Annotated in this window: 109 protein-coding genes (2 of these 109 only partly in view); 47 read left to right on the top strand and 62 right to left on the bottom strand. The window is 33.2% G+C overall.

Features of this window, described 5'->3' with window-relative positions; all coding sequences use genetic code 11:
• Positions 1-443, top strand: the end of a protein-coding gene (locus CA2559_RS07490) for a calcium/sodium antiporter (RefSeq protein ID WP_013187258.1). The gene continues 508 nt to the left of window position 1, outside the view; the window shows 443 of its 951 coding nt (coding positions 509-951); its start codon lies off the left edge, out of view; its stop codon occupies positions 441-443.
• Positions 444-601: 158 nt separating this feature from the next.
• On the top strand, positions 602-2,785 hold the full coding sequence (locus CA2559_RS07485) for a glutamine synthetase III family protein (RefSeq protein WP_013187257.1): 2,184 nt from the start codon (positions 602-604) through the stop codon (positions 2,783-2,785).
• Between the two features lie 134 nt (positions 2,786-2,919).
• Here the strand turns inward: CA2559_RS07485 and CA2559_RS07480 are convergent, their stop codons facing one another.
• The 4 genes from CA2559_RS07480 to CA2559_RS07465 form a co-directional block, all read right to left on the bottom strand.
• Positions 2,920-3,618 (bottom strand): DUF4369 domain-containing protein, encoded by a 699-nt coding sequence (locus CA2559_RS07480; RefSeq protein ID WP_013187256.1) that lies wholly within the window; start codon positions 3,616-3,618, stop codon positions 2,920-2,922.
• A 61-nt stretch (positions 3,619-3,679) separates the two neighbouring features.
• Positions 3,680-4,939, bottom strand: coding sequence for a DUF819 family protein (locus CA2559_RS07475; protein WP_013187255.1), 1,260 nt, complete (start codon positions 4,937-4,939; stop codon positions 3,680-3,682).
• Positions 4,940-5,014: 75 nt separating this feature from the next.
• Positions 5,015-6,895 carry a M61 family metallopeptidase gene (locus CA2559_RS07470; RefSeq protein WP_013187254.1) on the bottom strand — a complete coding sequence of 627 codons (1,881 nt, stop codon included), beginning with the start codon at positions 6,893-6,895 and terminating at the stop codon, positions 5,015-5,017.
• A gap of 25 nt (positions 6,896-6,920) precedes the next feature.
• Positions 6,921-7,883 (bottom strand): alpha/beta hydrolase family protein, encoded by a 963-nt coding sequence (locus tag CA2559_RS07465; protein ID WP_041240952.1) that lies wholly within the window; start codon positions 7,881-7,883, stop codon positions 6,921-6,923.
• A gap of 143 nt (positions 7,884-8,026) precedes the next feature.
• Between CA2559_RS07465 and CA2559_RS07460 the strand changes: the two genes are divergently transcribed.
• The 5 genes from CA2559_RS07460 to CA2559_RS07440 all read left to right on the top strand — a co-directional run bounded on the left by CA2559_RS07460 (position 8,027) and on the right by CA2559_RS07440 (position 11,930).
• Positions 8,027-8,833, top strand: a complete 807-nt coding sequence (locus tag CA2559_RS07460; RefSeq protein ID WP_013187252.1) for a S1/P1 nuclease — start codon at positions 8,027-8,029, stop codon at positions 8,831-8,833.
• A gap of 115 nt (positions 8,834-8,948) precedes the next feature.
• Positions 8,949-9,302 (top strand): BlaI/MecI/CopY family transcriptional regulator, encoded by a 354-nt coding sequence (locus CA2559_RS07455; protein WP_013187251.1) that lies wholly within the window; start codon positions 8,949-8,951, stop codon positions 9,300-9,302.
• A gap of 1 nt (position 9,303) precedes the next feature.
• Complete coding sequence (locus CA2559_RS07450) at positions 9,304-10,995, top strand: M56 family metallopeptidase (RefSeq protein ID WP_013187250.1); 1,692 nt, start codon at positions 9,304-9,306, stop codon at positions 10,993-10,995.
• A gap of 90 nt (positions 10,996-11,085) precedes the next feature.
• Complete coding sequence (locus CA2559_RS07445; RefSeq protein ID WP_041240951.1) at positions 11,086-11,367, top strand: Sec-independent protein translocase subunit TatA/TatB; 282 nt, start codon at positions 11,086-11,088, stop codon at positions 11,365-11,367.
• Positions 11,367-11,930, top strand: coding sequence for a phosphatase PAP2 family protein (locus CA2559_RS07440; RefSeq protein WP_013187248.1), 564 nt, complete (start codon positions 11,367-11,369; stop codon positions 11,928-11,930). The genes CA2559_RS07445 and CA2559_RS07440 overlap by 1 nt, the downstream gene beginning before the upstream one ends.
• A gap of 50 nt (positions 11,931-11,980) precedes the next feature.
• Here the strand turns inward: CA2559_RS07440 and CA2559_RS07435 are convergent, their stop codons facing one another.
• The 5 genes from CA2559_RS07435 to CA2559_RS07415 form a co-directional block, all read right to left on the bottom strand.
• Entirely contained in the window at positions 11,981-12,622 is a 642-nt protein-coding gene (locus tag CA2559_RS07435) for an O-methyltransferase (RefSeq protein WP_013187247.1), read from the bottom strand.
• A gap of 9 nt (positions 12,623-12,631) precedes the next feature.
• On the bottom strand, positions 12,632-13,048 hold the full coding sequence (locus tag CA2559_RS07430) for a hypothetical protein (protein WP_148232793.1): 417 nt from the start codon (positions 13,046-13,048) through the stop codon (positions 12,632-12,634).
• A 128-nt stretch (positions 13,049-13,176) separates the two neighbouring features.
• Complete coding sequence (locus tag CA2559_RS07425; protein WP_013187245.1) at positions 13,177-14,265, bottom strand: amidohydrolase family protein; 1,089 nt, start codon at positions 14,263-14,265, stop codon at positions 13,177-13,179.
• A 212-nt stretch (positions 14,266-14,477) separates the two neighbouring features.
• Positions 14,478-15,263 carry an SDR family oxidoreductase gene (locus tag CA2559_RS07420; protein WP_041240949.1) on the bottom strand — a complete coding sequence of 262 codons (786 nt, stop codon included), beginning with the start codon at positions 15,261-15,263 and terminating at the stop codon, positions 14,478-14,480.
• Positions 15,264-15,469: 206 nt separating this feature from the next.
• A complete protein-coding gene (locus CA2559_RS07415; RefSeq protein WP_013187243.1) occupies positions 15,470-16,915 on the bottom strand; it encodes an aldehyde dehydrogenase in 1,446 nt (481 codons plus the stop codon).
• A gap of 154 nt (positions 16,916-17,069) precedes the next feature.
• Between CA2559_RS07415 and thrA the strand changes: the two genes are divergently transcribed.
• The 4 genes from thrA to thrC all read left to right on the top strand — a co-directional run bounded on the left by thrA (position 17,070) and on the right by thrC (position 22,226).
• Complete coding sequence (thrA, locus tag CA2559_RS07410; protein WP_013187242.1) at positions 17,070-19,514, top strand: bifunctional aspartate kinase/homoserine dehydrogenase I; 2,445 nt, start codon at positions 17,070-17,072, stop codon at positions 19,512-19,514.
• Between the two features lie 32 nt (positions 19,515-19,546).
• Positions 19,547-19,894: a DUF4160 domain-containing protein gene (locus CA2559_RS07405; RefSeq protein WP_013187241.1), complete on the top strand. Its 348-nt coding sequence runs from the start codon at positions 19,547-19,549 to the stop codon at positions 19,892-19,894.
• On the top strand, positions 19,891-20,817 hold the full coding sequence (locus tag CA2559_RS07400; protein WP_013187240.1) for a homoserine kinase: 927 nt from the start codon (positions 19,891-19,893) through the stop codon (positions 20,815-20,817). Before CA2559_RS07405 ends, CA2559_RS07400 begins: the two co-directional genes overlap by 4 nt.
• Positions 20,818-20,927: 110 nt before the next feature.
• Positions 20,928-22,226 carry a threonine synthase gene (gene thrC / locus CA2559_RS07395; protein ID WP_041241152.1) on the top strand — a complete coding sequence of 433 codons (1,299 nt, stop codon included), beginning with the start codon at positions 20,928-20,930 and terminating at the stop codon, positions 22,224-22,226.
• A gap of 40 nt (positions 22,227-22,266) precedes the next feature.
• Here thrC and CA2559_RS07390 read toward each other — a convergent pair whose 3' ends face one another.
• The 7 genes from CA2559_RS07390 to CA2559_RS07360 all read right to left on the bottom strand — a co-directional run bounded on the left by CA2559_RS07390 (position 22,267) and on the right by CA2559_RS07360 (position 28,890).
• Positions 22,267-22,692, bottom strand: a complete 426-nt coding sequence (locus tag CA2559_RS07390) for a RidA family protein (RefSeq protein ID WP_013187238.1) — start codon at positions 22,690-22,692, stop codon at positions 22,267-22,269.
• 149 nt (positions 22,693-22,841) lie between these two features.
• Complete coding sequence (locus CA2559_RS07385; protein ID WP_013187237.1) at positions 22,842-24,251, bottom strand: FAD-dependent oxidoreductase; 1,410 nt, start codon at positions 24,249-24,251, stop codon at positions 22,842-22,844.
• A 102-nt stretch (positions 24,252-24,353) separates the two neighbouring features.
• On the bottom strand, positions 24,354-24,806 hold the full coding sequence (dtd, locus tag CA2559_RS07380; protein ID WP_013187236.1) for a D-aminoacyl-tRNA deacylase: 453 nt from the start codon (positions 24,804-24,806) through the stop codon (positions 24,354-24,356).
• Between the two features lie 9 nt (positions 24,807-24,815).
• Complete coding sequence (rsgA, locus tag CA2559_RS07375) at positions 24,816-25,763, bottom strand: ribosome small subunit-dependent GTPase A (protein WP_013187235.1); 948 nt, start codon at positions 25,761-25,763, stop codon at positions 24,816-24,818.
• A 1-nt stretch (position 25,764) separates the two neighbouring features.
• Entirely contained in the window at positions 25,765-26,847 is a 1,083-nt protein-coding gene (locus tag CA2559_RS07370; protein WP_013187234.1) for a bifunctional 3-deoxy-7-phosphoheptulonate synthase/chorismate mutase type II, read from the bottom strand.
• A 46-nt stretch (positions 26,848-26,893) separates the two neighbouring features.
• Positions 26,894-28,051, bottom strand: coding sequence for a pyridoxal phosphate-dependent aminotransferase (locus tag CA2559_RS07365; protein ID WP_013187233.1), 1,158 nt, complete (start codon positions 28,049-28,051; stop codon positions 26,894-26,896).
• 11 nt (positions 28,052-28,062) lie between these two features.
• Positions 28,063-28,890, bottom strand: a complete 828-nt coding sequence (locus CA2559_RS07360) for a prephenate dehydratase (protein WP_013187232.1) — start codon at positions 28,888-28,890, stop codon at positions 28,063-28,065.
• A gap of 296 nt (positions 28,891-29,186) precedes the next feature.
• Between CA2559_RS07360 and gldA the strand changes: the two genes are divergently transcribed.
• Entirely contained in the window at positions 29,187-30,092 is a 906-nt protein-coding gene (gldA, locus tag CA2559_RS07355; RefSeq protein WP_013187231.1) for a gliding motility-associated ABC transporter ATP-binding subunit GldA, read from the top strand.
• Here gldA and rsmG read toward each other — a convergent pair.
• The gene (rsmG, locus tag CA2559_RS07350) at positions 30,089-30,718 is read right to left on the bottom strand and encodes a 16S rRNA (guanine(527)-N(7))-methyltransferase RsmG (protein WP_013187230.1); all 630 of its coding nucleotides are present in this window, start codon (positions 30,716-30,718) and stop codon (positions 30,089-30,091) included. The two genes, gldA and rsmG, sit on opposite strands and share 4 nt — an antisense overlap.
• Before the next feature lie 150 nt (positions 30,719-30,868).
• Here rsmG and CA2559_RS07345 point away from each other — a divergent pair, with 150 nt between their 5' ends.
• The 4 genes from CA2559_RS07345 (at position 30,869) to CA2559_RS07330 (ending at position 34,728) form a co-directional block, all read left to right on the top strand.
• Positions 30,869-31,486: a hypothetical protein gene (locus tag CA2559_RS07345; RefSeq protein ID WP_013187229.1), complete on the top strand. Its 618-nt coding sequence runs from the start codon at positions 30,869-30,871 to the stop codon at positions 31,484-31,486.
• Between the two features lie 269 nt (positions 31,487-31,755).
• Positions 31,756-32,856, top strand: a complete 1,101-nt coding sequence (locus CA2559_RS07340; protein WP_013187228.1) for a fatty acid desaturase family protein — start codon at positions 31,756-31,758, stop codon at positions 32,854-32,856.
• Entirely contained in the window at positions 32,856-34,055 is a 1,200-nt protein-coding gene (locus CA2559_RS07335; protein ID WP_013187227.1) for a pyridoxal phosphate-dependent aminotransferase, read from the top strand. The genes CA2559_RS07340 and CA2559_RS07335 overlap by 1 nt, the downstream gene beginning before the upstream one ends.
• Before the next feature lies 1 nt (position 34,056).
• Complete coding sequence (locus CA2559_RS07330; RefSeq protein ID WP_041240948.1) at positions 34,057-34,728, top strand: hypothetical protein; 672 nt, start codon at positions 34,057-34,059, stop codon at positions 34,726-34,728.
• Here CA2559_RS07330 and CA2559_RS07325 read toward each other — a convergent pair.
• From CA2559_RS07325 to CA2559_RS07205, 24 genes are all read right to left on the bottom strand, one after another.
• Positions 34,717-35,733 (bottom strand): glycosyltransferase, encoded by a 1,017-nt coding sequence (locus tag CA2559_RS07325; protein WP_013187225.1) that lies wholly within the window; start codon positions 35,731-35,733, stop codon positions 34,717-34,719. The two genes, CA2559_RS07330 and CA2559_RS07325, sit on opposite strands and share 12 nt — an antisense overlap.
• An 894-nt stretch (positions 35,734-36,627) precedes the next feature.
• Entirely contained in the window at positions 36,628-37,938 is a 1,311-nt protein-coding gene (locus tag CA2559_RS07315; RefSeq protein WP_041240946.1) for a hypothetical protein, read from the bottom strand.
• A gap of 95 nt (positions 37,939-38,033) precedes the next feature.
• Positions 38,034-39,038 (bottom strand): glycosyltransferase family 2 protein, encoded by a 1,005-nt coding sequence (locus CA2559_RS07310; RefSeq protein WP_013187222.1) that lies wholly within the window; start codon positions 39,036-39,038, stop codon positions 38,034-38,036.
• A gap of 5 nt (positions 39,039-39,043) precedes the next feature.
• A complete protein-coding gene (locus tag CA2559_RS07305) occupies positions 39,044-40,579 on the bottom strand; it encodes a glycosyltransferase family 2 protein (RefSeq protein ID WP_013187221.1) in 1,536 nt (511 codons plus the stop codon).
• A complete protein-coding gene (locus CA2559_RS07300) occupies positions 40,576-41,709 on the bottom strand; it encodes a glycosyltransferase family 4 protein (protein ID WP_013187220.1) in 1,134 nt (377 codons plus the stop codon). Before CA2559_RS07300 ends, CA2559_RS07305 begins: the two co-directional genes overlap by 4 nt.
• 9 nt (positions 41,710-41,718) lie before the next feature.
• Positions 41,719-43,107 (bottom strand): glycosyltransferase family protein, encoded by a 1,389-nt coding sequence (locus CA2559_RS07295; protein WP_013187219.1) that lies wholly within the window; start codon positions 43,105-43,107, stop codon positions 41,719-41,721.
• Between the two features lie 10 nt (positions 43,108-43,117).
• On the bottom strand, positions 43,118-43,993 hold the full coding sequence (locus CA2559_RS07290) for an N-acetylneuraminate synthase family protein (protein WP_013187218.1): 876 nt from the start codon (positions 43,991-43,993) through the stop codon (positions 43,118-43,120).
• Positions 43,994-44,038: 45 nt separating this feature from the next.
• The gene (locus CA2559_RS07285; protein ID WP_013187217.1) at positions 44,039-44,722 is read right to left on the bottom strand and encodes an acylneuraminate cytidylyltransferase family protein; all 684 of its coding nucleotides are present in this window, start codon (positions 44,720-44,722) and stop codon (positions 44,039-44,041) included.
• Positions 44,719-45,798, bottom strand: coding sequence for a galactosyltransferase-related protein (locus CA2559_RS07280; protein ID WP_013187216.1), 1,080 nt, complete (start codon positions 45,796-45,798; stop codon positions 44,719-44,721). The genes CA2559_RS07285 and CA2559_RS07280 overlap by 4 nt, the downstream gene beginning before the upstream one ends.
• Before the next feature lie 57 nt (positions 45,799-45,855).
• Positions 45,856-46,638, bottom strand: a complete 783-nt coding sequence (locus CA2559_RS07275) for a glycosyltransferase (RefSeq protein ID WP_013187215.1) — start codon at positions 46,636-46,638, stop codon at positions 45,856-45,858.
• 3 nt (positions 46,639-46,641) lie between these two features.
• Entirely contained in the window at positions 46,642-47,658 is a 1,017-nt protein-coding gene (locus CA2559_RS07270; RefSeq protein ID WP_013187214.1) for a glycosyltransferase family A protein, read from the bottom strand.
• Complete coding sequence (locus tag CA2559_RS07265; RefSeq protein WP_049787198.1) at positions 47,659-48,489, bottom strand: glycosyltransferase family 2 protein; 831 nt, start codon at positions 48,487-48,489, stop codon at positions 47,659-47,661.
• An 8-nt stretch (positions 48,490-48,497) separates the two neighbouring features.
• Positions 48,498-49,388: a glycosyltransferase family 2 protein gene (locus CA2559_RS07260; RefSeq protein ID WP_013187212.1), complete on the bottom strand. Its 891-nt coding sequence runs from the start codon at positions 49,386-49,388 to the stop codon at positions 48,498-48,500.
• 2 nt (positions 49,389-49,390) lie between these two features.
• Entirely contained in the window at positions 49,391-50,446 is a 1,056-nt protein-coding gene (locus tag CA2559_RS07255; protein WP_013187211.1) for a glycosyltransferase family protein, read from the bottom strand.
• A 12-nt stretch (positions 50,447-50,458) separates the two neighbouring features.
• On the bottom strand, positions 50,459-51,208 hold the full coding sequence (locus CA2559_RS07250) for a polysaccharide pyruvyl transferase family protein (protein WP_202944740.1): 750 nt from the start codon (positions 51,206-51,208) through the stop codon (positions 50,459-50,461).
• An 83-nt stretch (positions 51,209-51,291) separates the two neighbouring features.
• Positions 51,292-52,158: a hypothetical protein gene (locus CA2559_RS07245; protein WP_013187209.1), complete on the bottom strand. Its 867-nt coding sequence runs from the start codon at positions 52,156-52,158 to the stop codon at positions 51,292-51,294.
• A complete protein-coding gene (locus CA2559_RS07240) occupies positions 52,155-52,910 on the bottom strand; it encodes a hypothetical protein (RefSeq protein ID WP_013187208.1) in 756 nt (251 codons plus the stop codon). The genes CA2559_RS07245 and CA2559_RS07240 overlap by 4 nt, the downstream gene beginning before the upstream one ends.
• Before the next feature lie 3 nt (positions 52,911-52,913).
• Entirely contained in the window at positions 52,914-53,768 is an 855-nt protein-coding gene (locus tag CA2559_RS07235; protein ID WP_013187207.1) for an FkbM family methyltransferase, read from the bottom strand.
• Positions 53,758-55,059: an ABC transporter ATP-binding protein gene (locus CA2559_RS07230; protein ID WP_013187206.1), complete on the bottom strand. Its 1,302-nt coding sequence runs from the start codon at positions 55,057-55,059 to the stop codon at positions 53,758-53,760. The genes CA2559_RS07235 and CA2559_RS07230 overlap by 11 nt, the downstream gene beginning before the upstream one ends.
• A gap of 3 nt (positions 55,060-55,062) precedes the next feature.
• Positions 55,063-55,872: a polysaccharide pyruvyl transferase family protein gene (locus tag CA2559_RS07225; protein ID WP_013187205.1), complete on the bottom strand. Its 810-nt coding sequence runs from the start codon at positions 55,870-55,872 to the stop codon at positions 55,063-55,065.
• 3 nt (positions 55,873-55,875) lie between these two features.
• Positions 55,876-56,637, bottom strand: a complete 762-nt coding sequence (locus CA2559_RS07220) for an ABC transporter permease (RefSeq protein ID WP_013187204.1) — start codon at positions 56,635-56,637, stop codon at positions 55,876-55,878.
• 102 nt (positions 56,638-56,739) lie between these two features.
• Entirely contained in the window at positions 56,740-59,187 is a 2,448-nt protein-coding gene (locus tag CA2559_RS07215) for a GumC family protein (RefSeq protein WP_013187203.1), read from the bottom strand.
• Between the two features lie 2 nt (positions 59,188-59,189).
• On the bottom strand, positions 59,190-59,990 hold the full coding sequence (locus CA2559_RS07210; RefSeq protein ID WP_041240944.1) for a polysaccharide biosynthesis/export family protein: 801 nt from the start codon (positions 59,988-59,990) through the stop codon (positions 59,190-59,192).
• A 224-nt stretch (positions 59,991-60,214) separates the two neighbouring features.
• Entirely contained in the window at positions 60,215-61,045 is an 831-nt protein-coding gene (locus tag CA2559_RS07205; protein WP_013187201.1) for a hypothetical protein, read from the bottom strand.
• A gap of 277 nt (positions 61,046-61,322) precedes the next feature.
• Here CA2559_RS07205 and CA2559_RS07200 point away from each other — a divergent pair, with 277 nt between their 5' ends.
• Together CA2559_RS07200 and CA2559_RS07195 are read left to right on the top strand one after the other, a co-directional pair.
• Complete coding sequence (locus CA2559_RS07200) at positions 61,323-63,191, top strand: ABC-F family ATP-binding cassette domain-containing protein (RefSeq protein ID WP_013187200.1); 1,869 nt, start codon at positions 61,323-61,325, stop codon at positions 63,189-63,191.
• A gap of 138 nt (positions 63,192-63,329) precedes the next feature.
• Positions 63,330-63,806, top strand: coding sequence for a ferritin-like domain-containing protein (locus CA2559_RS07195; protein WP_013187199.1), 477 nt, complete (start codon positions 63,330-63,332; stop codon positions 63,804-63,806).
• Positions 63,807-63,881: 75 nt separating this feature from the next.
• Here the strand turns inward: CA2559_RS07195 and CA2559_RS07190 are convergent, their stop codons facing one another.
• Both CA2559_RS07190 and CA2559_RS07185 read right to left on the bottom strand, forming a co-directional pair.
• Positions 63,882-64,217, bottom strand: coding sequence for a tRNA-binding protein (locus CA2559_RS07190; RefSeq protein WP_013187198.1), 336 nt, complete (start codon positions 64,215-64,217; stop codon positions 63,882-63,884).
• Positions 64,210-64,536, bottom strand: a complete 327-nt coding sequence (locus tag CA2559_RS07185) for a hypothetical protein (protein WP_013187197.1) — start codon at positions 64,534-64,536, stop codon at positions 64,210-64,212. The genes CA2559_RS07190 and CA2559_RS07185 overlap by 8 nt, the downstream gene beginning before the upstream one ends.
• Positions 64,537-64,653: 117 nt before the next feature.
• On the opposite strand from CA2559_RS07185, the gene CA2559_RS07180 reads away from it, so the two are divergent.
• Positions 64,654-65,211, top strand: coding sequence for a thioredoxin family protein (locus tag CA2559_RS07180; protein ID WP_013187196.1), 558 nt, complete (start codon positions 64,654-64,656; stop codon positions 65,209-65,211).
• An 86-nt stretch (positions 65,212-65,297) separates the two neighbouring features.
• Here CA2559_RS07180 and CA2559_RS07175 read toward each other — a convergent pair whose 3' ends face one another.
• The 6 genes from CA2559_RS07175 to dnaK form a co-directional block, all read right to left on the bottom strand.
• Positions 65,298-66,230: a peptidylprolyl isomerase gene (locus CA2559_RS07175; protein WP_013187195.1), complete on the bottom strand. Its 933-nt coding sequence runs from the start codon at positions 66,228-66,230 to the stop codon at positions 65,298-65,300.
• Between the two features lie 59 nt (positions 66,231-66,289).
• Positions 66,290-67,309 (bottom strand): hypothetical protein, encoded by a 1,020-nt coding sequence (locus CA2559_RS07170; RefSeq protein WP_049787197.1) that lies wholly within the window; start codon positions 67,307-67,309, stop codon positions 66,290-66,292.
• Positions 67,310-67,397: 88 nt separating this feature from the next.
• Positions 67,398-67,850, bottom strand: a complete 453-nt coding sequence (locus CA2559_RS07165; protein ID WP_013187193.1) for a DUF1569 domain-containing protein — start codon at positions 67,848-67,850, stop codon at positions 67,398-67,400.
• Positions 67,851-67,869: 19 nt separating this feature from the next.
• A complete protein-coding gene (locus CA2559_RS07160; protein ID WP_013187192.1) occupies positions 67,870-68,634 on the bottom strand; it encodes an SOS response-associated peptidase in 765 nt (254 codons plus the stop codon).
• Positions 68,635-68,651: 17 nt separating this feature from the next.
• Positions 68,652-69,491 (bottom strand): peptidylprolyl isomerase, encoded by an 840-nt coding sequence (locus CA2559_RS07155; protein ID WP_013187191.1) that lies wholly within the window; start codon positions 69,489-69,491, stop codon positions 68,652-68,654.
• Positions 69,492-69,632: 141 nt separating this feature from the next.
• Positions 69,633-71,543, bottom strand: coding sequence for a molecular chaperone DnaK (dnaK, locus tag CA2559_RS07150; RefSeq protein WP_013187190.1), 1,911 nt, complete (start codon positions 71,541-71,543; stop codon positions 69,633-69,635).
• A gap of 323 nt (positions 71,544-71,866) precedes the next feature.
• Here dnaK and CA2559_RS07145 point away from each other — a divergent pair, with 323 nt between their 5' ends.
• From CA2559_RS07145 to CA2559_RS07080, 14 genes are all read left to right on the top strand, one after another.
• A complete protein-coding gene (locus CA2559_RS07145) occupies positions 71,867-73,153 on the top strand; it encodes an MFS transporter (protein ID WP_013187188.1) in 1,287 nt (428 codons plus the stop codon).
• Positions 73,154-73,243: 90 nt separating this feature from the next.
• The gene (gene udk / locus CA2559_RS07140; protein WP_013187187.1) at positions 73,244-73,852 is read left to right on the top strand and encodes a uridine kinase; all 609 of its coding nucleotides are present in this window, start codon (positions 73,244-73,246) and stop codon (positions 73,850-73,852) included.
• Positions 73,853-73,870: 18 nt separating this feature from the next.
• Positions 73,871-74,188 carry an FtsB family cell division protein gene (locus CA2559_RS07135; protein ID WP_013187186.1) on the top strand — a complete coding sequence of 106 codons (318 nt, stop codon included), beginning with the start codon at positions 73,871-73,873 and terminating at the stop codon, positions 74,186-74,188.
• Positions 74,189-74,257: 69 nt separating this feature from the next.
• The gene (locus CA2559_RS07130; protein ID WP_013187185.1) at positions 74,258-75,604 is read left to right on the top strand and encodes a methylmalonyl-CoA mutase subunit beta; all 1,347 of its coding nucleotides are present in this window, start codon (positions 74,258-74,260) and stop codon (positions 75,602-75,604) included.
• A complete protein-coding gene (locus CA2559_RS07125) occupies positions 75,591-76,193 on the top strand; it encodes a hypothetical protein (RefSeq protein ID WP_013187184.1) in 603 nt (200 codons plus the stop codon). Before CA2559_RS07130 ends, CA2559_RS07125 begins: the two co-directional genes overlap by 14 nt.
• Positions 76,194-76,197: 4 nt before the next feature.
• Positions 76,198-76,785 (top strand): hypothetical protein, encoded by a 588-nt coding sequence (locus CA2559_RS07120; protein ID WP_148232790.1) that lies wholly within the window; start codon positions 76,198-76,200, stop codon positions 76,783-76,785.
• Positions 76,778-78,901: a methylmalonyl-CoA mutase gene (scpA, locus tag CA2559_RS07115; RefSeq protein ID WP_013187182.1), complete on the top strand. Its 2,124-nt coding sequence runs from the start codon at positions 76,778-76,780 to the stop codon at positions 78,899-78,901. Before CA2559_RS07120 ends, scpA begins: the two co-directional genes overlap by 8 nt.
• A 70-nt stretch (positions 78,902-78,971) precedes the next feature.
• Positions 78,972-79,856 (top strand): SDR family oxidoreductase, encoded by an 885-nt coding sequence (locus tag CA2559_RS07110; protein ID WP_013187181.1) that lies wholly within the window; start codon positions 78,972-78,974, stop codon positions 79,854-79,856.
• Positions 79,857-79,947: 91 nt separating this feature from the next.
• Positions 79,948-80,712 carry a ParA family protein gene (locus CA2559_RS07105; protein WP_013187180.1) on the top strand — a complete coding sequence of 255 codons (765 nt, stop codon included), beginning with the start codon at positions 79,948-79,950 and terminating at the stop codon, positions 80,710-80,712.
• 2 nt (positions 80,713-80,714) lie between these two features.
• Entirely contained in the window at positions 80,715-81,626 is a 912-nt protein-coding gene (locus CA2559_RS07100; RefSeq protein WP_013187179.1) for a ParB/RepB/Spo0J family partition protein, read from the top strand.
• Positions 81,619-82,203 carry a DUF5683 domain-containing protein gene (locus CA2559_RS07095; RefSeq protein ID WP_013187178.1) on the top strand — a complete coding sequence of 195 codons (585 nt, stop codon included), beginning with the start codon at positions 81,619-81,621 and terminating at the stop codon, positions 82,201-82,203. The genes CA2559_RS07100 and CA2559_RS07095 overlap by 8 nt, the downstream gene beginning before the upstream one ends.
• 1 nt (position 82,204) lies before the next feature.
• On the top strand, positions 82,205-82,921 hold the full coding sequence (gene dapB, locus CA2559_RS07090) for a 4-hydroxy-tetrahydrodipicolinate reductase (protein ID WP_013187177.1): 717 nt from the start codon (positions 82,205-82,207) through the stop codon (positions 82,919-82,921).
• Positions 82,922-82,973: 52 nt separating this feature from the next.
• A complete protein-coding gene (gene lepB / locus CA2559_RS07085) occupies positions 82,974-84,566 on the top strand; it encodes a signal peptidase I (RefSeq protein WP_013187176.1) in 1,593 nt (530 codons plus the stop codon).
• A 3-nt stretch (positions 84,567-84,569) separates the two neighbouring features.
• Complete coding sequence (locus CA2559_RS07080) at positions 84,570-85,190, top strand: WbqC family protein (RefSeq protein ID WP_013187175.1); 621 nt, start codon at positions 84,570-84,572, stop codon at positions 85,188-85,190.
• Here the strand turns inward: CA2559_RS07080 and CA2559_RS07075 are convergent, their stop codons facing one another.
• The 6 genes from CA2559_RS07075 to CA2559_RS07050 all read right to left on the bottom strand — a co-directional run bounded on the left by CA2559_RS07075 (position 85,191) and on the right by CA2559_RS07050 (position 91,248).
• Positions 85,191-86,213, bottom strand: coding sequence for an endonuclease/exonuclease/phosphatase family protein (locus CA2559_RS07075; protein ID WP_013187174.1), 1,023 nt, complete (start codon positions 86,211-86,213; stop codon positions 85,191-85,193).
• Positions 86,210-87,109 carry a rhomboid family intramembrane serine protease gene (locus tag CA2559_RS07070; RefSeq protein WP_013187173.1) on the bottom strand — a complete coding sequence of 300 codons (900 nt, stop codon included), beginning with the start codon at positions 87,107-87,109 and terminating at the stop codon, positions 86,210-86,212. The genes CA2559_RS07075 and CA2559_RS07070 overlap by 4 nt, the downstream gene beginning before the upstream one ends.
• Positions 87,109-87,852, bottom strand: a complete 744-nt coding sequence (locus CA2559_RS07065) for a rhomboid family intramembrane serine protease (protein ID WP_013187172.1) — start codon at positions 87,850-87,852, stop codon at positions 87,109-87,111. The genes CA2559_RS07070 and CA2559_RS07065 overlap by 1 nt, the downstream gene beginning before the upstream one ends.
• Positions 87,853-87,901: 49 nt before the next feature.
• A complete protein-coding gene (gene mutL, locus CA2559_RS07060) occupies positions 87,902-89,755 on the bottom strand; it encodes a DNA mismatch repair endonuclease MutL (protein WP_013187171.1) in 1,854 nt (617 codons plus the stop codon).
• On the bottom strand, positions 89,756-90,046 hold the full coding sequence (locus CA2559_RS07055) for a hypothetical protein (RefSeq protein ID WP_013187170.1): 291 nt from the start codon (positions 90,044-90,046) through the stop codon (positions 89,756-89,758).
• A gap of 128 nt (positions 90,047-90,174) precedes the next feature.
• Positions 90,175-91,248, bottom strand: coding sequence for a branched-chain amino acid aminotransferase (locus CA2559_RS07050; protein ID WP_013187169.1), 1,074 nt, complete (start codon positions 91,246-91,248; stop codon positions 90,175-90,177).
• 94 nt (positions 91,249-91,342) lie between these two features.
• Here CA2559_RS07050 and CA2559_RS07045 point away from each other — a divergent pair, with 94 nt between their 5' ends.
• The 5 genes from CA2559_RS07045 (at position 91,343) to CA2559_RS07025 (ending at position 96,752) form a co-directional block, all read left to right on the top strand.
• On the top strand, positions 91,343-91,876 hold the full coding sequence (locus tag CA2559_RS07045; protein WP_013187168.1) for a DUF4920 domain-containing protein: 534 nt from the start codon (positions 91,343-91,345) through the stop codon (positions 91,874-91,876).
• Complete coding sequence (gene mnmD, locus CA2559_RS07040; protein ID WP_013187167.1) at positions 91,876-92,556, top strand: tRNA (5-methylaminomethyl-2-thiouridine)(34)-methyltransferase MnmD; 681 nt, start codon at positions 91,876-91,878, stop codon at positions 92,554-92,556. Before CA2559_RS07045 ends, mnmD begins: the two co-directional genes overlap by 1 nt.
• An 11-nt stretch (positions 92,557-92,567) precedes the next feature.
• The gene (locus CA2559_RS07035) at positions 92,568-92,978 is read left to right on the top strand and encodes a hypothetical protein (RefSeq protein ID WP_013187166.1); all 411 of its coding nucleotides are present in this window, start codon (positions 92,568-92,570) and stop codon (positions 92,976-92,978) included.
• Positions 92,979-93,131: 153 nt separating this feature from the next.
• The gene (locus tag CA2559_RS07030) at positions 93,132-95,558 is read left to right on the top strand and encodes a TonB-dependent receptor (RefSeq protein WP_013187165.1); all 2,427 of its coding nucleotides are present in this window, start codon (positions 93,132-93,134) and stop codon (positions 95,556-95,558) included.
• Positions 95,559-95,618: 60 nt separating this feature from the next.
• Positions 95,619-96,752, top strand: a complete 1,134-nt coding sequence (locus tag CA2559_RS07025; protein ID WP_013187164.1) for a PepSY-associated TM helix domain-containing protein — start codon at positions 95,619-95,621, stop codon at positions 96,750-96,752.
• 26 nt (positions 96,753-96,778) lie between these two features.
• Here the strand turns inward: CA2559_RS07025 and CA2559_RS07020 are convergent, their stop codons facing one another.
• Positions 96,779-97,168: a pyrophosphohydrolase domain-containing protein gene (locus CA2559_RS07020; protein WP_013187163.1), complete on the bottom strand. Its 390-nt coding sequence runs from the start codon at positions 97,166-97,168 to the stop codon at positions 96,779-96,781.
• Positions 97,169-97,206: 38 nt separating this feature from the next.
• On the opposite strand from CA2559_RS07020, the gene CA2559_RS07015 reads away from it, so the two are divergent.
• Entirely contained in the window at positions 97,207-97,392 is a 186-nt protein-coding gene (locus tag CA2559_RS07015; protein ID WP_013187162.1) for a hypothetical protein, read from the top strand.
• 65 nt (positions 97,393-97,457) lie between these two features.
• On the opposite strand, the gene CA2559_RS07010 is transcribed toward CA2559_RS07015, so the two are convergent.
• A complete protein-coding gene (locus CA2559_RS07010) occupies positions 97,458-98,909 on the bottom strand; it encodes a M20/M25/M40 family metallo-hydrolase (RefSeq protein ID WP_013187161.1) in 1,452 nt (483 codons plus the stop codon).
• A 5-nt stretch (positions 98,910-98,914) separates the two neighbouring features.
• The gene (locus CA2559_RS07005) at positions 98,915-100,930 is read right to left on the bottom strand and encodes a dipeptidyl-peptidase 3 family protein (protein ID WP_013187160.1); all 2,016 of its coding nucleotides are present in this window, start codon (positions 100,928-100,930) and stop codon (positions 98,915-98,917) included.
• A 208-nt stretch (positions 100,931-101,138) separates the two neighbouring features.
• Here CA2559_RS07005 and CA2559_RS07000 point away from each other — a divergent pair, with 208 nt between their 5' ends.
• Complete coding sequence (locus CA2559_RS07000; protein WP_013187159.1) at positions 101,139-102,170, top strand: SRPBCC family protein; 1,032 nt, start codon at positions 101,139-101,141, stop codon at positions 102,168-102,170.
• Positions 102,171-102,176: 6 nt separating this feature from the next.
• Here CA2559_RS07000 and CA2559_RS06995 read toward each other — a convergent pair whose 3' ends face one another.
• The gene (locus CA2559_RS06995) at positions 102,177-102,761 is read right to left on the bottom strand and encodes a hypothetical protein (protein WP_013187158.1); all 585 of its coding nucleotides are present in this window, start codon (positions 102,759-102,761) and stop codon (positions 102,177-102,179) included.
• On the bottom strand, positions 102,751-103,227 hold the full coding sequence (locus tag CA2559_RS06990; RefSeq protein WP_041241147.1) for an ankyrin repeat domain-containing protein: 477 nt from the start codon (positions 103,225-103,227) through the stop codon (positions 102,751-102,753). The genes CA2559_RS06995 and CA2559_RS06990 overlap by 11 nt, the downstream gene beginning before the upstream one ends.
• Before the next feature lie 155 nt (positions 103,228-103,382).
• On the opposite strand from CA2559_RS06990, the gene CA2559_RS06985 reads away from it, so the two are divergent.
• From CA2559_RS06985 to crcB, 6 genes are all read left to right on the top strand, one after another.
• A complete protein-coding gene (locus tag CA2559_RS06985; protein WP_013187156.1) occupies positions 103,383-103,907 on the top strand; it encodes a DUF421 domain-containing protein in 525 nt (174 codons plus the stop codon).
• Between the two features lie 116 nt (positions 103,908-104,023).
• Positions 104,024-105,889, top strand: a complete 1,866-nt coding sequence (locus tag CA2559_RS06980) for a DUF3857 domain-containing protein (RefSeq protein WP_013187155.1) — start codon at positions 104,024-104,026, stop codon at positions 105,887-105,889.
• Positions 105,886-107,922: a transglutaminase-like domain-containing protein gene (locus CA2559_RS06975; protein WP_013187154.1), complete on the top strand. Its 2,037-nt coding sequence runs from the start codon at positions 105,886-105,888 to the stop codon at positions 107,920-107,922. The genes CA2559_RS06980 and CA2559_RS06975 overlap by 4 nt, the downstream gene beginning before the upstream one ends.
• Positions 107,923-108,003: 81 nt before the next feature.
• Entirely contained in the window at positions 108,004-110,037 is a 2,034-nt protein-coding gene (locus CA2559_RS06970) for a transglutaminase domain-containing protein (RefSeq protein WP_013187153.1), read from the top strand.
• Positions 110,038-110,039: 2 nt separating this feature from the next.
• The gene (locus CA2559_RS06965) at positions 110,040-112,043 is read left to right on the top strand and encodes a DUF3857 domain-containing protein (RefSeq protein WP_013187152.1); all 2,004 of its coding nucleotides are present in this window, start codon (positions 110,040-110,042) and stop codon (positions 112,041-112,043) included.
• Positions 112,043-112,417 carry a fluoride efflux transporter CrcB gene (gene crcB, locus CA2559_RS06960; protein WP_013187151.1) on the top strand — a complete coding sequence of 125 codons (375 nt, stop codon included), beginning with the start codon at positions 112,043-112,045 and terminating at the stop codon, positions 112,415-112,417. Before CA2559_RS06965 ends, crcB begins: the two co-directional genes overlap by 1 nt.
• Here the strand turns inward: crcB and CA2559_RS06955 are convergent.
• The gene (locus tag CA2559_RS06955) at positions 112,410-113,039 is read right to left on the bottom strand and encodes a DUF1684 domain-containing protein (RefSeq protein WP_013187150.1); all 630 of its coding nucleotides are present in this window, start codon (positions 113,037-113,039) and stop codon (positions 112,410-112,412) included. The two genes, crcB and CA2559_RS06955, sit on opposite strands and share 8 nt — an antisense overlap.
• A gap of 318 nt (positions 113,040-113,357) precedes the next feature.
• On the opposite strand from CA2559_RS06955, the gene CA2559_RS06950 reads away from it, so the two are divergent.
• The gene (locus CA2559_RS06950; protein ID WP_013187149.1) at positions 113,358-114,548 is read left to right on the top strand and encodes an MFS transporter; all 1,191 of its coding nucleotides are present in this window, start codon (positions 113,358-113,360) and stop codon (positions 114,546-114,548) included.
• 85 nt (positions 114,549-114,633) lie between these two features.
• On the opposite strand, the gene CA2559_RS06945 is transcribed toward CA2559_RS06950, so the two are convergent.
• Positions 114,634-115,343, bottom strand: partial view of an alanine/glycine:cation symporter family protein gene (locus CA2559_RS06945; protein WP_013187148.1) — the 3' portion only. The gene runs 820 nt beyond the window's last position; the window shows 710 of its 1,530 coding nt (coding positions 821-1,530); its start codon lies beyond the right edge, outside the window; it ends in the stop codon at positions 114,634-114,636.

Genomic DNA, 115,343 nt, shown 5'->3' with positions numbered 1-115,343 from the left:
TTGCCATTTGGTTAATATTAGGAGGCGCAGCACTTTGGGGCGGCTCAGAATTATTAGTAACAGGCGCTGTAGACCTTGCTTCTATGTTGGGAATAAGTGAACGTGTAATCGCAGTTACAATGATAGCCGTTGGTACAAGTGTCCCAGAATTAGCAGCTTCTGTAATCGCCGCACTTAAAAAGGAAAAAGCAATATCACTAGGAAACTTAATTGGTTCTAACATTTTTAATATAGCATCTGTTTTAGGAATTACTTCTGTAATACAACCAATTGCCATGAAAAGCCAAGAAGTGCTTACCAACGATATGATGTGGCTGTTAGGTTTTGCATTTATTCTTATCCCATTAGCATTTATCCCTAAGACATTTATACTTGGTCGTTATAAGGGGCTTATTCTTTTTGTTGGCTACTGTATTTTTATCAGTTTAGCATTTATAGACTAGTTTTTTAATTTTAATATCATATTAACCCCTATAATTTTAGGGGTTGTTAATAATTTAAAGTTTCTTTTTTAAAAAGTTAACATTAAAAATTAGGGGGTTTTGGCGTTTTAAATATATTTTTGCGCTTATTAATATGAAATTAATTAAATTCCATACTCATGGCAACGCTTAGATTTCAAGCTTTAAAAGAAACATTAAACAGACCAGTTGTAGAAATAGACGAATCAATTCGTCGTTCAGAACTTTTTGGGAAAAACGTATTTAATGAGGCGTCTATGCGCCAATACTTAACAAAAGATTCTTTTAAAAGTGTAACAGATGCAATTTTAACAGGATCTAAAATTTCTCGTGAAGTTGCAGACCATATTTCAACAGGAATGAAAGAATGGGCAATCTCTAAAGGAGCAACGCATTACACACACTGGTTTCAACCATTAACTGGTGGTACTGCAGAAAAGCACGATGCCTTTTTTGAAACTATTGGAGATGGTTTAGCTATCGAAAAATTTGGTGGCGGCCAATTAGTACAGCAAGAACCAGATGCCTCTTCTTTTCCTAACGGAGGTATTAGAAATACATTTGAAGCTCGTGGTTACACAGCTTGGGACCCTACATCTCCAGCATTTGTATTTGGTACAACTTTATGCATTCCTACAGTATTTGTTTCTTATACTGGAGAAGCTTTAGACAACAAAACACCTTTACTACGTGCTTTACAAGCAGTAGACTCTGCAGCTACAGACGTTGCTAAATATTTTGACAAGAAAGTATCTAAAGTTAATGCAACATTAGGTTGGGAACAAGAGTACTTTTTAATTGATAGTGCGCTTGCTGCTTCAAGACCAGATTTATCTGTAGCTGGACGCACTTTATTAGGACACGCTTCTGCAAAAGGACAACAGTTAGATGACCACTACTTTGGCTCTATACCAACACGTGTACTTAATTATATGAGAGATTTGGAAACGCAATGTATGCTTTTGGGTATTCCTGTAAAAACTCGACATAATGAAGTAGCACCAAACCAATTTGAGCTTGCCCCTATTTTTGAGGAAGCAAACTTGGCAGTAGACCATAACTCACTAATAATGGATGTGATGCGTAAAGTTGCAGAACGTCATAAGTTTGTAGTGCTTTTTCACGAAAAGCCATTTGCAGGAATTAATGGTTCTGGAAAACATAACAACTGGAGTTTAAGTACAGATACAGGTGTAAACTTACTAAGTCCTGGTTCTACGCCAATGAAGAACTTACAGTTCTTAACTTTCTTTGTAAACACAATTAAAGCAGTTTGCGATAATGAGGAGTTATTAAGAGCTACTATAGCTAGTGCAAGTAATGATCACCGTTTAGGAGCTAATGAAGCGCCACCTGCAATTATTTCTGCATTTATAGGTTCTCAATTAACAGCTGTTTTAGATGAATTAGAAAAAGTTACAGATGGTAAACTTTCTCCACAAGAAAAAACAGACCTTAAACTTAATGTTGTTGGTAAGATTCCTGAAATCTTATTAGACAATACAGACCGTAACAGGACATCTCCATTTGCATTTACAGGAAATAAATTTGAGTTCCGTGCTGTAGGTTCAACAGCTAACTGTGCTGTACCAATGACTGCTCTTAATGCCATGGTTGCAAAGCAACTTAATGAATTTAAAGTAGAGGTTGATGCATTGATTAAGGACAAGAAAATGAAGAAAGATGATGCTATCTTCAATGTTCTTAGAGAATACATTAAGCAATCTAAAAAGATTCGTTTTGAAGGTGATGGTTATGGTGAAGCTTGGGAAAAAGAAGCTAAAAAGCGTGGTTTAAGTAACAATAAGACTACTCCAGAAGCACTTAAAGCTAACCTAGACAAGAAATTCATAAAGCTTTATGAAGACCTTAATATTATGAATAAGGTTGAGATTGAAGCTCGTCATGAAATACAGGTTGAGGAATATGGTATGCGTATTCAGATTGAAGGTCGTCTTTTAGGAGATATTGCCCGCAATCATGTAATACCAACTGCTATACGTTACCAAAACTTGCTTATTGAAAATGTAACAGGATTAAAGCAGATTTATGGTGACGATTTCAAGAAACATTCTGAAGAGCAAATGAATTTAATTGAAGTGATTTCAGATCACATCAAACAAATTAACAAGGGCATTACAGAAATGATTGAAGAGCGCAAGAAAGCAAATAAGAAAGACGCCGAAAAGCGTGCTGAAGCATACTGTAATAAAGTAAAGCCTTATTTTGATGTAATAAGATACCACTGTGACAAGCTAGAACTATTAGTAGATGATGAGCTTTGGCCATTAACTAAATACCGCGAACTACTGTTTACTAAATAAACAACTCGCAATTAATCTAAAACCTGATAAGAGTTACAATCTTATCAGGTTTTTTTTATGACTTAAAACAGATTGCAAAAAAAAATCCTGATGGTGTACATCAGGATTTTTTTTTTAAATAGATAGGCAATCTATTATTCTAATGTTTTGCGTTCTTTTATTAAGCTTTTAAGCTCTTCGCCATAAAATGACTTTTTAACCTTAGGCGCTAAGTTGTTATATACAGTATCTAAGTATTTAATATTAGCATCAAAAACTTCAGAAACCATTAGATAAGGTGCTACCTCAAAATCTTTTTGATTTAAAGCATAGTTTACGGTATAAAGATATCTACGTTTTAAATTACGGTCAAAGCGCTTTTCTAATTCTAATAATTTATCTTGATCATTAGCTTTCTGAGCTTCAAAATCTTCTTTTACCAAGGCTAGGTTCTCTTTATTAAAACGCTTAATCATAGCATTAAAATATTCAAGCTTTACTTGATTCTCTGAACCTTCAATTTTAGCTTCTTCAAAATTTTTGAGTGTTGTATTAATAGTCATTTCGCCTTCTTCAGCAAAAAATCTAATTCTATCATCAAACTCACTGTTGTCTAACTTATCTAAGTATAAGTAGTGTATTTGTGGACTTTTAACTAATGCTTCAAATTCAAAATTAGCATCACCATCAACAATTACAGAATCTATATTTACTAAAAGCGTATCTTCTATTTTCTGTAAATACAGCTTTCCTTTTTTAAGGCCTTCTACTTTACCGGTAATTACTAGGTTAGATTCTTTTGTTGAACAGGCTACAACAGCAAAACACATTAAAATTACTACTAAATATTTCATTGATTATGTATTGAATTTGAGCGGGCAAATATGCACTTTTTATTGAAATTTACGAATGGGTTTATGAAGCTATTTCCATTAATCTTGCACAAAATAAAGCACCCCAAGTTCCTACAACATATCCTAACACAGCTAAAAGAACGCCTACAGTAGCTAAAGACGGATGAAAAGCAGCTGCAACTACAGGTGCAGATGCGGCTCCACCAACATTGGCCTGACTACCTACTGCAAGAAAGAAATATGGTGCTCTAATAAGTTTAGCAACTACTATTAAAAGACCAGCGTGAATAGCCATCCAGACTAAACCAATAGCTATTAAACCTGGATTATCAAAAATCATTGTTAAGTCCATTTTCATACCAATAGTTGCAACCAAGATATAAATAAATACACTACCTATCTTGCTGGCACCAGCACCTTCGTATTGTTTTGCTTTGGTAAATGATAATAGTACACCAATAGTTGTGGCTATAGTAATCATCCAAAAGAATGTAGATGTAAATGAAGATAATGCAGAGGTCTTATCATTGAAAACTTCAAAATTTGAAGCTAAGAATCCTGCTATAATTTCTGATCCCCAATGTGCTATTCCGGTAGCTCCAAATGCTATAGCTAACATAATCATAAGGTCTGAAAGGCTTGGGTTTCGCGTTACCTTTTCAGAATAGGCAATTACTTTTTCCTTAAGCTCTGTAATTGCGCTTGAATCTGCCTTTAACCAACGGTCTATACGTTCTGTTTTCCCGATTCCCATTAATACAATTGCCATCCATAGGTTGGCAACAACAATATCTACAAACACCATTCCTCCATACTTCTCTGGGTTGTATTTAAAAATTTCCAGCATAGCTGCTTGGTTGGCACCACCACCAATCCAACTTCCTGCTAAAGTAGCAAGACCGCGCCATATTGCATCTGGACCAGCACCACCAACTGTTTCTGGAGATACTGCAGAGATTAGTAAGATTGCTAAAGGACCTCCAATTATTATTCCTACAGTTCCTGTAAAAAACATAATTAACGCCTTAGGGCCTAAGTTGAAAACAGCTTTTAAATCTATACTTAGTGTCATTAACACCAATGAAGCTGGCAGTAAATACCTACTTGCTACATAATAAAGGTTAGAAAACTCATCGCTTATAATCCCTAAAGAATTAAAGATGGCAGGAATTAAGTAGCACATTAATAATGCAGGAACTACTTTGTAAAATTTATTCCAAAAACCACTTTGTTTAGATGATGTATAAAATACAGCTCCTAAGGCTACCATTAACAACCCGAAGACAATAGCATCATTTGCAAAGAAAGGTGTGTTTTCCATAAAAAAAATTGACTTTAAAATCTGTATTGCGCAAAATACGATTTTAAAGTCAATCTTAAATGTCTTGTAAAATGTCTACTTATTTAACCAAGCAGCTCTTAAAGCTTTCTGCTCTTCTGTAGCATAAGGACTCTCTCCAAGTTTGTTAGCTAAATATGTAGGTGTACTATATTTACCAGATAATTTTACTGTTTCGCCATTACGCTTTACCGTTAGAGTAACAGTATCTCCTTCTGCTAATCCGTTTGTAGCAATTATTAATCCTCTAGCTGTAGATAGGTTGTATTCTTTCTTATTATAGCTTACTAAAACATCTCCACCTAAAACACCTAAATCTTGCAGTGTGCTGTTTAATTCTCCATTTACAAATACAATTTCACCTTCTTCATTCCCTCTAATGTATTGAACGTCTTGACTTGCTAATAATGCCGTATTTGTTTTAGTTTCAGCAAACTCTAATCCTACCAAATAAAAATATTCTGTGTAATTAATAGCACCATTATTTTGTACGTGATCTCTTAAAAAATTACCTACTTCTGGATAAGACAATGCGGCAACAGTTTCAATAAACGTATCATCACTAAAAGGACTTGTACTACCAAACCTTTTAGTAAGTGTTTTCATAAGATCTATTAATCCTTTTTCACCATTACTCTGCTCACGCATAATTAAATCGATACACATTCCTATTAATGCACCTTTTTCATACACGTTTGCATAGGAATCTTTATAAGGCTCTTCTAAAACATTCTTACTCATTTCAGTAAATGAAAAATCACCAGTATAACGTTTTGCGTTATCTATTTTTGATACTATAACATCATAAAACTCTTCTGGAGTTACTAAGCCTTCATACACTTGAAAATGTTGTGCAAAATATTCAGTTACACCTTCATACATCCATAAATGCTGAGACATTTTAGGGGTATTGAAATCAAAAAAATGAATTTCTTCAGAATGAATACTTAATGGTGTTACAACGTGAAAAAACTCGTGTGCAACAATATCTACCATCGCTTTATCTAATAATTGTTTAGGATATTGCTCTGGCATAACAACTACCGTAGATGTGTTGTGCTCCAATGCACCAAAACCTTGAGCATCTTCTGCTCCAACTGTAGATAAGTATACTAAAATTGCATACTTGTTTGTTGTCTTTAAATCTCCTAGATAAGCTTTTTGAGCTTCAACCATTGTCGAGATTACAGGTTTAAAATCTTCAGCAGAATAGGTTCCGTTAGGTGAGAAAACATTTATTAACACTTCTGTTTCTCCAACAGTAAACGATACAGGTTCATGCTCTGTATACATTACTGGACTGTCTATTAAATCTGCATAACGATCTACTTTATAATAATTTGCGTTGGCAGCTGTAAGACTATCTTTAGTTTTAGGTATTTCTAATTCATTTAAGGATGTCCCTGCATACAATGTTTCTGGATGCTTAATTAAAACTTCATAAGGAAGGTTTTTCAAGGTGTTAAAATAGCCTATAAAACCATTCATATTTAAAACATAGTTATTTGAAGCTATATTGGTTCCCGTTGGAGAAAAAATATCGTGCTCACTTTCTATATCAAAAGTATCGTTAACCAAATATGTTACTTTATCTAGCTTGTCTGCATTTAAAATGCTCCACGTGTTATCATCTACTTTGGTAAATTGAAGCTCGTTTCCACTATAATCTAAAGCTTTAAAAGCTTCGATATACTTACCATAATCATCTCTACTATAAGTACCAGGCACTATGGCTGGCAAAGAAAACTTTATTTCCTTTTCTGTAATAGTTGGCGGATTTACAACCACAGATACCTTATCATCTGTCACATTAATAAGATCTACAGAGGTGAGAACTACTTTAGGTGTTTCTTTTTGTGTAGCAGATAGCGGTGCTTTTGGTGTACCACAACCTACTAATAAGAATGCTGCAATGGCAGCTGTGTACAATAATTTCATAAGTTAAATATTTGTTAGTTTGGGGTTAGTGTTTTGTTACAAAATTAGCAATCGTCTCGACCAATCCCATAGTTAGAGGTCTCCAAGATTCATTATAGGATTTTGCGTTTTCAAGGTCATCACCTTCAATAGTGACAAGAACGTGATTCATGTTTTCAAAAATCTTGAGTTCAGATTCTGGTGCTGCGTCATGCAAAACCTCAGCATCTTTTACGGTAACTTGTAAATCTTTTGTGCCATTTATAATTAATATTGGCATCTCTAATTTCTTAATTTCTTCAGTAGGATTGTAAGGCATCCAGGATAATAGGAATGGCTGTAAATCTTCATTAAAAATACTTGCTAAGCCTTTATTGTAATCAGTTACTTTTCCATCTTTTCGTAAGGCATTAAAGGCATATTCTGCTTCTTTACCCATACCCATTTGTTGTTCTAATTGAGATACAATAGCCTCATCTATAGTAGTAGATGGTCCTGCTATCGAGATAAAGCCATCTGCTGTGTCTTTTGCTGCTAGCATACCTACTAGTGAGCCTTGACTATGGCCAGCAATAAATATTTGATTATAATTTCCTTCGTTTCTAAAATAAGCGATTGCATCCTTGGCGTCTTTAATAAAATCGTTAAAGGAGATTTTTCTATAATCCATATTTTGCTTTAACATTGGTATTACGCGTTTATCATACCTAAATGTAGCAATCCCCTTTTTAGCCAATTGGTCTGCCATTTTCTTAAATGTATTTCGCCTAGAGGTTGCCTGGTTGCCATCTCTATCTACATCTCCAGAACCCATGATAAAAACAATTAGTTTTTCTGCTTTACCATCTTTAGGGAGTTGTAAGGTGCCGTGTACAAACGGAGTTAGTTTAAGTTTTTGCAGCGTATCTGCCTTTTTTTGCTGTCCTTCTTTAGAGAAAACACCTTGGGCGTTGACTGTTAGGGCGCAAAACAACACTAATAAAACAGGAAATAATCGATTACATTTCATAGGGTATAAGACGTTATATATTATAGATTGTTACATCAAAAATCAAAAGCTATACCAAAAATATTAATTAAAATTAGAGGATTGCTTTATTTAACTTTAAGGTCACTTTAGCTTTCTTATTTTTGCTGAAAATTATATTTAAAATGAAATACCTACTTATACTCTCTTTAATTGTATTAACCTCATTCTCTGCTTCTTCAAATAATATGCCTTCTGAAGCTTTAGAAATTAAAAATGATTGGGGAAAAACGGGCCATCGTGCTGTGGGCGAAATTGCCTCTAAACATCTTAACAGAAAAGCCAGAAAAGCAATTAAAGATATTTTAGACGGTACCTCTCTTGCTGAAGTTTCTATCTATGCAGATGAAATACGAAGCGACAAAAAATATAGAGCATATGGACCTTGGCATTATGTAAATGTACCTTTTGATACTTCTTATGGTGAAGCGGAAAAAAATCCTAAAGGTGATATAATTGTAGCTATTAACGAGTGTATGACTAAAGTGCAAAACAAAACCTTATCTAAAGATGACCGTGCATTTTACCTGAAACTTTTAGTACATTTTATAGGAGACTTACACCAACCATTACATACTGGGAGATCTGAAGATAAAGGTGGTAATGATATACAAGTGCGCTGGTTTAATGAAGGCTCTAACCTACACCGTGTTTGGGATAGTGAGATGATTGACTTTTATAAAATGAGTTATTCAGAATTATCTTCTAACAGAGAAGACCTTACCAAAACTCAAATTAAACAATGGCAAGCTGGCACTGTATTAGATTGGGCTAATGAGTCTCGTGCATTAGTTCAAACAGTTTACAAAACTGCAAATTCTGGTGATAAGCTTGGTTATGAATATATGTATGAAAACTTCCCATTGGTAAGAACACAACTTCATAAAAGCGGATTGCGTTTAGCAAAAGTCTTAAACGATATTTTAGGCTAACCTACTAATTGACAACAATCAAACACATCAAAAACTACTTATTTAGTTAAATAACTATTTTTATAGTTGTATAACTACAAAAATAGTTTTAAGTTTGTCTTATCAAATTTATACTATGGATAAGTTAACAGCTAAAGAAGAAGATATAATGATGGTGTTATGGGAGTTGGAACGTGCCTTTGTAAAAGACATTGTTTCTAAACTCTCCGGAAAAAATCATTATAACACCATTTCTACCATTGTGAGAAACTTAGAAGATAAAGGCTACGTAGCTCATCAAGCTTTTGGAAAAACACATCAATATTTCCCTGTAATTACTAAAGAGCAATACAGCAAAACCTTTTTAGCTACTGCTATGGATGGTTATTTTGAAAATTCTTATAAAGATCTTGTTTCATTTTTTGCTAAGGAAGAAAAAATATCTGCCAAAGAACTTAGAGAAATTCTTAACCTCATAGAAAACAAATAATATGGATACGCTTGTGTTTTTTTTACTTAAAAGTGCCACTATAATTGGTTTGTTTGTTTTGGTATATGGAATATGCCTTCAAAAAGAAACGCTTTTTAAAGCCAATCGCTACTTCTTGATTGGTGGATTAATTTCTGCCATCTGTATCCCATTAGTTACCATTACTAAAATTGTGTATGTAGCTCCTGTTACACTTGAGGGAACCTTACTAAATAATATAACGCCTATTGCAGAACAAGGATTTCAACCTAATTGGTGGCTAGTTGCTCTTACTATTTATAGTATTGGTGTAGCTATAGTTGGCGGTCGTTTTGTAATACAACTCTTTTCACTTAAGCGTTTCATTCTTAATAAAAACAGCTTAAATAAAAATGGCATAAACTATATTAAAGTTCAAGACAATATTGCGCCTTTTTCTTTTCTGAATTATATAATTTGCAATCCATCACTTCACAGTAGTAACGAGTTGGCACTTATATTAAAACACGAAGAGATTCACGTAAAACAATATCATACTTTAGATGTAATTCTAGCTAACCTTCTAATAACATTACAATGGTTTAATCCTTTAGCTTGGGTTTACAAGAATAACATAGAGCAAAATCTTGAGTTTCTCGCAGACTGCAGTACAGTTGACACAAGCATTTGTAAACGTGACTACCAATTGGCTATGGTACGTACTTCTGCTCGAAACTCTTATCCAGAAATCACCACAAATTTTTATCAATCATTCATCAAAAAACGAATCATTATGTTAAACAAATCAGCTTCAAACCGTAAAAGTCTTTGGAAAATGAGCTTAATAGCTCCACTATTACTAGGCTTTATTTTTACATTTAATGTAAAGACAATTGCTCAAGAACACTCAGCAGTTTCAGAAACTCAATCAATTGCTTCAACTTCTTCTAATATAGAAAGTTCTGAAAGTGAATCTCCAAAAACAGAATTAATTACAATTACGCAACGCTCTAAAGCAACCTCTTCTCGTGAGCTTGTTGAATTTGTAGTAATGAATGTTTCTACCAAGGAGGATTTAAAAACAATTGAAGACAAATTTTCAACCTATGACGCTAAGGTTAATTTCAAAAATATAAAGCGCGAGGGAAATCGTATTACTGCTTTAAAACTTGTTATAAATTATAAGGATGACTCCCAAAATTATGCCTTTAAGAATACTAAGGGCATTCAAGCCTTCAGCATACAATTAGATACAAAAGAGCAAAAAGTTACTATTAAACAACACTCTGAGCCAGCTTTAAATGTAGATAGCACTATATCACATTCAACTCATATCAAGGATAACAGTAAAGAGGTTATAGTAATTAGTGACAATGCTAATCACGTTGGAAACAATCACAACGTTATTGAGGTAAAAACAGATCAAGACGATCAAGATATTGTGTACTATATAAATGAAAAAGTAGTAACTAAAGCAAATGTAGATGCATTACAGCCAGATCACATTGCTTCTGTAAATGTTGTAAAAAACGATGGTACAGGTGAAGTTAGAATCATTCTTAAAGACGGTAATGCTAAGCCAAATGTTGTCTCTAAGGACATTACATACTTTATTGATGGCAAAATATCATCTAAAGAAAAAGTAGACGCTTTAGATAAAGACAGTATTGAGCGTGTAGATGTTACTAAAAATAACAATACAGGTGAAGTTAGGGTAACTTTGAAAAAAGGCTAAGCAAATAAAATTTATTTTTAAGGAGCACATTAAAATACTTTGATGTGCTTTTTTTTATGCACTATTCCCTACGTATATTTGCAGATAATTATGATGATACTTCCGTTATTTATTAGTGGTGCAGAAATTGCCTTTATTATCTTCATCCTCGTGATGGTTTTTGGAGCAGATAAAATTCCAGAAATTGCCAGAGGTTTAGGACAAGGTTTACGTTCTATAAAAAGTGCTACAAATGATATTAAATCTGAAATTTCTAAAAGTGCCGAAAAACACGGTATGGATTTAGACATTACCAAGGATATAAAGAAAGAGGTAGACCAGGTTAATGATGATATCGATGAGATAACTGGTCCCATAAAACGCCGCTTTTAATGGTAGAGCAACTCAAAAATTGGGATCGTGAGTTGTTTGTCTATCTTAACAGTTTAGGAATTGAAGATTATGATGCGTTTTGGATTTTTGTAACGCAGATTAAGCATTGGGTTCCACTTTTTATCCTATTCTTTATATTATACTTCTTAGCATTTCACTGGAAAAAAGCTGCATTTACAATAGTTAGCTTAGTTGCTTCTTTTGCAACAACTCTTGCGTTTACAAATTTTACAAAAGCTGCTGTAGCTCGCTTAAGACCTAATAATGTAACAGACCTTGCAGACGTTATTCGCATATTGCAAACGCCGGACAATTATAGTTTTTTCTCAGGCCACGCCTCATCTTCTTTTGTAGTGACTACTTTTTTAGTCCTTACATTACGTGAAAAATACAAATGGATATATATCATGTACCTTTGGCCTATACTCTTTATAATGAGCCGAATTTATGTAGGTGTACACTATCCTGGAGATATTTTGGTTGGTGCTTTTGTTGGTACTGTTATAGCCTTCTTATTCTTTAAATCTTACCAGCAATTTTTAATAAGGTATTTTGGTGAGTAATAATTGCTTAAGTAATTACTTAGCATCTTTTCATTAACTACTTACTCTAATTATAATACTCTAGTTACCGTTAATCCGTCGCGTATAGGTAATAAGACACTTTCCACACGGTCATCTGTATTAAGCAATTTGTTATATGTTAATAGTGCAGCTGTGTCTTTGTCTTTAGGATTTAAAGGTTCAATTACCTTTCCAGTCCACAAAACGTTATCACTTAAAATTACAGCACCCGATTTTAATAATGGCATGACCAACTCAAAGTAATTTGGGTAATTTACTTTATCTGCGTCTATAAAAACCAAATCGAATGTGGTATTTAATGTTGGAATAATCTCCATAGCATCTCCTACATGTTGAATAATGCGGTCACCATAACCAGAAGCATTAAAATACTTACGCTGAAAGTTTTGCAACTCCTCATTAATATCGATAGTATGTAAAACGGCATCTTTAGACATACCTTCTGCTAAACATAAAGCAGAATATCCGGTGTAAGTACCTATTTCTAAAATAGATGTTGGTTGTATAAGTTTAGAAATCATACTTAACACACGACCTTGAAAATGCCCACTTAACATTCTTGGCGCCAAGACCTTTTGCCAAGTTTCACGAGTTAAATCTTGAAGTAACTTTGGTTCTTGTTGGCTATGTGCTACAACATAATCGTCTAAATCTTCAGGTAAAAAATGCATTGAGGTTAATTAAAAATAATTAAAGAACTTAAGTTTTGAATCTACAATTAAGCAACCATCCGTCATAATTACAGTATTTACATTATAAAGACAGTTCCAGTATTTCTCTTCATCATCAGACTTTTTTCTACATAAGTTAATTCCATTTTTAATTGAGTTTTTAATCTCTAAAGGTATGTGAGCTTTTGTAGAATTTAATTTAGATTGTTTAACGGCTAGCTTGTTTCCTATTATAATATATTGCTCTCCAATTGTTAAAGATTTAATACAATTACCTGCAGATGTTTGATTAGTTAATATTTCTTTTAAATTATCAGGACCATTAATAACTCTATCTACTCTAACACGTACATTTTCATTAGTACAGTACTTATTGAATTGCTCATCGACTACTTCAATCGCAGTGCCTTCGATTATAATATCCATTTTATCTTTAAGTCGTCTAGCTCCTTCTTCATCTAAAATAATTCCACACGAACAGACAACATTTGAAGATGTATTTATCAATAATGATATTAATATAAGTAAAACTGCTTTCAATATAATAATCGTAATTATTCATTCAATATTCGTTTCATCAACTTATCCTTAGCATCTTGGTCATCTCCACAAAGCCATTGTATAACATTGTTTTCCCATATATCATCACATTCAGATTCATTTAGTATGCCACGTTCTTGTGCGAGATCTAAAATTTTACCTGGATAAGAAGATTGTACCGCGCTTTCCATTTCTCCTAACGGGTAAGGATCATCTAAGCCCATTATAATCTGCTTTGGCTTCTGGTTTTCTACCAAAAGTTTAAGGGAACCCGTATCGTGAACTAAGGTATCAAAGAAAATGTTCTTATGTCCTACTGCTTTTCTTGGGTGTGTTTTACCTTCAAACAAATCTGGACGACCATCAAATCCTTGTATTCTTCGGCCTAAATTTATCTGTGCCAACTGGCCTCCGTGTGCAAAGCACGTGCGCATATTAGGGTATTTATCTGCATATCCGTTTAGAGTTAAGAAATGATAGGCATCTGCACATTGTGCCAACATCCATATAAGGTGAAAACGCCAAGACGTGTTCTCTAAAAGTATAAACTTCTCACCATCGTATGGGTGAATTTCAACCGCTAAATTATACTTGCTTGCCAACTCAAAAATTGGCTCATTTTCTTCATCAAAAATACAACGCCACGTTCCTATAGTATCCATATAATGCGTTGGCAAACATAAAAGCTGCAAGCCAAGTTCTTCTACACAGCGTTCAATTTCCCAAAGCGCACCTTGCACAAAACCAGGATGCACCACAAAACCACATGTAAATTTAGACGGATTATCGTGCTGTACCTTTGCATTAAAATCATTCTGAAAACGCAACGCTTTCTTCATTTCCTCCACGCGTAACCCATTACCATAAAGCTGAGATAAGTTAAGCACTACAGCGTGATCTATATTGTAACGGTTCATCCACTCCAACTTCTCGTTAAGGAAAAAACTAGAATCGGTAACAGGCCTTCTCCAATCCTTTTGAAGCATAAATTTTCGGTCCTTATCTACCCAAAATATACCTTTATCCTTCATAAACTGTGGAATTTCTTCAGGATATGGTAAAAGGTGTGAATGGCCGTTTATGCGTAATTTTCGTTTAGTCATAGTTCAAGTCTGTTTTGGCGGGCTTCTTTTTCGCGGTGCTACAAAAAACCAGGCTATCGGCTTTATCTCCCAAGAAAAATGGGAGGATATCACCTCTATCCTTGCCCGAAGTAATCCTACTAAAATACAAAGTTAATTGGAACAAGAAAGAAATATTAAACTATTGCTGGTTTAATACTTTTGCAATACTAAATATAGTGAGCATTAAATTTTTATAAACTCTTAGTACGGCCACCATCTACAGGTAAATTAATACCGTTAATATAGCTTGCGCTTGGGCTGGCTAGAAAAGCTACAGCATAGGCAAGTTCTTCTGGTTCTGCAAAACGTCTTGCTGGCGTAATACTTTTCATCACATGGCGAGCTTCTTCTTCTGTAGAGTTAGCTTTATTAGCCTTGTTAGTCACAATCTGATCTAAGCGTTCTGTAGCAGTAAATCCTGGTAATACATTATTAACTGTTATCCCAAATTGACCTAGCTCATTAGCTAAAGTTTTACTCCAACTTGCTACTGCTCCTCTAATTGTGTTGCTTACGCCTAAACCATCTATAGGTTGTTTTACAGAGGTTGAAATAATATTAATTATCCTACCATAACCTGCATCTTTCATTCCTGGCACTACAGCTTGCGTAAGTATTTGGTTACACACTAAGTGTTGCTGAAACGCGTTTGTAAATTCAGTTGTATCTGCAGTATAAATCGGGCCACCTTTTGGTCCGCCAGTATTATTAAGCAAGATATGATAGGTAGTTTTAGATGTTGCTTTTTCTACTGTTTTTCTTAAGGTTTCGGGATTTGTAAAATCTGCAACAAGGTAATTATGGTTTTGTTTTTGCTCCCTAGATAACTCTGCCAAAACAGCTTTTAGTTTATCTTCATTCCTTGCTACTAAGGTAATGGTTGCACCAAGTTTTGCCAGTTCAATAGCAGTAGCTTTTCCAATTCCTGCAGTACTTCCGCAGATTAATGCATGTTTGTTTGTTAAGGATAGGTTCATAATTTGAGTGTTTTCTTTAACCAACAATCAGAAAATAAAATCTAATTGAAAGTTTCTGTAAGTTTATTTTTTGTTCTAGTTGTCTTGTCAAGTGTAGCCGAGACCTACAAACTAGTTCTATTTATTTTAAAATGTCATTCATCTATACAATCAGCCAAGAGCTTCGTCTTAAACATTACGCGAAACTTCCTGAATTGAATATCAATTTACTCATAACTTATACACACGTTCTTTGGTTCTGTAAAGAAGCGTAAGGCTTCAAAGCCACCTTCACGACCAACGCCGCTATCTTTCATACCACCAAAAGGCGTTCTTAAATCACGCATCATCCAAGTGTTTACCCAAACTATTCCTGCTTCAATTTCAGAAGATAAACGCATTGTCCTGTTTAAATTATTAGTCCAAATGGTAGCTGCTAATCCGTAACGCACACCATTTGCCAATTGTAACGCTTCTTCTTCTGTTTTAAAAGGCATTAATGTGACAACTGGTCCAAAAATTTCTTCTTGGTTTAGTTTACAATCATTGCTTGAAACCTCAATAACAGTAGGCTCTAAATAATAACCGTCTTCGTAACCTTTAACAGTCACTTTGTTTCCACCAGTAAGTATTTTACCACCATAGGTTTCAGCTTTATCTATATATGAGAATACTTTTTCTAAATGTGGTTTAGACACCAATGCGCCTACGTTTGTATCTTTACTTGAAGGATGACCAACATTAAGTTGAGAAACTTTATTTACAAAATCTGTTTTAAATTTATCGTAAATAGAAGCTTCAACAAAAATGCGACTTCCACATAAACAAATCTGACCTTGATTGGCAAAGCTAGATCTAACTGTTGTCTCCAGCATCTTATCATAATCACAATCTGCAAATATGAGGTTTGGGTTTTTACCACCTAACTCTAAAGACAATTTCTTAAACATTGGCGCTGCTGTACGTGCAATATGTTCTCCAGTTGCAGTACCGCCAGTAAAACTAATAGCCTTTACGTTTGGATGCTCTATAATGGCTTGTCCTGTTGTAGTACCTAAACCATGTACTATGTTAAGTACGCCCTTTGGTAATCCTGCATTATGACATATGTTAGATAACAAATAAGCTGTCATTGGTGTAACCTCACTAGGTTTTGCCACCACACAATTACCAGATACTAATGCTGGTGCTATTTTCCACGTAAATAAATATAATGGTAGGTTCCAAGGCGAGATACAACCTACTACACCAAGTGGTTTTCTTAAGGTATAATTTACAGCATTTAAACCAACACTTTCGTGCGCATTGGTAGAAAACTGTGTAATTGCCTGACTAAAAAATTTAAAATTACTTGCTGCTCTAGGAATGTCTACAGCTCTTGCCAAAGATTCTGGTTTGCCATTATCTTTAGCCTCTGCAATAACTAAAATTTCTAAATTCTCTAAGATGCTTTCAGAAATACGTTGTAAAATTGAGCTACGTTCATCAATAGTTGTTTTAGACCAATTGGGAAAGGCGTTTTCTGCAGCTTTCACCGCTAAGGCAACATCACGCTCATCACTATTCGGAATCTTAGAATAGACCTTACCAGAAGATGGCTCATAATTATCCAACCATTCTTGAGATTGAGGCTCTAGGAATTCTCCATTTATGTAATTTAAAATATTCTGCACAATCGGTTAGTTTATTAGTAATTTCTCAAAAATACAATGTTTTACAATCACATAATTAATGATTTCTAAGTTTTAGAAAAAATGACATATAAACTTCTTGTTTTAAATGCAAAAGGCTCATAAATTATGTATTATAGCTTAAAATTTTATTATTGTGAACGTACTTAAGTTTGGAGGCACATCTGTTGCCAATGCAGAGAATATTACCAAAGTTATTAATATCTTAAAATCTGAGGCAAAAGACACCCAACTTCTTGCTGTTGTATCTGCTTTAGGCGGTATTACAGATGTACTATTAGAAGCTGGTGAGCTTGCTAATGCTAAAGATGAGGCTTACCTAACTACATTTGATGCTATAAAAGCAAGGCACCTTGAAACTGTAGAAGCTCTTTTCCCAGAACATATTAAGGAAGACATTATTAGTGAGGTGAGTGCTATCTTAGAGCGCTTAAAGGATATTCTTCAAGGAATTTATCTAATTAATGAGTTTTCGTTTAAAACAAGAGATAAAGTGTTGTCTTTTGGTGAGTTGTTATCTTCCTATATTATTTCTGAAGCTTTAAAACTACATGTTAAAGATGCGCAACTTAAAGACTCTAGAGAGCTTATCGCTACAGACTCTTATTTTACCAAAGCCAATGTAAAAGAAGAGTTGACCAACCAAAACATCTCATCGTATTTTAAGTCATCTAAAGCTTCTGTAACAGTATTACCTGGCTTTATATCAAGAAATGAAATTGGCGAAACAACCACGTTAGGTCGTGGTGGTTCAGATTATACAGCTGCTATATTAGCTTCTGCTCTCAATGCTTCTCAATTAGAAATTTGGACAGACGTTAGCGGTATGTATACAGCACACCCTAAATTGGTTAAACAAGCCTTTCCTATAGCTCAAATTTCATATCAAGAGGCTATGGAGTTGTCTCATTTTGGCGCTAAAGTGTTGTATCCTCCAACCATACAACCTGTGTTAGATAAAAACATTCCTATATTAATTAAGAATACATTTTTTCCAGAAGACAAAGGCACACGCATCGTACCAACTGTTAGTGAAGACAATCCAATTAAAGGTATTAGCCATTTAGAACAAATAGCCTTACTAACACTAGAGGGCAATGGTATGGTTGGCGTACCTGGTTATTCCAGACGCTTGTTTGAAGCCTTGTCTTTAAATGGAATAAATGTTGCCCTTATTACACAAGCCTCTTCAGAACACTCTATATGCGTAGGTATTTTAGATAGTGATGTTACTAAGGCTGTTGAAGCTCTTCATTTAGAATTTGAGTATGATATTGACAAACATAAAATTAATCCTGTACAAGTTGAGGAGAATTTAGCTATAGTAGCACTCATTGGTGATCAAATGAAATCTCACCAAGGTATAAGTGGCAGAATGTTTAGTGCTTTGGGAGAAAACAATGTAAATATAAGAGCCATTGCCCAAGGTGCATCAGAACGAAATATATCTGCTGTAATTGCCAAAAAAGATGTGAGTAAAGCTTTAAACATTTTACATAACAGGTTTTTTGAAGAGCAAGTAAAAACGCTAAACTTATTTATAATGGGCGTTGGAAATGTTGGACATCGCCTCATAGAGCAAATTGCCAAACAACAACAACACCTTATGGATACGTTATTGATTGACATAAAGGTAATAGGCTTGGCAAACTCAAAACAAATGTATTTTAATGAATTGGGAGTCGATTTATCACATTGGAAAAAAGCCTTAAAATCTGGAAGGCCACAAACCTTACAGACCTGGATAGAAAATATTGATGCCTTAAATTTAAGAAATAGCATCTTCCTAGATATTACCGCCAACCAAAGCGTAGCAGAAAGCTATGCAGAATACCTTAAGCGTAGTATTGCCGTTGTAGCCTGTAACAAGATTGCATGTTCTTCAAATTACAGCAATTACAAAGAGCTAAAACGCTTATCTAAAAAATACAATGCTCCATTTTTATTTGAAACAAATGTAGGCGCAGGATTACCCGTAATTAACACCTTAAATAATTTGGTGAATTCTGGTGATAAAGTAACCTCAATAAAAGCGGTACTAAGCGGAAGCTTAAATTTTATCTTCAATAATTTTAATGATGCCATAAGCTTTCACGATGTTGTGAAACAAGCACAAGCAGAAGGTTACACAGAACCAGATCCTAGAATAGATTTAAGCGGTGTAGATGTAGCTAGAAAAATCTTAATTCTCTTGCGAGAAAGTGGTTTACAAATGGATATTGAAGATATTGAGAATAACATGTTTTTACCACAAGCCTCAATGGATGCAGAAAGTGTAGACGCTTTTTATGAAACTTTAAAAACACACAACAATCATTTTAATCACCTTTTAGCTGAAGCAACTGCAAAAGATTGTAAGCTAAAATATGTTGCAGAATTTAATAATGGCAGCGCTAAAGTTGGCTTGCAACACATCCCAAAAGGGCATCCTCTTTATAACTTAGAAGGCAAGGACAACATTGTCATTTTTAATTCAGAGCGTTACATAGATCAACCATTACTCATAAAAGGTGCTGGTGCTGGTGCAGAAGTGACGGCATCTGGCCTATTTGGAGATATAATAAGTTTAGCGAGATCTTAGGGAAATTAATAGGGAAGAATTAAAATTTAATAATGGCCACATTAGTTAATATTCTTGAAGATTTATTAAATCAATATTGGAATACGAGTGGTGATAATATTGAACTAATATTAGAAAATTCAAATTCTAATATTAAAGAACGAGTAAAAACAATCAATAATTTAGAAATCATTATTTATTCTAATGATCATAATCCACCACACTTCCATGTAAAGTCTAAAGATTTAAAAATTAATGCAAAATTTTTAATTTCAAATGGTGAATTAATTAGTGGAACGATGAAGAGAAAAGATTTAAAAAAGATTGAAACCTTTTACTCAAGCCCGAAAACACAATTCTTATTGAATAAAATTTGGTCTAAAAAAGACCTAAATAAATGAAAAACCAAATTAAAATTTTCTGTCCAGCAACGGTCGCCAATGTGTCTTGTGGTTTCGACGCCTTAGGCTTTGCTTTAGAAGCAGTTGGTGATGTCATGACGTTTACCAAAACTGAAACTAAAGCTATTCGAATCACTAAGATTAATGTAGATTCTTTACCAAAGGAGACCGATAAAAATTGCGCAAGTGCTGTGGCTAAAATTATGTTAGAAGATGCTAAGGCAAATTTTGGCGTAGATATAGAAATTCACAAAGGCTATAAATCTGGCAGTGGTTTAGGTAGTAGTGCTAGCAGTTCTGCTGGCGCAGCGTTTGCTATCAACTATTTTCTAAACAATTATTTTACAGAACAGCAATGCCTAAAATATGCTATGTATGGTGAACAGGTGGCTTGCGGATCTCCAATTGCAGATAATGTTTCAGCGTGTTTGTTAGGCGGTTTTGTACTTATAAGATCTTACGAACCTCTAGATGTAAGACAGCTTCCAGTTCCAAATGACTTAATGGTGAGTGTAATACATCCTCAAATTGAAATAAAAACACAAGATGCTAGAGATATTTTACCTAAAGACATTCCTATAACTAATGCAATTACACAATGGGCAAATGTTGGCGGACTTATAAGTGGCTTATATGAAAACGACTATGATCTTATTGGCAAATCTTTAGTTGATGTTGTTGCAGAACCTTACCGTAAAACGCTTATTCCTAATTTTGATACTGTAAAAGAACATGCGTTAAACGCTGGTGCTTTAGGTGTTGGAATTTCTGGGTCTGGACCTTCTATTTTTGCACTGAGTAAAGGCCTTACAACTGCTAAAGCTGTTGCTGAAGCGATGACAAATGTTTATAAAACTACAGATATTGAATACAAGACATACGTATCAAAGATTAATTTGAAAGGCGTGCATTTGATAGATTAATGCTTGTCTTTCTGAATTTGATTTAAATCTGATTCATTAAAATTTTCGTGTTAAAGCAAGGAATACTAAAGAAGTTTCCGCATAAAAACGGAATAACAATTACACAGTTTATGACCTATTATAGTTTAAACGGAAAAGCAAAACAAGTAAACTTTGAAACTGCAGTACGTAAAGGCTTGGCAGAAGATAAAGGCTTGTATTTTCCTGATCATATTTCAGCATTACCAAAATCATTTTATGATGCCATTGAAAATTTATCACCTACCGAAATCGGTTATCATGTTATCAAACAATTTGTAGGAGATGAAATTCCAGAAAACGATTTAAAAATTATAATTTCTGAAACATTAGATTTTAAATTTCCTGTTGTATCTGTTGAAGAAAATGTAGGATCACTAGAGTTGTATCATGGTCCTACTTTGGCATTTAAAGATGTGGGTGCTCGCTTTATGGCACGTTGCTTAGGGTATTTTAATACCTCTCAAAAAAATACAGAAAAAGTAACCGTACTTGTTGCCACTTCTGGAGATACAGGCGGCGCAGTTGCAAATGGCTTTTATAATGTTGAAGGTGTAAATGTTGTTATACTCTACCCTAGCGGAAAAGTGAGCCATATACAAGAACAGCAACTTACAACCTTGGGAGGAAATATTGAAGCTATTGAAGTTGATGGCACGTTTGACGATTGCCAAGCAATGGTGAAGAAAGCATTTTTAGATAAAGACTTTAAGGGGAAACGCAACTTAACCTCAGCAAACTCAATAAATGTGGCGCGTTGGTTACCACAAATGTTCTATTTCTTTTTGGCTTATAAACAATTAAAGTCTCTGGATAAGAAGCTTGTATTTTCAGTACCAAGTGGTAATTACGGAAATATCTGTGCTGGAATGATGGCGCAAAAACTGGGTTTACCGATATCCCATTTTGTTGCTGGAACTAACGAGAATGACATAGTTCCAGAATATTTAAAAACTGGAATCTATACCGCAAAACCATCTGTAGCAACAATTAGTAATGCCATGGATGTTGGCGACCCAAGTAATTTTATCCGCATTCAAAAAATTCACGATAATGATGATACGACCTTAAAACAACATCTTTCAGCGTATCGTTATAGTGATACTGAAACTGAAGATGCTATGATTCAGCTATATAAAACACATAATTATATAGCAGATCCTCACGGCGCAATTGGATATTTAGCGCTGAAAAAATATCAAGAATCGAATCCTGATACCTATGGTGTGTTTCTAGAAACCGCGCATCCTTGTAAGTTTTTAGATGTGATACCGAAGTCAATAGTTGATGCTGTTAATATTCCGAAGAGTATTAAAGCGATTATGGATAAAGAGAAAAAATCTACATTATTAATTACGTATACCGAGTTAAAGGAGTATCTCTTAAAGTAATTATAAGATTTAACCCAAACATATTACTTTACTGTATTTACTATGCTTTCGGCTTATATGCCATTGCTTTAATCTCTACCACTAAATGAGGATGTGGTAATTGGTGTACAGCAACTGTAGTTCTTGTTGGTCCAGTTTCTGAGTTAAAATACTCTGCATATACTTCATTGTAACCACCAAAATCATTCATATTTACTAAAAATGTGGTAACATCTACAACGTCTTCCATTGTTGCACCTTCAATAGCTAAATAGTCTTTAATGTTTTCTAAAACTGCTTTAGTTTGTTCTCTTATGTCTAAATGCATTGTGCCCATACCATCTTTTTGATGCACACCTGCAAAGGTATTATCGGGTAAACGACTACTCGTGCCGGAAATAAATATAAAATCACCAACACGTTTTACGTGAGGATATGCACCTCTTGGTTTTGCCTTACCATTTACTAAAGTTGATTTGTTTGCCATAATATTTTGTCTTTTCACAGATATCAATTCGAGTGGTTTAATGTGAATTTGAGAACATATAAAGTGTATAGGAATCCTTTGATGTTGTATTCACTATAGTAATTTCCCGATCATTTAAAATGACTCAATATGATACTGATTTATGTTTTTTATAAATTTCCAATCACCTCATCATCGTGCAAGATGTCTTGGGTTTCTTTATTTACGATATTAAGTTTTTCTTTTAAGGGTAATGTATCTGGTAATTTACCATCATCTAACAAATTGAGTATTGCTTTATCTTGTGCTCTTCCTCTCATCTTTGCTTCCTTATATCCTATATCTTCTTTAAAAGTAACCAAACTGTATTTAGAGTGATAGTCTTCAGGAAATTCTGCTTCAAAAGCCATTTCTAATTTTCGTTTTTGCTGAAATAAGTCACTAGCTGTATGCTCTTTCATTTCGTGAAAATTATCAACTGCAAGATTGGCAATTGCATCTGTATCTGGTTTTCTAGCAGCTTCATAGGCTTTAAAAATAGCTTCCCAAGATTCTCCTTCATGAGCATCTAAAATATCATCAAAAACCGCAACATCTTCAAAAGAAGCATTCATACCTTGACCATAAAACGGAACTATAGCATGTGCTGCATCTCCTAAAATTAAGTTCTTACCATAGCAATGCCAAGGTGAACATTTAATAGTACCTAAAGGACCAGTTGGGTTTTCGAAAAATTCTTCAGCTAAATTTGGTATGAGCTCCAAAACATCTGGGAATTCTTTCTCAAAATATTCGGTTACCATTTCTGGAGTTGTTAATGTATCATAACAATAATCTGAATCTGAATATGGCAAAAATAACGTCACCGTAAAACTACCGTCTAGATTTGGTAATGCAATAAGCATGTCTTCGCCTCTTGGCCATATATGGAGTGCATTCTTAAATGTTCTGTACCCATTATTTTCTGCTGGTGGTATAGACAATTCTTTATAGCCGTGCGTTAAATAGTCTTGAGAAAAGCTAAAGAGAAAGTTTTTATTTAAAAACATACTTTTTCTCACAGAAGAGCCTGCACCATCTGCACCCAAAATAACATCTGCAGAGAATGTGGTTTGTTCTTTAGTTGTGTAATCTTCAAACGTAGCTTTTGCTTCTTCTAAACTTACGTTTTTACAAGCTAGATTATATTTAATCTCAATATTATCCATCTTGTCACAGGCGTCTAAAAGCATTGCATTTAAATCTGTTCTGGAAATAGAATTTATATATTCATTGTCTCGACCACTGTAGTTAGACATAAATGGTTCTGCGCCCAAATTATGAATCATTCTTCCGTGCATTGGAATGCAAAGTTTTTTTACCTCTTCTTCCAGACCAACACGTTTAATACCTTTCATACCTCTATCACTAAAAGCTAGGTTAATACTACGTCCTGCATCTTGGTGCACTTCACGTAAATCTGGTCGTTTTTCTATAAGTTGTACTTGGTAGCCACGTTGTGCCATACGTAATGCCAAAAGGCTTCCGCATAGTCCTGCTCCAATAATTAATATTGAGGATTGTGTGTTATTAGAGTTCAATAGTATTTGTTTGAAAGTTTAGATACAGTTCTGAAACACAAAACTTAGGTAGTGTAACTTTTGTGATTGTCTAAAATTACGGAATAATAAAAGATTTAGGAACTACTCTTTATGCTTTGTGTCTATAGTAATAGTAACAGGACCATCATTTAGCAACTCTACTTTCATATCGGCTCCAAAAATACCTGTACCAATAGGTTTACCTAAATCTGTTTCCAATTGTTTTACAAAGGCTTCATACAATGGAATGGCTTGTTCTGGCTTAGCTGAGTTTAAGAAACTTGGTCTGTTTCCTTTTTTGGTTGAAGCAAATAAGGTGAATTGTGATACTACAATAGCATTACCATTTATAGCTTTTAAAGACAAGTTCATATTACCATCTTCATCACTAAAAATACGAAGGTTTGCTATTTTATTACTTAGCCAAGTAATATCTTCTGAAGTGTCATTTACACCAACACCTAACAGAATTAATAATCCTTGATTAATTTCAGCATTTATAGAACCATTTATTGTTACTGATGCCTTTGTTACACGTTGTATAACTGCTCTCATAATAAAAAATTATTTCTCGTAAATATCTTTACGGTAGTGTTCTTCTTCACCTTCAAGAATCTGTAAATAGCTTTTGTACCTACTCCACGCTACCTTGCCATCTTCTAAGGCATCTTTTACAGCACATTTTGGCTCATTAATGTGTAAACAGTTGTTGAATTTACATCCTGATTTAAGTTCGAAAAACTCTGGAAAGTAATTTGCAAGTTCTTCTTTGTCTATATCTACCACACCAAAACCTTTAATTCCTGGTGTATCTATTATACGGGCATCGAAAGATAAATCGAACATTTCTGCAAATGTGGTAGTATGTTGACCTTGTGAATGGCTTTCACTAATCTTGGTGGTTTTAAGGTTAAGGTTTTCTTCAATAGCATTTACCAAAGTACTTTTACCAACGCCACTATGACCAGAAAACATACTAGTTTTTTCTGTCATCACTTCTTTAACCTCATCTATATTTAAACCTGTTTTAGCAGAAATCTCTATACACCTATAACCAATAGTTTTATAAAGGTGCATAAGGTACTTAACTTCGCCATATTCTTCTTCGGAGTAAGTATCTATCTTATTAAAAAGGAGAATAGCATTTATATGATAAGCTTCGGCTGTTACCAAAAATCGATCTATAAATGTGGTAAATGTAGGCGGATTATTAAGGGTAACTAAAAGAAAGGCGATGTCTACGTTAGATGCTATGATGTGCGTTTGCTTAGAGAGATTTACAGATTTTCTTACTATATAATTCTCGCGCTCCTCAATATCTTTTATAACACCAATAGTATCATCGCCTTTAGTTTCAATATCAAACTTTACGTGATCACCCACAGAAACCGGATTGGTACTTTTAATACCTTGAATTCGGAATTTACCTTTAATACGGCATTCATAAAACGTACCGTTTTCTGCCTTAACGGTGTACCAACTTCCTGTCGATTTGTATACTGTTCCTTTCAAATTAATTATTAATCACCTTTTTTTGGTGGTTTATAGATTCTTGATGTATGCCTTTAAATACTTTTAAGATAAACTCTTCACTTAAATGTTGTTCTTCTCCCATTAAAATCATTTTCCCTAAGATTTCATTCCAACGCTTAGTTTGTAAAATTGCAACATTGTTTTCTTTCTTTAGGTGTCCTATATCATCTGCAACGCGCATTCGTTTTCCTAAATGCTCGATAATTTGATGATCTATAATATCTATTTTAGACCTTAAGGTATTAATCTTATTTCTAAATTCTGCTTCTTGACCTTCTTCTTTACGTATGCGTAAATCAACAGTCATTTGTTTTAAAGCATCTGGTGTAATTTGCTGTGCAGCATCACTCCAAGCTTCATCTGGTGTATGGTGAGTTTCAACCATAAACCCATCATAATTTAAATCTAATGCTGTTTGGCAAAGATCGAAAATTATATCACGACGACCTGCAATATGAGATGGATCTAATATTAATGGTAAATCTGGAAAACGTTGTTGCAAATCAATTGGTATTTGCCATTCAGGATTATTACGGTAGCGTGTTTTCTCATATGTAGAAAAACCTCTGTGTATCACACCTAGATTTTTTACGTCTGCTGTATAAAATCGCTCTACGGCACCTAGCCATAATGCTAAATCTGGATTTACAGGATTCTTAATTAATACCGTTTTATCTGTTCCTTTTAACGCATCTGCAATTTCTTGTACAATAAAAGGAGATACCGTTGTACGAGCACCTATCCACAATATATCAATATCGTGTTTTAGAGCTAAATCTACATGGTTTGCATTTGCAACCTCTGTAGTAGTTAGCATTCCTGTTTCTTCTTTAGCACGTTGCAACCACTTTAATCCTAATGCGCCTACGCCCTCAAAATTTCCTGGTCGAGTACGAGGTTTCCATATACCTGCACGTAGTACAGTTGCATCACTATCTTTTAGTTGGTGTGCTATATTTAAGACTTGATCCTCTGTTTCTGCACTACAAGGTCCTGCAATAACCAAAGGATGATCTAATCCAAAGGCGTCTAACCAATTGCGTAATTCTTTTTTATTTTCCATAAGGTTTATTTCAGTGTCAATTATTGTAAATAGGATTGGTATTTACTTAAATGACTACTTGATGTTTTATTCGGTTAATAGATTCTTTTATGTGTTCTTTGGTGACACATAGAGAAAATCTTATAAAACCTTCTCCTTGAGAACCAAATATGGTTCCTGGTGCCACAAAAATATGATGTTTTTGAAGTAAATGATCAATAAAAGCTTCAGAAGTTTCACCTTTTGGCAATTTTGCCCAGACAAACATTCCTGCTTTTGAGGCTACAACCTCACAATTTAATAGATCAACTAATTTTAATAGTAGCTGTTTACGTTCTGCATACACGTTATTTAAGGATGTAAACCAAGAATGATTAGTACGTAATGCTTGTACAACTCCCATTTGCAATGGCAGAAACATACCGCTATCCATTTGTGTTTTCACCTTCATAACATGATTTATATACTCACTAGATCCAGACAACATTCCTACTCGCCATCCTGCCATATTAAAACTCTTACTTAAAGAATTTAACTCTAATGCAACCTCTTTTGCTCCTTGAACTGATAATATACTTAAGGGTTCATTATTTAAAATATGACTGTATGGATTGTCATTCACCACTAAAATATCATGCGTCTTAGCAAAAGCAATAAGTTTTTTAAATACCGTTTTAGTTGCCAAAGCGCCAGTAGGCATGTGTGGATAATTAAGCCACATTAATTTTACCTTGGTTAAATCTGTCTGCTCTAAAGCTTCAAAATCTGGCAAGTAATTATTTGCTTCTTTTAAGGTGTAAAATATAGGGTCTGCTCCTACTAATTTAGATACAGATGTATACGTTGGATATCCAGGATTAGGAACTAAAACTTGATCTCCAGGATTTAAAAACGCCAAAGAGATATGTGTGATACCTTCCTTACTTCCCATTAATGGTTGTATTTCTGAATCTGGCTGCAGATTTACATTAAAATATGTTGCATAATATTGTGCCATTGCTTCTCGCAACTGTGGCAAGCCTTTATAAGATTGGTATTGGTGTGCATTGGGCTCAAAAAGTGTACGCTGCAGTTCTTTAAAAGCTGCTTGTGGTGGTGCGCCATCTGGACTGCCTATACCCATATTTATTACAGGTTTTCCTGCAGCTACCATAGCTCTTACCTCACGTAACTTTGTAGCAAAGTAGTATTCTTTTATATGTTGTAACCTGTTTGCTGGCTTCATAATTTCTTTAATTATGCTTCTAATTTATTCTTGTATTCGCCTAAGATTTTCACATCTTCAATCATTACCTCTAATATCTCTATAGCCTTATCGTAGTTTTCTACATTTTCAAAAGTTACATCAACAAACATGGCGTAACTCCAAGGTTGATCTATTATGGGTATACTCTGTATTTTTGTGAGATTTAATTGGCAATCACTCAACACGTTTAAAGCTGTTGCTAAACTTCCTTTTTGATGACCAACTACCAACTTTAAAGACGCTTTATTAATAGTGTCCTTACGTTTGGTTTTATTAGCTTCTAAAATTAAAAATCGAGTCTGATTGGTTTTAACGGTATGAATATCTTTTGCTAAAATGTCTAAATCATACAAGTTGGCAGCAATAGGGCTTGCTACTGCAGCGATACCTTTTAATTGAGCTTCAGAAATTCTTTTAGCAACCTCTGCCGTATCATTATCTTCTACTAATTTAATATGCGGATAGTCTTTAAAAAAGGCCTTGCATTGTAACAATGCTATTGGATGAGATGCCACTTCATTAATATCGCTTAGAGTTTGTCCATTAAGTGCCATTACATTCATACTTATGTTTATATAGCTTTCTCCTATAATATTTAAGTTATGAGCATCTATTAAACTATAGTTTGGTAAAATGGTTCCTGCTATTGAGTTTCCTATTGCCATTACAGCATAATCTGACTTTCCATTTAATATAGATAACACTAATGTATCAAAAGACAAACACTCATCATATTGGTATGTATCTCCAAAATAATGTTGGGCAACCTGATGGTGAAAAGAGCCTTGTATGCCTTGTATAGCAATAGTATTTGTCATCATTTAAAATTTTCAGTTTTCAGTTTTAAGCAAAAAAAAAATTCCCGACTCATATGAATCGGGAATTGTATTATATATATACATAGATTTATCCCGATATCATTTCAGAAAGAAAAAATACCAGAAATAAAATGCTGTATGTAATGTCTTGTTGCTCATTATGAATGCTAAAGTATCATTATTATTTTACGAAACAAATAATTACAGCAATTAATCTGTAATAATTTTCGTTACAACGTTTGAGTTGAATATTTTTGTTATTCACACGAGACTAAACTTTACTTTAATCCTTATATATGTCTATACAGATTTCTAATCTCACAAAGCTTTATGGAACTCAAAAAGCTTTAAACTCTGTTTCTTTTTCTGTTGACAAAGGTGAAATAGTTGGATTTTTAGGACCAAATGGTGCAGGAAAATCGACATTAATGAAAATCTTGACTGGCTATCTTCCAGCTACTGAAGGCTCTGCAAAAGTATGCGATTTTGAAGTTAGCGAACATAAATTAGAAGTACAGAAACGTATTGGGTATTTACCAGAACACAACCCACTATATCTAGATATGTATGTGAGAGAATACCTTAGTTTTTGTGCTAAAGTGAATACTGTTGATACAAATACTATTGAATCTGTTATTACCGAGACTGGTCTATTACCGGAAGCTAACAAAAAAATAGGTGCACTCTCTAAAGGATACAGGCAACGTGTGGGTTTGGCCAGTGCATTATTACACAATCCTGATGTACTTATATTGGATGAACCAACAACCGGTTTAGACCCTAACCAACTTGTAGATATAAGACAACTTATTAAAACTTCTGGGGTTGATAAAACTGTGTTTTTATCAACGCATATTATGCAAGAGGTTGAGGCTATTTGTGATCGTGTTATTATAATTAACAATGGTGAAATTGTAGCAGACGAATCTTTATCTGATTTACGTAAAAACCAAAAACAAATTATTGAGGTAGAGTTTGATTATCGCGTAGAGACTGTTGCCATAGAGCGTATGCCAAATCTTACAAGTGCTAAAAACACCATAGGCTTTGTATACGAGTTAGAGTTTGACACCACAGAAGACATGAGACCTTCCGTTTTTGATTTTGCACATGATAATGGTTTAAAAACTCTTCAGCTTAATCAGAAAAATAAGAATTTAGAAGATTTATTTAGAGAACTCACCTCTAAACAACCAGCTTAAGGCTTATACTTAATTGGTAAGTGCACTACTTTTTTAGTGTCAAAAAACTCGTCTTTAAAAAAGTCTGTTAACTCGTAAATAGTAGCCTTAGGAAAATTTTGAAGCTCTTCAGATAAATCGCCTCCTTTAAGATAAAGAATACCATTTTTAAGTTCGTGGTTACTTTTCTTGGCAACCTTACCTTTTATCCAATGTGTAAAGGTTTCCATATGAGCAACAGCACGACTTACAATAAAATCATAGGTATCATTTATTTCCTCTACTCTGCTGTGACTAGTTTTTACATTAGTTAACCCAAGACCTTCAACAACCTCATCTACAACTTTTATTTTTTTTCCTATACTATCAACCAAATGAAATTGCACTTCTGGAAAAAGTATTGCAAGAGGAATTCCAGGAAAACCACCACCAGTTCCTACATCCATAACCTTTGCGCCATCTTTAAAAGACATCACTTTTGCTATCCCTAAAGAATGTAAGACGTGACGAGAATAAATCTCATCTATATCTTTACGGGACACGACGTTTATTTTCTGATTCCAATCCTTATATAGGTCACCTATTTTAGAGAATTGCTCTAACTGTAACTCTGTTAAATCTGGAAAATGTTGAATGATCTCTTTCAATGGTCTAAAATTTTATGCAAAAGTAATGAAATCATTGCTTGAAGGTTATGAATTTTTAGAGATGATTACCTTTAACACCTAAAAGTTTTTTCTACCTAAAAACAGTATCTTTAGGTGTAATAATATATAACTATACATTTACAATTTTAAATGAAGTTACTAGACAGACAAGATGTTTTCAAGCAGTATAAAATATTAGCGTCTCATATACACGGTATTCAACAGTCATTTTATGATGAAGATGAGGAAGAAAGTTACACTTCAAAATTTGATGCTATATCACTAACTGTAAAAGATTACAACACACATAATTTTTGCGCGAGAGTAGCAAGTGATCAAAAAGCGTTACATCCTTTAGAAATTTCAGATAAGTTGAAAGCTGTATTTACTGAAATTGATTGCGAAGCATTAATACTTATACCGTTTATAAAATTAGATTTTTTCTCTAGTAAAAATTCTACCTACACCGATATTGCTGAAGCTTATAAGAATTTGGCAACACATATTCCTACAAAAACCTATACTGAAGCTATTGAGGTTTCTCTTACTGATTTAAATGAGTTTGTACATATAATCTATACGCTTGCTACAGAAGATCTAAATTTTCCTGAGTTTACCGTGTGGTTTGATAAACAACAACGCTTTGCTTTTTTTATCTGTAGATATGGAAATTTACATATAACAGATTATACAGATGGCACTTTAGTAACAGAATCTCTTTTTCTTAAACACGATTTTAAATTAGATGATTATCCACAATTTGAATAAGTAAAATGTGTAATATTAATCATAGTAATAAGGTTTCAAAACAGCATAAAATAGCTTTAAACTAATGGCTTATCGCAACATTCTACTTAATGCACTGTAATTAAGACACATACACTTAGACTAAGTGTACTAATTCCCTAAGATTACATACATAATTATTTTTTTTATTTTAATTACTACAAAATGATTAGTTGAAGTTTACGTTAATAATTAAGCAAGCTAAACTCGACTAAGTCTTTATTTCTTACTTTTGTAAATCATACAAAATTATGCAACAACAACCTCTACGTTTCTCAAGAGTAGATTCTAAAAAATTTTTTAGAACCCTTAACAAGCGCGTTAATAATTACTTTAGGGAAAATGATATTAAACGTACCGGTAACTGGCAATTACACCTTAAGACCATTGTCATGTTCACGCTATTTTTAGCACCATATTTTTTAATTCTAACACTTAACATTGGCTTTCTTTGGAAGATTCTTTTAAGCATTGTCATGGGTGTTGGAATGGCTGGAATAGGAATGAATGTTATGCACGATGGTAATCACGGTTCTTACTCCAAGAAATCTTGGGTAAATAAAGTTATGGGTGGCACCATTTACTTTTTAGCTGGTAATGTTTACAATTGGCAGGTACAACATAATGTTTTACACCACACCTATACTAATGTACATGGACACGATGAAGACTTAGATGCCGGACGTGTTATAAGATTTTCTGAACACGCAAAATGGCGTAAGTTTCATAAATTTCAGCATTATTACTCAATCTTTCTTTATGGACTGTTAACATTTAATTGGGCTATTACTACAGACTTCAAACAATCTAGACGTTACTTAGCTCAAAAATTATCATATGGAAAGCTGCCTAGTCCATTAAAACAATGGAGTACCATAGCTATTACAAAGCTAATCTATGTGACATTGTGGATTGTAATCCCAATACTGTTTAGCAACCTTGCTTGGTGGCAGGTTCTTATCGGCTTTTTTGTAATGCATTATACAGCAGGTCTTATTTTAAGTGTTGTTTTTCAATTAGCACATATTGTAGATCATACAGAAATGCCATTACCAGATGAAGACGGTAATATGAAAAATACGTGGGCAATTCATCAATTAATGACCACTACTAACTTTTCAACAAAAAATAAAATAGTAAACTGGTTTACAGGTGGTTTAAACCATCAGGTAGAACACCATATATTTCCAAATATTAGTCATATACATTATACTAAGATTTCAGAAATAGTAAGAAATACTGCAAAGGAATTTAATCTTCCTTATCACGAATACGAAACAACTAGAAGCGCAATAAAAGCTCATTTCCTGCACTTAAAGCAAATGGGCGCTAAACCAACAATAGCGGCATAATGTCACAAACAACAACTACTCAACTTTCAGAACGTATTAACAGCATGCAAACCTCTCAAACATTGGCTATGGCAGCCAAGGCTAGAGAGTTACGAGCAGAAGGTAAAGATATTATAGGATTAAGTTTGGGAGAGCCAGACTTTAATACACCAGATTTTGTAAAAGATGCTGCAAAACAAGCCATAGATGATAATTATAACGGTTACACACCTGTTGATGGTTATGTTGAACTTAAAGATGCAGTAATTACAAAGTTTAAAAGAGACAATACTCTTACTTATAATCGCAATCAAATTGTAGTGTCTACTGGAGCAAAACAATCTTTAGCTAATGTTGCTATGGTATTGCTAGACAAAGGAGATGAAGTTATTTTACCTTGTCCTTATTGGGTAAGCTATGCCGAAATTGTAAAACTTGGTGAAGGTGTTCCTGTTGAAGTAGCAACTTCTATTGAAACAGATTTTAAGATGACAGCAGAGCAGTTACGTGCTGCCATTACTCCTAAAACTAAAATGATTTGGTTTAGTTCTCCTTGTAATCCAAGTGGTATGCTTTATAGCAAGGAAGAGTTAAGAGCCTTAGCAGATGTATTAGTAGACTACCCTAATATTATCGTGGTGAGTGATGAAATTTACGAGCACATAAATTTTGTTGGAGAACATTTTTCTATGGCACAATTTGAGGATATGTATGACCGTACCGTAGTAGTAAATGGTGTCTCAAAAGCTTTTGCCATGACAGGTTGGAGAATAGGTTATATTGGAGCTCCAGAGTATATTGCTCGTGCATGTAATAAGATGCAAGGTCAAATTACTAGTGGCGCAAACTGTATAGCTCAACGTGCAGTAATTACAGCATTAGAAGCTCCTGTGAGTAATATTCAATTTATGATTGATGAGTTTAAAAAGCGTCGTCAACTAATTTTAGGGTTATTAAACAACATAGAAGGCTTTGAAACAACAGAGCCACAAGGTGCTTTTTATGTATTTCCTAATGTATCTTCTTTCTTTGGCGAGACGTTAAGAGGTCATAAGATTGAAAATGCTACAGATTTCTCTATGTTTTTATTAGAAGAAGCTTTAGTTGCTACTGTTACTGGTGATGCTTTTGGTAATCCAGACTGTATTAGAATTTCGTATGCTGCAAGCCAAGACCAAATTAAAGAAGCTTTACAGCGCATAAAAGATGTTGTTTCTTAATATGAGAATAGGAATTATAACTCTTATAATTTGTCTTGTTTCTCAAGAAACTTTTGCTCAAGATTTTTTTGAAGGACAAATAGATTACAAGAATACCTTTATCTCATTACACGATAATATCGATACAGCGATGCTAGCCAAAGAGCTTGGTGATTCTTGTACTGCATACATTAAACCAGATAAGTATGCATTAATATATAATGCAAAAGGCTCTTCGGGATGGATGAAGGTTATAGTAAACCTTAATGAAGGCTTTTCTTATACAGAATATCAAAATAATGATACCATCACTAAGGAAGACATATCTGTAGTTAAAGAAAAATTATTGATTTTCGAAAGAGACTTAGAGCCTAAAAAAGATATTTTAGGTGAAGAGTGCTCATCTATCACGATGAGTTATGAACCTTTTAATTCAGAAGAATTTTATACATCAATTACTGGCACTTACCATTATAACCCGAAGTATTCTCTTGATACTGAACTTTACAAAAATAACAAAAGTGGTTTTTGGAATTTGTATGTAAACGAAGCTAAAGCCATTAGTTTAAGAAATGAGATTGAGTTTTCTCCTTATTTCAAATCAATTCAAGAAGCTGTTTCTATAGTACAACAACCAATTGATGAGTCTCACTTTATTGTAAATACAGATAAAACAATTACGTTAAAAGAGTAATTTTTTTATTTCTAATTCAAGTTTATCTAAAGTATACGTTCTAGACCAAGCAGATGCTAAATGGGACATATTTTTTAAATGCTTGGTATTTTCAACAATTGATTCTAGCTTAAAGTTAGAATCAATTATGAAACCACGTTTACCATAATCTAACATCCAAGGCACACAAGATACTGGTGTCGTAATAGGTATACAACCCCAAAACATGGCTTCTGCCACAACTTTTGGCCAACCTTCAGATTTACTTGGTAGTATTAAAAAATGTGATGTATTATAGGCACTTTTTATAACTTCTGCTGATTGATTACCTTTTAATATTATGTAATCAGAAAGATGTTTTAGCTTAATATACTTTACAAGAGAATCTCTTTGGTCGCCTTCACCATAAATTTCTAAACTCGCTTCTCTTCCACTTTTTACAAGATCCTCAACAAGTTGAATTGCTCTTAAAGGTTGTTTTCCTTTAGAAAGTGTTCCTACAAACACAAAGTTTAGAATATTAGAATAGTCTCGTTCCTTAATAGGTTCTTTTTCAATCTCGAAATATGTGGCTGTAAAAAATGTCTTTATATTTTTAGTTTGTTTTGGCCATTCGCCATATACCAATACGCTACAGTTTTTTGTTAACGTTGTATTAGACAGTATACGTTTCTGCAGTTTATAGCTCCAAGGCTGTTTTGCATTAGGATTCCAATTTCCCGCATACTTTACAGTTTTAGCTGTATTTGGAAACAAAATTTGTACAAGACACCCTAATAATCCCATATTACCTGGACAACGCAAATGAATATGATCTGCTTGTTTCATTGCTTTATAAATCCTATAAAGAATTTCAGGTAAAACAAAAAGCGTTTTAATACATGACAAAATACCTAACAGCGAAAATGAATCGACTTCTGTTAACTTAATATCATCATGCCTATAGGCTTTAAATATTGAAGAATTATTTTGGGTTTTAGGTGCTACTATTTCAACCTCATCAACATGTTTTAACCATAAATTCATTTCCCGAACATAAGGCGCATAAGCAAATACCTCATTGTTTGAGAGATGGTGTTTTGTATGTGTGATGATGCAGAATTTCAAGATAAAATATTAAAGTTGCAGTTGATATGGAGAGGAACCATGATGTGAAATTAAAATTTTAACAAACTTAGTGATTAAGAGTTTGTAGTGAAGTTAGAAATACTCAAAAAAATACTATTCGCTTTTGAATAGATCTGGTATCTAAAAACCCACTTGCAGATATCATAATCTCAAGAAGTTTACAGCACATATTTTATATACATTAGATATACTTAAGCTATACTTAAGACCCTACTAAGCTATTGAAATAAATACAAGTTATATTTTAGTATTTTACACAAGCATCGCAGGCTATATATAAGACTCCATTTAACCTAACAACGTATGCTGCATTTACAATTTTGCATTTCAGATTTCTTATTTAAGATGTAGGTTAAAACATAGGAAAATGAAAATTAACGATTGAAAATTAAAATTACATTGATTGAACTTGGCGTGACTGTCTTATAAAGAGCTATGCTAATTCAGGCTTAATGAGCTGAATTTTAATTTTATTTCGGTTTAACAAACAATAATTGCCACCAAGCAACTATTCGACCTAAGCTTTCTGTAAGCCCTTTTTTACTTTCATTTGTCGTAAAAACATTGGTTAATCTAATCATTGTTAATAACCAAGCAATGGCGTGCCATTTCAATTTAGCGTTTAAACTTGGTTTTAGCCAGCGTACTCGCCACATGTATCATCCATTTTTTACTACTTTTTTTCATTTTATCCTTAAAGTAGATTAGGACCGTATTCCAAATCATTAAAATCCTCTAACACTTTTAATATTTATAATCAGTGAGGGATAGAAATTATAATTTAAAAAGCTATTATTTTAATTTGACAAGACTCCCATTATCATCTACTATATAAATTTTCTTTTCAGGGTATTTCATTATCAAATCTTCCTTCATTTTTTCATTATAATTATAAAGGCTTCTATTGAACAACAGTAAATCCGGTCTAATATAGCTTAAATGTTTTGGTGGGTTTATAATCACATCACCCACAGAAACATCTTTAAATTGGGATTTTACATTTTCAATTGTATTTGAATAAGTGTTTGAATTTTTCATTTTTGATTTAAAGAGTAAATAACCGTTATAAGAAATTGATACTATAACAATTGTATATGTCAGTTTAAAAAAGTTCAATTTCGATGTTTTTCTAAGAATGATGGAAAAGAAGTAGACCAATACTAGAAAACTACCTGAATATAAAAACCGAAAATTATACTCTTTAAAATTCGTAATCGCACCTAAAACAATTATGAATATCAAATAAAAAACACCCGATTGGCCATAAAACTTAAGAGAACCTGCGCTTTCTGATTTATCAGTTTTTTCGTCTACAAACTTAAAGTTCAAAACCCAAACCGAAGATATGATTACAATACCTTGAATGGCTAGAGCTTTCCAAGAAAATCCAGGATAAATTAATACCAATTCTCCTAATAGAGATTTAACGATATTTCCTGTTTTAACATTAAAAACAAAAGGTCTTGAGCCACCTGTTAGTGTCCCTGTTACGTTAAAATTGATATAAAGGTAAATAGCGTAAAATACACTTGACAGAAAAAGAACCGTTACCAAAAAACCTATACCCCTATAGTTTCTTTTAAAAAATTTGTAGAAAATTAACACACTTAAATAGAAAAACACAAATATTCCTGCGTATCTAACCATTGGGATGCTAAGCGTAATAGTAAATACAATAAAGTAATGATACCATTTTATATCCTTTTCAAAGTATAACAATCTTTCTAAAATAAATACAAGTGAAAAGAACAAAAACGTATATAAACCTTCTGAGAGAGTTGCACTAAGCAAGTAAATACTTCCTGCAAATAATAATAATGGATAATAAAATTTAGAGTCATTACGAAACCTTGAATTTAGAAGTAATACAAATCCAATAGCAATTAAAATATTTAGAACCTTGGAAGCTAAAAATGACGAAATACCCAAGATCGATATAGCTGCAATAGCTAAAGAATAGCCTATAGGCCATCTAACAAATAATTTGTGCTCATCCCCTATTCTAATATTATTAGTGACATAAAAATCACCGTTGTGTTTTAAATTTTCTACTAGGGTAAGGTATTCAGTAGAGTCAGGTGTTAAATATCCATCATGATGCAAAAAAGAATTTAAGAGGACGACACAAATAATTACAGCAACTACAATTACTGATAATATGAACGATGATTTATATAAATACTTAAACATTAATTTAACTATAGTTTAAATTTTAGCTTCTTAAACAACAACTGCCACCAAGCAACTATACGTCCTAAACTTTCAGTCAAGGCTTTTTTCTTGTCTTTAGTTGTAATTACATTGGATAAACGTACTAAAGTAAGCAGCCAAACTATGGCATGCCATTTCAATCTAGCTTTTAAACTTGGTTTTGGCCAACGTACTCGCCATACATACCATCCATTCTTTACTACCATTTTTCCATACTTAAATTGGTTTGGTCGACCTGATGCCTCATGATAGTGTTTACATTGAGCTGCTGTATTGACATATAGTTTTCCTATACTTGATAAGCGCAAGGTATAATCTGCATCTTCATATAAACCATAGCCTTCAAAATATTCTGAAAATTTGTTTTGCTTTAGGATATCCGTTCTAAAGGAACAGGAATATCCCACTAACTGTTCTACAGGATAGGTTTTACCAGATGGTGGAAGGTATCCAATACTTCTGCCATGTGAAAATTCAGGTAAATGTGCTGGTGGACGATTTGCATCCAACATCAGTTTTTTACGAAGCCTAAACCGTAATCCCTCTTTCCGTTTATAGCCATCAAAATAATAATAATTTTCGCCCTGTCGAGCCTCATTTTCATTTATCAACTCCCAACTTATCTCATTGTTGGATATACCGCCTACACCTAGAGCTTGTGGATGACGTATGTAAGTTTTAAGTATTTCGCTAAAGTAATTATCCTCCAAAATAACATCATCATCGAGAAAACAAACCACTTTCGAATATTTATTAACTTTATTAATACCAATGTTTCGCTGTTTTGTCAAACCTCGATTTTTCTCAGAAACTTTAAAATACCTTAGATTTATAAATGAATTTGATTGTATTATTTTTTCAGTAGTATCACCTATAGATCCATCTATAATTATAATATCATTAGGATATAAGCTTTGCTCTCTAACAGATTTTAATAAGTTTAAAAGTGATTGCGGTCGTTGATAAGTACAGATAATTAGCGTGAAATTCATGAGTTCTATTTATCTAGATAATTAGCCCATTTTACGCTAGCATTCCATCGTTGTTTCATAACCCGAACATAACGAATTGGGTTTTTAATATTTTGTTTTTTGTAAAATTTTAAAAATAGAAGTGATTTGTAACCCTTTACCTGCTCTGGTGTTCTATGTTTTAACTGAAACAACATCACAGTTGGCGATGGTTTTGGTTTTATTTTATCATCATTCCAAAGAAACTTAACAGGTTGCCTAAAGCCTCCTATCGGTGCTTTTAAGTGTGTTAAACTCGTAAATGGATTATAAAGAACATCAACACCTCTATTTCTTAAATCATTTCCAAAGGCTGCGTCTTCTCCAAATCCATTTTCAAAAGATGTATCAAAGCCTACCTTTTTTGCTATATCAGATTCTACAATACTACAACCTGAGCCAAACGCATTCCATTGTATTAAATTTTTAATTTGTTCTGTCTCTCCTTCTTTTAAACAGCTAAAGGTCATGGCAGTATTACTATGTACATTTAAATCAATTAATGCCTTTTCTATAAAATTGGAAGCTATCCTAATGTCGTCATCAGCCATAAACACCCAACTTGATTTTACAAGTTGTAAAGCTATATTTCTTGCATTGCAAGCTCCTGTTTCGTGAATAAATTGATGAATAATTTTAAATTGCCAAGATTTTGTTTTAATATAATCTAGCTCAGTTGATGCATTTTCTTTTGGGTTTTGCTCAACAATAATTACTGTTTCAGGAAGAATAGTTTGATTTGAAAGATCTTTTAAGACGTCATATAAATATGATGCTCTACCTATCGTGGGAATGATTACGTCTAATTGTTGTTGTTGTTGTTGTTGTTGTTGTGCAAAAACTTCTTTTTTAACTTGTATAGTTGGTAATGAATTTTTTAAATGTAATCGCTTTTGAGTGCATACACTTTTAAGCATATATAATATCGGCCATTTGTTTTCAAATACAATTAAATTAAACAAGAGTAAAAATTGCCATTGTAATCTATAATGTTGCCTTACGAATTTAAATACAATGCTTGTGGTTGCCTGTTTAACATCTACAGTATTTAAAGTTTCTAATGGTAACCTATAACAGCACAATCCTTTGGGTTGCCCTAGTTTTGCGATGGAACATAGCATATAATCTAAGCCCATTTCTTCACTCACAGTATTCTTAAATTGTAGTAATTGTGAGCCTAACGCTCCACCCAATTGAGATGACATTTGCCAAGTTGGGTACTTAACGTTTGGGTTAACTTTTAAAAAAGAAGAGTTTTCAACATACCCAATACAAGCTGGAAAATAATTGGTGTTAGAGAAAGTTAATACTTCTCTTTGATGAGAAAATTGAGATTTAAGTACTTCACCATTAATTTGAGAAGACAACTTTGCTTCTACCCAAATGATATGTTCATTAGGAAATTTTTTAGCTAAAAAAAGTAAGGCTTCACAAGCATTTATAGTTTGCAATGAAATCTCTTGCTTTTTAGCATCATAGGCTCGTACTGCAACTAAACCAGATGTATGTTCTAAAATAATCATGATACAATGGTTTTATAATAATTTATGTTTTGAGCGGTTATTACCTCTAAACTAAAACTAGAATTTACATGAGCTCTTGCATTTTGTCCAAATGTATACCTTAAGTGTTTGTCATTTAAAAGCTGAAGTATATGATTTGCATAACAGTCATGATCTTTTGGGTTTGCCATAAAACCAGTCTTATTATGTATCATTAATTCTTTAGCCCAGCCAATATTTGAAGTTACTAATGCTTTTTCCATCGACATAGCCTCTAACCAAGTCATTGGCATAGCTTCAGCATAGCTAGGAAGAATAATAACGGAAGCCTGGTTTATAAGATCTTGCATTTCTGAATATGGTAAACTGCCTAACCAAGTAGAGTTGTCTCTAACCACATTAGTCATTAGATTCGTCATTAATCCCCAAGTCGATGTGTTAGTTTCATAATCGAGAACATCACTTCCCGCAAAGATAAATTGACAATCTGGGTAATCTTCAACCACTTTATTGAGGTATAAAGGTATTTCTAAAACACCTTTTTTCCGAATTAATGTACCAAAATATAAAATTGTCAATTTTGATTCAGCTATTGGTTTTGGGATAAATTTGGTCGAATCTATCGCGTTTGGAATTGTCTCTATTCGTTTCGACAAATTAAAAAGTCGTTTTGTAGTTTCCGCAGTAAATTTGCTTACCGACAATATGTAATCTGCACTTTTAAGAGCTTTCTTTTCTAAAAAGTAATTTTTAAATTTTTGTTTTCGTTTTTCTAAAGTACAAAAATAGGTGTCACTTCCATGACACTTAATTACTATTGGACATTTTAAATTCATAAAGGCTGAAATTCCTGTCCAATCAGGCACTTCAATTGCTGTAATGTGTTCTTTTACAATGTAGCTATTTATATAGTTTTGAAGATGCTTACGATAAAAATACCAGCTAAAAAATTTAAACTTTTTCTGCTTTATAAAATGTAGTGTAACACCGTTTTCTCTAATTACAACATTTTTGTCCTGTCCATATATAAAAATAGAAACTCTTGCATGTTTTACTAAACCTGCAGTGATATTTTTAATACTTGCACCTATGCCTGCAGATCTGGATGCTAGTTCGTGAGGGTACTCTGAAGTAAGAAAAGCAATGTGCATATGTATTGATTAGGTGAAATCTTTTAATGCTTCCCAAATACGCTCACTTGCCATATTACAAGGATGTTGATTTATAACTTTAAACCATTCTTTAGCTATTGGAGCTGGATTAACTGCACCATCTAATATTGATTTAATTCCTGTATAAATTTCAGCTTTATTTAGAGCCCAAACAACTGCATCTTTAGGCATCGTTCTAAAGTGCACATAATTATAGTTTTGACCTATATCACGCACTCCTTTTTTTAATTGTGGTTGTTCGTAATTTGGATAAATGCAAGGTTTATCATGTATTGCAAAATCGAATACCATACTCGAGCATATATTAACAACTAAATCACTATGATGACAGGTATTAACTAACAACTTAAAATCTTCTTTTGTTGGCATTACCATATTCCATTGGTTACCCATTGGTTCCCAAAGTGGATCTATAGCAATAATTTCATTTGAATAATTTTTCAAAACTTCATCATAACGCCCAGAAAAATCAACTGGAACTTTTCTAAATATGATACCCAGATTATAGCCTTCTGTATTAAGTTGCCTTACAGCTTTAGCAACGTCTTCTAGGTAAAATTGGTCTAATGGCGATGTTGTTTCATCGTCTCCCGAAAAACAGATATAACGCTTATCGCTATCTAAATTATGGTCACTAAAAAATTGATCTCGAGCTTGTAATAACTTGGTATCGTAATGAGGTTCAAATTGTGGTGTCCCAGTAATCGTAATTTGATTTGGATTGGTTTTTGGATAATACTTTAAAAGTTCATCTTTCATTAATTGCGACCAAACAATATAATGATCTGCTTCAATAGTACTCATACCCTTAGGAACATTATCCCAACTATACACCCAACACACAGTAGGAATACCTAAATCTTGAGCTGCCAGCATCGGGGCAATAGCTTGTGTAGAGCGTTGTGTCGTACAAAATACAAGATCTGGTTGATGCTCTACTAACTGTGCTTTACAATCTTTATATCGTTGTGTAGAGCGTTCTGCAGTGAACATCTCATCCATAAGGTTTTGCCATCCTTTAGGAGTTGCACGAGTCACTTCATGATATTTTACAAAAAGGCTCTTTAGTGTTGCCCTTAGAGTTTTAAAACTAAGCGGAAATCGATAGGTAGGATACACATTGTCGTTAAATCGTTTTTTAGACAATGCAAGCTCAACTCGTTTTCTAGCTCTATTAAGTGTTCCTGTTTTAGGATGTATGCTTCGGTTTTCAATAACCACTTCATCATAACCGAGTTTATCTTTTAATGGAAATATCGAATTATTCCAATACATTACTTCGAAACCTGAATCTTCACCAATTTCCTTGAAATTTGTGAACGCAAAATTTCGGAGCCCCACACCATCTGGAAATAAGACAAATATTTTCTTGCTCATATGTTGAGGTTTAATCCTTTCTATACTTCAGCTTATCGCGTTGTACCCTTTCAATAGGAAGAATATCTTGTGATTTATGCGTTAATGTTTTGTGCACCGCTTTAAGATCACGAGATAATTTTCTTAAACCCATAGGTTCTAAAGATGCAGCATGGTCTGTGCCTTTCCAAGTTCTGTCTAATGTATAATGACGCTCTATAATATGAGCTCCTAAGGTATACGCAGCAACATCAACTGCTATTCCTAAATGATGTCCAGAAAACCCAATATGCTTAATCCGTTTGCCATATTTTTCTTTTAAGGTTACGATATCTAAAAGACATACATCCTCAAAAGGTACAGGATATCCTGAAGTACAATTATAAAGTACTAAATCTTGTTGGCGTTTATGCTCTTCAAAAAAACTAACAATCTCTTCAATTTCATTGGCCGTTGTCATACCTGTTGAAATATGAATTTCTCCTTTATAGTTATCGCAAAGCCAGGCCAACATTTTGTAGTGATTATTACAAGCCGAAGGTATTTTTATAAACTGAGGATTTAAACTTGAAACCTCCTTTGCAGATGTAGTATCCCATACAGAACAAGAATAAACTATCTCCAAAGATTCGCAGTAGTCTTTTAACTCTTTATGTTGTTCTAGAGAAAATTCTAAAAATTCACGATGTGCACCATAAGTGTCGCCATAAGAATTAATAGGGTTTGGGTGCGGTGCGTTATATTGTTCTTTCGTAAGCAACTCTATATTGTGACGCTTTTGAAATTTAACAGCATCTGCATTACAAAATATTTTAGCAACCTTAATAAGCTCTTTAGCTGTTTCTAAATTACCTTTATGATTACAGCCTATTTCGGCAATTACAAAAGGGGCATTGTAGTTAGTCATTACATATTTGGTTAGGTTACAAATGTAAAGTTTTGAAATTTTAAGTTATAGTTTTACGTTACTGTTTTTAATTAATAATAACTGTTCAATAATTTTCCAATCTGTAATACTGTCTATCTCCATTAAAGATTCTTCTTTCATTTCTAATAATTCTATATTGCCACCCAATCTATTACTAAAACTCTTTAAAGTACTTTGCGTTGTACAGTATATAGCACCATTTTCAATTAACAGCCCATTAAAGTCTTGACGTCTTGGTCTGTTATAAATATCATAATTTTGAGGTGTACCATCTTCATTCCAAATAAAGCGGTGTGTTCTTACTACAGAAACCAAACTATCTATTTCTACATTTTCCATTTTTACTAATGCAGCATTAATATCTTTAGTAGTTGTTAGCGGTGAAGTTGCTTGTAATAAACAAATAATATCAAAATCATACTCTATTTGTTTAGCAAATTCTATCATAGCAAATTCAGTTGATGCAGTGTCTGATGCACTTTTTTGTGATCGTGGTAACGCCTTTACTTTTGTTGATGCATAATTTTGAGACACATCGTTAAATATTCCCTCATCATCTGTGAAAACAAAAACCTCATCTAAATTAGATTGTATAGCTTCATCTAAAACCCATTGATACAAGGGTTTTCCTGCCAAATCTTTTTTGTTTTTACCAGGTATTCCTTTCGATCCTTTTCGTAATGGTATGAAGCCTACGCTTTTTTTCATAGTGTTATGGTCAAATAAAGCTCTTGTAGCTTATCATTTACTTTATATGTATAAGGTTTATTGCGATAAAAACTTATAATGTGCAGTAAAACCATATCGTTCACTTCTTTCATTGTGAGGAAAACTTCGTTCTCTTTACCAAGATGTTTTTTGATTTTCTGTTTCAAACTTTTTTCTGAAGAATTGGAATAGAATCTAAATCTATAAATACCAGGTTCTAAATTGTGCAATTCTACATATAAAAAATGCTGAATGCGGTCTAAGGTATTTAATATTGATGTCATTTCTGTATCACAAGTTTCCAACTCTTGAAACTGAGATTTAGTCATTATATTTCCCCAAGTGCTTTTATTTACTATAGTCCTCTTTGAATCATTTGCATGGTTTAGGTGGCGATAATTTAGTCTAACTATATGCGACAATTGAAGCTCTTTTGTAAGTTTATCCTGTTCTTTTATTCGGTAAGATTCATGCCATTGGTGTAACATTAATATATCCTTATCATAAAATTGGACATCACAGCCACTATGTTTTAAACGCACATGCACATCTGTATCTTCACTTCCCCAAAAGTGGTAAAACTCATCGAAACCATGTATTTTTTTTAAGTTTTCGACTGGAAACATTGTAAGGCCAGTAGCTTCAGACGTGCTTTCAAATTTGATGTTGCAATGTTCAAACTCTTTGTCTCTTTGAGTTTCAACTTGATCTAAAAAACCGACTTTAAAATAAGTTGCCTTATTTGGTTTTTGAAGTTGATTAGCTATTTCCACAAAATCATTCCTAAATATCATATCTACATCTGCAACGAAGCAAAAGCCACCATCCAAACTTTTAATTGCGCTATTTAATGTTCGGGATTTATTCCAAGGTTGGTGCTGAGTATTATGGTAGACATATGTAACAAAATCATAAGTATTAACTAGATTCTCAACATCTTTAGCTAAAGTATGTTCTGTTCCTGAATCTACAAAGTATACCGTAAAACTTTTATTAGTTTGATTTTTTAAAGAATTTAATGAATTTTCTATTCTTTTTAATTCTCTATTTCGGTATGGGTATATAATATATAGCAATAATAGAAATTTTTGTGAGATTTAACTCCAATTTTATAGTTATGGAAACTTTATACTTTAAAGTTTTGTTGGTTTATTTATCAGAAAAATTACACGTCTAAAAAAACGTTTAAATAGATAATAAGCATCAAGGGAAAAATGGAAAAATAAATTAAAAACACCTTTTAACAAACCCCAAAAGACACCCTTCCAAGTTGGCGAAATACCCCATATTTGATAGTTACCCTTTAAGTCGTTTTTGAATCTGAAATATGTTTGTGCTTTAGTACGTTTTTTATCGTAGCAAAAAATGGCAGGAACTAACTCAATATCATATCCTTCTTTTAACACTCGTAAAGTCCATTCTTTATCTTCAAATGTGGGAACATCTTCATTAAAAGGGTGTTTTAACCAAACCTTCTTATTAAACGCCGATCCCGCAAATACTAGTCCCGATTTATTGGGATCCTCTTTTGCGCTAATACCATTAATAAAATTTTGATAGTCATTAGGATTATGAAGGCAACGTACTCCAGCTAGATTTTTGTTTTCTATAAATGCTGTTTTAATTAACTTGAAAAAATCGTGACTTACAGGATATGAATGTGCACTAAACAAAACGACAATATCATGGCTTGCAGATTGTGCAGCAATGTTAGCGCTACCACCATAACTAAAGTTTTTTATAGATATAAATTTTGCGCCATATTGTAGGGTGATTTTCTCACTATTGTCTGAGGATAAATTGTCCAAAACTATAATTTCATCAATATCATCGTCATAACGTGTCTTGAGGTTTTTTAATAAAAACTCCAATTCATGTTCTTGGTTTTTTGTCCGTATGACGACAGATATTTTCATGTGCTAAATAAAATTTTCAATTTTACTTGAAGGTAATCCTTTGTTTAAATACACTAATCGTTTGATCGATTTTTTATTCAATATCTTTTTAAAAATTATATTTTTCAGAAAATTAGATAAAGGTCTATATTTTAAAATATTGTCAGTTTTGAAACTATTAACTTTTTCGACTTCAATAGTTTTAAATTCAGTAATTATTGACTCATCAAGCTGATTGCCCATATGCCTAGCAAAAGTAGTTTCCGTTGCTAAACGGTAGCCATCATATAACTGAGGAAGCCTATCTAAATAGTAGCCTTCTGTTTCTCCACCTAAAGCATACTCTGCAAATTTAAATGTTTGTTTTTTAAAGATCTCAGTTCTGTAGGTCACGACTGCATGATTACAACCTACAACTGCTCTAATTTTATCTGAACCAATAGTCATTATCAAATCTTTCCACTTTTCATCAAGGCGACTCCATCCTATACTTTTTGCAAATTTGGTTAAACCCTCAGGATCTTTAACTTTTGTAAATTTTAATTTCTTAGAAAACAAGTTGTCAAATATAATATTAGATGTATAATGGTTTTGTGTCCTAAATACAGGTAAAGGACTTACTGCTGCAGCTTTGGGAAATGCTTGAAATATATTTGAGGTTTCATTTAGCCAACCATTTAAGAACAATATATCGGCATCGGTAATTGTAACGAAAGGTTCTCTTGTAAACTTAAGAACTCTTAAGATACTATTGATTTTTCCTATTTTTTGTTCTTCAATAATGAGTTGATCAATATCATTGTCTAGGCAAAAATTAAGCAATCTTGAATTTATCTCCTTGGATGATCCATTACTAACTATTGAAATTGCAGTATGTGGAGCTATCGTATTTAAAAGCGATGTTATACACATTGTAAAAATTTGCCAAGAATCTTTATAATAATCTTCTTCGTTAGGAATGTATAATGGTATGATAACACGATGGTTAAATCCTTTTAATGAGATAGATTGTTCCTTGGATATGTTTTCGCCTTTTCGCATCTAAAAACCTAACTTTTTTTTTGTCTTTTTTAAAAATGTGTAAATCTTAAAGACTAATGTATTTTTTATTTTATTGTTAAAAGCCAATAATTCTTCACGATGCTGAAAAGCAATTATTGGTCTTGGAAAATAAGCATCATAGAGAATCTTGTTTTTCTTATAAACTAAGTCATACATCTCAAAATAAAAATCAGGATCAGAATAAAATCTATTTGACAAGGAATTAGTTTTATGTTTTCTGTAATTAAAAAGAAGTTCTTGTATTTTTAATACTTCACTTTTCTCATCTAATAATCGTATCCAAAACTCCCAATCTTCTAAAGATGGGATTTCCTCGTCATAACCTCCAATTCTTTCCCAGTCTATTTTTTTAAAAGCAGAACAATGACTAAAACAATTACTATATAAAAGTCTTTTATAACTATATTCTGGTAAAACATATTCATCATGAGCGTAGCCAAACTTCTGTATTCGACTACTTACTAATTTTAAATTTGGATTTTCTTGAAATGCATAAACAATCTTGCTTAAATAGTCTTCGTGAATATTATCATCTGCATCTAAGGGTAAAATGTAAGTGCCTGAAGCTTTAGTTATGGCATAATTTCTAGCACTACTTACTCCACCATTTTTTTTATAATAATATTTAAATCGTTTATCATTTAAAGCCCATTGTTCTCCTATTTCTCTAGTATTATCTGTACTGCCATCATCTATAATAATACACTCCCAATCTTTAAAAGACTGGCTTAAAACAGAATTTAAAGCCTCTTCAAGAAAAGCACCCTTATTGTAACTAGGTGTAATTATAGAAATCATGGGTGTGTTCATTAGTCGTGTTAAAGAATTCTTTTCGTAAACCTATTATTTTTTAACTTGAATATTAATGGTTGCCTAAAGAAAATTAAATTTTTAAGAATTAATTTGGGATGCTTAATCACAATCATCCGAAACAAATTTTTTTTTGCACTTTTTATATATAAGCCATTATTTAAATCATAGGGCTTTAAATGTTTTTGAATAATCTTCCAACTTCTTATACGTTCTTCAAAAGCATTCAGAGTATGTAAACTACTTACTCTAGGTGCATCATGTATGCGATAATACACTTCACTATCAGGCACATATTTTATATAATTAGCTTTAAGTAATACTCTACAAAAAAACTCGCCATCTTGATTAGATTTTAAAGTTTCATCCCACATACCAGATTTAAAAACACAACTTTTTCTAACTAAGTATGCATGCGGTGGAACAAAGCTACCGGAATTACCTAAAGCTTCCAAAAATGAAATTCCTGTATTATAATTTTTATAATAAGGCTTAGGTATTTTCTTTGCACCCTCAATATCTTCTATTTTTTTAAAGTATCTATAACCTCCATAAGCAACATCAGAAGTATCTAATATAGCTTGCAACTGTAGTTTAATTTTATTGGGAGAAAGCAAATCATCTGAGTCTAGGAACTGTAGAAAATCACCATTACTTTTTTCAATTCCAATATTACGACAAGTGTTTGCGCTTTTCAATCTATGTTCTGGTCTTAAATAAAAATGTATTCTTTCATCTTTGGCTTGATAGGCTTTTAATATCTCTAAAGTGTTATCTGTACTACCATCATCTACTATTATACATTCCCAACTTTTATAGGTTTGATCTAAAATACTATTTAAGGTATCCCCTATTAAATGGGCACGGTTATAAGAAGGAATAATAATTGATATTAACAACACTACTGTTTTAAATTAACAAAAAGTTCATCCCATTTTTTTGCAACATTTTTAGGGTACATTGCTTCCAAATTTACTCCATAATTAGGTTCATTAACATTTAAAGCTTCTTTTAATGTGTTCACTAGTAAATTTATATTCTCAGGATTAAAACTATAGGCACCTGTCTTTTCCAAAATTTCTTTCATGTTCCCTATCGCTGGCCCTACAACCATCTTATTAAAAGTAAATCCTAAATAAATACTACCAGAATTAAGACTATCCAACCTCGGTATTAATACAACATCCGAAGCTGCAACACAATTAGATATAACCTTAGTATTTACAGGAGTCTCTAAAAACTTTATATCTTCTGAAGCTAATTTTTTCCGTAAATCAAAATTCGCACAATACTCATAAACCTTCTTAATTGGCGAAAGTAATTTTCTCAAGCCAATACGCGCGCTGAGATCAATTGGAAACTTATTTTTTAATAAGATATGACCTAAAAATAATTTGTCTTCAACATCTAGTTTATCAAATGCTTTTAGAATAAAATCTCTTTCAGCTTTTTTTCTGAGTTTTCCCGCAATATAAATCACTTTACTTTTTTCTGAAATCTCTAAATGCTTTCGTCCAATAGTTTTAGAGATTTTGGAAAATGAATTTAAATACAAAGGATGAGGAATAACCTCGTGTACTTTTTCTGGATACATTTTTTCGTACTTCATTTTACTATAGCTCCCAAAATGTATAAAGACATCGGCATAAGTCCAAACAAGTTTATAGAGCGTTTCAAAATTGGAGGTCATTCCATAATGTCTACGTTCATTATGAAAGCAATGTACAATTGGACAATTTTCTTGTTTTCTTGTTTTTAGAAAAGTAGTAAAAGTATCTAAATCTCTAATTGATGGTTCTTTCCAATTAAAGATTTTTTCTGGCCAATGTATGAGTATGGCATCATAATTTGTATTAATATCTTGAATCGTACCGTAAGTAAAGTGTGTTGAACTTTCTTTTTCTATTTCATCAAAAAAAGGGTTGGCGTCTCTAAAGCCTAATATTAGTACATTCATAACTTAGACTTATCAACTTAAAATATTCTTAGATCTCAACAATTCATTATCTGGAAAGTAAAAATCTTTCAGTCCTATCGAATAATCCAAAGTTGTAGACACATCTTTAGTGTAGGACAATTTTGAAATATGCGCAAGTGGTTCTGGCATTTCCATTCCTATTGACATAAAATAGTCCTGATACTTAAATATTGGCTCTTTCGTTTGAGGAGCTACAAAAATACAAGGTTTGCTTAACGCGTGGCTAAAAATAATGCCGTGCAAAGAAGATGCATAAACTACTGAAGCTTTTAAAATATGTTTTATAATAGTTTCTGGTTTGTTATCAATATTAACAACTTTAAGCCCTTTAGGATAGCTTTTATATTGCCATAAATCTCTGTAATGTGGTATGAAAATTGGACCATTTTCAGAAAATTTCTCCATATTTACATTATAAACCTCTTTAATAAGAAGCCCTGGATCATATTCAAATTTCAGGTTTGATAAATCTGTTCCATAATTTTCAAATAAACTTTTTGTTAAAGGACCTCGTACACCATAAACAGTTGCTTTTTCAATGATGTCTCTTTTTTTTGACATGTCATTTCCTTTCCAGCCAATACCGTTTATGATATCATCTTCAAGGAGAACGTTCATAATGGACCCAACCATTAAAAGCCTATTACCTTCCTTATTTAAATTTAGAGGATTGGTTTTGTAAATAAACTTTATAAGATCCTCATTAAAAATATCTCCAGCATTACCATGCTTAAAGATCATTTTTCTTGGTTTTAAAATCCGTTCAGCATAAAACCTTAGCTTTGGTACTTTTCGGGTATTCCAATAATAAGTTCTTAAAGGCATTATAGTTTATTTAAACATTTTATTTTCCATTGAATATCATTAACTCCGTATGATATAATCCATTTTTTCTTATACGATTGTAGGCCTGAAAAATATGTGCAAGATATTAAATTAGGATTGAGCTTTATTTTGTTTCCAAACAACGATACGATTGAATGCGCTAAAAATGATGACTGTTGTGTTAAGGTGAAATTGTTGGTGTTAAAATGAAAAACTTTTCCCAAATAAAGCCTTTTACCTCTTTTGTAGAATTTTTTATGCGCTATAAAAGCTAAACTATTCTTTTCCTTATTAGGAATAAAGGGACTCCCGATGGTATGGTTGGTTAAATCAGTTTCGTTGGAAAATATATTCTCAAACACTATACTATCCTCAGTTGTATTTTTGGCTTCTAAAACCGTTAGAGGGTTTAGGCTATACAAACATAATAACTTATCACCCTTTTTAAAGAAAGCCCAGTTCTTTTCAATTCTAGTTCGCTCATTATACACACAGTTTTTTACTTCTCTAATACCGAAGTTTTCGACTTTGCATAAGAAAATTTTGTTTGGCTCTTTTGCAGTATGACCTGTATTGAACGTGCAATACACACTTTCTTCTAAAAGGAATAGTTTAGGGTCTGCAACCTTAGTAATATCAGGTTCAAATTCTTCTGAAAGATTAATATCTTGTACTCTAGAAGCATCCCAGATAATTAGCTTAGCAGTAACCTTAGATTGTTTATCCTTTTTAAGTCGTATGGCTAAATAGTGGATATTATCGTGAACTATTAAACTTGGATTAAAGGATATACTGTACTTCTCTAATAATTCAAGTACAGTTTCTGGTAGCTTAAAGTCTCGCGCATATTTTAAGAATTTGATCATCGCCTCATCAATTTCTTAAGTATTCCTTTCAAAACATCTTTTGCAGTTGTTTTTTTCTGAGAAGCTATATTATAATTATTCAATAGTGTTGGTGGCGCTAATGAACTATCTCTATTAAGTAGTTTCTGTGATATCTTATAATTCTCCTTTTTTATTTCAGGTTTACCTGTAAAATGCAAAATAAATGGAGAATGTACATCAGCTTTTTCTAGGTTTTCAAATCTGCTATTGAAACTTTTATAATCGTGGTATTCAAAGCAATTTTTAAACTTTTCATGTGTTTCTGATACATAATACAAAGCATCTTGATCACCATTGCTAAAAAACCCGAATTCTGGTATCCACCATTTTTTAACTTGGCTTAAGTCGGTTTCTAATGCTTTCTTTAAAAATTCTTTTGAATCCTCATTACAAACCATCATAAACTGCCCAGAACTAAATGGTGTTTTCAGAGATTTGAAATCGGGGCTTTTACATATTGAAATTAAATGTCCATTTTTAGGTAAAAGTTCTCGAATATCAATATTAAAATCTATAAAAAAAGCATCATCATCTATCCAAAAAATAGCATCAAATATATCTATATATTCTAAAAGATATTGAAGCTTATTAAAATAAAGATTTTTATGTTTTGTAGGCCAATTGCAATGTATGTAAGTTAAATCATATCGGTCAGCATAAATCCTATGATTAACAACAGAGTCAAAACTTGTATTTGGGTAACGTCCAGATATTATGGCAAATTTTGACATCGCTTATTTAACTTTTCCTTGAAAAATTCCAGTAAGATCTTTTTTAGATTTCACAGTCAATAGGTAGTTTCTATCAGATGAATTTTTTGTGAAATACCCAAGTTTTTTAATGGTTAACTCATTCTCAATTATATCATAAATCGAATAGTCTTTTGGTATATTATTTTTGATCGCTCTTATATGTTTCGCCTCATTAATTTCAATTAAAATATCTGGTTTCTGTGTTTTCAAAATCCCCATCATTCCTTCAAGAGTTTTTTGTTCGGCACCTTCAACGTCAATTTTAACAAGTTTTACATTTTGATTCTTATCTTTTCTAATCCAATCATCTAGTTTTATTGAAGGAACTGAAGCTTTTAGATTATTCATCTTTTTTTTAACAATTCCAGCAACTGAACTCATTATGCCTTCCTCCTCATAATAATAAAATTCTATTTGACCATCTGTATCTGTACATGCCGATTTTACGATTGAAGCTTTGTCGATAGCATTTAATTTAAAATTTTGATGTAACCTATCAATACAATTATCCTGTATGTCAAAAGCATATATCTGTTTGACGTTTTCAAATTTGGAGGCAATTATAGAATAAATTCCAGAATATGCGCCAATATCTAAAACTACTGATTGTTTTCCAGTGTGTTGTAATAAGTTTTTCCATAATGCTAGACTCGTTTTTTCCCAACCAATAAAATTTGTCCAATGCAATTCTTTAACAACAGAATCGTCATTATCACATTTCATTTTAAAACTGCTTATCCCATCAAGTTTTATCTCTATATCACCAATTAAAGGGTGCTCTCGCCAAAATTTCTTTTTTTTGGCAGTCGTCATTTCTTTATACTCTTTAATTTCCATTCTGTAATTTTTCAACTGTCCAGTCTGAATTGGAATAAATTAAGCAATTTGAAGATAAGGCTCTAGATATGGTTATATATTCGTTACTAGGTTTTGAGGCAACTACACTAAACTGTATAAATTCCTTCTTAATATCAATAGGATTCTTACCATCGAGTAAAGACATTGATAAGTAATATGTTCCATCCAAAAGATACAATTCTTTACTAGCGATTTGAATTTGGTACTTACCTGTTTTCATATCTGAAAGAGGTGAATTTTTGAAGTAAAGACTACGCCAAGTTACTAAACTTGTTCCGTGCGCATCTGTTAATCGCAGACTGAAACTTGGATTAACCAAATTTGATCTTAAATTTATAAAGGCGGAAAAAATCATCTTTTCACCAGATTTAAAACTAGATACCAAATCACCTCTAGAATTTGTCATTGAAAAACTATGAATATATGCTCTTGTATTTTTAGATCCTTCAAATATCACTTCTGACTTTTCGTCGAAATTATTGCTCAGATAAATTGAAACTCCATTTTGAACGTCGCCTTCATAACTTTGTTCTCCATTGGTTAAAATAATAACTCTACTGCATAAATCTTGAACTGCCGCCATATTATGACTCACAAAAATTACCGTCCTACCATCGCCTTTAGAGATATCTTGCATCTTGCCAATGGCTTTCTTTTGAAACTCTGCGTCACCAACAGCCAATACCTCATCAACTACTAAGATATCTGGTTCTAAAAAGGCTGCAACAGCAAAAGCTAAACGTACACGCATACCACTACTATAACGCTTTACAGGTGTATCTATATACATCTGGCATCCAGAAAATTCAATGATTTCATCTATTTTGCTGTTAATTTCTGCTTTATTCATGCCAAGAATGGCTCCGTTCAAATAAATGTTTTCTTTTCCCGTAAGTTCAGGATGAAAACCAGTTCCTACTTCTAACAAAGACGCAATACGACCTTTAGTTTTAATAGATCCTGTTGTTGGTGATGTTACTCGTGATAAAATTTTTAATAACGTTGATTTACCAGCACCATTTTTACCTATGATACCAAGTACCTCACCTTTTTTGACTTCAAAATTAATATTTTTTATAGCCCATACATAATCTTGAGTTGCAGTAGCGCTGCGATCATTTACTGCACCAACTTTGGCATAAGGGTTTTCTTTACCTCTTATTTGATGCCACCAACGATTAAGGTCATGACTTAATGTACCTGTGCCAACATTACCCAAACGGTATTGTTTAGAAATATTTTCAACTTTTAAAATAGTCTGTTGACTCATAGTTTATTTAAATGGACAGGTTTTCTGTAATGAGTATAGTAAAGCCTCTATTTTTGTTTTTTCTGGAAGTAACACTGTTTCTAAATCGAATAGTAAGTCTTCTATTTTCTTTAAAGTTAATTGTTCTGGATTCTCTTCTATGATGTTTTTAAAATGAATACCTACAGAATCAAAATAATCATAAAATTTGATATCATCACCAGATAGCTTCTCTGAAAATTTAATCCACAATGATGGTATTGCATAGGCATGAGAAACTATTACACCATGTAAAGAAGATGACACAGTACGTTCACATTTTAAAATTTCATCTGTTGTTTTCTCTACATTGTTTGTCAATAAATTAATAACTTTTATATCTGGATTATCTTTAAATCTATCATTTATACTTTTAAAATCGACATAATGTGGGATGATACCCAGTTTATATTTTTTTTCAATTTTTGGATTATAATACATAGGCATTAATAACGCTGGATCACCGTAGTTCTCTGGACATTGAAACCCTTTTTCTAAAATCGCAGCTCTAGTTCTGGGACCTCTAACTGAAAGAAATTTAGCCTCTCTAATAGTATCATCTTTCTTTATGATGCCACTACCCCAAACCACAGATTTTTTTTGTGCAGAAGATAATATGCTACCAATTACAAGGTAGTGTTTCAGTAAATGTTTATATAAGCCTTTGGAAGGATGAGTTACAGTTTTTACTTTTCTATTAGATATCCTTTCTACAAGATATTTAGAAATAAGGTCACCATAATTTTCTAAACCATTGTCCCGTTTTTCTTGCCAAAAATATAAATGAATTGCCATAAATTAAACGGTATCTATAAATGTCTTTTCTGTTCTATTAAAAATAAGTAACCCTATAAGAAATATAAGTATTGAAATGATTAATGTATATGTAAAACCAAACCAAGTAAATGTTCCTGTATCTAAAATCATATATCGAAAACCTTCTATAATTTGCGTGAGTGGGTTATACTCTACAATCCATGAATATTGTGGTTGTTTAATCTTTATTTCAGATAAAGGATAAGGCACTGCAGATATATACATTAATAAACTCACGCCAAAACCCACCAAAACTGTTAAGTCTCTATATTTGGTTGTTGCCGCAGATATTGTCATCCCTAACCCTAACCCTAAAAGAGCCATCATTATTACATAAATAGGGAATAATAATAAATTTAAATTTGGACTTATATCACTGCCTTTAAGAACATAAAACACATAAAAAATAATAAGAATGCCAATTTGTATCGCAAACTTTAATAGATTGGAAATGGTTGTTGCCATTGGCATAATTACTCTTGGAAAATAAACCTTACCAAAAATTGCTGCATTTTTTTTAAATGTGTCTGAAGTTCCTGTAAGACACTCTTTAAAGTAATTCCAAGCTGTAATTCCTGCTAAATTAAATAAAAATGAAGGTACTGCTCCTGTTTCAATATTAGCGATGTTATTAAATATAAGTGTAAATATTACAGATGTAAATAAAGGCTGAATTAAAAACCAAAGTGGCCCTAGGATTGTTTGTTTATAAACCGTTGTAATTTCACGCTTTACCCACAGCATTAGTAAATCACGATACTGCCAAATCTCCTTGAAGTTTAGTTCAAACAAACCTCTTTTGGGAGAAATCTCATATAACCATTCGTCTTGTTTTATCGCCAAAGCTTAGCTTTTATTTTTTTTAAATAAACGTTTATACCAAGATGCTTTCACATCCTGTTCATGATAACCTTGCCCGTAACCACCATAGCCATAACCATAACCGTAGCCGTAACCATATTTGGCTTTTTGCTCAAAGCAGTTTAATACAAAGCTCATATTAGTGATTTCACCTGTTCTATATTTTTCATTAATAGTATTTAGCATTCCCTTTTTTGTCACGCCTTGTCTTACAATATAGATTGAAGCGTCTGCATAGCGCTCAAGTGTTAAAGAGTCTGCAACCAAACCTATCGGTGGACTATCCAAGATAATATAATCGTAAGATTCCTTAAGTTCTGATATAAATCTATCCATTGAATCTTTCATTAATAGTTCTGATGGATTTGGAGGAATAGGTCCAGATGTAATAATATCTAAATGCTCAATTTTTGTGGACTGAACTATTTCACCAATAGTTGCATCATTAATTAAATAATTAACTACACCTTTATTATTTTTAATATCAAAGTCTTCAAAGATTTTTGGCTTCCTTAAATCTAAACCTACAAGCACTGTTTTGCGCTCACTTAATGCAAAAACAGAGGCAATATTCATAGAACAGTAGGTTTTTCCTTCACCACTTATAGAGGATGTTAATAAAACGGTTTTACTCCCATCAATCCCTTGTTTTCTATATATAAATTGCAAGCTGCTTCTTAGCGCCCTAAACCCTTCAGAAATGGCAGATCTAGGTGTGTCTAGAACTACAAGATTTGACTCTAATTTACTTTTCCCAATTACACCTAAGATAGGTATTGGAGATAGTTTTTGAAGCTCTTCTGTAGTGTGAATAGAATTATCGAAAAACACTTTTATAAACACTAACATTATAGGCACTATGAGTCCAAAAAGAAAACCCATAACATAGTTTAACCTCGTATTAGGGCCAACTCTAGAAGCTGAAACTGGCTTTGCTTTATCTACTAATAAAACATCACTAACATTTGCGGCTTTCACTAATCGCGCCTCATTAAGTTTACTTAAAAACATATTATAAGACTGCTCGTTAATATCAAAACGACGCTGAATTTTTAGTAAGTCTTGTTGCTCTCTTGGCAAACGCCTAATCTGGGATTCATATCTAGAAAGCTCTGCTTCTACTCTACTTTTTTCAGACTCTAATAAACTTCTTGATGATTTTATATTTTCAAACAGGACGTTTTTGGCTGCATTTATCTGCCTATCTATATCATCAAAAATTGGGTTATTTTCTTTGTATGCATATTGATACCTACTGCGTTGCTCTGCTAAATTCAATATGTTAGATACCAATGCAACAATACTACCTTCTGCTATTCCTGCTACAGATGGTGCTGGAACACTACTGTAATCTGTCCTAGTTTGTAAATAGGTGTCAAGAGTATTTAGATAATCTATTTGTCTGTTTAAATCTGTTAACCTGTTATCTAATGTCGATGTTTTTACAGAGAGCTCATCATTTTCTGTATCTATATTTACAATTGCATTTTTAGTTCTAAATGCATTCAACTCGCCTTCTACAGTTTCTAATTGTTCGCCTTGTTCTTTTAAACGCTCTTCAATAAAAGCTATAGTGTTTGTGGCAAATTGGTTCTTTTGCTCTAATAAGTTTACACTAAGAATATTTACTGTAGCATTTAAATAGTCTGAAAGCCTTTTCTTATTATGTCCCGTTAGTGTTAACTTTAAAACAGATGATCCGGTAGACTCAGGCACAACTCTTATGTTAGTATATTTTGAAACTACAGATTCTGCTTTAGAAAAACGTATAAAATAGGGTGTTGTAGTCTGTGTATTTAATTCATCTTTATGCACAACGCCTTCAAAAAAAGGCAACCTAATAGGTACCCCAAATTTAAAATCACGTTCAAAAGAAGACTTACTTACAGTTAGCGTACTGTCTTTTAAACTACCATAGTGGTGTAATAAAAGCTTTTTACTTTCTGGAAAGTTAGTAGACAGATTAAATATAGAGTCGTTTTTTACTTTAATCTGCATATCTGTATGCAGCATTTGAAAAGCTGTAGTGTCTATTTTTACTTTAAATGGAGTTTTCCCATACGTATCTATCCTTTGGTACTCACCATCTTTTTCGTAGTTAATATAATATTGAAGTTTCTCTACAACTTCTGTATTGTGCTTTCTAGTTCTTAACGCTATAAGAACTGTATTTACTTTATCTGTAGTGCCACCCCAATTAAATGTAAGACTAGTATTACTTGTAAAAAATGGGTTTTGATTGTCTTTAATTGAAACTAGGTTACTTGAACTGTAAACATCTAACTTTCTTACATTTATGTAATAGGAAATTCCTAACCCTATAGCAATAGAGATTAAAAACAATTTCCAATAACTTAATACTTTAAACAGGAATCCTTTAAAGTCGAAAGTCGAACTTAAATCGCTAATATCAAATTCTTCGTCGTCTCTCATCCTTATAATCTAACAAATAATAAAACTGTTGTAACTAATAGGGTAAGCACAGAAATTGCAGTTGTAAAAGATTGTATTCCTGTTGTTCCCGTACCTAATGCTTTTTGAGGTAATGGGTCTACAACTATTAAATCATTAGGCTGTATAAAATAATATGGAGAGTTTACTGCATCTAACGATGTTAAATCTATATGGTGAACACGCACGCCATCTGGATAGGTTCTTACAATTTTTACGTCTGTCCTGTCTCCAGTTACGGCTATATCTCCAGCATTTGCAATAGCTTCCATAATGGTAACCTGAGTCTTATAAAGCACTTGGCTTCCTGTACCTATTTCTCCTAATGTTGTATAACGTATTCCTGCTAGTTGTACTGTTACAAAAAGCTTTGATGTTTCTTCCTTAAAATAATTTTTATAAAGCAATTCTTCAATCTTCAGTCTAACTTCTTTTTGAGTTAACCCTAATACATAAACCTCACCTAATTCTGGAACTCTTATATTTCCTCTGGCATCAACAAAGAAACCTTCATAATACAATCCTTCTTCTCCTTGATTTTGGCTTGAAGAGGTCTCTTTAGGCGAAGGATTAAACATTGCAGATAAATCTTGATCTAAAGTTTTAATCTTTATACTCAATAAATCATTAACCTGTAAACGGTAAGGTTGCTGTATACGTTGCACATTTACAACACTATCAAGCTGAGATGTATTCTCCTGTAAATAAGTTAATCGCTCTGTGCTTACACACGATGAGACACTTACTACAACTAGCATGATAATTATGATATGTACAATTCTCATGGGGAAAGATATTATTAGACAAATATAGGTTTTAAGCTGTAAAGTAAAAACCAGATAACAGCAATAGGTGTTTTTCTTTTAGTTGTTTAAATTGATGGTAAATTGTATGCTTAGATTTACAAATATGAGTTTACAACTAGTAGAACTTTAAATTTAAAATTCTCTTTAATACGTTAACATATAACTCTATGTTTCGTATTGACATTTGGTTATTTACCGTTTAGTTAAGCTGTTTTTAAAAGCTTTTTTACTGCAGCTTTCATTTTATCATCTTCAGAGCGTTGTTTAGTCCTTCCTAAATTTCCTTCAATATATAAGTTTGGTAGGTGATGAATTAAATTATCTTCAAACTCTGATATACAGATAAGTTTTTTCATATTAGCATACTCATAAACATCTGTATTCACCTTGCATTTCACACTATACTCCTTAACTTTAAAATAAGGCATATTTAGTGCTTTCTTTATTTTATTTACTAATCTCACCAAAGCATTAGGTCGTTTAACCTTTACCAATTCATTAAAATTAAAGACTTCTCCTACTCGTAGTAATTCATCTTTAGTAATTATAAATGTAGCTTGGTGTACATTAGAAAAATGTGCAAATACCTTATTGCCATGACGCTCAACAGAATTATAATCCCATTCAAAATCGGCATGATATCCTGGATAATATTTATTGCCTTGTGGGTCTTCTTCGTATTGTATTAACCCTGTAATTCTATCATTAGGTAATAATTTACTGTACTCAATATGTTTATCAACATGATGTTCTTTAAATAAATGGTCATTCTCACCATATATAAAAATATCATAGTTGTCTTTATTGTCCCAAATTACCTTTCTACAGGTTAATGGTAAGTACTGGTAATTATCTAAAGTTATAACATTTACTGTTTCAACATTTGGTAACTCTAATGGTATGTTAGAATTTACAACTATTGTTGTATCGTAATTCTCAAAACTGTTTAACTCATTAACAACGCGCACTAAATAGGAAATTTGCTCATCTCCATAATTTACTAAAACAGCTAAAATCTTTTTCTTCGCGCTCATAAATTTGTTTCAAACAATTAAAATAAATCTTTGCTTTATCCCAATTTACAATTAGTGTAAATTTAATTCAGCATTATAGGTTTCTAGTTTTCAAAAGTAAAGTTTATACGTAAAATATTCACATTATTTTTTTCAATTGAAGAATGTGGGTTTTCTAATCACTTTAGAAATTTCAGATTAATTACTAATAAAAAGAATAAGAATATTGCTATTAAAGTAAAACTCTAATGGTGCGCAATCGGAATATTTCTACGTATTTTGCAAAAAAGAAAATACATTGAATTACGCTTCATTTGAAAACATCTCCAAATCATATGGAGAACGCATTTTGTTCACAGACATTTCCTTTGGAATAAGTGAAGGTCAAAAAATTGGCTTTGTTGCTAAAAACGGAACTGGTAAAACTTCTTTGCTCAATATACTATCTGGCGCAGACCAACCAGACCAAGGAAATGTAATTTACAGAAATGGCCTTAAAGTTGAATTTCTTGCTCAGGAACCAAATCTTAATCCAGAGCTTAGCATAGAGGAAACTATTTTTGCTTCAGACAATGACACTTTAAAAATTATTGAACGCTATGAACAAGCTCTCAAAAACCCAGATGATGCAGATGCTTACCAAAAGGCTTTTGAACAAATGGATGCTCAAAATGCTTGGGATTTCGAAACGCAATACAAGCAAATTCTTTTTAAATTAAAATTAGAAGATTTAAACAAGAAGGTAAATAATCTTTCTGGTGGTCAAAAAAAACGTCTTGCTCTTGCAACTATACTTCTTAACAAACCAGAACTTCTTGTTTTAGATGAACCAACCAACCATTTAGATTTAGAAATGATTGAATGGTTAGAAGAGTATTTTAGAGTTGAAAATCTTACACTCTTTATGGTTACTCACGATCGCTATTTCTTAGATCGTGTGTGCAACGAAATTATTGAGCTAGACAACGGTCAACTGTATAGCTACAAAGGAAACTATAGCTATTATCTCGAAAAAAAAGAACAACGCCATAGTGTTGAGCAAACCAATACCGAGAAAGCGAAACAACTTTACAAAAAGGAGTTGGAGTGGATGCGTAGACAGCCAAAAGCAAGAACAACAAAATCTAAATCTAGAATAGACGATTTTTCAGATATTAAGGCAAGAGCACATAAACGTCGTAATGATCACGAAGTGCAGCTTGAGCTTAATATGGAACGTTTGGGTAATAAGATTGTGGAGTTGCACAATGTATCTAAAGCTTTTGAGAACAAGAATCTTTTTGCAAATTTTGATTATAATTTTCAACCTGGTGAGCGTGCTGGCATTATTGGAAAAAATGGTACTGGTAAAAGTACATTCCTAAATATGCTTACCGGTAACTTAAAACCAGATACCGGAAAGATTGTAATAGGTGAAACCGTAAAATTTGGATATTACACACAAAAAGGGATTACAATAAAAGAAGGCCAAAAAGTAATAGATGTAATCAAAGAATTTGGAGACCATATACCTCTTAAGAAAGGCCGTACTATTTCTGCAGCTCAACTTTTAGAACGCTTTTTATTTGACAGGAAAAAGCAATATGATTTTGTTGAAAAATTAAGTGGTGGTGAGCAAAAACGTTTATACCTATGTACTGTACTCATACAAAACCCCAACTTTTTAATATTAGATGAACCTACTAATGATCTTGATATACTTACTCTAAATGTCCTAGAAAACTTCTTGTTAGATTTTCCTGGTTGCCTTTTGGTGGTATCTCACGACCGTTACTTTATGGATAAAATAGTAGATCACCTATTGGTGTTTGAAGGTGAAGGAACCATAACAGATTTTCCTGGTAATTACTCAGATTACCGTGCTTATGATGCCTCTAAGGCACCAGAACCAAAGAAAAATGAACCTAAGCCTACTGAACAAAAATCTTCTTGGAAAGAAAACCAAAGCTCAGGAGGATTATCCTATAGTGAACAAAAAGAGTTTAAGCGATTAGAAAAAGATATTGAGAAGTTAGAAAAGGAAAAGGCGAAACTTCAACAAGAATTCTTAAATGATTTATCTCCAGAAGACATTGAAAAAAAATCGAAACGTCTTGGTGAAATTAATGATGCCATTACAGAAAAAGAAGAACGCTGGCTTGAGCTTTCAATGACCGCTGAGGGTTAATCGTTGCAATTAACACCACATAAAAAAATCACTTTATAATTAGTTTAACACAAGTGTTAAACCTCTCACAAGCTGGTCTTTAAATTATATTTTTTTGTTGAATCCTTAGTATCTTTAGGTAAACAAAAAAATAATACTATGAAAACCACACTTGAAGAAGCAAAAGAAAATAGCCACGAAGATATTGTAAACCATTTACAACAACTTCTGGAAAAGAACTATGATGCAGAAGCTGGTTATAAAAAAGCCATGACAGATGCAGATAGCTCTCAACTTAAAAATTTCCTTAAGCAACAAGCTGTTCTTAGAAACCGTTTTGCGACAGAACTAGATAAGGAAATTAGAGATTTAAACGAAACACCTAAAGAAAAAGGTAGTGTAACAGGTTCTTTACACAGAACTTGGATAGATATTAAAACTGCTGTTACTGGTAATGACGATGAAGCTGTTTTAGAAGAATGTATTAGAGGAGAAAAAGCAAGTGTTAGTGAATATGAAGATGCATTAACCAACCAACAGTTTCCTCCTAAAATACAGCATACACTCACTAAACAAGTAGATGAAGTTAAAGCTACTTTACACAAAGTAAAATCTTTAGAAGATTTGAAAGATTAATCTATAACTATAATGCAAAAAAGCTCTGTATATTTCTACAGAGCTTTTTTTATATCTATAATTTAATAAAGAGCGTTAGCCAATCTTTAAGCCGTTTTCGACCTTTAAATCGGGATGTAATAACGTGACATCCTTTCCATTTACTGCACCTAAAACTAAGCACTCACTCATAAATGTTGCAATTTGCTTTTTAGGAAAATTTACTACAGCTATTATTTGTCTTCCTATTAAATCTTCTTTAGAATATTGGGTAGTAATCTGGGCAGAAGTTTTTTTAACTCCAAGCATCTCACCAAAATCTATTCTTAATTTATAAGCAGGATTTCTAGCCTCAGGAAAATCTTTAACTTCAAGAATGGTTCCTACACGCATATCTACGCGCTCAAACTCACTCCAAGTTAAATTATTCATTATGATGAATTTTTAGTTTTTCCAACATCTCTTTAGAAACTTGAGTAGCGCTGGCATCGTAGTTATCTACTAACAATCCCTTTTCTCCATCTTCTGTTTCAATAACATACAAAATGCTATTGTCTGATGGATTTGTGGCACCTTCAAATCTGTAAAATTTTACAACATCTAATTTGCCTGCTGGCCAAGTTTTCTTTTTAGACTTAGCCTCTACGCCTTCTTCAACAAGATTAAAATCTACGTTGTAACCTTCTTCTTGCAAGTCTTTTATTGCTATTGATAATGATGTATATCCTTCTTTCATTGGTTTTGTTTTCATTAAAGATACTAAGCTTACTAAGGCTTACCAAGATTTTAAGGATACTTTAAGGAGATTTTATGTAACCATTGTCTTATTTTGATGACCTATAGTTTAATAACTCTAATTATTACACGCATGTCTTTAACTCCTTCCAACATGTTACCATTAGGTACCAAAGCGCCAACTTTTAATTTGGTAGATGCTGTAACAAAAAACAGCTATTCTTTAGAAGATATTAAAGGTACAAAAGGTACTGTAGTTATGTTTATATGTAACCATTGCCCTTTTGTAAAACATGTAAATGATGAACTTGTAAGAACGGCAAATGATTACCGTGTAACGGGCTTTGGATTTGTAGCTATAAACAGTAATGATATTGAAAAATATCCTCAAGATCATCCAGATCTTATGTGGAAAACTGCCAGAGAAGAAAACTATCCGTTCCCTTACCTTTTTGATGCTACCCAAGACGTAGCCAAAGCTTACAAAGCAGCTTGTACGCCAGACTTTTTTGTATTTGATGCAGAATTAAAGCTAGTTTACAGAGGTCAATTAGATAACTCTAGACCAGGAAATGGAATTCCTGTAAATGGTAGAGACCTTAGAGAATCTTTAGATAATATATTAAACAACAATCCGCAACGAAAGGATCAAAAACCAAGTATTGGTTGCAATATTAAATGGAAGTCTTAATTATAGGCTTTAAACAAATAAAGGGTAAAATTTGAATACTCAAATTTTACCCTTTTTAAAATCTCAAAGTGATTTTTAGATCACTCTTACTTCACATTTACCAACTCTACATCAAACTTAAGAGTTGCTCCACCAGGAATTACACCACCAGCGCCACGTTCACCATAAGCAAGATCTGAAGGAATTATTAAAGTAGCTTGATCGCCTACGTTTAGTAATTGTATACCTTCATCCCAACCTGCAATTACTTGGCCTACACCTAATGGAAAATCAATTGGTTCATTTCTTTTAAATGAAGAATCGAACACTGTACCATCCATTAACATCCCTTTGTAATGTACAGAAACTGTTTTTCCTTTTTCTGCAGCTTTACCATCACCTTTTTTAGTGATATTATAATATAAACCGCTGTTAGTTTTTGTAAAACCTTCGGTTGCTTTTGCTAAAGCTTCTTCTTCACGTTTTTTAGCATCTGCTATACGTTGTGCTTTGCTTTCATTAAAATTCTTAAAGGTTTCAACAGCATCAAAAGCTTCAGCATCTTCACCTTCTCTAATAATTTCAACATGATTTATAAGGTCACCTTGCTTTATTTTGTTAACTACATCTTGCCCTTCAACAACATAACCAAATACAGTATGCTTGTTATCTAACCAAGCTGTTTCGCCATGTGTTATAAAAAACTGACTTCCATTTGTTCCAGGACCTGCATTAGCCATACTTAAAGTACCTGGCTTATTGTGCTTTAGTTCTGGGTGAAACTCATCATCAAAATTGTAACCAGGACCGCCAGCTCCAGTTCCTTGTGGATCTCCACCTTGTATCATAAAGTCTGCAATAACACGGTGAAATTTAAGACCGTCATAGTAAGGTGTCCCTAAATCTTTAGCGCTATTTTCTTGTTTTCCTTCTGCAAGTGCTACAAAGTTGGCAACTGTTCCTGGAGTTTTCTGAAACTCTAATTGTATAAGAATATCGCCTTTACTTGTCTCAAGCTTAGCGTATAAACCATTATTCATAATTGTAATTTTTAATGAAGTGCAAAAATACGAATTACTAAATGTAAAACCCCATAATATTATGGATTCGTAACTCTATTTGGCTTAACTACAAACGGTGTAAACCAATCCCAAGTTAATCCTATTGAAAATCTTGGGAAGCTATCTACAAACCTGTAGTTATAGTCATCATAACCAAATGCAAATTTGGCAAATATCCCTAAGTCTTTATCCCAAGGATATACAATTGCTGTGGTTTCACTCCTAAACACTTCTGCACTTGGGTGTACATCTGGATGCAAGAATACTTCTTGTCCTAAAGTATATCTAAATCCTTTTAAATGTGAAGTAAACTCATAACTAGCTTCTATTTGATGCCTTCCATAAATGTCTATATCTTCTGGATTATAACCTCCAAATTGAAATGCTCCTAAGAAACGCCTGTGGTATAATTGATAGGTTAAGGTTAATGAATGTATGGTTTCTGGTAAATTCTCATCATTAAATTTGTTAATCCTATAGTTTAAAGACAAACGTGTTAAGTTGGTAGAGAAGTTTCCTGATGATCTATTTAAAATAGCAGCCAAATCTGTATCATCTGTTAAATCTTCATAGAGTGCTGTACTTTCTGGAGTGTTGTCTTCTAACTCCTCACTAAACGCAGATCCGGACTGCCCATTTGAAAAGTGACCAGACTCCAATGCAGCAGTTAAGAAATTATTGTTGTTTGTCTTAATTATAGATTGAAATCCTAAAAACGCTTTATAAGATGGTGTCTTTACAGGTTTAGAGTTTTCATCATAAATCCTAAACTGAGGCTGTATACTTAAATAAATAGCATCTCCTCTTACAATAGTATCTCTATTTAAAGCTTCTCGGATATCGTTATATACGCTATAATATACTACGGGTTTTGCCTCTAATAATATACGTTCGTAATCATTATTTCCAAATCCGCCTGTTAAATAAGGGCGTTCAGATATTGGATAATAGTCTTTAAAAGACCTATTAGCGTTGGATTTTTGGGCTTGTGAATTTATGCCCAATAAAAGGCTGAATATTAAAAGTGCTAGAATTTGGGAACTGGCACGTAATCTCATAATTTAAGTTTTTACAAATTTAAGGGTTTGGCTTTGCTTAGGCATTTAGATTATGAAAACTATAACTAGTTCTCCCTATACTTTTTACCTACACACCAAATTGAGTAAGGTGATGATCTAAGTGTTTGCTAAACATGGTATTCCATTCTTTTATAGTTAATGGTCCAAAAGAATGAGACTCTTTCCCATTAAAATGAGATTCACCCAGTTGTTGTGTTTTTTCCAGATGCTGTATTAACCTTTCTTTTTCAGTTTTAAATTTGCGCTCATCCCTAATTAAAAATGCTGGTGCAGTACCTCCATTTTTTTTAAATGGTTTATCTCCTACTACATAATTCTTAATTAATAGTTTTATTAAAAGTTTCTTTAAGCCTTTCGGCCTTGGATGTTTATCTTCATAAATTAACTCATAAGTAACATTGCAGTGAGCTAACATTTTTTCGACACTCATCTTTCCCCATTGCGGTTTTGTTTCTGGTGTAAGGTTATGTATTCTATTTATAAATTCTGAAGTGCCTTTTTCTGTAAAAACATTGGTCATAGCTGGTTGGTATTACTTGTTAAAAATTTAATTCATTATATATAACTGGTTCGCTAGTGTTTGGCGTATTTCCTAGATATGCTTTGCCTCTAAGCTTTTGCACCGTATGTGCAGAGAACTCTTCATCTGGATAGGGCTGTATTAAAGATGTGATTGTTTGCTCGTCTAAATAATCATCAACATTTGTTATCCATTGATCTGCTATATCTTCTGGCAAAATTAGAGGCATTCTTGGGCCTTCTAATTTTGGATTGTTATGTATTTTAGAAAGTAATGCATTTCCTATAGTAGTAACTATTGAAAACGTATTTAAATGTCCGCCAGTTTCTGGATCTTCCCAAGTATTCCATAATCCTGCCATTGCCATTGCCGTGTTATCTTTCTTATGAATATAAAAGGGATACACCTGTCCATTGTAGTGATGGTGCTCATAAAAGCCATCAACATAAAAGAGGCAGCGTTTATGTTTAGCAGAATCTCGAAAAGACGGTTTTTCGAAAATTGTTTCACCTCGTGCGTTTAAGGTCTTATTCCACAACTGTTTTTTTTGAGTGGTATCTTTTACCCAATGTGGCACTAAGCCCCAAGTTGCAACTTCTGGAAAATTTGGAGAACGATCTGTATAAATAAGTACTTCTGGATGATTAAATCCAGATGCATGATGCAAAGGCAAATCTGTTAAAGGTAGTAGCCTATCTTCTATTTCCTCTAATGCCAATAAATCTTGAGCGCGCCTTACACGCTCTAGTTGTGCTTTTTTACTTGTTTTTATATCGTAACACATATTTTAATTATGGTTAACTATTGCTCTAATATTTTAACGCTCTTAATACGAATATCTGTTAATGGTCTATCTAAATTGTTTGTTGCAGCATTTGCAATTGAATCAACAATATTTAAACCACTTACAACTTCTCCAAAAACTGTGTAATTCTGGTCTAAGTGTGGCGTACCTCCAATAGTTTTATAAACTTTCCTATGTTCTTTTGGTATGGTATACCTTTCAAAATCTTCAAACTCTTTTGCAAGCTTTATAATACTATCGTTAAGTTTTTTATACAAGGTTTGATCTCCAACAATTTCTGCCTGCTGTAAAGCATTAACCAAATCCTTATGCTTAAAGCTATTTTTAAATTTATGTTCTCTTAGCCAGCCGTTAATTCTATCTTCATTTAATTGTAATAAACTATCGTTCTGAATTTTTCCTTGTACAATATAAAATTGTGTACTACTTGATGCACGCTCTAAATTTCCATCTCTCGCAGCAGCTAATACTCCTTTTTTATGGAATAAGTCTGGATGAAACTCAGCAGACACTCTATATGGCAACTCGCCTTCTCCCAAAGTATCTTGTGGTTTTGCAGCTTTACTTTTAATATCACCACTCTGTATCATAAAATCTTTAATTACTCTATGAAACAATACGCCATTTAATGTACTGTCTTTAGCTAGTTTTATAAAATTATCACGGTGTTTTGGTGTTTGGTTGTATAGCTCTACAACTATATTTCCTTTAGTGGTATTAAGTTGAATTTGAGTTGGAGAATTCTTAATCTGATCTTCACTAGTCGTTTGTTGTTTGCAAGATATTATAGATAATAGGCTGGTTACCAAGATTAAAAAACGGTGAGTTGTAGTCATTATGCGCGTTAATTTAGTTGTATAAATATAAGTAAACTGGTACTCTAATCGTTTCAATCTTTATGGTTAAAACAAAAAAAATCCGCAACTCTTTCGAGTTGCGGATTTATATATAATAGAAATCCGGTTAAGGATTGAAGCTTATTTTACTTCTTCAAAATCTACATCTTCTACATCGCTACCTTCAGAAGAACTAGCATCACCTTCAGCTTGACCAGCATCTCCAGTTGGAGCGCCTTGTTGAGCTTCTGCTTGTGCTTTGTACATTTCTTCACTAGCTACTTTCCAAGCTTCGTTTATCTTATCTAAAGCTGGTTGAATTTGGTCTACATCGCCAGTTGCGTGTGCAGCCTTTAACTCAGTTAATGCTTCTTCAATTGGTGCTTTCTTATCATCAGATAATTTATCACCAAATTCTTTAAGTTGCTTTTCCGTTTGGAAAACCATAGCATCTGCCTCGTTAATCTTATCAACTTTTTCTTTAGTCTTAGCATCTGCATCTGCATTAGCTTCAGCTTCAGCTTTCATTTTCTTGATTTCCTCTTCGCTTAAACCAGAAGACGCTTCAATCTTAATATCTTGCTTCTTACCAGTTGCTTTATCTTCTGCACTTACTTTAATGATACCGTTAGCATCAATATCGAAAGTCACTTCAATTTGAGGAACACCACGTTGTGCTGGTGGAATATCAGACAAATGGAATCTACCAATTGTCTTGTTATCTGCCGCCATTGGACGCTCACCTTGTAATACGTGAATTTCTACACTTGGCTGGTTATCTGCCGCCGTTGAGAAGACCTGAGACTTATTCGTAGGAATAGTCGTGTTTGCCTCAATCAACTTAGTCATAACGCCACCCATAGTTTCAATACCTAGAGATAATGGTGTAACATCTAATAAAAGAACGTCTTTTACGTCTCCTGTTAATACACCACCTTGTATTGCAGCACCAACAGCTACAACCTCATCTGGGTTTACACCTTTACTTGGCTTCTTACCAAAGAATTTCTCTACAGCTTCTTGTACTGCAGGAATACGTGTAGAACCACCAACAAGGATAACCTCATCTATATCACTCTTGCTTAATCCAGCAGCTTTAAGTGCTTTTTCACAAGGAGTAATTGTGCGTTTTACTAAATCATCAATTAATTGCTCAAATTTGCTACGTGTTAATGTACGTACCAAGTGTTTTGGTCCGCTTGCAGTAGCTGTAATGTAAGGTAAATTGATTTCTGTTTGGTTAGAAGAAGACAACTCAATTTTTGCTTTCTCTGCAGCTTCCTTAAGACGTTGTAACGCCATAGGATCTTTCTTAAGGTTCATATCTTCTTCAGATTTGAACTCATCTGCCAACCAGTTAATTATCTTTTGGTCAACATCATCACCACCAAGGTGTGTGTCACCATCTGTAGATAATACTTCAAAAACGCCGTCACCTAATTCTAGGATAGAAACGTCATGAGTACCACCACCAAAGTCAAATACAACAATCTTTTGGTCTGTATCTTTCTTATCTAAACCATAAGCCAATGCAGCAGCAGTAGGCTCATTAATAATACGCTCTACTTTAAGACCTGCAATCTCACCAGCTTCTTTAGTTGCTTGGCGTTGGCTATCATTAAAGTATGCTGGTACTGTAATTACAGCTCCAGTAACGTCTGTACCAAGATAATCTTCAGCTGTTTTCTTCATTTTCTGAAGAATCATAGCAGATAATTCCTGTGGTGTATATAAACGACCGTCTATATCTACTCTTGGCGTATCGTTATCTCCTTTTTTTACATCGTATGCAGCACTTTCAACTTCTTTAGAAGATTCACTGAATTTGTTACCCATAAAACGCTTAATAGAAGAAACCGTTTTTGTTGGGTTAGTTACTGCTTGTCTTTTTGCTGGGTCACCCACTTTAATCTCACCGCCATCTACAAAAGCAATGACAGAAGGAGTTGTGCGCTTACCTTCAGCATTTGGGATTACCGTAGGCTCGTTACCTTCCATTACGGCAACGCAACTGTTGGTAGTACCCAAGTCAATTCCAATTATTTTACTCATCTTAATATATTTTATTAGTGTTCAAAATTGTTTTCTCGACTACTAAAAGTCAAAAGATGTGCCACTAGAATGATTATGACAGAGTGTCAGAAATAAAAACTATAAATGAAAACTTAGGCAGTTGCTTGAGTCGTTAACAGCTTTTTTAAATACAAATTACAAGTTACTGTTTCGGGTGTTCCCCTAAATCGGGTCGGGCTTTCGCCGTTACACGGTAACCTGCTCTATCCCTAACACAAAACATCTTATTTACAGACCCTAACCTAATACAGTTTGCCAAAGCCTTATTTCTTATCTTTCACAAACCAAACTGTAACATACCTTTGAAAAAAGACAATATAAAAAAACCAGTACACTACATTATTCTCCTAATTTTAGCAGGAGAAGCGGTTTTCATTTTACCTTTTGTCTTAGCAAGAGTGTTTAGGGCTACCGTTTTAGATGTATTTCAAGTAACTAATACACAGCTTGGTTATTGTTTTTCAATATATGGCTTAGTGGCGTTAGTGTCTTATTTGTTTGGTGGTCCTTTAGCAGATAAATTTCAACCTAGAAAATTAATGGGAATCTCTCTCATATTAACTGCCATAGGTAGTTTTGTATATGCCAACAATCCATCATACACAACGTTAAAAATACTTTATGGATATTGGGGTTTTACTACAATTTGTTTGTTTTGGGCTGGTATGATTAAAGCAACTCGTATTTGGGGTGGCACAGACAGCCAAGGTAAAGCATTTGGTTTTTTAGATGGCGGTCGTGGCTTGGTAGGTGCCTTATTTGGACTTTTAGGGGTATTAATTTTTGCGTTTCTTATGCCAGATAATGATGTAGACCTTAATACTATTGAACAACGTCAAGCTTTTAAAGCTGTTATCTTAATAACATCTGGCATTGTAATACTAATAGGACTATTAGTTTATTTCTTTTTAAAGCTAGATACTAAAGGAACAATAGAAAAGGAAACTATTAAGGAACACATTACACTTAAAAACATAAAAGAGGTATTACAGCTTAAAGCTGTATGGCTTTTAATGATAATTATACTCTGTGCTTATGTAGGTTATAAGATTACAGATATTTTCTCTTTATATGCAAAAGACGTAATGAAATATTCTGAGATTGAAGCTGCACAAACAGGAACTTTCTTATTATTTATAAGACCTCTTGTAGGTGTTCTCATTGGTGTTTTAGCAGACAGATCTAAAGCCTCACTTTATTTATGTATTGGTTTTTTACTATCTATTATCGGCGCTAGCATATTTGCTTCTGGCGTCTTACCAGAAAACACTACGTTGTTTTTCTTTACAAGTATTATTATTACAGCTATCGGCGTATACGCTGTTAGAGTACTGTATTTTGCAGTAATGCAAGAAGGCAAAATACCCTTAACTCTTACGGGAACAGCTGTTGGTCTTATATCATTTATTGGTTACACACCAGACATCTTTGCTGGTCCTATGATAGGTTACTTTTTAGATGGTTGGAATGGTGAGCAAGGCCATAGTTATGTATTTATTGCTTTAGGCATATTTTCTACTATAGGCTTTTTAGCATCTATATTATTTTATAAGCATTCAAAGCAAATTTCAACAACCCCTAAAGCTTAAATTGTATTAAATTATTTTTTCAGCATCTGTTTACCATTTTCGTGAATTAACTTCTAACTTTGCCGCTCAAACTTCAAACTTTTTATTGAGATGCTCATTATAGGAATTGCTGGCGGTACTGGCTGTGGAAAAACAACGGTGGTCAATCAAATTATAGATCAGTTAGCTACAGAAGATGTGGCAGTTATTTCTCAAGACCATTACTACAAAGACACATCTAACCTTACTCTTGAGCAGCGTACAAAGATAAATTTTGATCATCCTCAGTCCATAGATTTTCCTTTACTAACGCAACATTTAAACGATCTTAGAAACAACAAACCTATAGAGCAACCCGTATATTCTTTTGTAGAGCATAACCGCACTGGAGAAACTACAACCACATACCCTACCAAGGTAATGATTGTAGAAGGTATTTTAATTCTTACAAATCCTGAGTTACGAGACCTATTCGACATTAAGATTTACGTGCACGCAGATAGTGATGAACGTTTAATAAGGCGTTTAAAACGTGATATTGCAGAACGTGGCAGAGATTTAGAAGAGGTGCTTAACCGCTACCAAACGACGTTAAAACCAATGCACCAGCAATTTATAGAACCTACCAAGGAGTTTGCAGATATGATTATTCCTAACAACAGATATAATACCGTAGCTGTTGATATTGTACAGAGTATCATAAGAGAACGTCTTACCTAAAATTGTATCTTTAGCCTTATGAGATTTAAAGATCTAAAGCAAAAATGGTGGTTCAGATTTTTAAGTAACAAGTATATCTTGTTACTTATAGTTTTTGCTATTTGGATGTTTTTTTTCGACAGTAATTCTTGGTTTATCCATAATGAACTTAGTAACGAAATAAGTGATCTTGAAAAAAACAAGGATTACTACAAAGAGGAAATCGCCAAAGACAAGACTACCATCAAAACTTTAGAAGACTCGGTGGAAATTGAGAAATTTGCCAGAGAAGAATATTATATGAAGCGAGAAAATGAAGAGATTTTTATTATTGAATATGAAGATAGCATACAATAGCAATAATTTTAAGATTAGATTAAACAGTCTTTAATTTTAAAATCCCTTTGTTATTTACAAACACAAACTATGACTAAAGACCTATTTAAAGATTTTGATCCTGTTAGCGCTAAAGCTTGGAAACAGAAAATACAAGTAGACCTTAAAGGCGCAGATTACAATGACACCCTAATTTACAAAAGCCATCACGGTATAGATGTAAAACCCTTTTACCATAGAGAAGACACTAAGTTAGTGTCTGTAAAAGCGGTTTCTTCTTGGGATGTCTGTGAAAAAATTTACATAGAAAATGTAGAAAAAAGCATCACCAGAGCAAACAATGTACTTACGCGTGGTGCAGAAATGTTATGGTTTGTTATCCCTAATGACTCAGTTAACGTAAAAGCTATTTTAGATAAACTAAACATAGGTGATAAATTCATATATATTGAGTGTACTTTTCTTTCTGAAGTATTTATAAAAAACTTAAAAGACCTTCAGCAGTCTTACAATTTAAAGATTGGAGTAGATGTTATTGGTCATCTTGCAAAAGATGGTAACTGGTTTACTAATAAAGATGAAGATCATTCAGTTTTAAATAAATGTATTGGGAAAGATATTTTAAGTATAGATGCTGCACTTTATCAAAATGCTGGTGCTAATATTCCGCAAGAATTAGCATATACTTTAGCCCATATAAATGAATACGCAAACCACTTTACAGACCAAAAAGATTTAAATTTTACGGTAAAGGTTTCAATAGGCTCTAATTACTTTTTTGAGATTGCAAAACTTAGAGCACTACGTTTATTATTTAGCACTCTTGCTAAGGAGTATAACTTAAATGATAATTTATTTATTCTTGCTCACCCCACAAAACGCAACAAGGCTATTTATGATTACAATGTAAATATGCTACGAACTACAACAGAGTGTATGAGTGCTGCTTTAGGTGGTGCAAATGCAATTTATAATATGCCATATGATGCATTGTTTCATAAAAATAATGAATTTGGAGATCGCATTTCTAGAAACCAACTACTAGTCTTGAAACACGAAAGTTATTTTGATATAGTAGACAATGCTGCAGACGGTAGTTATTATATTGAAAGTCTTACACAACAGTTTGCTGAAAAAGCGTTAGAAATTTTCAAGCAAATTGAAATGGGTGGCGGTTTTGTACAACAATTATTTGATGGTAAAATTCAGCAAAAGATAAAAGATTCTGCTTCACAAGAACAACAGTTATTTAATGATGGCAAGCTATCTCTTATAGGAACCAACAAGCATCCTAACAAACAAGATGTAATGGCAAATGATTTACAATTGTACCCTTTTGTAAAACAAAATCCGAGAAAAACATTAATAGAGCCAATAATTGAAAAACGTCTGGCTGAACAATTAGAACAAGAACGATTGAAAAATGAAGCTAAATAAATTCCATCACATTCTTTTGCCGCTTATTTTAGTTACTGTTTTATGGAGTTGTAAAACAGAGCAGAAAGACTATGAGTATAGCTTTAATAATTATCCAGATAGGTTTATTTGTGATAGCTTAGATACAAAGCTTATAAAAGAAGCCTTTTACAGTTATGAAGAAGATATTTATAACTACAATAACGACCCTAAGAAGAAAAATTTAATGAAAGCCATGGCTAAATGGATTAACCATGCCATAAAAGAAAAAGTTACACCAGAACAAATTATTTCAGAACGTACTGTAACACTTTTTAAAATGCTAAAAGAGAAACACCCTGAATTTTGGATTAAAAATCAAGGTGAAATGACCCTAAACTTAGACAGTCCTTTTATGACGTGTGTCTTTAATAATATAGATGATAATAATGTAAAAACTACATTCCTAGCATTAAAAGACACCAATACATTTAAACCTGAATTGGTTGAACCATTACTTACCGGAAACTATTCAAGACTTGCAATAGACCCATATTTAAATCACTATGCAGTTTTCCAATATGGTTTTGGAAGAATGTTTAATAAAGACCTAACCACTATAAAAGATTAGCAATATGAAACCAGTTTTAAAACTTATCTTTTTTATATGTCTAGTGACAACTTTTAGTTGTCAGGAAAAGTTTGAATATAAATTTCAGGACATGCCAAACTTCACGGTTTGTGCTAATGAGACAGAACCATTGCTAAAAGAGGCATTTTATAGTTTTGAGCACGATATTAAAGTTCATATTGGCAACTTAAATGCACAGAGTGAGCAAATTTATGGACAGTGGTTTTACCCAACTTTAAAAAACAAACTAGATGTTAAAGAGTTTGTATCTCCTCATACTGTAAAGGTTTTTGAAATGCTAAAAGAATCTAAACCAGAAATTTGGGATGTTTACAATGAAGACTCTAACCTAAACTATAAATCAGACTTCATAAAGTGCATTGCTGCAAATATGATAGACAAAGATCTTAAAACAACATTTAAAGCACTTTTAACTACCAACAGCATGAAACCAGATTTGTTCTCTGATGCTATTGGAAGAAACTCTCTAAAAATAGCGAGAGATCCTTATTTAAAATTATATGTCGTTTTTGAATATGGCTATGGCCATATGTTCTTTAATGACTTTACTGAAACAGAAGACCATGAGTAGAAAGAATTTACAGCATTTAAAATTAAATTACGACACTCAAGACACCTCTTCAAATGGGGTGAAAATGCAATCTACTGCAGAAAAAATTGAAGTAAAATCTCATTATACTAAAGAAGATTTAGAAGACCTTAAACATTTAGATTTTGTTGCAGGAATAGCACCTAATTTACGTGGTCCCTACTCTACTATGTACGTTCGTAGACCTTGGACAATAAGGCAATATGCAGGATTTTCAACAGCAGAAGAAAGTAATGCATTTTACAGACGTAATTTGGCTGCAGGACAAAAAGGACTATCTGTAGCTTTTGATTTGGCAACACATAGAGGTTATGACAGTGATCATGACAGAGTTGTAGGAGATGTAGGTAAAGCTGGTGTGGCTATAGATTCTGTTGAGGACATGAAAGTTCTTTTTGATCAAATTCCGCTAGATAAAATGTCTGTTTCAATGACTATGAATGGTGCTGTTTTACCTATTATGGCATTTTATATTGTAGCTGCAGAAGAACAAGGTGTAAAAGCAGAACAGCTTTCAGGAACCATACAAAATGATATTTTAAAAGAGTTTATGGTGCGTAATACATACATTTATCCGCCACAACCTTCAATGAAAATTATCTCAGACATCTTTGAATACACTTCAGAGAATATGCCAAAATTTAACAGTATAAGTATATCGGGTTACCATATGCAGGAAGCTGGTGCTACTTGTGATATTGAGCTTGCATATACTCTTGCAGATGGTTTAGAATATATACGAAAAGGACTGGCTGCAGGAATGGATATAGATACGTTCGCACCGCGCCTATCTTTTTTCTGGGCAATTGGGATGAACCATTTTATGGAAATTGCAAAAATGCGTGCCGCACGTATGCTTTGGGCTAAATTGGTAAAACAATTTAATCCTAAAAATCCTAAATCGTTAGCATTAAGAACGCACTGCCAAACTAGTGGCTGGAGCTTAACGGAGCAAGATCCATTTAATAATGTAGCCAGAACCTGCATCGAGGCTTCTGCTGCAGCTTTTGGAGGCACACAAAGTTTACACACAAATGCGCTTGATGAAGCCATTGCATTACCTACCGATTTTTCTGCACGTATTGCTCGTAACACACAATTATATTTACAAGAAGAAACACAGATTACCAAAACTGTAGATCCTTGGGCAGGTAGTTTTTATGTTGAATCGCTCACAAATGATATTACAGAAAAAGCTTGGGAGCTTATACAAGAAGTTGAAAATCTTGGAGGCATGACAAAAGCCATTGAAAAAGGTATCCCTAAACTTCGTATTGAAGAAGCTGCCGCAAGAAAACAAGCGCGTATAGATAGTGGCCAAGATATAATTGTAGGTACTAACAAATACAGGTTAGAGAAAGAAGATCCTTTAGTAACGTTGGAGGTAGACAACCAAACCGTAAGACTTCAACAAATTGAACGTTTAGAACGTATAAAGGCAGAACGTAATACAGATAAAGTTTCAAAAGCGCTTAAAGATTTAAGCAATGCTGCAAAGCAAGGCAACAAAAACTTACTATCTTTAGCTGTAGCGGCTGCCAGAGAGCGTGCAACATTAGGAGAAATTAGTGATGCTTTAGAAGAAAGTTTTGGCAGGCATAAAGCACAAATTCAAAGTTTTAGTGGCGTGTACAGTAAAGAGATAAAAGACGACAAATCATTTAGCAAAGCCAAAGAATTGGCAAATACCTTTGCAGAACAAGACGGAAGACGTCCTCGTATCATGATTGCCAAAATGGGACAAGACGGTCACGATCGTGGTGCCAAAGTGGTAGCAACAGGTTATGCAGATGTTGGCTTTGATGTAGATATAGGTCCACTTTTCCAAACACCTAAAGAGGCTGCTAAACAAGCCGTAGAAAATGATGTTCACATTTTAGGTGTATCCTCTCTTGCTGCAGGTCACAAAACATTGGTGCCGCAAGTAATTGAGGAACTTAAAAACTATGGCAGAGAAGATATTATGGTAATTGTTGGTGGTGTTATACCATCTGCAGATTATCAATTTTTATTTGATGCTGGCGCTGTTGCAGTATTTGGTCCAGGAACAAAAATAAGTGAAGCTGCAATTACATTATTAGAGATTTTAATAGATTAACTTTAAAATATTTAAAAGCATACCAAATATACTATGCAAGCATTGTATATTTGACTAAAATCAAAAAACAATGAACTATACTAACGGAATGCTTCGCGATGATGCCCTTAAGGGAAAAAATATTGTAGTAACTGGTGGCGGTAGTGGCTTAGGTAAAGCAATGACTACTTATTTCTTAAAACTAGGAGCACAAGTTGCAATTACGTCAAGAAATATTGACAAATTAGAAACTGTAGCTAAAGAACTTACAGAAGAAACTGGTTCTAAATGTGTGCCTCTACAATGTGATGTAAGACATATTGAAGAAGTTGAAGCTATGCGTGATGCTGCTATTAAAGCCTTAGGACCTATAGATGTATTATTAAACAATGCAGCCGGTAATTTTATTTCTCCAACAGAGCGTTTATCTGCAAATGCATTTGATACTATTATAGATATTGTTTTAAAAGGAACTAAAAACTGCACGCTAGCATTTGGTAAGCATTGGATAGATAACAATGAAAAAGACAAATCTGTATTAAACATTGTTACTACGTATGCCTGGACTGGTTCTGCTTATGTTGTACCAAGTGCCTCAGCAAAAGCTGGTGTTTTAGCAATGACACGTTCTTTAGCTGTAGAGTGGGCAAAATACGGTATGCGCTTCAATGCAATTGCACCAGGACCATTCCCTACAAAAGGTGCTTGGGACAGATTGTTACCAGGAGAATTAAAAGAAAAATTTGACTTAGCAAAAACTAATCCTCTAAAACGTGTAGGAGATCACCAAGAGCTTGCAAACTTAGCAGCCTATCTAGTATCAGACTTTTCATCTTATGTAAATGGTGAGGTTATTACAATCGATGGTGGTGAGTGGATTAAGGGTGCTGGACAATTTAACCAGCTAGAAGAAGTTCCTCAACAAATGTGGGATATGCTTGAAGCAATGATAAGAAGTAAGAAAAATAAGTCTTAAAAAGATGTCAACATCTCAATCAAGTTGCTACAAATACATTTTTTAAACCTTTTAAATTATGTATTTTTACCCTTTAAACACAAAATAAATAATGGGTAAAATCATAGCTATCGCCAACCAAAAAGGTGGTGTCGGTAAGACCACAACATCGGTTAATCTAGCGGCGTCACTTGGTGTTTTAGAGAAAAAAGTGCTTTTAATAGATGCAGATCCTCAAGCCAATGCCACTTCTGGTCTTGGTATAGATGTAGAGTCTGTTGAGATTGGTACTTATCAAATTCTTGAACATACGGCAAAGCCTGAAGAGGCTATCATAAAAACTGAATCTCCTAATTTGGATATTCTGCCTGCACATATAGACTTGGTAGCTATTGAAATTGAACTTGTAGACCAAGATGAGCGTGAATATATGCTTAGAAAGGTTATAAGAGATATTGCTGCATCCTATGATTATGTAATTATAGATTGTGCACCTTCACTTGGTTTACTTACTTTAAATGCACTTACAGCTGCAGATTCTGTAATTATCCCTATACAATGTGAATATTTTGCATTAGAAGGTTTAGGAAAACTGCTTAACACTATAAAAAGTGTACAACGTATACATAATAAAGATTTAGATATTGAAGGCTTACTCCTTACCATGTATGACCAACGCTTACGTTTATCCAACCAAGTAGTAGATGAGGTTAAGAAGCATTTTGAAGCAATGGTTTTTGATACCATTATACAACGTAACGTTAGGTTAAGTGAAGCACCAAGTTATGGCGAAAGCATTATTAATTACGATGCTGCAAGTAAAGGAGCTTCAAACTATTTGAGTTTAGCTCACGAATTAATTAAGAAAAACAGTTAATAATGGCGAAGGCAACAAAAAAACAAGCCTTAGGAAGAGGTCTTTCTGCATTGCTAAAAGATCCTGAGAATGATATTAAAACTGCTGAAGATAAAAATGCAGATAAGGTTGTTGGCAATATTGTTGAGCTAGAGCTTGATGTTATTGAAGTTAACCCTTTTCAACCTCGTACTAGTTTTAATGAGGAAACCCTAAGAGAACTTGCTACATCTATTAGAGAATTAGGAGTTATACAACCTATTACTGTTAGAAAATTAGACTTTAACAAGTACCAACTTGTTTCTGGAGAACGTCGATTTAGAGCTTCAAAATTAGTAGGTCTAGAAACAATTCCTGCCTACATACGCATTGCTAATGATCAAGAATCATTAGAGATGGCTTTGGTAGAAAACATTCAAAGAAAAGATTTAGATCCTATTGAAATTGCGTTATCATACCAACGTTTAATGGATGAGATTAATCTTACCCAAGAACAACTTAGTGATCGTGTAGGTAAAAAACGAAGTACGATTTCTAACTATTTACGCTTATTAAAGTTAGACCCTATCATACAAACTGGTATGAGAGATGGCTTTGTAAGTATGGGTCACGGTCGTGCATTAATTAACATAGATGATACCTCACAACAACTAGACATTTATGAAAAGGTTATTGAGGACTCTTTATCTGTAAGAGATACAGAAGCTTTAGTAAGAGATTTACAACAAGGAAAATCGTCTACAAAAAAGAAAGCTTCAGCTAATCCTCCACAAGAACTTTCAAAACCATTTCAAAAGGCACAGCAAAATTTCTCTGAGTATTTTGGTGCTAAGGTTAATGTAAAAGTTCAGAAAAAAGGCAATGGAAACATTGTTATTCCGTTCTCTTCAGAAGAAGATTTCAAACGCTTAAAAAAATTAATTTCGGGTGAATAAATCGCTTGTCATACTTTTCATCCTTTCCTTATTTGTAACAGCTGTTTCATTTGCACAAGAAGATACCCTATCTCTAGATGTAGATGATAACATAAAGCTTAAAACAAAAAAAGTTAAGGAAGTGCCAGATTATGATCCTTTAGCTCCAGCACGAGCAGCATTTTACTCTGCTGTATTACCAGGTTTAGGACAAGCTTACAATAAGGATTATTGGAAAATTCCAGTAGCCTATGCGGGTCTTGCTATTCCTATTTATTTTTATATTAATAATGACAAAGAGTACAATCGTTTTAGAGACGCCTACAAAAGGCGTTTGGCTGGCTTTGAAGATGATGAGTTTTTTGGGCAAGTAAATGACGATGGTTTAATCGAAGCACAACGGTTTTACCAACGTAACAAAGAAATCTCATTACTTGTAACTGCTGCTATTTATGTTATAAACATTGTAGACGCTAATGTTTCTGCTCACTTAAGGCAATTTAACGTTAGTGATGATTTGTCGCTACAACCAGATTTTCAGTTTGATGAGTTCTCTGGTAAAACACATTATGTTATGTCTTTAAATTATAAATTTTAACATGAAGATTGCATTACTTGGTTACGGAAGAATGGGTAAAACAATTGAGGAACTCGCTATAAAAAGAGGTCATGAAATTTGTTACAAAACTTCTACAGCTATAGATGAAGAAGCTTTAAAAGAAGCAGATGTCGCTATAGATTTTAGCGTTCCTAATGCTGCTTTCACAAATATCACAATGTGTTTTAAACTAAACATACCTGTAGTTTCCGGCACAACTGGCTGGCTTGATAATTATGACAAAGCAATTGAGATATGTCATAAAAGTAACGGCAGTTTTATCTATGCGTCAAACTTTAGTATTGGCGTAAATTTATTTTTTAAACTAAATAAGACATTGGCACATTTAATGGCAAATCAGCAGGATTATGCTGTTGCACTTAAAGAAATACATCATACCAAAAAATTAGATGCGCCTAGCGGTACAGCTATTACGCTTGCAGAACACATTATAGACGCTACAGATAACACAAAATGGCATCTAAATAACCAAGACAGTAAAGACCACACAAATAGTATAGGTATTACTGCAGAACGCACTCCAGATGTTCCTGGAACACATACAATTTCCTATTCTTCTAAAATAGATACAATAGAGATTACCCATACAGCTCATACCAGAGAAGGTTTTGCTCTTGGTGCTATTATAGCTGCAGAATGGTTAAAAGACAAAACAGGAGTTTTTACAATGAATGATGTATTAGACTCTATTATTTAATGATTTTTGTAACGCTAGCTTAGTTTAGCTTACTAATAATGAAACTTAGATTATGACATTATTACAATGGTTTATATTTATCCTGATCATACAGGTAATACACGGTTTAGGAACCTGGAAACTTTACGTTAAAGCAGGAAGACAGGCTTGGGAAGCTTTTGTACCTGTTTACAATGCTGTGGTATTAATGAAAATTATAAATAGACCTTGGTGGTGGACTATTTTACTTTTCATTCCTATTGTAAACCTAATAATGATACCCGTAGTTTGGGTGGAAACCATTCGTAGTTTTGGAAAAAATTCAACCCTAGATACGTTCTTAGTCATCCTAACTTTTGGACTTTATATTTACTATGTAAATTATGTTTTAGACGTTACATATATTAAAGACAGAGACTTAAAGCCACGAACAAGTGCTGGAGAATGGATTAGTAGTATTTTATTTGCAGTAGTAGCTGCAACAATTGTACACACGTATGTAATGCAACCATTTGTAATTCCTACCTCATCTTTAGAAAAAACATTACTTGTAGGAGATTATCTTTTTGTTAGCAAGTTTCATTACGGTGCAAGACTACCAATGACAACAGTATCTTTCCCTATGGTACACGATACTATTCCTGTGGTGAGATCTAAATCATTTTTATATGATGACGACAGAAACGATAAAGATTCTTGGAAAAACAAATTACAACTACCCTATTTAAGATTACCTGGATTTCAAGATGTAGAACGCAATGAAATTGTAGTCTTTAACTATCCTATTGATACTGTTAAACAGTTTTTTGCAACAGATGGCAAACATTACTTAAAGCCTATAGATAAAAAATCTAACTATGTTAAACGCGCTGTTGGCTTGCCAGGAGACAGTCTTAAAATTGTTGATGGAAAAGTATATATTAATAATGAGCCATTACAATTACCAGACCGCGCAAAGCCACAATATAACTATATAGTACAAGGTAAAGGTCAAGGTTTTAATCCACAGGCTTTATATGAAGTGTACGATATCACAGATCCTATTTCTTGGTATAACCAGAACGAAAGACAGTATCGTATTACATTGACAGACAAAACTGCAGAACGTTTTAGAAACCATCCTAATGTAGCTTCAGTAACTAAAATTATTGATGAAAAAGGCGCCAAAGGCGGAAACTTATTCCCTAATAATGGCAGATTAGATTGGAATGGAGATCAATATGGTTCCATATACATTCCACAAAAAGGAAAAACAGTCGATTTAACTTACGATTCTGCACCATTTTACAGACGCATTATAGAAGTTTACGAAGGTGCTGAAATGGGTATTGAAAACAAAATAACCTATAATGGTAATCAAGTTCTACTTAATGGAAAACCTGCAACTACGTATACCTTTAAGCAAGATTACTATTGGATGATGGGTGATAACAGACAAAATAGTGAGGATAGTAGGTTTTATGGCTATGTGCCAGAAAATCATATTGTTGGTAAAGCTGTTTTTGTTTGGATGAGTTGGGATGCCAATAAAGGTGGCGTGCGTTGGGAACGCTTATTTACTACAGTTGGCGGCAGCGGCGAACCTACTTCATACTTACCATATTTTGTAATAGCTTTATTAGTATGGTTTGGTTTTAATTACTTTAGAAAACGTAAAAAAGCATAACACTTGGAAACTGTTCTTTTACATCCTGCATATTTTGCACCTACCTTGCATTACGCATATATGGCACAGGCAGAATCTGTAGTTTTTGAAGATGACGATAATTATCAGAAGCAAACCTATAGAAACAGAACGTATGTATTTGGTGCAAATGGCAAGCTCCTTTTAAATATTCCTATTTTACATACAGGAAATGGTAGCCATCAAAAATATAGAGATGTAAAAATTGAAAATAGCTTTAAATGGCAACAACACCATTGGAAAAGCTTACAGAGTGCCTACAGAAGTTCTGCTTTTTTTGAATTTTTTGAAGATGATTTGGCTCCTCTCTTCGAAAAGGAACAAACCTTTCTTCTAGATTTTAATTACCAATGTTTTGAAGTTATTTGTGAGTGCCTTCAATTTTCTCCAAATTACACGAAGACCAAAGAGTTTTTTAAAGAACCTACTCAAACCGACTTAAGATATACTATTGATGCTAAAAGAGCACTTAATGTAGAGCTAGATCCTTACTTTCAGGTTTTTGAAGACAAAAAAGGCTTTATTCCTAACCTTAGTATTTTAGACTTATTATTTAATGAAGGCTCTAATGCCCTAACCTATTTAGAATCTTTAAAGCTTAAATAGCTACAAACTAAAATCTGCTTTAATTGGAAAATGATCTGAGAATTTCTTGGTGTAGGTTGTAAACCCTTTTATTGGAATCGTTTTATCTGAAAGTATAAAATCAATACGCAACGGGAAAAAATCTAGATCAAAGCTTTTTCCAAAACCATTACCTGCCAATTTAAAAGCATCTTTATATGTATTCCCTTTTATGGCTCTATACACATAAGAGAAAGCACTATTATTTAAATCTGAACAGATTATCACCTTATATGGAGATGTTTCTATATGAGCTTTTAATTGCTCCATTTGGTCTTGTTGCACCTTAAATGTGCCTCCTACTCTTCCTAATAAACGTTCGCTACCTTCTTCTTGAAGATCTTTAACATTTGGCTTTAGTCGTAAAGACTCTAAGTGGGCATTGTAGAATCTTAAAGTGTCTTTTTTATAGACAACATCTATAAAAATGGCATTGTTTCCTGCGCTTTCAAAATCTACAGAACCTGAATTTATAATAGGATATTCGCTAAAAAAAGCTTGCCCAAACCTACTGTTGTTTGTTTTTGTTTTTATGTATTTATATTTAAAGGCACGATCTATCTTAGAGCTTTCAGAAAAATATTCTTGAACTGCTAAAATATCAGGTTGCTCTTGAGCTATAAAATGAGCAATACTGTCTGAAATGTTTTCAGCATCTATCCAATTATATCTATTAAAAGATTTCACATTATAAGACATAACAGAAAAATGCTCTTCATCTCCTACTTTTTTAGATTCAGAAAACTTATAGAAGGAACTTAAGTTAGCAAAGCCTATTAACAAGATTAATAAAGACATAAATAATTGGCGTCTTACTTTAAATAACCAATACAGAAAAAACAAAAAGTTTACAATAAGTAACGGTCCTATCCCTAAACTTAAAACAGATAATGTAGGAAACGTTTTTGGTGGAATATAGGGCAAAAAATAAGCAGTAAGCAATGCTAAAGCAAAGCAAATATTTAGGAAGAATATAAATTTATCTAAGACGTTTAGGCCTTTCATATATTGTCTTTTCCTGCGTTAAATAGAAAGTCCTTTTCTGCTTTTGTTAAACTGTCATAACCGCTTTTGCTAATCTTATCTAAGATAGCGTCTACTTTCTTTTGTTGGTCATCTTTCTTAGGCTTTTTAGCAGTAGTCGCTTTAGAGCGTTTAGTTTTATGAACCGTTTTTAAAGGGCTTTTCTTTTCTCTAGATGTTTTGCTAAATAATCCTGAAACCCAATCTGCTAGTTTTTCAAATCCGCTGCCAATATCATGTCCTTTAGCTAACTGCTTAGTGTAAATATAACCAAGCAATGCACCTCCTAAATGCGCCAAATGACCACCAGGATTATTTAAAGGAATTTGTATCACATCAATTACTACTAAAAAGGCAGCTATCCACCAGAATTTAATACTACCTAAAAACATTAGTCTAATACGCATATGTGGGATATGTGTTGCAATACCAACAAGTACAGCCATTACTGCAGCACTAGCTCCAATTAATGTAGAACGGCCTTGACCTTGAAAAGCTGGAAACACATTGTAACTTAACATAAATACCAATGCACCACATATGGCGCCTAGAAAGTAATAGTTAAGTAAACGTTTAGGTGAAAAATAGTTTAAGAAGTACTGACTTGCGTAAAATAGAATAAGCATATTACCCAAAATATGCCATAACCCAGAATGAAAAAATGCATAAGTAATGAGTGTCCAAGGCTTAAAAATAAACTCATCTACATCTTTTGGAAAGGCAAACCAGTCTAATAAAGGCGTTTGTGGTGCTTGCAATAAAAACCCAACAGTACGTAATACAAACACAAAAATAAACACAACTATATTTATAGCTATGAGCTTTTCTGCAATATTAAGGCGACTGTATTTTAATTTTAAATCTGTTATTGCACTCATTAATCCCAACGGTTTTGGTTAAACGAATTCTTTTTCCAATACCACATCATGATAAAGCCAAAAAGGGCACCACCAACGTGGGCAAAGTGAGCAATACCTCCACCAAACAATGAGTAACCGGTAAATCCAGAAAACAAATCTATTCCTATTAAAACGGGTATAAAATATTTAGCTTTTATTGGTACCGGTACAAATAATAAGAATAATGATACATTAGGAAATAACATTGCAAATGCAACCAATACCCCATAAATAGCTCCAGAAGCCCCTACAGCTGGCGTATTAAAGGCTTCAAACATAGTTTGGAGTGTGTCTTTTGATACATTATTTAAAATACTAGTATCATACTGTCCTGTATTAAGCATAGTCTGTATGGCTTCTGGTGTCATTCCTGCGTCTAATAAAGAATTAAAGCCAGATTGATATGCAAAATAATTAACCAACGTGTGAATTATTGCTGCTCCTATACCTGCTGAAAAATAAAAAAAGATAAATTTATTTTTCCCTAAATAATTTTCAATAGGACTACCAAATGCCCAAAGTGCATACATATTAAATAAAATATGCATAACACCACCATGCATAAACATATGGCTTACAATCTGCCACAGCTGAAAGTTTTCGTTCTTAATAAAGTATAAAGAAAGTAATTGATAAGCTCTATCTCCTAAAAATAAAGTTCCTGCAAAAAACAGGACATTTATTATAATAAGAACTTTAACGGTTTCGGTTATTCTTCCCAAGGTATTTTTATTTAAAAGTTTTGCCTATCGTCTTGTATGATAACACACTTTAGATAAACTTATTATCCAGATCGTTGCTGGTAAGTGTTACAAACACTTTTCTGTTTTGTGGTGTAACGCTAGGTTCTTTACAAGCAAATAATTGGTTTAACAAATGTTGTTGTGCTTCTACATTCAAAACCGTGCCTGCTTTTACAGCCATACTTTTTGCCATACTTTTTGCCAAAGTGTCATTTTGCGAAAACTGATTTCCTGGCACTTCCTGCTCTAAATCACTAAGTAACCTTTGTAATAAATCCTGTATGTTACTTTCATTTATTATTGTGGGTATTCCTGAAACTACTAATGTATGTTCTTGGCTTCCCTCAAACACAAAACCTGTTTGTACTAAAGAATCTTTTAATTCATTTAATAAGCTTAGCTCGTTAGCATTAAACTGGAGCTCGATTGGAAATAATAACTGTTGGCTCACTGCAGAGCTCATTGTTATATTTTTTAGAAGCTCCTCATAAAGTACGCGAGTGTGCGCTCTATGCTGATCTACAACCAACAAACCACTTTTTATTGTGCTTACTATATATTTTCTATGTATCTGAAAACTATTAGCTTGATGCTCTTCTGTTTCGTTTTCAAATAAATTGCCCGTTACCTCGTCACTTTCAAACTCTATAGCAGATGTCTGAAAATTATCTTCAATTGCCTCTGTATTTGCGCCTACATATAAGCTTTCCCAAGATTGTGTTGGCTTTTGCTGAAAATTACGAGATTGTTTTGAAGCTGTTGCAGGTTGTGAGTCCTGAAAAGGGTTAAAATTTCTATCTACATCTATTTTTGGGATGCTAACGTGTTTTTCTTTATAACTGTAAGGTGTATCTAAATCACTATCCCTATCAAAATCTAAAACTGGTGCTACACTAAATTGTCCTAAACTATGTTTTACCACACTTTTTAGCATAGCGTATAGTGTATGCTCATCTTCAAACTTAATTTCTGTTTTTGTGGGATGTATGTTTATATCTATAGTTTTAGGGTCTACATCTAGATATAAAAAATAGCTTGGATGGCTTTTATCTCTTAATAATCCTTCAAAGGCACTTACAATGGAATGATGTAAATAAGAACTCTTTATATACCTGTTATTTACAAAGAAGAATTGCTCGCCACGTGTACGTTTTGCAAATTCTGGTTTTCCGACAAATCCAGATATCTTAACGATATCTGTTTCCTCCTCAACAGGCACTAAACGTTCATTAGTCTTAGTTCCTAAAATATTTACTATGCGTTGTCTATAATTACTACTTGGCAAACTAAATAGACTGCTGCCGTTATGATGAAGATCAAAAGCAACAGATGGATGTGCAAGTGCTACACGTTGAAATTCATCTATAATATGACGCATTTCTACAGCATCAGATTTTAAGAAATTTCGGCGTGCAGGTATATTATAAAATAAGTTTTTTACAGAGATACTTGTGCCCTTTGGTGTTACACAAACATCTTGAGTTGTTATTTCTGAACCTTCAATTTTTATATAAGTCCCTACTTCATCTTGAGTCTGTTTGGTTTTCATCTCTACGTGAGAGACCGCAGCGATTGATGCTAATGCTTCACCCCTAAAACCTTTTGTATTTATTGCGAAAAGGTCTTCAGCAGACTTTATTTTAGATGTTGCATGGCGTTCAAAAGATAATCGTGCATCTGTCACGCTCATTCCCTTACCATCATCTATAACTTGTATAAGTATTTTTCCTGCTTCCTTAACAATTAGCTGTATACTTTCCGATCCGGCATCTAATGCATTTTCAAGCAACTCCTTAACTACAGAAGCTGGTCGTTGTACTACTTCTCCAGCTGCAATTTGGTTGGCAACGTGGTCTGGTAAGAGTTGAATGATGTCACTCATTTAATAGGTGTCAGAGAATATGGTCAAATCAAAATCTATAATCCAAAGAAAGACAAAGATTAAGATGGCTGCAATTATGATTATGGTTTTATGAGAACTCTTGTCTTGCTCGGTTTTATACTCATTCCAAGCTGTTTTAAAGCGATTTACAAGGCCTCCAGAAGCCGAAAGCGTTGTGCGTTGCTCATCAAACTTTCCTTTTAACTTATAAGGATTGCCTTCACCATTGTCGTTCCAATAGCGTGGCTCATATCCAAATTTCTTATTTTTACGTGTTTTTAGTAGTCCCATAACATTAGATTCAAAAGTAACGAAAATGCTTTAATTTGGCGTTACCAGTTGCTATAGAATTACTCAATAATGATACCGAATTGTGATTAATCTAAAATCACAATTCGGTATTAAGTTTTGGTAATATGTTAAGACAATACTTTATGTCTCCAACCATAAGGATCATCTTTAGTGTTGTATTGTATAGCCATTAACTCCTTTTTGAAGTTAGAAGCGTAAGAAGATTCTAATTTTGGTAAATCAAAAGTCTCGCCTTTATGTCCAAATCCAGAAATAGGATTAATAGTTGCAGCAGTACCTGCACCAAATATTTCTTTTAAAGATCCATTTTTAGCAGCCTCCACAATTTCCTTAACAGATACTGGTCTTACTTGTACATCTATACCTTTATCTTCAGCAATTTGTATTAAACTCTTACGTGTAATACCATCTAAAATACGGTCGCTTATAGGTGCTGTTAGTAACGTGTCATTTACTCTAAAGAAAATATTCATTGTACCTGCTTCCTCTAAATACTCGTGAGTTTTAGCATCTGTCCAGATAATTTGCTGAAAACCTTCTGCTTGTGCTAAACTTGTTGGGAAAAATTGCGCACCGTAGTTTCCTGCTGCTTTTGCATAACCAACACCACCATCTGCAGATCGGCTATACTTTTCGGCAAACAGTACTTTTACTTCACCTTTGTAATATGCGTTTGCTGGCGCACAAATTATCATAAACCTATAAGACGACGATGGAGATGCAGATACACCAGACTCTGTTGCAATTACAAAAGGTCTTATGTATAAAGAGTTTCCTGCTCCAGCTTTAATCCAATTACGATCTAAATTTAAGAGCGCTTGTAAGCCTTCCATAAAGTAAGATTCTGGAAATGCTGGTATAGCCATACGCTTGGCAGACTTATTAATTCTATCTAAATTGTCTTTTGGTCTAAACAAAAACACATCATCATTATCATCCTTAAAGGCTTTCATGCCTTCAAAAACGGCTTGACCGTAGTGAAACACTTTAGCTGACGGCTCCATAGTAATTGGGCCGTAAGGAACAATCTCTGGTGTCTGCCATTCGCCATTTTTATAGTCGCACACAAACATGTGGTCTGTAAAATTTTTCCCGAATGTTAAATTACTAAAGTCTACCTGTTCTAATTTAGAAGCTGTAGTTTTCGTAATTTTAATTGGAGCATCTGTCATTGATTCCATGAATTTTATGTTTTTTGCAAAAATACAATATCGCGTTGGTTACAATACGTAAGGTTTTCTTAATTTTGACTTAAATTATAATATACTTAATACAATGAATACTTTAAAATACACTATTTTTTCGCTCATTTTACTTGTAAACCTTCAATCCTGCAAAGATACTCCGAAAACGATTGAGGAAAAAGAGGTGCAGGAAAATGCTTACAGTTTGAAAGGCGAAGCTTTTGATGCTAAAACACCAAAATCTGCAGAAGACATGGCAGCTCTTTATAACTCTATGGAAGCTAACGATACTATTGTTGTTGCATTTGAGGCCAAAGTAAATGCAGTATGCCAAAATAAAGGCTGCTGGATGAAGTTAGATATGCCAAACAGTGAGACTGCTATGGTAAAATTTAAAGATTACGGTTTCTTTATGCCTAAAGACATAGCAGAAGACACTGTTGTTGTTCACGGTAAAGCCTTTATACAAGAAGTTTCTGTGGATGAGCAACGCCACTATGCAGAAGATGCTGGTAAGACAAAAGAAGAGGTTGAGGCTATTACAGAACCTAAAAGAACATATTCATTTTTAGCAGATGGTGTATTAGTACCAGAATCTGAAAATGAAGAGATTCAAACTAAGTAGTGAAACGCGAAATCATTATTACTGGAGACGGTAGTACCTCGATCCATTTTCCAGAATGGGATGAGCAATACCACTCCAAACACGGTGCAATACAAGAAGCCAATCACGTATTTATAGATATGGGATTGGCTCATATTTTAGACCAACAACAATACGCTAGTAGCCCATTACACATTTTAGAAATTGGCTTTGGTACAGGACTAAATGCATTTATTACATTTTTAGAAGCACAAAAAAGAAACCTTGTAATTAATTATGAAGGTATTGAAGCTTATCCTGTACTACCAGAAGAGGTTGATAAATTAAATTATGTTTCGGCTCTTAATGCAGAAAACCACAGTGCAATTTTTACTACAATGCATTCATCTTCTTGGGATGAGGCTATTACTATTTCAAAAAACTTCACACTTACAAAGAGACAACAATTCTTTAAAGACATAAAAGCTAACAACGCCTTTAACTTAATTTATTTTGATGCCTTTGGTGCTCGCGTGCAACCAGATCTTTGGACAGAAGAAATATTTAAGATTATGTACACGGCATTAAAACCAAACGGTGTTTTAACCACTTATGCTGCAAAAGGCAGTGTACGTAGAGCAATGCAAGCTGTTGGCTTTAAAGTAGAGCGATTGCCAGGACCTCCAGGCAAACGTGAAATGTTGAGAGCTACAAAACCATAATCCTTAAGTTTATGAAAGACCAATGTCATAAAATTCCAGATCAAAAACAAGACTACTTAAAAGACATTGGCACTCTGCTTGTAAAGGAACACGGTAAACAACAGCATTATAAACCCAAACAGATAAAGGAGGCTCATAATAATAGCAAATGGGCATCTCAGTTAGATTTTTCGTGCTGGGCAATGAGCATCTTCTCCACAAAATATGACTTTGATATTTATCACGAAAAGGTTGGAGAAGTCTGTGATTACATTTCTATGAAAGCTGAAATGCTTAAGGGTGTTTCTGGTGCAACAGCAGAACAATGGTCTACTATACCAGATATGGATATAGATGCATCTTGGTTAGATTTAGAGACTGTATTTGATGGCATTTCAGAAGGATTTTCTGCACTTATTTCTGGAATATTTGATGGATTGTAGTTTTAATTACTAAAAAACACGAGCCCCAAACCCTTTACTTTTAGAAAATTACAAAACCTTATTTAGATTTAATATAAATAATTTGGATACTAAGGTTTCGGCAATTACATTTGCCGAAAACAATCTATTTATATCAAGTCTAAATAAAAACAAATGACACGACTACTAACAATCGTTCTCTTATTTACAGTCTATCTTAATTGCTTTTCTCAAGAAAATAGCACTATACAAGGCCATATTACAGATGCAGACCAAAAACCTCTTTCTGGTGTAAATGTTTTAATTGCTCAATTAAATACAGGCACTCAATCTAATGAACAAGGTGACTTTAGTATTGAAAATCTTTCAGCAGGCAACTACACATTAACCATTTCATACCTTGGTTTTAAAACACAATCTAAACAAGTTTCAGTACAAAATGACGGTGTTTTAACGCTAGGTAATATTGTACTTTATGAAGGAAATGAAATTTTAAATGAAGTGGTAATTAATGGCGAACGCCAAAATAAATTTTCTAGAAAGAAAACAGCCTATGTAGCAAAACTACCTTTAAAAGATATTGAGAATACACAAGTTTATAGTACAGTGACTAATGAGCTATTAGAGTCTCAAGTAGTTACAAATTTTGAAGATGCTTTAAATAATGCTGTAGGTATAGAAAAACTTTGGACCTCAACTGGACGTGGTGGAGATGGTGCAGGATATTATTCTTTAAGAGGATTTTCTGTGCAACCACAATTGGTTAATGGTTTACCAGGTTTAACTAATGGCACAATAAACTCGGCTAATATTGAGCGTATTGAAGTAATTAAAGGACCTTCTGCAACTTTATTTGGTAACGCGGTTTCGTCTTATGGTGGCTTAATAAATGTAGTTACCAAAAAACCTTATGCTGGTACTGGTGGTGAGCTTTCTTATACTGCAGGTTCTTATGGTTTTAACCAGGTCACAGGAGATTTTAACACCGCTTTAGATAAAGAGGAAAATTTATATTTTAGATTAAATACATCTTATGCCTCTCAGCAAAGTTTTCAAGATGCTGGATTTAGGAAATCGTTCTTTGTTGCACCATCATTATCTTATAAAGTAAACAATAAGTTATCGTTTTCATTTTACGGTGAAATTACACAAGCCGAACAAACAAACCCTATGTTCTTGTTTCTTAACAGAAGTGCTCCTACAGAGGCTAGTAATTTAGATGAATTAGGATATAACAATAAACTTTCATTTACAAGTAATGACTTAACACTTGAAAATCCTTCTCAGAATTATCGTTTAGAAATGGATTATAAATTATCTGATACATGGCAATCTCAAACATTGCTTTCTAAAAGTTCTACATCTACAAAAGGGTACTATTCGTATTTATTTGACTTTGGTATCTTAGGTGATGATACCTTCACAAGATATATAAGTAAGCAAAACGCCAATACTGAAACATCTGACATTCAACAAAATTTTATTGGTGATTTTAAAGTTGCCAACTTGAGAAATAGAGTTGTTATTGGTGCAGATTACTTTACAGCAACACAAACTAGTAATAATACTGGTTATGCATTTTATGGCAATATTACACCAGAAGGTGGCAGTAATGGTGATAATCCTTTTACTCCAGAAGTAGAAGAAGACGCTTACCCGTTATCTTCATCTGGAGTAGATGCTGCATTGGAGTCTCAAGCCATTGGAAACAATAAGTCTAAATATCATATTTATAGTCTATATGCTTCAGACGTGTTAGATATTACCAATAATTTTTCTGCAATGGTTGGATTACGTTTAGATCATTTTGATAATGAAGGTGACATTTCATCTGCAGAAGATGATTATAATCAAACAACACTTTCACCAAAATTTGGGTTATTATACCAGCCAATTAAAGATCGTTTATCTGTATTTACTAACTATCAAAACGGATTTACAAATGTTGCTCCACAATTAGTTGGTAACCCAGAAGATGGCCCGCAAACTTTACAAACATTTGATCCAGAACAAGCCAATCAATTTGAGGTTGGTTTAAAAACCAATCTTTTTAATAACAGATTAGATGCAACAATTAGTTATTACAACATTCAGGTTACAGATCGTGTAATTACAGATCCTTCTTCGCCGTTTAATAAAATACAAGGTGGTGAGGTAGAAAGTAAAGGTTTCGAAATTGAAATTAATGCAAACCCTGTAAATGGGTTAAATATAAGAGCAGGATTTAGTAATAATGAGAGTACCACTACAAAATCTGACAACCCAGAAATACTAAACAGAAGGCCATTAGAAGCTGGACCAGAAACACTTTACAATTTCTGGGCAAACTATGAAGTGCAGCAAGGTTCTTTAGAAGGTTTTGGTCTTGGGTTAGGGTTTAATGGTGCAAGTGAGCGTTTTGCAATTAACTACGAGTCTACTGGAGAGTTTATCCTTCCAAGCTATACCATTGCAAATGCTTCTGTTTTTTATCAAGCTAATAAATACAGGATTACTCTAAAGTTAAACAATGCGTTTAATAAAGAGTATTACAAAGGTTGGACAACAATTTCTCCACAAACACCTAGAGCAGTATTGGCAAATGTGTCATACAAGTTTTAAGTAATAATTTGAATTATATAAAAGGGTATCTGTACAGGTGCCCTTTTCAAGGTTAATTATATGAAATATAAAAAGCAAATACTTACACTACATAAAATCTTAGGGTTAACAACAGGTATTGTTGTATTTATAGTAGCAATTACTGGTTGTTTCTGGGCATTTAAAGAAGAAATTGAAGCTTTATTAAATGACGACACTGCTATAGAGGTTAGGGCTCAAGAACACCTAACTCCTACAGAAGCTAAAGATATTGCCAAGACAGTATTTCCACAACAAACTGTTCATGGTACTTTATTTAAGCAACCTAATGATCCTATTGAAGTTATATTTTATGATGCAGAACCAGAGTTTTACCAAAGCGTGTTTTTAAATCCGTATTCTGGTGAAATCTTAGAAGTTAAAGATCATATGACTGGTTTTTTTGCTTTCATATTAAAAGGCCATATGAGGCTGTGGCTTCCTAAAGAGTTAGGAGAACAAGTTGTTGGTGTATCTATCCTTCTATTTATTATTATCATTATCTCTGGCTTTTTACTGTGGTTACCTAAACGGCGTAAAAACCTTAAACAACGTGTAAGCTTTAAATGGAAAGCCACCACACGTTGGAAACGAAAGAATTTCGATTTGCATACCATATTAGGATTTTATGTGTGCGCATTAGCATTAATCTTAGCATTTACAGGATCTATAATGTCTTATAACTGGATGCGTTATGGCTTTTACAAAGCAATTGGCGGTGATAAAACAATTGCGTTTATAATTCCTGAAAATACCTCAACTACTTTAGAAAAAAATCAGGATGTTTCTCCAATAGATCAATTAATACCATTACTGAGGAAAGAAAATCCAAATGCTGAAAGCTTTGAACTGCATTATCCACATTCTGAAACTGAGAGTATTTATATTGAAACTTCTAATACAGAAGGTGTGTATTACGATTCAGACTTTAGGTTTTTCGATCAAAATACTTTAGAGGAAATTGAAACACCAAGTGTATATGGAACATATAGCAATGCTAAGGTTTCCGATAAGATACTTAGGATGAATTACGATATACATATAGGTGCTATCGGTGGTATTGCAGGAAAGATTATAGCTTTTCTTTCAAGTTTACTTATTGCAAGTTTACCAGTAACCGGAACATTACTATGGTACGGAAGAACTTATAAAAAATCAAAAAAGTCAGCATTATAGCTGACTTTTTTAGTTGTAATATCTCTTTATTTAGTTTCAAGAATTTCTTTAATACTTGGCTTAAAGTAATTTGGACCTTTTAATACTTTACCATCTTCTCTATAAATTGGTTTTCCATCTTCACCAAGTTTACTCATATTGCTGCGCTGTATTTCATCAAACACTTCTTCAATTTTATGTTGCATACCGTGCTCTATAATTGTGCCGCATAAAATGTATAACATATCTCCTAAGGCATCTGCCACTTCAACCAGATCATTATTATTAGCAGCTTCTAAATATTCCTCATTTTCTTCTTTCATTAAATTAAAACGAAGTGTGTTCTTTGCCAAACCTAAGTCGGCAGTTGGCTCTTCCTTCATCCCTAACCCAAATGCAGTGTGAAATTGTCTTACGGCGTTAATGCGTTTTTTCATAGTTTTTAGAGTATTTTTGTGCTTTAAAAGTACAACTTATGTTTAGTACAGGACAATACATTTTTGCAGCACTTTTCTTTATAGCTTTTGTAATTGCTATGATTTTCACCTACAGGAAAGATGCTAAGCTTCACAAAAAGAATTACAAGGGTAGTATCTTTATACTATTAGGCTTTATAGCTTTTATTGTGTTCCTATTTATCTTGAAGACACAGCTTAATTAATAAAGTTATTACTAATAAAAAAGCCACGTTAAACGTGGCTTTTCATAGTCTATAGCTTGTTATAATTACTCTACACTAATTTTTTTAGAAAAAACTCCTTGATTTTTAATCTTAAAACTTGCTATATACAATCCTGTACTTAGCGAGTTTAAATCATAATTTCCTGTATTCCCATCAAGATTCTCAAACGTTAGCTTTTTTCCACTAATGTCGTAGATAGAAAGTGATTCGACAGTAAAGTCTGAGGATTCAAATCTATAACTCAAAACATTATCATTTACAGTTGTTATAACATTTGGCTGATTAAACTCTGTAACGCCTAATACTGAAGTTTTTGCTGTTTCAATTAAAAACTCTGTACAAAGTTTTGTGAATTTCGTAGCGTGATCTGCGGTACCAGAAACTGTAAACGTATCTCCTAAGGTATGAATAGCTTGGTTATGTTCTCCAAAAGCAGCTTCAAAGGGGAAAGATGCTGGGTAGCCTTGTGCAAACCAACTTGCGTGGTCTGAACATCCATAATTACATAACGATGTACCGTAAGTAACTTGGTGTACGCCATCTGCATTATAGTTGTCTAACAATTGCATTAAAAATGAATTTAATGATGTATCTGTATTATCTGTTATAAAATAAACATCGTTGTCTGAGCCATTAAAATTTGTCATATCAAATTGAGTGACACCAATTACATTTTTATTGTCGCTACTATAAGTTTGTGCAATTTCTGCAGAACCAACTAAACCTATCTCTTCTGCAGCATATGCCATAATTTCAATGGTACGGTTAGGCACAAAATCTATTTCGAATAAAACACGAGCAGCTTCAGTAATTGTAGCAATACCTGAGGCATCATCATCTGCACCTGGCGCCAACGCATTTACACTTGCTGTTGTATCTAAATGACCTCCAGTAATTACATACTCATTTGGAGATACAGCACCTGTAATGGTCATTATAACAGACGGCATTGTGGTCCCTGTATGGTTAAATAATCTCACAGAGACATCTGTACGGTTATAACTTGCTGCTAATGCTTCCCATTTTGCTTTTAAATCCATAGCAGCTTGTGTTCCTTCTGGTCTGTTATGGTATCTGGTACCATAATTTTGCAACTCTATAATATGATCTTCTAAATTCGATGTGCTTACTTCATTTAAAGCTTGTGTAACTATAGCATCATGTGTAATTGTATAGTTAGTGCTTGTAAACGATTGTGCATTTGGAATTAGTGGTGTTGCAGCGATATCATTTAAAGCCTTCTCTGCAGAAGGCTTTCTAATATATCCTGGTCCGTGTACCAATATAGCATCATGTAATTCATGAGCTGCAGTCTCGGTTAGCATAACTGCAGACTCATATTCTGTTGATCCTAATATTTGTACAGCATCTGGAAATTGAAGCTTTAATGTGCTTGCATCTTCCTTATTTAAGGTTGCGTAAAATGGTGAGTCATTTTGAGCATACAAGCTAAAAAACACACCTAAGTTTAATACTATGGCTAATACATATTTCATAGTTCTTATTTTAGGAATCCATATGTTTTTGCATACTCAAGCATTTGAGCCTCAAAAGATTCTGGTTGTGTTACTTTTATAGCAGTAATAGTTCCATCTTCATCCATTTCTGGAACAAGAACAGGATTTACAAAACCACTATAAGGTGCGCTTTTAAATTGCTTATTTCGTTCTAAAACTTCTTTATGAATGTCTTGATTTACTTTTACACCATAATCTTCAACTAAAGCTTTAGCAGCTTCATAGTCACCTTCAGATGTAATTCGCTGTGTTTCCTTAAGTAATTCTCCAAACAGCTCACGCATTTTAGAGTAGTCTTTAATATCAAAGTAAGTTTTACCATCACGTTGCTCCATAACAACTGCTCCAGATTCTTGAGCTTTCTCGAACACCCAAGCACTTACCCATTGTCTGTTACGCATATGTGCTTCTTCTACATCATCACCTAATTCTAATCGAATTAGCTGCGTCATCATACCATTTCTTATATAACCATCATAAGCAGCTTTTCCTGTTTTTTCCCAGTTGTCTGTTAATCCTAGTTCTTGAAGTTTAGGATCCATTAAATAGTATAAGCCGAATAAATCTGCACGACCTTCTTCAATTGTAGATTTGTAACTCTTTAAAGTTTCTTTTGGTGTACCAACACCTGGATTTATCTGTCCAGAAGCGTGCCCTACCACTTCGTGTAATGCGGTGTGTAGCTTATCTGCTTGCTTTCCATATTCTTTTTCTAATGCTACCTCTAAAGAATCGTTTGCAAATTCTTCTAAACGACCAGAACCGCCAGCACCATTATATGCATTAATTATGTTACCTAAGGATACAGACTTACTTCCGTGAGCTTGTCTTATCCAGTTGTTGTTTGGTAAGTTTACACCAATTGGCGTACTTGGTGAAGCATCTCCAGCTTCTCCTGCAACAATAACAGTTTTATAAGATACTCCTTTTACCTCTGCTTTTTTGTGCTCAGCCATTAATGGAGAGTTATCTTCAAACCATTGGGCATCTTTAGATAAAACAGCCATCTTTTTAGACATGTCAAAATCTTTAATCTGTACAATACTTTCATAAGAACCTTTATAACCTTTTGGATCGTTGTAAACTTCAATAAAGCCATTTATCCAATCGATATCACCTTCTGTAGAGTTTACCCAAGCAATAGCATACTCATCCCAAGTATCTAAGCTTCCTGTTTTATAATAGTCTATTAATAATCCTAAAGCTTTTGCTTGATTTTCATTTTCTGCTACTCCTTTAGCTTTTTCTAACCAACCGATAACCTCATCAATAGCTTCGCCATAAAGACCTCCACTTTTGTATGTTTTTTCAACCAGCTTACCGTTTTCTTTAACAAGTTTAGTATTAAGACCAAGTTCAATTGGCTCATTAGCATCAACTGTTTTAGATCCATAAAACTGCTCTACATCTGCAGTAGTTACATCTGGTCCATAAAAGTTTATAGCGCTCTCTAATACAATATCTGCATCTTTAGAAAGGTTTACTTTTTTAGTATCTTTATCATTAAACAATACTTCAAAAGCTTCGCCTTCAAGCGTTGTATTTGTATCTGCTAAAAGTTGATTTAAATACTCTGCAGAAAAGTCTGGAGTCATCTTTACAGTACTGTAATGATGGTGTATACCATTAGAGAACCATATACGCTTAACAAACGTTTCGAAGTTTTTCCAGTCTTCTGTGTTTTTATCACCAGTGTATGTTGTATACACATTTTCTAATGCTTTACGAATAGTAAGGTTATGACGGTAGTTTTGAGCCCACATCATATCACGACCACTAAGACCAGCTTGCGTCATGTAGTAAACAAGCTTTTGCTTTTCTAGACTTAAATTTTCCCACCCAGGAATTTCGTATTGCAAGATTTTAATGTCTGCAAATTCATCTACAATTCCAGCTTTGGTTTCTTTTGGTTCTGGTTTTACCTCTTCTTTCTTTTCTTGGCCACAAGATGTTAAAAGAAGTAACCCTAAACTTAATACGGTTAGATATTTAAATGTCATTTTATATAATTTGATTATTTAAGGTGCAATTTAATGGTATTTCGCTAAATCTTAATTCCTTATCTCATATATTTTTAAGAATGACTCCTGTAATTCATTCAACTTCATAACCTTAAAAGCATATTTTATCACTTATACCCCAAAAATGTTTCGAAAACAGTTGCTATAATATGTATATTTACATACCATTAACTATACCCCTAACTTTATGAAATTTTTAAAATACTTATTTTTCCTTTTACTAATTGTAATAATTGGTGCCTCTATATATGTAGCCACTATAGATGGCGACTTTCAAGTTGAAGACTCTAAAGTAATTAATGCACCAGCATCTGTAATTTACAATGAAATAAATGATCTTAAAACTTGGGAAGATTGGGGTCCTTGGAAAGCAGATGATCCAAACATAGTTACAAGTTACCCTGAAAAAACAGTAGGCGTTGGCGCAAGCTATTCTTGGACAGGTGATACTGCTCCAGATGGCCGTATTGAAACTATTGATGCTATACCAAATAAAAGCATTACACAAACCATGGTAATGGAAACACCTTTAGGACCTTCTGAAAGTACTGTATACTGGACATTTGAAGAGGTTGAAGAAGGTACAAAAGTAACTTGGGGAATGAAGGGTTCTCAAAGTTTTCAGGATAAAGCATATTGGGCAGCACAAGATGGTTCTTACACACAAATGCTAAAACCAATGTTTCCTAAAGGCTTAGAAAACATAAACACAGTAATCGAAACTAAAATGTCTGAATTTTCTATAAATGTAGATGGCATTACACAACATAGTGGCGGTTATTATATGTACAATACTTCTGCATCTAAGATAAGTGCTATTGGCACCAAAATGGCCGAGATGATGCCACAAGTATTTTCATATATGCAAGAAAATAATATTCCTATTTCTGGTAGCCCAATGACTATTTACGAGCAATGGGACTTAGCGAATAATACCGCTATATTTTCTTCTGCAATACCAACCACAAACCAAGTTATCACTCCTAATGATAGTCCTATATTATGCGGTTTTATGCCATCTCAAAAAGTTGTTAAGACGACACTTAAAGGAGATTATAAAAACTTAAAAGATGCTTGGGGTGCTGCTAATGCTTATTTAGAAGAAAATAGCCTTGAGAAAATGGAGACTTCAAAAGACTTTGAAGTTTATAGAACAGATCCTAGTGCAGACCCAAATCCAGCTAACTGGGTAACAGAAATTTATATTCCTATAAAATAAGAATACTTAATTATTATGGTTGCTGTTAGACAAATAGCGCTTAGTTAAATTAGAGAGACTCTTTGGTTCTAAACTTATATGTTCCTGTTGTGTTCTTAAAGTTTCAATTTTAGAAGCATAGGGAATATTTCCTACTTTAATTAGTGCATTTAATTCTGAATCAAAACAATTATATAATAATTGAGAAAGTGGTGTTCTTAATTGCGTATGGTTAAATTTTTGAATAAGCTTCTTACAACTAGATAAAAATAATTGAGGATGTTTTGAAAGTGTCTTTACGATATTTCCAAAATCTTTTAAAACGTGTTCATTAGATAAGCTTTTTACTGTGATACCAGTATCTATATTAAGCAAAGGTTTAAATAAATATAAAGCTTGATGAATATACTCAGTACGTTCTACCTCAGATAAATAAATAATATCCAAACCTAGCGCCGTTTTTACTACAAATACATTTTCACCCAAAGTAAGCTTAAGGTATTCCCAATAGTTTAACTCCTGATCTATTGGTAACACGGCTTTTCTTTTAAAACCCTTATTACGAATTCTTACCGATTGTAGTTTATTAATGAGAGATGTATCAAGACTCATCACTCAATAAGTCTAGAATATCATTTAACTCTTGCATTTGTGCGTGATCTTTAGCAGTATGACCTCGAGCATCTTTTAAACTCTTATCTGCATTATGCGCCAATAAAAGCTTTACAATAGCTTCTTGATTAAAGGTTGTTGCATAAATTAAAGCAGTCGCATTGTTAGAGTTTTGCAAATCTATGTTGGCGCCACGTTTAATTAGTAACTCAGCAATTTCTGGATACCCCTTAAAACACACACCCATAAGCGCTGTATTTCCAGAAGCATCTTGTGCATTTATGTCTGCGTTATGATCTAATAAAATTTCAGTAATATCTTTAAAACCATAATAAGTAGCAAGTAACAATGGTGTAGAGCCACGTTGGTCCTTAGCTTGTATTAGTTCTGGATATTCTTTTAATACAATAGCAATATTTGCCTTGTCTTGAGAGCGTATAGCGTTAAATAGTAAATCAGGATTCATAGCATAAATTATAGTTGAAAATGTACGTAAAACCTTTATAGGCATCAACCGGTTTAACATTTATTTTCTTGAAGTATAAAATTATGTTATTTGTAAGTCTTACAAGTATTTGCATTATCTATTGTCGTAATTTTAAGATTAGAAAATTCTATACTATGAAATTAGACTACTTTACAAAAGATATAGGCATGGTGCCAGAAATTATTATAGGTACTACAGTTGTTTACATTGCTGTTATCATATTTACAAGAATATTTGGCCTTAAAAGCTTTAGTAAAATGACTGGGTTTGACTTTGTGAATACTGTTGCCATAGGTAATCTTATAGGTATGACTATAGCCACGAGCAACCCTAAATTACTACTAGGTATTTTATTAATTGGGCTTTTATATCTTGCAAACTACCTAGTATCGTTACTTAGATTTAGAAGCAAAACGGCACGAAAACATTTAGATAACAGTCCAGTATTAATTATGAGAGACGGACAAATACTTTATGATAATTTAAATAAAGTAGAAATTACAGAAAACGAACTTAGAGGCAAATTAAGAGAAGCAAATGTGATAAGACTAAATGAAGTAAAAGCTGTAGTCCTAGAAACTACAGGAGATGTAAGTGTATTACATGGTGATGACGACAAAGAAATTGAGGCTTATATTTTAGAAGATGTTGAAATATAGAATGCATAATTATATAATTCTTAACTATTTTAACAAAGTGTAAACATTTTCAGAAATGTAATTTCCTATTTTCGTCGCTATAATTTCATTTCGTGATTTTAAGACTCATTTTTTTATTGATTCTTTCTGCTTCTTACGCTCAAGAATCTAAGTTTACAATTTTAGATCTCCCCAAATCTTTAACTGAAAATGCCAATAGTATCACCAAATCTGAATCTACATTTGTAGATGTCTCAGATTCTGGCTCACAAGACGTATACTATACAAAGACCATTACTATTCTAAACAGTAAAGGAAACTCAGATATTAATGCCTTTGCATTTTATGACAACAACAGTAAAGTAAAAAAACTTAATGCTACCATATATGATGCATTAGGAAATAAAATTAAAAGCTTTAGTAAACGCGACTTTAGGGATGTAAGTGCAGTAAGTAACGGGACGTTGTATTCAGACAATCGTGTAATGTACCTGGACTACACTCCAATAACTTATCCATATACTGTTGTTTTCGAAAAAGAGACAACCTCCAAAACATCTGCTTTTATAGAACGTTGGATGCCTATTGAAGATTACTTAAGCAGTACGGTTAGATCTACTTATACCATAAAATTTAATCCTAAGAACAAGCCTATATTTAAAGAGTTTAATTTTGATGGCTATACTATCACTACGGAACAAAAGGAAGGAGAAATGTCCTGGAAAGCAGAATTACTACCTGCTGTAAAACATGAGTATTTAGCACCAAATTTAAATGAAATTACGCCTATGCTTAGGTTGTATTTACCACAATTTAGCTTACAAGGCGAAAAAGGCTCTGCTAACAGTTGGCAAGATTTTGGTAACTGGATGAATACCAACCTCATTGAAAAAACAAACGATTTAAGTTCTGAAACTATTGAAGCAATTAGGGCTCTTACAGCCAATGCTACTACAGATGAAGAAAAAGCGCGAATTGTATATAAATTCGTTCAGGATAAAGTTCGTTATATAAGCGTTCAGATTGAAATTGGTGGCTGGAAACCTATGCTAGCGTCCGATGTAGATAAACTAAGCTATGGTGATTGTAAAGCCCTTACCAATTACACCAAAAGTTTAATGGATGCTGTTGGACTAACTTCATACTACACCATAATTTATGGCGGAAATGAACAAACAGATATAGATAAAGATTTAGTTGCTGTACAAGGTAATCACGTAATATTAGGAGTAGATTTAAATGAAGATATAACGTGGTTAGAGTGTACTAGCCAAACATCTCCATTTGGATATTTAGGAGATTTTACAGATAACAGAGATGCTTTAATGATTACTCCAAATGGCGGTATAATTACCAAGACAAAAGCATACAATGCAGAAGAAAGCACCAAACGCTATACAATTAATTGCGACATAGATGGCACCTCAGTAAAAGGTCATTTAAATGAACACAGCAAAGGTGTTTTTTATCAAGAGGCTAGTTATGCTAACACTATGTCTCAAGAAGAATTAAAAAACAGTTACTTAACAGAGTGGCGTCACATAAACGGTCTTTCTGTAACTAATATAAGTTTAAATGACGATCAAGATAATATTACTTATCAAGAAGATTTAGATTTTACAATACACCAATACCTCTCAAAAGCTGGGAATAACTTTATACTTAAGCCAATAGTATTTAGCAATTCGAGAGCATTAGTCCCACCAAGAACCAGCAACAGGAAAACACCTTTTATTATACAGCGTCCTAAAACAGTAGAGTTTTTAATTTCTTATACCATACCAGAAGGTATGACGGTAAACACACCAGAAGACACTATACTACATACCCCATTTGGAGAATACAACTTAACTTTCTCTTTAAAGGACAACCGTTTATCCTGTAAAAGATCCCTTAAAATTACCGAAGGCACATTTGAGCCTAACCAATATGAAGCTTACAGATCATTTTGTAAGACCATAACTAATAAAGACAACACAAAACTCCTTATCTCTACATTATGAAGCAAACTTTACTCTTAATTGCTCTTACACTTATTACATTTCCTACACTTGCCCAAGACTATGATTTTGGAGATGTTTCAAAAGAAGAATTGTTAGAAACCGAACATCCAGACCATCCCGATGCTTCTGCTTCAATACTTTATAGAGATTACAAAACAAGATTTTCCTATTCAGAAGAATATGGCTTTTTTGCAATTACAGAAGTACAGGAACGCATAAAGATTTATAACAAAGAAGGTTACAAATATGCAGATGTTGCTTTTAAACTTCATACTAGTGATGGTAGGACAAAAGATACTTATAACGGTCTTAAAGCTTTTACCTATAATTTAGAAGGTGGTAAAGTAAAAAAGGAAAAACTAAAAAATAATGGCATTTTTGAAGAAGAGGCTTCAAAATACACCACGCTTGTAAAATTTGCAATGCCAAATATTAATGACGGTAGTGTTATTGAATATAAATATGAGCTACAAACTCCTTACATCTATAATCTAGACGAATACAGTTTGCAGGAGTTTATACCTATAAAGAAATCTGTTTTAAAATTTGCATCACCAGAATATTTTGGATGGAATTTACACCAAAGAGGTACTTTACCTCTTAATGTAGAACAAGGTAGAGGACGAGATAAAATTACTTATGACCACTCTGAGGCCCTATTAGATAAAATGAAAGATGTTGGCAGCCAGCGCCATGGCAAACCAACCATTAATACTAGAAACACTATAGATGTACAAACAGACATTTATGATTTAGAGCTAAGTAATGTGCCGCCACTTAAGGATGAAGCCTACACCAATAACGTAAACAACTATAAGAATTCTTTAAAATTTGAAGTTTCTTTTAGAAACTTGCCTGGCAAAGGTCTTGAAACAGTTACAACCACTTGGGATAACATTACAGAAACCATTTATAGGTCTTCAAGATTTGGGAATGAGCTGGATAAAAAAGGATACTTTAAGAGTGATTTAGAGCGAATTTTAAACACCTCTAATACAGAAGAAGAAATAGTGTTTAACATATATGAGTTCGTAAAAAAGAAAATGAACTGGAATGATTATGTAGGCATTTATACAGATGAAGGAGTTGTTAAAGCGTACAGAACTAATACTGGAAATAGTGCAGATATTAATTTAATGCTAACTGCTATGTTAAGAGAAGCTGGCATTACATCTAATCCAGTTTTGGTAAGCACAAGAGATCATGGTATTCCTGTATCTCCAACTATAAACGGCTTTAACTTTGTAATTTCAAGTGCAACTATAAACCAAGAACTTTATTTGTTAGATGCTACCAATAAAAATGGATCTGTAAACTTTTTAGAAGAACACCTCTTAAATTGGAATGGTAGACAAATAACAGAAGATGGTCGTTCAAGATGGATTAACCTTAACCCAACGTCTCATTCAGAAAACAATACAATTATGTCTTTAAAGTTTGATGAGGCTATGCAGATAGAAGGTTCATTAAACAGTAAGATTACAGGACATAGTGCTTACAATTTTAAAAAGAGGTTTAGCAGGAAAAGTGAAGAAGAGCTAGTTGCTACATTTGAGAGCGACTACCCTAACGTAAAATTTGGTGAGTACTCTTTTAAAAACCATAATAAAACTTACGAGCCTATACTCTACTCTTATAAGTTTAATGTTGAAAAACCGGTAGATGTTATTGAAGACAAGTGTTACTTAACACCAATGTTACACTTAGCAGATTTACAAAACCCGTTTGTGTTAGAGGATCGTACATTCCCAATAGACTACCAATACCCAAGGAAAACAAATTATATAGTAAATATTGCCATACCTGACGGCTATAATGTTAGCACGTTACCAGAAAGCACCAAAGTATTACTACCTGAAGAATTGGGAGAGTTTTTATATAAAGCCAAACAAGTGGGTAACAACGTACAAGTCTCGTATCAATTTGTAATTAACTCCAATCTTGTTCCATCAAAATATTATAACGAGTTAAAGACCTTCTACAATTTAGCAATAGAAAAACAAGAAGAAAAAATTGTATTCGTAAAATCTTAGTCTATTACTACATATGTAAAATAGCATTTACCATATAAGTGGTTTACAATAATTGAAATACAGACACCATAACACCGCTAAATGAAACTTAATTACGCATTTACCATACTTCTAACGTTTTCCTTATTTACTACATTGCTTGCCCAAGATTATGATTTTGGAGATGTTTCAGAAGAAGAATTACTTGAGAAAGAACACCCGATATATAAGGATGCAGATGCTGCAATTTTATACAGAAGCTATAATACCTATTTTACATATACCACTAACGAAGGGTTTTTAGTTAATACAGAAGTACACGAACGTATAAAAATTTATAATCCAGACGGCTATAAATATGCTACAAAATCTGTTTCTCTATATGAGCAGGACAGTAAATACAAAGATGACCTAAGAAGCTTAAAAGCTTACACCTACAATCTAGAAAATGGTAATATAAGTAAAGATAAATTGTCTAAAGATGGTGTATTTAAAGAAGAGCAATCTAAATACAGAACACTAACTAAATTTACAATGCCAAATTTAAAAGAAGGTTGTGTTATAGAATACAAATATCTTTTAAAGACTCCTTTTGTATCTAATTTAGATGAATTTAGGTTTCAGGAACAAATCCCTATTAATACTGTTAGCTCAAAATTTAGATCACCAGAGTATTACGGGTTTAATATGCATCAAAAAGGCCTGTCGCAAATTTCAATAGAAAATGAGGTAAAAAGTAGGACGATTATATACAAACCAGAAAACTCACAATCGAGAAAAATTGTAGATAGAGTTGTAATACACGACAAATCTCCAAAAACTAGAAAGCTTACATTTAGCGAAAATATTATTAATATGTCTGGCTCTCAAATACCTGCTATTAAAGAAGAGCTTTATACTAACAATATAGATAACTACTCAAATGCTATTAAGTTTGAGTTAGCGTATATCAATTTTCCTGGCTCTACCTATAAGAATTACTCCAATTCTTGGGATGATGTTGCTAAAAGTATTTTTGACCAACCACAATTTGGAGACGAGCTTAAAAAAAGCAATTATTTTAATAATGATTTAAGTCGCCTAATTTCCTCTCAACAATCTGAAATTGAAAAAACTGTAGCCATTTATGAGTTTGTAAAACAAAAAATGAATTGGAATGGTTACGTAGGTATTGCAACAGATGATGGTGTAAGAAGTGCCTATAAAAACAATGTGGGTAATATCACAGAAATTAACCTCATTCTTACAGCTATGCTCAGAGAAGCTGGTTTAAATACCAATCCTGTTTTGTTAAGCACAAAGAATCACGGCATTCCTATATTCCCTACAAGAAATGGTTTTAATTATGTGATTTCAAGTGTTACAATTGATGGAGGTTTAGTTCTCCTAGATGCTTCAAAAAAATATGGAGAGATAAATCTTTTAGAGGAAGAACTATTAAACTGGAATGGAAGATTAATTACAGAAGATGGAAGATCTAAATGGGTTAACCTATTGCCAAACAAGCAGGCAGAGCAAAATACAATGCTTAGTGTAACTATAGATAACGATTTAAATACAAATGCTAAGGTTATAAATAAACTTACTGGGCATAAATCTTATGCATTTAAGAAAAAGTATGCTAATGTTGCTAAGGTTAGTCAACTGGAGATGTTCGAAAATCAATTTAAGAATATTCAAGTCTCTAATTTAGAAGTTCAAAATCTAGATAAGCTATATCAGCCTATTTCATTTAATTATGACGTGTCCTACTCTAATGCGTTAGATATTATAGATTCTAAAATTTATGTAACACCATTGCTACACTTAGGCACTTATGAAAATCCTTTTGTACCAGAAACAAGACAATATCCTGTCGATTTTGTTTACCCATTAAAAACTAGAGTAATAGCATCAATTAAAATACCAGACGGCTATACTGTTGAAACTATTCCAGAAACCTTAAACATAGCCATACCAAAAAACCAAGGTAGTTTTCAATACTTAGTTAATGTATCTGGAAACAACATTCAAGTGTCTTCACAACTCTCCATATCAACTCATATTATAGCATCTAATTACTATAAAGAACTTAAAGCCTTTTATGATATGGTTATAAACAAACAGTTAGAAAAAATAGTCCTTGTAAAAAGTTAAGCATGAAAATAATTACACTAACACTATTACTTTGTTTTACAATTACAATATGCCAATCTCAAAGTTTTAAAATTGGTAAAGTAGACAAAGAAGAATTTACAACATCTGAGGAAATTTTAGAAGGCGCCATTTATTTAGAAAAATACAGAGAAACGTTTTTTGAATATGAAGGTAACAAAGGATGGATTTTAATTACTGAAATAAAGGAACGTATTAAAATTACCAGTAAAGAAGGCTTAGACTATGCTACAAACAAGGTGTATCTGTACAAAAATAGTCCAGACTATGAAGAGCTTAGAAAGTTTAAGGCTTTTACTCATAATCTTTCTGGAAAAAAGGTAATTAAAGAAAGTCTTAGTAAAGATGCTTATTTTGAAACCGAAAAAAATGAAAATTGGACAGAAGTCTCTTGGACTATGCCAAACATACAAGTAGGCTCTATAGTAGAATGGGAATACACAGTTATCTCGCCATTCCTGAAAATTGATGAGCTAATTATCCAAGAAAACATACCAGTAAGAAATTACGAAGCATTAATACGTACGCCGCAATTCTTCTCGTTTAATTTAATTAGAAGAGGTTACTTTAATATAGTTCCAAAACAAGAAACAGTTTTTAGATCATTAAGTATACATCAAGATAGTAAAGATGCCTATGGAAAGCGTGTTGTAGCTGGGCCATCAAATAATTATAGCTGGAATATTTATGAAATACATTCAACATTTAAAAAAACTAATATTCCTGCATTAAAAGAAGAACCTTATGTAATAAATAAAGAAAATTACAGATGGGCTGTAAATTTTGAACTAACAACAATTACTTACCCTAATGAGCCAGAGCATAAAATATCAGCTACTTGGGAAGAAGTCTCCAACACTATTTATAAATCTAAAAACTTTGGAGAACAGTTAGAAAACACAAAATATTTAGAAGATGAAGTAAGCCGTATAAAAGCTATGAATCTTACTATAGAAGAAACATTAAATGAAGTTTACAACACAGTAAAACAAAGAATGAATTGGGATGGTAAACGTACTAAATATACAAATGGAAAAATAGCAAAAGCTTATAGAGATAGAACTGGAAATGTTTCAGAAATAAATTTAATGCTAATCTCCTTATTACGAGAATTTCATATAAATGCAAATCCCGTATTACTTACTACAAACGATCAAAAGGTATCACTTTTCCCAACTCTAGATGGTTTTAATTATGTAATAGCTGCTGCAGAAATTAATGATAAGATGTACCTTTTAGATGCTACAGAAAAACTAGGTACGCCAAATGTATTACCTAGACGAACCTTTAATACAGGTACAAGCAGGTTGGTAAAACAAGATGGCACCTCAACAGAAATACAATTACAACCTAAAGATGTTACGCAAGATTTAATGCATTTAGAGTATACGTTAAATGATAATCTTTCTATATCTGGAACAATAAAGGAACGTTATTCGAAAATTGAATCGCTTTACTTCAGAAAAAACCACTCTCCAAATAATACAGATGCAAGAATAGATGAACTCGTAAAAGAAATTAATATTGAAGATATTACAAATTACGAGGTCGAAAATTATAAGAATTTACAAGATCCAATAGTTGAAGGCTATACGTATGAAATAAATAAAGGTGTAGATGTTATAGCTGGTGAAATTTATTTACAACCTCTACTTTTCAAAAAATTGACTACTAACCCTTTTAAAAGTGAGACAAGAGATTTTCCTGTAGATTTTCTTTATCCGTTTTCTACTACCAAATCTGTTAAACTAAATATTCCAGAAGGTTTTAATGTGTCTTACCTGCCAAAGAGTGAGGTTGTAGAAATGCCAAACAAACTTGGCCGCTATATATACCAAATTTCACAACAAGGTAATGTTATAGTTATTCGTTCTATTACTACCTTTAACCAATCTACAATACCACAACAATATTATAAAGAGCTAAAGCAATTTTATAATAAGCGTATTGAGAAAGAGACCGAAAAAATTATAATTAGTAACAAGTAATGAAACAACTCCTTCTTGTATTTCTTGGTGGTGGTTTAGGAAGCGTTGCACGCTTTGCCGTTACCAAACTTGTTGTTTACAAACAGCTAAACCTTATTTGGGGAACACTTGCAGTAAATGTTATTGGCAGTTTACTAATTGGGCTTATCTTAGGTTATACCTTAAAGACAACTGGTTTAAACCAAAATACAGCTTTACTATTAGCAACTGGCTTTTGTGGTGGCTTCACCACATTTTCTACATTTGCTTACGAAAACCAAGGGCTGTTAAGAACAGGAGATTATACTACACTTCTTTTGTATACAATAGGAAGTTTTGTATTAGGTATTTTAGCTGTTTTCCTCGGACTTTGGTTGGTAAAAAGCCTTAGTTAGTAATCGTATCTTTTTCCTTTTTAGCATAGTTCTTTACACCAGCGTGTATTGCTAAACTAATATGATTGTCTTCTGGAGGAATTGGGCAAGAATACTTGCCGCTATACGCACAATACGGATTGTACGCTTGGTTAAAGTCTAGAACAATAACATCATTCTTTGGTATTTTTAAATCCAAATATCTTCCACCAGCATAAGAGTCTTCGCCATTACTGTTATCTGTAAATGGTAAGAATAGATAGTTGGCATACTTAGGGTCTGTAATTAATTGCTGGCTTTGGTAAATATTTAAAACAAACTCTTCATCTTCCAACATAAAATGAGCTTCACCATATTTAATATATACAGGTTTACGCTCAGTTGTGGTTTCCATTATAAATGGTGACTCAGAAGGTGTTCTAACAAACTTTGCTTTTACAACCAAATTAGTGTCAATAGGAAAGAAATCTAATGTTTTAAATGCTTTAAAATCTTCTTTAGGCAACGGAGATTCTAAGCTATCTTTAAATTCATGATTTATTTTTTCCTGAAATTTTAGGGCTTTTTTAATTAGAATACTGTCTTGCGCAACAGCAGAAAAGCTAATTAATATTAAACAGATATAGGTAAGCGTTAAACGCATCTTTTTCTTTTTTTTGCAAAATTACAAAAGTGATTCCTTTTTTTATGTAGCTTTACATCAATTAATTACGAGATGAAAAGACAACAATCAATTTATACATGTACTATGGTCATTTTAAGACCTCGGACTACTGTATTCTGATTGTTACTTATATATAACGATTTCACAATGTCCGATGGTATAATCATCGGGCATTTTTTTTGTCATTTACTATAATTTACTCGTTGCAAACATTTTACATATTGTACTATCATTAAAATAGATAGTTAACTATTTAAATTCATTCTAAATAAACAGACCTTTACAAAAACCAATCATATGAAATTCTTTAAATTTTACGCAGACTCTTTCAAGGGCTTAAGTAGAGAAATGTGGTACCTCTCTATAATTATGTTTATAAACAGAGCTGGCGCCATGGTAATCCCATTTTTAAGTTTATACCTTACCAAAAGTGAAGGCTACTCTTTACCACAAGTAGGCTGGATAATGTCTGCATTTGGAATTGGCTCTGTAATTGGTGCTTGGGTAGGCGGACAGTTAACAGATACTATAGGTCATTATAAAACAATGGTGCTAAGTTTAATATTAGGTGGTTTAGGCTTTATAGGTCTACAGTATTTACATACTTTTTGGACGCTAGTTATTGGTGTAGGTGTTGTGATGATATTTGTAGACTCATTTAGACCTGCAGCTTTTACAGCAATTAATGCTTATAGCAAGCCAGAAAACAAGACCAGAAGTGTAACACTTTTACGTTTAGCAATAAACCTTGGGTTTTCTATGGGTCCAGCACTTGGCGGACTAATTATAACTAGTTTAAGTTATAGTGGACTTTTCTGGGTAGATGGTGTTACCTGTGTAATTGCAGGGTTCTTACTTATAAAATTACTAGATCCTAAAACTGCAAGAGAAGAGCATCAAGAAGTTGTACAACATCCATTATCGCCATATAAAGACTTTACTTACTTATGGTTTATACTAGCCATCATTTTATTTAGTTTGGCATTTGTACAGTATTTCTCTGTAATGCCATTATTTTACACCAATATATATGCGCTAAGTGAAGATGAAATTGGTTTACTATTAGCATTAAATGGTCTTGTAATATTCTTACTTGAAATGCCACTTATAAAATATTTAGAAACCAAAGCTGTATCTGTACTAACCTATATAATTTGGGGAACAATTTTAACAGCATTCAGTTTCTTAATTCTCAATGTTTTTTCTTGGATAGGTGTATTAATTATAGGTATGTTATTAATGACCGTAGGCGAAATGATTGCGTTTCCGTTTACAAATAAGTTTGCATTAGATAGAGCTAAAGGCGGAAAAATGGGTGCATATATGGCACTTTATAGCATTTCTTTTTCAATAAGTCACATTTTTGGGCACAATACAGGTATGAATCTTGTAAGCAACTTTGGTTATACAGCAACTTGGTTTACAATGGCTGCTTTGCTTGGAATAGCAGTACTTATATTCCTTTCTATAAAGTTAAAACAAAGATAATTTGGGCGTTTCCGCCAGTACTAACTGGCGGTCGCGCTTTCGTCGTTACACGGTAACTTACCTCAATCGCTAACGCAAAGAGATTCTATTTTTTAATAGCCTTCATAAATCGTTTAAGCTCTTGTGTAACTTTAGGTGCTAATATGGCAAGTCCTATCATATTAGGAACTAGCATAGCAAAGATCATAGCATCACTAAATAATGTCACTGCTCCTAAACTTGCAGCAGCACCTACTACAGTTGCACAGCAAAATAAAATCTTATAGATATACTCTATCTTTTTAGTTCTCCCGAATAGGAAAGACCAAGCTTGGTAGCCATAGTAAGACCAAGAAATCATAGATGAAAATGCGAAGAGTATAACAGCTAAACTCAGCAAATACGGAAACCAAGAAATACCTGTTTCTAATGCCTGTGCAGTTAATAAAACACCTTCTTCATCAGACAATTGAGCGCCTATTTGCAATTGCCCTGTTATTATAAGGACCAACGCCGTCATAGTACACACCACAACAGTATCAATAAAGGGTTCAAGAAGGGCTACCAATCCTTCACTTGCTGCGTATTTGGTCTTAACGGCACTATGCGCTATAGAGGCACTACCAATTCCTGCTTCGTTTGAAAATGCAGCTCTTTTAAAACCTTGTATAAGTACTCCAATAAATCCGCCAGCAATACCTTGTGGACTAAAAGCTCCATCCCAAATGGCTACAAATGCAGTTGGAATTTCAGAAAAGTTTAAACCTAATATTGTTAGCACAGCCAAGACATAAGCCACAACCATTACTGGTACAA

The organism is Croceibacter atlanticus HTCC2559 (assembly GCF_000196315.1).
Lineage (GTDB): Bacteria > Bacteroidota > Bacteroidia > Flavobacteriales > Flavobacteriaceae > Croceibacter > Croceibacter atlanticus.
Note: the sequence above shows the minus strand (reverse complement) of the source record. Positions and strands in the feature narration are given on the sequence as shown.

Coding starts and splice junctions, on each gene's coding strand:
- CA2559_RS07025 (WP_013187164.1), top strand. CDS start 95,619: ATGAAATATAAAAAGCAAATACTTACACTACATAAAATCTTAGGGTTA.
- udk (WP_013187187.1), top strand. CDS start 73,244: ATGCTCATTATAGGAATTGCTGGCGGTACTGGCTGTGGAAAAACAACG.
- CA2559_RS07455 (WP_013187251.1), top strand. CDS start 8,949: ATGGATAAGTTAACAGCTAAAGAAGAAGATATAATGATGGTGTTATGG.
- CA2559_RS07120 (WP_148232790.1), top strand. CDS start 76,198: ATGAAACCAGTTTTAAAACTTATCTTTTTTATATGTCTAGTGACAACT.
- CA2559_RS07075 (WP_013187174.1), bottom strand. CDS start 86,213: ATGAAAGGCCTAAACGTCTTAGATAAATTTATATTCTTCCTAAATATT.
- CA2559_RS07445 (WP_041240951.1), top strand. CDS start 11,086: ATGATGATACTTCCGTTATTTATTAGTGGTGCAGAAATTGCCTTTATT.
- CA2559_RS07125 (WP_013187184.1), top strand. CDS start 75,591: ATGAAGCTAAATAAATTCCATCACATTCTTTTGCCGCTTATTTTAGTT.
- CA2559_RS07005 (WP_013187160.1), bottom strand. CDS start 100,930: ATGACATTTAAATATCTAACCGTATTAAGTTTAGGGTTACTTCTTTTA.
- crcB (WP_013187151.1), top strand. CDS start 112,043: ATGAAACAACTCCTTCTTGTATTTCTTGGTGGTGGTTTAGGAAGCGTT.
- CA2559_RS07390 (WP_013187238.1), bottom strand. CDS start 22,692: ATGGCAAACAAATCAACTTTAGTAAATGGTAAGGCAAAACCAAGAGGT.
- CA2559_RS07470 (WP_013187254.1), bottom strand. CDS start 6,895: ATGAAATTATTGTACACAGCTGCCATTGCAGCATTCTTATTAGTAGGT.
- CA2559_RS07215 (WP_013187203.1), bottom strand. CDS start 59,187: ATGAGAGACGACGAAGAATTTGATATTAGCGATTTAAGTTCGACTTTC.
- CA2559_RS07425 (WP_013187245.1), bottom strand. CDS start 14,265: ATGACTAAACGAAAATTACGCATAAACGGCCATTCACACCTTTTACCA.
- CA2559_RS07155 (WP_013187191.1), bottom strand. CDS start 69,491: ATGACTACAACTCACCGTTTTTTAATCTTGGTAACCAGCCTATTATCT.
- CA2559_RS07035 (WP_013187166.1), top strand. CDS start 92,568: ATGAAAGACCAATGTCATAAAATTCCAGATCAAAAACAAGACTACTTA.
- CA2559_RS07340 (WP_013187228.1), top strand. CDS start 31,756: ATGCAACAACAACCTCTACGTTTCTCAAGAGTAGATTCTAAAAAATTT.
- CA2559_RS07015 (WP_013187162.1), top strand. CDS start 97,207: ATGTTTAGTACAGGACAATACATTTTTGCAGCACTTTTCTTTATAGCT.
- dapB (WP_013187177.1), top strand. CDS start 82,205: ATGAAGATTGCATTACTTGGTTACGGAAGAATGGGTAAAACAATTGAG.
- CA2559_RS07310 (WP_013187222.1), bottom strand. CDS start 39,038: ATGAATTTCACGCTAATTATCTGTACTTATCAACGACCGCAATCACTT.
- CA2559_RS07485 (WP_013187257.1), top strand. CDS start 602: ATGGCAACGCTTAGATTTCAAGCTTTAAAAGAAACATTAAACAGACCA.
- CA2559_RS07165 (WP_013187193.1), bottom strand. CDS start 67,850: ATGACCAATGTTTTTACAGAAAAAGGCACTTCAGAATTTATAAATAGA.
- CA2559_RS07345 (WP_013187229.1), top strand. CDS start 30,869: ATGAAGTTACTAGACAGACAAGATGTTTTCAAGCAGTATAAAATATTA.
- CA2559_RS07175 (WP_013187195.1), bottom strand. CDS start 66,230: ATGAATAATGGTTTATACGCTAAGCTTGAGACAAGTAAAGGCGATATT.
- CA2559_RS07230 (WP_013187206.1), bottom strand. CDS start 55,059: ATGAGTCAACAGACTATTTTAAAAGTTGAAAATATTTCTAAACAATAC.
- CA2559_RS06970 (WP_013187153.1), top strand. CDS start 108,004: ATGAAACTTAATTACGCATTTACCATACTTCTAACGTTTTCCTTATTT.
- CA2559_RS07295 (WP_013187219.1), bottom strand. CDS start 43,107: ATGAGCAAGAAAATATTTGTCTTATTTCCAGATGGTGTGGGGCTCCGA.
- CA2559_RS07010 (WP_013187161.1), bottom strand. CDS start 98,909: ATGAAATATGTATTAGCCATAGTATTAAACTTAGGTGTGTTTTTTAGC.
- CA2559_RS06965 (WP_013187152.1), top strand. CDS start 110,040: ATGAAAATAATTACACTAACACTATTACTTTGTTTTACAATTACAATA.
- mutL (WP_013187171.1), bottom strand. CDS start 89,755: ATGAGTGACATCATTCAACTCTTACCAGACCACGTTGCCAACCAAATT.
- CA2559_RS07245 (WP_013187209.1), bottom strand. CDS start 52,158: ATGATCAAATTCTTAAAATATGCGCGAGACTTTAAGCTACCAGAAACT.
- gldA (WP_013187231.1), top strand. CDS start 29,187: ATGTCTATACAGATTTCTAATCTCACAAAGCTTTATGGAACTCAAAAA.
- CA2559_RS07210 (WP_041240944.1), bottom strand. CDS start 59,990: ATGAGAATTGTACATATCATAATTATCATGCTAGTTGTAGTAAGTGTC.
- CA2559_RS07050 (WP_013187169.1), bottom strand. CDS start 91,248: ATGGAATCAATGACAGATGCTCCAATTAAAATTACGAAAACTACAGCT.
- CA2559_RS06985 (WP_013187156.1), top strand. CDS start 103,383: ATGAAATTAGACTACTTTACAAAAGATATAGGCATGGTGCCAGAAATT.
- CA2559_RS07250 (WP_202944740.1), bottom strand. CDS start 51,208: ATGATCTTTAAGCATGGTAATGCTGGAGATATTTTTAATGAGGATCTT.
- lepB (WP_013187176.1), top strand. CDS start 82,974: ATGACATTATTACAATGGTTTATATTTATCCTGATCATACAGGTAATA.
- CA2559_RS07400 (WP_013187240.1), top strand. CDS start 19,891: ATGAAAAACCAAATTAAAATTTTCTGTCCAGCAACGGTCGCCAATGTG.
- CA2559_RS07045 (WP_013187168.1), top strand. CDS start 91,343: ATGAATACTTTAAAATACACTATTTTTTCGCTCATTTTACTTGTAAAC.
- CA2559_RS07365 (WP_013187233.1), bottom strand. CDS start 28,051: ATGAAGCCAGCAAACAGGTTACAACATATAAAAGAATACTACTTTGCT.
- CA2559_RS07070 (WP_013187173.1), bottom strand. CDS start 87,109: ATGAGTGCAATAACAGATTTAAAATTAAAATACAGTCGCCTTAATATT.
- CA2559_RS07240 (WP_013187208.1), bottom strand. CDS start 52,910: ATGTCAAAATTTGCCATAATATCTGGACGTTACCCAAATACAAGTTTT.
- CA2559_RS07135 (WP_013187186.1), top strand. CDS start 73,871: ATGAGATTTAAAGATCTAAAGCAAAAATGGTGGTTCAGATTTTTAAGT.
- CA2559_RS07105 (WP_013187180.1), top strand. CDS start 79,948: ATGGGTAAAATCATAGCTATCGCCAACCAAAAAGGTGGTGTCGGTAAG.
- CA2559_RS07305 (WP_013187221.1), bottom strand. CDS start 40,579: ATGATTATTTTAGAACATACATCTGGTTTAGTTGCAGTACGAGCCTAT.
- CA2559_RS07290 (WP_013187218.1), bottom strand. CDS start 43,993: ATGACTAACTACAATGCCCCTTTTGTAATTGCCGAAATAGGCTGTAAT.
- CA2559_RS06995 (WP_013187158.1), bottom strand. CDS start 102,761: ATGAGTCTTGATACATCTCTCATTAATAAACTACAATCGGTAAGAATT.
- CA2559_RS07225 (WP_013187205.1), bottom strand. CDS start 55,872: ATGGCAATTCATTTATATTTTTGGCAAGAAAAACGGGACAATGGTTTA.
- CA2559_RS07220 (WP_013187204.1), bottom strand. CDS start 56,637: ATGCTGTGGGTAAAGCGTGAAATTACAACGGTTTATAAACAAACAATC.
- CA2559_RS07480 (WP_013187256.1), bottom strand. CDS start 3,618: ATGAAATATTTAGTAGTAATTTTAATGTGTTTTGCTGTTGTAGCCTGT.
- CA2559_RS07185 (WP_013187197.1), bottom strand. CDS start 64,536: ATGAAAACAAAACCAATGAAAGAAGGATATACATCATTATCAATAGCA.
- CA2559_RS07360 (WP_013187232.1), bottom strand. CDS start 28,890: ATGACAAATACTATTGCTATACAAGGCATACAAGGCTCTTTTCACCAT.
- scpA (WP_013187182.1), top strand. CDS start 76,778: ATGAGTAGAAAGAATTTACAGCATTTAAAATTAAATTACGACACTCAA.
- CA2559_RS07275 (WP_013187215.1), bottom strand. CDS start 46,638: ATGAAAATATCTGTCGTCATACGGACAAAAAACCAAGAACATGAATTG.
- CA2559_RS07195 (WP_013187199.1), top strand. CDS start 63,330: ATGAAAACCACACTTGAAGAAGCAAAAGAAAATAGCCACGAAGATATT.
- CA2559_RS07000 (WP_013187159.1), top strand. CDS start 101,139: ATGAAATTTTTAAAATACTTATTTTTCCTTTTACTAATTGTAATAATT.
- CA2559_RS07190 (WP_013187198.1), bottom strand. CDS start 64,217: ATGAATAATTTAACTTGGAGTGAGTTTGAGCGCGTAGATATGCGTGTA.
- CA2559_RS06950 (WP_013187149.1), top strand. CDS start 113,358: ATGAAATTCTTTAAATTTTACGCAGACTCTTTCAAGGGCTTAAGTAGA.
- CA2559_RS07430 (WP_148232793.1), bottom strand. CDS start 13,048: ATGGATATTATAATCGAAGGCACTGCGATTGAAGTAGTCGATGAGCAA.
- CA2559_RS07255 (WP_013187211.1), bottom strand. CDS start 50,446: ATGAATGTACTAATATTAGGCTTTAGAGACGCCAACCCTTTTTTTGAT.
- CA2559_RS07170 (WP_049787197.1), bottom strand. CDS start 67,309: ATGAGATTACGTGCCAGTTCCCAAATTCTAGCACTTTTAATATTCAGC.
- CA2559_RS06975 (WP_013187154.1), top strand. CDS start 105,886: ATGAAGCAAACTTTACTCTTAATTGCTCTTACACTTATTACATTTCCT.
- CA2559_RS07180 (WP_013187196.1), top strand. CDS start 64,654: ATGTCTTTAACTCCTTCCAACATGTTACCATTAGGTACCAAAGCGCCA.
- CA2559_RS06955 (WP_013187150.1), bottom strand. CDS start 113,039: ATGCGTTTAACGCTTACCTATATCTGTTTAATATTAATTAGCTTTTCT.
- CA2559_RS07285 (WP_013187217.1), bottom strand. CDS start 44,722: ATGAAAAAAAGCGTAGGCTTCATACCATTACGAAAAGGATCGAAAGGA.
- CA2559_RS07325 (WP_013187225.1), bottom strand. CDS start 35,733: ATGAATTTATGGTTAAAACATGTTGATGAGGTTGAAATAGTAGCACCT.
- CA2559_RS07465 (WP_041240952.1), bottom strand. CDS start 7,883: ATGAAATGTAATCGATTATTTCCTGTTTTATTAGTGTTGTTTTGCGCC.
- CA2559_RS07435 (WP_013187247.1), bottom strand. CDS start 12,622: ATGCATTTTTTACCTGAAGATTTAGACGATTATGTTGTAGCACATAGC.
- CA2559_RS07235 (WP_013187207.1), bottom strand. CDS start 53,768: ATGGAAATTAAAGAGTATAAAGAAATGACGACTGCCAAAAAAAAGAAA.
- dtd (WP_013187236.1), bottom strand. CDS start 24,806: ATGAGAGCAGTTATACAACGTGTAACAAAGGCATCAGTAACAATAAAT.
- CA2559_RS07330 (WP_041240948.1), top strand. CDS start 34,057: ATGAGAATAGGAATTATAACTCTTATAATTTGTCTTGTTTCTCAAGAA.
- CA2559_RS07440 (WP_013187248.1), top strand. CDS start 11,367: ATGGTAGAGCAACTCAAAAATTGGGATCGTGAGTTGTTTGTCTATCTT.
- CA2559_RS07020 (WP_013187163.1), bottom strand. CDS start 97,168: ATGAAAAAACGCATTAACGCCGTAAGACAATTTCACACTGCATTTGGG.
- dnaK (WP_013187190.1), bottom strand. CDS start 71,543: ATGAGTAAAATAATTGGAATTGACTTGGGTACTACCAACAGTTGCGTT.
- CA2559_RS07055 (WP_013187170.1), bottom strand. CDS start 90,046: ATGGGACTACTAAAAACACGTAAAAATAAGAAATTTGGATATGAGCCA.
- CA2559_RS07110 (WP_013187181.1), top strand. CDS start 78,972: ATGAACTATACTAACGGAATGCTTCGCGATGATGCCCTTAAGGGAAAA.
- CA2559_RS07475 (WP_013187255.1), bottom strand. CDS start 4,939: ATGGAAAACACACCTTTCTTTGCAAATGATGCTATTGTCTTCGGGTTG.
- CA2559_RS07370 (WP_013187234.1), bottom strand. CDS start 26,847: ATGGAAAATAAAAAAGAATTACGCAATTGGTTAGACGCCTTTGGATTA.
- thrC (WP_041241152.1), top strand. CDS start 20,928: ATGACCTATTATAGTTTAAACGGAAAAGCAAAACAAGTAAACTTTGAA.
- CA2559_RS07160 (WP_013187192.1), bottom strand. CDS start 68,634: ATGTGTTACGATATAAAAACAAGTAAAAAAGCACAACTAGAGCGTGTA.
- CA2559_RS07420 (WP_041240949.1), bottom strand. CDS start 15,263: ATGAACCTATCCTTAACAAACAAACATGCATTAATCTGCGGAAGTACT.
- CA2559_RS07460 (WP_013187252.1), top strand. CDS start 8,027: ATGAAATACCTACTTATACTCTCTTTAATTGTATTAACCTCATTCTCT.
- CA2559_RS07270 (WP_013187214.1), bottom strand. CDS start 47,658: ATGCGAAAAGGCGAAAACATATCCAAGGAACAATCTATCTCATTAAAA.
- CA2559_RS07130 (WP_013187185.1), top strand. CDS start 74,258: ATGACTAAAGACCTATTTAAAGATTTTGATCCTGTTAGCGCTAAAGCT.
- CA2559_RS07205 (WP_013187201.1), bottom strand. CDS start 61,045: ATGAGCGCGAAGAAAAAGATTTTAGCTGTTTTAGTAAATTATGGAGAT.
- CA2559_RS07405 (WP_013187241.1), top strand. CDS start 19,547: ATGGCCACATTAGTTAATATTCTTGAAGATTTATTAAATCAATATTGG.
- CA2559_RS07265 (WP_049787198.1), bottom strand. CDS start 48,489: ATGAACACACCCATGATTTCTATAATTACACCTAGTTACAATAAGGGT.
- CA2559_RS06990 (WP_041241147.1), bottom strand. CDS start 103,227: ATGAATCCTGATTTACTATTTAACGCTATACGCTCTCAAGACAAGGCA.
- CA2559_RS07100 (WP_013187179.1), top strand. CDS start 80,715: ATGGCGAAGGCAACAAAAAAACAAGCCTTAGGAAGAGGTCTTTCTGCA.
- CA2559_RS07300 (WP_013187220.1), bottom strand. CDS start 41,709: ATGCACATTGCTTTTCTTACTTCAGAGTACCCTCACGAACTAGCATCC.
- CA2559_RS07450 (WP_013187250.1), top strand. CDS start 9,304: ATGGATACGCTTGTGTTTTTTTTACTTAAAAGTGCCACTATAATTGGT.
- CA2559_RS07335 (WP_013187227.1), top strand. CDS start 32,856: ATGTCACAAACAACAACTACTCAACTTTCAGAACGTATTAACAGCATG.
- CA2559_RS07030 (WP_013187165.1), top strand. CDS start 93,132: ATGACACGACTACTAACAATCGTTCTCTTATTTACAGTCTATCTTAAT.